Below are 113571 nucleotides of genomic sequence, written 5' to 3'. Positions count from 1 at the left end.
CCGCTCCAGTCGGCCACCGAGCCCTCGACGATGGCACCGCAAAAGGCGATCACGCCCAGCACCACCAGGTGCCCGTGCGGCAGCGCGAAGAGCTTGCGCTCGGGATCGTGCTCCGGCCGGTCATCGGGCAGCGCCTGGTAGCCGGCGTAGAGCGGGTAGAGGAACAGCGCAGCCACCAGCAGGAAATGCCACACCGGGGCGATGCCCATGCCGGCCACGGCGCTGGCGGCCAGCGCGCCGGAGAAGGTGCCCACGCAGAACCAGCCATGCAGCATGGACATGATGGGCCGTCCGGCCTGGCGTTCGGCCTGCGCGCCCAGGGCGTTGATGGCCACGTCGAAGCAGCTGGAGGCCGCACCGTAGATCGTGCAGACCAGCATCAGCATCCCCGTGCCGGGGGCCAGGCCCAGCAGCGGCAGCGAGACCAGCAGGGCCAGGCCCGCATAGAGCGCGCTGTGACGCGCACCGTAGTGGCCGGTGATCCAGGCCGCCAGCGGGAAGGAGCCGACCGCACCGATGCCGCCACACAACAGCACCAGCGCCAGCGTGGCCGCATCGAGCTGCAGGTGGTCCCGGATCGCGGGAATGCGGGCCGCCCAGGTGGCGAACACTATCCCCAGCAAGAGGAAGAACAGGGGGATGGCCAACTTGCGCCACGTCAGGCTCGCTGGAAAAGAGCGAGGAGGAGGAGACTGCTTGGTTGTCATCGATAAGTCATAACTGTAAACTGCGCACAATCATTTCTTTCCTGAAATGAGTTTCAGTATTGCAAACCGCTATTATCCGACAACCGGGAAAGCGCATGGTCATGCGCTGTCGGACCAGCGGGTCGGGGTCGCCCGAGGTGGCCCATTCAGAGAGCAGGGAACCTGTAAAGGTTCATGGCCGGTGCATCGCCGGGCTATTATCTATCCATCGAGCAACACCTCTGAGCGACCGCGCACGCTGCCAGCGGCTGCAATCACGCAGGGACAGGAATGCCAGTTTCAGAACCGAACAAGATCTATCAGGAAGTCATCGATGCATTGATCTCGCTGCATCGGCTGACTGACGGCTATACACCCAATCACGAAGACCAGACCGCCGAGCTGGCAGTGATGATCGGGCGCCACCTGAGTCTGCCCGCCGAGCGCATCGACGTGCTGCACATGGCGGCCCAGGTGCACGACATCGGCAAGGCCAGGATACCGCTGGCGCTGCTGACCAAACCCGGACGCATCACGGCCGATGAATATGGCGTGCTCAAGACGCACGTGCAATTCGGCTACGAGATTCTCAACAAGATCAGCTTCCCCTTCAATCTCGCCGAGATCGTCTGGTGCCATCACGAGTACCTCGACGGCAGCGGCTATCCGCGCGGTATCGGTGGCGATGCGCTGCCGCTGGAGGCGCGCATCCTGACGGTGGCTGACATCGTGGAGTCGATGTCGGCCGACCGACCCTACCGCAAGTCGCTGGGCATGGACGTGGCACTCGAAGAGATCCAGCGCCAGAGTGGCAGCCGGCTCGACCCGGTGGTGGTGGATGCCTGTTTGCATGTGGTGAAGCAACACAACTGGCGGCCGATGAACAGCTAGGGCCTGCCCGCATCGGCTACACTGGCGCCACACCACAACAAGACCGCCAGGAGACGCCCCCCATGACCAGCCACGCTGCGCATGCGCCCTCGCCTTTCATCCTGCGCCATCCCATCCTGACCGCCCTGGCCCTGTCGCTGGGCACGGCCGTGGCGCTCGGCGTGGCGCGCTTTTCCTATGCCCTGCTGCTGGCACCGATGCGCGCCGACCTCGGCTGGCCCTACCTGATTGCAGGCGGCATGAATACCGGCAATGCGCTGGGCTACCTGCTGGGCGCGCTGATGACGCCGCTACTGATGCGCCGCTACCAGGCGCATCGCGTGCTCATCGGCGGTGCCTTCGCCACCGCGCTGCTGTCCTTTCTCCCGGCACTGACCACGGACACGCTGCTGCAACTGCTGCTGCGGATGGTAACGGGTGTGACCAGTGCGCTCATCTTCGTCTCGGGCGGTTTGCTGGTCAGTCGCCTGGCCGCGCTGCATACCCATCGCGCCGGCTTGCTGCTGGGCCTGTATTACGGCGGCACCGGCATTGGCATCGTGGCCGCGTCGCTGCTGGTGCCCTCGGTGATGGAGGCTGCCGTCGCTCATGGCGCGCCCCATCCCTGGCAATGGGCCTGGATGCTGCTGGGAGCGCTGGCATTGGTTGCCAGCCTCATCATGGCGCTGCCCGCACGGCTGATGCCGACCTCTCCCGCACAAGCAGCGGCCGGTGGCGGTTGGCGGCCGCGCAGCCTGATGTATGGACTGATCGGGTATCTGTTCTTTGGCCTGGGGTATATCGGCTACATGACCTTCGTCATCGCCCTGCTCAAGGAAGAAGGCATGGCAGCGGCGCGCATCACGCTCTTCTTCGCACTGCTGGGTGCGGCCACTTTCGCGTCTTCACGCATCTGGGCGCGCATGCTGGACCGCTTCCGGGGCGGACAGTCGCTGGCCATCCTCAACGGCCTGCTGTGCCTGGCCACGCTGCTGCCGGCCACTACGGCCGAGCCCTTGGCCGTGTTCGCCTCCGGCCTGCTGTTCGGCGGCTGCTTTCTCTCGGCGGTGGCCTCGACCACGGCCATGGTGCGCCACAACCTGCCGCCCGCAGACTGGCCGGCCGGGATCAGCGCGTTCACCATCATCTTTGCGGTCGGGCAGATTATCGGCCCCTCCATCGTGGGATGGATCGCCGATGGCCCCGGTGGCCTGCAACGCGGCCTGACGTTTTCTGCACTGATGCTGCTGGCGGGGGCGCTGGTGGCGTGGCGGCAGCAGCCGCTGGGCGCTGGCGAAGGGCCGTCGGCGCGTTGACAAAGGGACTGGCGCGGCTTGACGTTTTCTGCACATCGGGCCGCGCAGCCAATGCCGGCGCGGCCTGCAGCGGCCTTACTGCTGGCCCAGATGGCGCCGCAGCGCCTCTACCAGCGTCGCGCAATCCGCATCGGTACCGATGGTGATGCGCAGGAACTGCTTGATGCGCTCGCTCTTGAAGTGGCGCACGATGATGCCATCGCTGCGCAGGGCAGCGGCCAGCTCGGCGGCATCGTGCTGCGCATGGCGGGCGAAGACGAAGTTGGCCGCCGAGGGCAGCACCTCGAAGCCCAGCGCCTGCAGTTGCGCCACCAGCGCGGTGCGGCTGGCGATGACCATATCGCAGGTCTTGCGGAAATACTCTTCGTCCTCGATGGCGGCCGTTGCACCGGCGATGGCGGGGCGGTCCAGCGGATAGGAGTTGAAACTGTTCTTGACCCGCTCCAGCGCATCGATCAGGTCGGCATGGCCGACCGCAAAACCGACCCGCATGCCGGCCAGCGCACGCGACTTGGAGAAGGTCTGCACCACCAGCAGGTTGGGATAGCGCTGCACCAGCGGGATGGCGCTCTGGCCCCCGAAATCGATGTAGGCCTCATCGACCACCACCACCCGCTCGGGGTTGCCCTGCAGGATGCGCTCGACCTCTTCCAGTCCCAACAGGCAGCCGGTCGGCGCATTCGGGTTGGGGAAGATGATGCCGCCGATGGACTCGCCATGGCCGAGGTAATCCCCGGTACGCAGGGTGAAGTCCTCGGCCAGGGGTACGGCGCGATAGTCGACCTGGTACAGGCCGGCATAGGTCGGGTAGAAGCTGTAGGTGATGTCCGGGAACAGGATGGGCTGGCCATGCTGCAGCAGGGCCTGGAAGGCGTGTGCCAGCACTTCATCGGAACCATTGCCCACGAACACCTCGCGCGCCGTGATGCCGTCGGCAGCGTGGCGGCGGGCGATGGCCAGCTTCAGGGGTTCGGCGTCGGGATTGGGGTACAGGCGCAGGCTGTCGCTGACCTCGCGGGCGATGGCCTGCAGTGCCAGCGGCGAGGGGCCATAGGGGCTCTCGTTGGTATTGAGCTTGACCAGGCGGGCGATCTTGGGTTGTTCGCCGGGGGTGTAAGGCGTCAGGCGGCTGACGATGGGGCTCCAGAACTTGCTCATGAGAAATCAGCCCATGCCGGGCCGTACAGAATTGAGGGAAAGCGCAGATGGTAGCAAACTTGCCGCCACCCGGCCGCAGCGGCCGCTGAAATCTCAGAAATAGGGCCGATAGCGCGGCTGGCGCGGCTGCCCCTCATGCTGTGCGGCAGCCGGCCGGGGATGACTGCTGAGCACGGACAGCGCGCGCCCGGCGATCTCGGGCGGCAGGCCGATCAGGTCCTGGCAGGCCCGTTGCATGGCCGGCAGCGAAGCAAACCCGGCTGCGCCGGGACTGGCGCCGGCATCTTCCGGACGTGCCAGTTGCGCCAGCACCCAGGCCACGCGCTGCTCGCGCACCAGGCTACGCAGTGACTCCCCTTCGGCAAAGAGCAGCGCACGCAGGCGTGCCGTACTGATCTGCCAGTCGCGCGCGATGCGCTCTGCGCACCAGTCCGAGGCCGGCTGCGCAAAGATGGCGGCGGCCAGGCGTCGGGCGTGGGGCTTGCTGGTGTCGGCAGCGCGTTCCATGTCGGCCGTCGCACCGGTCTCCAGCGCCAGCGACCACACGGCCGGACGCATGCCCTGGGCCGTGGCGCGCGGATGCGCCAGGCAGGCAAAGCGTACGAAGGGCGGCACCGTGAAACTCTCGCCCTCCTGCAGCTCGACGGCCACGCCGCCGCTCTTCAAGGTGGCTGCGCCCTTCCATACCCGCACGCGCGCCGGTGCGGCGAAACGCAATTCGCGCAGGTGCAGGTGATGATGGGTGACGATGGTCATGGCGGATTCCAATACGGCAGCAGGGCCGTCCGATCTTAAGACATCAGCGTTGACCAGACTGTCGCCGTGGCGACAGGCCGCTTACAGCGAAGCCATGCCGAAGGCGCGCAAGCCATCCAGGTCGACCACGCGGATGCTATGGTAGGAAATCTCGACCAGCCCCAGCTCGGCCAGGTGGCGCATGGCCTGGTTCACACGCTGGCGCGACAGGCCGGTCAAGAGGCCAATCTCTTCCTGCGACAGTTCCAGCACCTTGGAAGTGCGCGGATAGAGCATGGGATGAAACAGCTGCGCAATGGCCTGCGCCACGCGCGCATCGACATCGAGCAGGCGTTCGTTCTGCACGGTGGCGATGAACTGGCCCATGCGCTCGTTCAACTGGCCGATGACGAAGGCATTGAAGGGCAGGCTCTCGGCCATGAGGCGATGGAAGGTATCGGCCGGCACCAGTAGGATCTGCGAGGCGCGGATGGCGATGACGTCATAGCGGCGCGGCTCGCGCTTGATGACGCTACCCTCGCCGCACCAGCCGCCCTGGGGCACGCCGGAGAGCGTGCTGCTGCGGCCATCGATGTTGTAGACCGCCAGCTTGATCAGGCCCTCATGCACGCCGATCCAGTATTGCGAAAGCTCACCGCGCCGGGCCACGAAGGCGTCGGCCGCATAGCGTGCCAGCTGGGTGGTGGCGGCGGCCAGCGCACGATGTTCCGGCGCCAGCGCGGCGAACCAGTCGTATTGCTGCAGAAGCTGCGCCATCGGGCTGCTCATGGGGTCGGCATGGGAGGAAGGAAACGGCAAACATTGTCGCATGTCAGCCTTGTCGTCGTGATGACAAAGCGCAAGCCCCCTTCGGTGCTACCCTAGTGCATAAAATCACAGGTGGCTGATAAAAAATGCACAGGCCACCACCATCCCCGCAGCAAGGAGACAAGCATGGCAGACTTCGACACCGGCCTTGGCCGCAACGCCGCCAATTACGCGGCTCTCACGCCCATCGATTTCATCGCACGCGCGGCCGCCGTGTATGGCAAGCGCACCGCCATCCTCCACAGCGCGCTGCGCCAGGACTGGGACCAGACCTATCGCCGCACGCGCCGCCTGGCCAGCGCCTTGCAGCAACTGGGCGTAGGCAAGAACGATACCGTCTCGGCCATGCTGCCCAATACCCCGGCGATGGTGGAAGCGCACTTCGGCGTGCCCATGGCGGGCGCGGTATTGAATGCGCTCAACATCCGGCTCGATGCCGACTCCATCGTCTTCATGCTGCGCCATGGCGAGGCCAAGGTACTGCTGATCGACAGCGAATTCGCCGCACTGGCCCAGCAGTTGCGCACGCAATTGCCGGCGCTGAAGATCGTCGAAGTGTTCGACGTGCTGGGCCCGCCACCGGTGCCGGGTGAGCGCTTCGGCCATCTGGAATACGAAGCCCTGCTGGCCGAAGGCGATGAACATTTCGACTGGCACATGCCGGCTGACGAATGGGATGCGATTGCGCTGAACTACACCTCCGGCACCACCGGCGACCCCAAGGGCGTGGTCTATCACCATCGCGGCGCGGCATTGAATGCCATCTCCAACATCCTCGAATGGGATCTGCCCAAGCATCCGGTCTACCTGTGGACGCTGCCCATGTTCCATTGCAATGGCTGGTGCTTCCCTTGGACGGTTGCCGCGCGCGCTGGCGTGAACGTGTGCCTGCGCAAGTTCGAGCCCAAGCTGGTGTTCGACCTGATCGCCGAACATGGCATTACCCACTACTGCGCCGCGCCCATCGTGCATGCGGCGCTGGCCAATGCGCCCGAGGGCTGGCGCGCCGGCATTCGCGGTCCGGTCAAGGCGATGGTGGCCGGCGCGCCGCCGCCGGCAGCGGTGCTGGCCAAGATGGAGGCGATGCAGTTCGAGCTGACCCACGTCTATGGCTTGACCGAAGTCTATGGCCCGGCCGCCGTGTGTGCGGAGCAGGATGCGTGGAGCGCGCTGTCGGTGGACCAGCGCGCCGTGCAGAAGTCGCGCCAGGGCGTGCGCTATCACCTGCAGAGCGGCGTGACGGTACTCTCGCCGGACACCATGGAACCGGTGGCGGCCGATGGCGAGGAGATCGGCGAGATCATGTTCCGCGGCAATATCTGCATGAAGGGTTACCTGAAGAACGACCGCGCCACGCACGAAGCCTTTGCTGGCGGCTGGTTCCATACCGGCGACCTGGGCGTGATGAATGCCGATGGCTACATCAAGATCAAGGACCGCAGCAAGGACATCATCATCTCCGGCGGAGAAAACATTTCCAGCGTGGAAGTGGAAGACGTGCTGTACCGCCATCCCGCCGTGCTGGCCGCCGCCGTGGTGGCGCAGCCCGACGAGAAATGGGGCGAGACGCCCTGCGCCTTCGTCGAACTCAAGGAAGGCGCCGAGACCGGCGCGGCCGAACTGACCGAGTTCTGCCGCAGCCATCTGGCCGGTTTCAAGGTGCCCAAGGCGATCTACTTCGGCCCGCTGCCCAAGACGTCCACCGGCAAGATCCAGAAGTTTGAATTGCGCAAGCGCATGAAATCCGACAGCGCCATCAACGTCTGAGGCGCTGCCAGGGCCGTATCAGGCCTTGCGCACGGCGATGTGATACAGGCCCCACGGACATTGGCCGAAGCGCTCCGGCAAGGGGCGCGCGCTCATCTCGGGGAAGCTGTCGGCGTCATACACGGCCCACAGCGGCCCGAGTCCACCCAGCGGAATCGGCTTGCCATCCAGATGGGTGGCGATGATGAAGCGGTACTTGGCGATATCGGCCGCCGAGACCAGCACCGCATAGCCATCCACCGCGCGCAGGGCGCAGTTCTGCACGGCGGCCGGTCCGCCGGCGGCGCGCAATACCTCCGAGAGCAAGGGCCCGCGCAGGCTGTGGCGGCGGCCATCGTATTCCAGCGTGGGATGGATCTCTACCGAGGGCAGCGCCGAGAGGGCGGCAAAATCAAACACGTGGGCCTTGTCGAAAGCCAGTTTCTGCTTGGCCATCATCTGGTCCAGCGCCGGGTCGAGCGCGCCGCGATTGGCGTTGCTGATGTCGCCGGTGACGGTGAGCAGGACCGGACCTGCGCTGGGGCCGGCCTTCTTGTCAGCGGCCAGTGCCGGCAGGGCGGCGGGCGCGGCCAGCAGCGAGGCGCCCAGACTGAGGAACTTGCGTTTTTGCATGGAATGGCCTCCTCTTGGAGATGGGTGGGACGTGCGGTGATGGCGGATTGTAGGGCAATTCCAGGCCACACTGCACACAAAGGACAGCGGCCCGCCTCCATCAGGAAGCAGGCCGTTGCATCAAGCCCTGCGCGCCTCAGTCACGCGGCGGACGGCCGCGCCAGTAACCGGCCAGGATCGATCCCGACAGGTTGTGCCACACCGAGAACAGCGCGCCCGGCAAAGCCGCCACGGGCGTGAAATACAGCTTGCCCAGGGCGGCAGCCAGACCGGAATTCTGCATCCCGACTTCGATGGCCAGCGTACGGCAGACCGCTTCATCAAAGCCCAGCAGACGGCCACCCCAGTAGCCACCCAGCAGGCCCAGCCCGTTGTGCAGGATCACGCCCACCAGCACCACCAGGCCCACCGAAGCGATGCTGGCCTGGCTGCCGGCGACCACCGCCGAGATGATCAGCAGGATGGCCACCATCGACACCAGCGACAGGTAAGGTTCGATACGACGGATCAGCTTGCCGGCGAACAGGTTCAGCACCAGGCCGACCGCAATGGGAACCACCACGATCTGCACGATGGACATCAGCATGGCATGGGCGTCGAAGTGAATGGAGGCATCCACGTAGAGTTCGGTCAGCAGCGGCGTGGCAAACACCGACACCAGCGCCGACAGCGTGGAAATGGTGACCGACAGCGCCACGTCGCCGCGCGAAAGATAGATCATCACGTTGGAAGCGGTACCGGAGGCGACGCTGCCCACCAGCACCATGCCGGCGGTGAGGTCGGGCGGCATGCGCAGCACCTTGGCGATGATCCAGGCCGCCAGCGGCATGACCAGGTAGTGCAGGATGATGCCGGCAGCCACCGGCGCGGGACGCTTGATGATGCGCTTGAAGTCGTCCACCGTGAGGGTCACGCCCATGGTCAGCATGATCAGGGTCAGCAGCTGGGTGATGTATTTGCCCAGGGGGGTGAAGGTCGGCGGCGAGAAGTAGGCAGCGGCGGAAAGCAGCAGCGCCCACACGGGAAAGAGGCGGGTGATGGTGGCAAGCATGGCAATGGATGAATGATGAAGACAGGCCCGTGCATGATGGCGATCATGGCGGGATGGCGCGTTGTTTTATGTTGAAGGCGCGGGTGACGCGAACTGCCGTGGAGAACTCATCGTGCACCCGATAGGGTGACGGCCTCTTCTTGATCTGGCGCCTTGTGGGCGGGGCAAGCGCCTGATTCTACCCGCGCAGGCGGATTCCTGCCGGTTCCCGTGATGCGAGAGAACTTACTGGCGGACCGGATCGCACTTGAAACTGAGCATCACCTTGGGCGGCAGCACGCCAACCAGGCCTTCAGAACGTTCGCTGCCGGTGATGCGCACCTGGCGGCCCATCTTGCGGCACCATGCATCGGCCTGCTGCAGGCCCTCCGCGGCAACGCCGTCATTGCCACTCCAGCGCGAGCTGGCCACCACCACGTACGTATCCTTGTCGAGCTGCGTGACTGGTACCGGGGTGGCGCAGGCGGCCAGCAAGGTGCAAAGGGCCAGGGCAGGTGCCAGCGCCAGGCGGATCTTCATCGGGACTCCCGTTGGTCTTGTGATCCTGCGATGGTAGCCAGCGCGGCAGCCGGCGTCATGCATCCCTACAACTCTTTACAAGGCGCGCTGGCGAAAAAAACGCCGCTGGTATCAGCGGCGTCTTCAACGTACGGATCGGTCAAGCGATCAGCGCGTAACAGGCTTGTAACGGATACGCTTGGGCTTGGCCGCTTCTTCGCCGAGGCGCTTCTTCTTGTCGGCTTCGTATTCCTGATAGTTGCCGTCGAAGAAGGTGACCTGCGAATCGCCTTCGAAGGCGATGATGTGGGTGGCGATACGGTCCAGGAACCAGCGATCGTGGGAGATCACCAGCACGGTGCCGGCGAATTCCAGCAGCGCATCTTCCAGGGCGCGCAGGGTTTCCACGTCGAGGTCGTTGGACGGTTCGTCCAGCAGCAGGACGTTGCCGCCCTGCAGCAGGGTCTTGGCCAGGTGCAAGCGGCCGCGCTCACCACCGGAGAGGTTGCCGACGATCTTCTGCTGGTCGCCACCCTTGAAGTTGAAGCGGCCCAGGTAGGCGCGCGAGGGCATTTCGAAGCGGCCTACGGTGAGGATGTCAGCACCACCCGAGACATCTTCGAAGACCGTCTTCTTGTTGCCCAGGTCTTCGCGCGACTGGTCCACCAGCGATACCTTGACGGTGGGGCCGAGCACGACTTCGCCGCTGTCCGGCGTTTCACGGCCGGCCAGTATGCGGAACAGGGTCGATTTACCGGCACCGTTGGGGCCGATGATGCCGACGATGGCGCCGGCCGGAATCTTGAAGTTCAGGTCGTCGATCAGCAGGCGGTCGCCATAGCCCTTGCTGACGTTCTTGAATTCGATGACTTCATTACCCAGGCGCTCGGCCACGGGAATGAAGATTTCCTGGGTTTCGTTGCGCTTCTGGTATTCGTATTCGGACAGCTCGTTGAAGCGGGCCAGACGCGCCTTGCTCTTGGCCTGGCGGCCCTTGGGGTTCTGCCGCACCCACTCCAGTTCCTTGGCGATGGTCTTCTGGCGGGCCGATTCGCTGGCTTCTTCCTGCTTCAGGCGCGCTTCCTTCTGTTCCAGCCAGGAGCTGTAGTTGCCCTTCCAGGGGATGCCGTGGCCGCGGTCCAGTTCCAGGATCCATTCGGCGGCGTTGTCGAGGAAGTAGCGATCGTGGGTGATGGCCACCACGGTGCCGGGGAAGCGTTGCAGGAACTGCTCCAGCCAGTCCACCGATTCGGCGTCCAGGTGGTTGGTCGGTTCGTCCAGCAGCAGCATGTCGGGCTTGGAGAGCAGCAGCTTGCACAGCGCCACGCGGCGCTTTTCACCCCCGGAGAGCACGCCGATCCTGGCGTCCCAGGGCGGCAGGCGCAGTGCGTCGGCGGCCATTTCCAGTTGCTGGTTCAGGCTGTTGCCATCGGCGGCGGCGATGATGGCTTCCAGGCGCGCCTGTTCGGTGGCCAGGGCGTCGAAGTCGGCGTCTTCCTCGGCATAGGCGGCATAGACGGCATCGAGCTTGGCCTGGGCTTCGAAGACTTCACCGAGGGCGCTTTCGACTTCCTGGCGCACGGTCTTCTCGGGATCGAGCTGCGGTTCCTGGGGCAGATAGCCGATGTTCAGGTTGGGCATCGGGATGGCTTCACCCTCGATTTCCTTGTCGATGCCGGCCATGATCTTGAGCAGGGTGGACTTGCCCGAGCCGTTCAGGCCGAGCACGCCGATCTTGGCGCCGGGGAAGAAGGACAGCGAGATGTCCTTGAGGATCTGCCGCTTCGGCGGCACGATCTTGCCGACGCGGTTCATGGTAAAGACGTATTGGGCCATGGTATGAGTTGCCAGTAAGAGGGGAAACGATAGGGTGGCGTTCAGGCACCGCCGGCGCTGGGCTCTGCCGAGCTTTGCGCGCGGGTGCGCAGATAGCGCCACAAGCCTTCGGCGGAGTATACCGCGAGCGCCGCCCAGATCACGCAAAAGCCGATGGCGCGCGCCCCGCTGAAGGGCTCGCCATAGATCAGCACGCCCCCCAGCAGTTGGATCGTGGGCGAAATGTATTGCATCAGGCCCAGCATCGACAAGGGGATGCGGCGCGCGCCATGGGCAAAGAGCAGCAGCGGCACCGCCGTGATCGGGCCGGACAAGGCCAGCAGGATCCGGGCCGAAGTGGAAGCATGGGTGAAGGCATTGCTGTCGCGCACGGTATCCACCCCCAGGATCAGCAGCACCAGCGGCAACATCAGCAGGGTCTCCAGCGACAGGCCTTCGAGCGCGCCCAGGTGTGCGGTCTTGCGCAAGAGGCCATAGAAGGCGAAGGTCAGCGCGATCACCAGCGAGATCCACGGCAGGCTGCCATTGGCGATGGTCAGCCAGATCACTGCGCCCAGCGCCAGGAACACCGCCAGCCATTGCAGCGGCCGCATGCGCTCCTTCAAGAGCAGGTAGCCCATCAACACGCTCATGAGCGGACTCATGAAGTAACCCAGGCTGGTATCGACGATGCGCCCGGCATTGACGGCCCAGACGTAGAGGGTCCAGTTGCCGCTGAGCAGCAGGGCCGAGAGCAGGAAGCCGGCCGCTACCATGGGCCGCTGGCGCACCTCGGCGACCCAGCGCCACTGGCGCCGCCAGGCCAGCACCGCCACCAGGAACACGCAAGACCAGAACAGCCGGTGCACGACGATATCGAAGGAAGGAATTTCCTTGAGCAACTTGAAGTAGAGCGGGAACAAGCCCCACAGGATGGAGGCGCTGATGGCGTGAAGCATGGGCAGGGCAATGGAATGGAAGGCCAGACCGGACCGGCGCGCCAGGGGGCGCACCCGGTCACGGCTGTGACAAGCTGCCATTATTGCAGGATTCGCCGGGGGTGGTTTGATGCAGGCCCTAGTGCAGTACCTGCAATGCCGACTTTTGCCGGCGATTGTTTTTGGCGGTAACTCGATGGTATTCGAGAAACCTCAGCCGATTGCTTGAGGGCAGGCTGGTTTGCCGCTTGCCAAATTTAGACTCCTTTGACCCAAAAACTTCAGCGCATCTTCGATGAGCGCTGATGGGATGTTTGGGCAACCGCTATCAATTGATGGAAGGAGCAAAATGGAACACACGGAATCTGATGGGCTGCACCGGGCAGACGATTTTTTAGCCAGCATTGACAAACGTCCCGTGAAAAGCAGCTATGCCCTGGCAACGCTGGGCTCGGCCACCAGGCTTGGCGGTGAAATTGCCACAGCCAGCAGCAGCGTGTAGATCAACGGACGCCGTATCGCCTGCGTCGGCGATCTCGTGCGTTACCAGGACGGAACCGAAAGCCGGATCGTCTCGGGCGCTGGCGCCGCATTGGTCTACAGGGACCAGCCGGTGGCTATCGTGGGCAGCGCGACCGACAACGGTGACACGATCATCGGAAGCCTCCAAAGCTCGGCGCAGATCCGGGAATACGCCGACGATGCTGGCATTCCCGGTCTGCTGGAAGCTGGCCACCGGGCTCCGACGGGGGATCAGGCATGAAGATCATCGGTTGGATTCGCTACGGCGATAAAGCCGCCTGCGGCGGCACGGTGATCGAAGGTGACCAGACTTGTATCAGTCATGGGCGAGCTTATGCATTTCAGGGGGCTCGCGTAGCCTGCCGCAAGAACTGCGTCATTGCCGATGGATTTCCACGCTCCACGCTTACTAGGGCCTGTTCACATTAAATCTGCGAGTGCGAGAGGTCGCCAAGCGTTGACTGCCTAGGCGCGGCGACGCGCCGTAGCGGTGCTACGGCAAGGAGCTGCAACAACGGCAGGCGACGCTTGGCGGCCTCTCCCGGAGGGTTTCCCCCAGAAGGCGCGCTGGCCGCGTTGCACGTCAGGGCTGGTGGCACCACCACCAGCCCTGACGCGCGCCTTGCCAGCACGCCTTCTGGGGGCAACGCATCTCGCAGATTTAATGTGAACAGGCCCTAATGGACGGGCTCAGGTGATTCATGGAATGAAGAGCAGTGCTGGATGTCCTTTGCTCTCTACACTCAATGAGGTTGACGGGGTAGGCAATGCGAGCGGTGAGGACATTCCGGCTCGCTTCGTGCAAGACGATGAGGGCGATTGGATTGGGAAAATGAATGAAGGGTATGATCAGCACTTCGTCTTGACAGACGAACAAACCGGGCAGGCTCTTGCCAATCGCTATTACCGGATGACTTGCAACGGAAAAGTCAGTGAGGGTAAAACCGACAGCAAGGGGAGAACAAAGAAAGTATCTTCCGACGACGCCGCAGAAGTCACTATTGAAGTCATGCCAGAAGGCTACACGGGAGCCTCCGCATGATTCCGCAAGCGATCGTGGTTGCAACAGCAGCACTAACGTTAAAGTCAGATTCAGAGCCAGTACGCATCAGGGTCAATAAGCCGCGAGGTTCGATTTATTGGGGCGGTGCCGGATTAAACGGACCCTACATACAAGATCAAGTTTCAGCACTCCAAGAAGCTGGGATAAAGCATATATGGATAGGAAAACGTACCTATGGCGAGTATCCGGAGGGCGTGTCCGATTTTTTGTGTAAACGGGATTTCGTTTAATTCATAGAGATACGTTCACCGAACTGGATAGTAAACCGAGTCAGTGCAGCTTTCCAATCTCGGATGGGCAGCGTCCACTTTTTACTGATGTTGCGCAGGGCCAGGAAGAAGAGTTTAATCAGCGCCTCATCGCTGGGGAACGAGCCCCGGTTCTTAGTCAGCTTGCGCAAACTCATGTTGACCGACTCGATGGCATTGGTCGTATAGATGACCTTTCGAATCTCTGGTGGGAAGTCGAAGAACGGAATCAGACGGGGCCAGTTGCGCCGCCAGGATTGGCCGATAGGCAGATACTCTGCATCCCATTTCTCTTCGAATTCACCGAGTCGGAGTTCGGCTTCTTCGGCGGTTGCCGACTGGTAAATCAATCGTAGGTCAGCCGCCACCTCCGGACGTCGTTTCCATGAGACGTAATTCAAGCTGTGCCGGACCATGTGGACGATACACAGCTGCACCGTGGTCTTCGGGAACACAGCTTCGATGGCATCCGGGAAGCCCTTCAAGCCGTCAACGCAAGCGATGAAGATATCTTGCACGCCCCGATTACGCAGCTCAGTGACAACCTGTAGCCAGAACTTGGCGCCTTCCGTTTGCGCTAGCCACAGTCCCAACACCTCCTTCTCACCGTCCATGGTGATGCCGATGGCCAGGTAGACGGCTTTTACTCGCACCGTTCCTTCACGCACTTTGACATGGATACAGTCCAGATAAACGATGGGATAAATTGGATTCAATGGCCTGGCTTGCCAGGCTTTGACTTCATCGACAACGGCGTCAGTGACCGATGAAATCAGGCTGGGTGACACCTCGGTTCCATACATCTCTTCCAGGTGCGCCTGAATCTCTCTTACTGTCATGCCACGGGCATACAGCGAAATAATCTTGTCGTCGAAGCCGGCCCAGCGCGTCTGATGCTTGGTTACCAGCTTCGGTTCGAAGCTGCCATGACGGTCCCGAGGAACTTCGATTGGCAACTCGCCAAATTCGCCCTTGAGCGTCTTGCGACTCTTGCCGTTTCGGGTATTGCCCGACTCATTGGCTACGCTCCCGTGCTTCTCATGGCCCAGGTGCTCGCTCAGCTCGGCTTCCAGGGCTCGCTCCACCACCAGCTTGGTGAGATGCTTCAACAGGCCTTCTTCACCTATCAAATCTTCGGGATTCTTGTAATTGGCTAGCAATCCAGCCAGTAATTCTTCTGGTACGTCGTGTTTCTTTTTACTCATTGTGGCTCCGGACAAGGCGACAGTTTCCTGCCAATAGTCCGTTTACACAAAATTATGTACAGGCCCGCAATCAACTAACTAGAACCCATTTCACAAATAGGCGTGAGATGCGTTCTAGGGTCTGTTCACATTAAATCTGCGAGTGCGAGAGGTCGCCAAGCGTTGACTGCCTAAGCGCAGCGACGCGCTGTGGTGGTGCCACGGCAAGGGGCTGCAACGACGGCAGGCAACGCATTAAGTATGAAAAGGCCCTAGGGCAGCTTTACCTCAACCTGGCTGGACATCATGACGACCTCGCAGTCCACCTCACTGGCCGCGCGCTCGATGACCAATACATCGGCAGGCCCGATGGTGATCAAGGGATGGTGCCAGACCCCGCGCCGCAGGGTGACACCCTGCCCGGGTTCGATCACGAAGGCGGCAATGGCCGATTCGTCCGGCTGCTCGCCATCGCCGGCCAGCACCGCCAGGCAGCGCGCCGCGCCCATGGGAATGAAGCTCTGGCTGCCCAGGCGGTGGCGCTCGAAGGCGCGCAGCGGATAAGCCGCCTGGCCAGCCGGCGTCTCGGTACGGAAGATCGCCACGCAGGCCCGGCCGCCCGCTTCGTCCACGTCGAGGCTGGCCACGTCGTCGTAGCGGCGGGCTGTGCCGAAGTTGATGTCGCGCTCGGAGCGGCCCGGTGCGATCAGTTCACCGTAGGCGGCAAAGGCCTCGCGCGTCAGGGCTTGCGCCAGGATCACGCGCAGCATGGACTGGGACTCAGGCGCACGCATGCATCAATCCTGCCGCGTAGCTGATCAGGGAACGATCGCTGCCGGGCGGCGCGATCAGCGACAGTCCGAAGGGGGCTCCATCGAGCTGCATCAACGGCAGCGAAATCTGCGGGAAGCCCGACAGGCCAGACAGACAGAGCATGCGCACGGCCTGGTTGCGATAGTCTTCCAGCGACTGTTCAGAATCGGTCAGCAGGGGTGCCACATCCGGTGCACTGGGCAGGAGCAGGACGCCATCCTGGCCGAGCAGGCGGGTGAAGGATTCGCGGAAGGTGCGCCGCACCGCGCTGTGCTCTTCCATCTGCTGCGGTGTGATGGTGGATGACCAGGCGAAACGTTCGGCCACGCCCGGCCCCAGCTGGAAGCCGTGGCGGCTGATGTTCTCGCCATGGGCCCGCCAGGCTTCATAGCCCTGGATATGGCGGAAGGCCCAGTACAGCGCATCAAAGGAAGGCGCGGCGGCCTTGACCGGCTGGGGCGTGCCCAGCACACCATCCAGGCGATCCAGCAGCTGCCCGAACTGCGCCTGCACACGCGGCGCCAGCAGGGCCAGTACGTCGGCAGCGACCAGCACGCGCGGCTGCACGGGCAAGGGTGCGCTGTCTTCGCCCAGCAAGACGGCACCGGCGCGGCTGAACACATCCATGTCGCGCGCGAACCAGCCGCAGGTGTCGAAGCTGCCGGCCAGTTCCATGACGCGCTCCAGCGAGACGCGGCCATGCGTGGGGCGCAGGCCGATCAGGCCGCAGTGGCTGGCCGGCACGCGCACCGAGCCACCGGTATCGGTGCCCAGCGCCAGGTCAGCCAGGCCATTGGAGACCGCCGAGGCCGAACCGGAACTGGAGCCGCCCGGGATGCGATCCGGCGCACCGCCATTGCGCGGAGTACCGAAGTGGGCGTTCTTGCCATTCATGGAGAAGGCCAGCTCATCGGTATAGACCTTGCCGACGAATTGAGCGCCCGCTTGCAGCAGCGCCTGCACCGCCGGTGCCGAGTCGGTCTTGATGCCGGACAGAGCCAGCATGTGCGGGTTGCCGCAACCGGTGGGATAGCCGGCCACGTCGAAGATGTCCTTGACCGCCAGCCGTACGCCGGCCAGGGGACCGCTGCTGGCGTGGGGTTGCGGCACGAAGGGATAGGGGACGAAGCAGCGGGCGGTGGAGACATCGGCACTCATGCGGTTTCCTTGTCGGGTCGGTTCTTGTCGGAGAGGGCGCGGCCTGGGCTCAGGCCGCGGCCAGTTGGAGTTCTTCGGCACGCAGGCAGCGTACCGTATGTTGGGTGCCTACGGCCTGTTCGGGCGGCTGCTGGCTCAGGCAGGCCGCCTGCGCATGCGCGCAGCGCTCGGCGAAGGCACAGCCCGCAGGCAGGTTGGCCAGGTCGGGCGGCGCGCCGGGGATGGTCTGCAGGCGCTGGCCCTTTTGCATGGCGCCGTGGCTGCGGCTTTGCAGCAGCGACATGGTGTAGGGGTGGCGCGGCTGGGTCAGCAGCTGCGAGGCCGGTCCCTGCTCGACGATGCGCCCGGCATACATCACCGCGATGCGGTCGGCCACCTCGACGGCCGCACCGATGTCGTGGGTGACGAAGATGATCGACAACCCCAACTCGCGCTGCAGTTCGCGCAGCAGCAGCAGAATCTGGATCTGCACGGTGGCATCGAGCGCGGTGGTGGGTTCGTCGGCCAGCAAGACCTTGGGCGAGCAGGACAACGCCAGCGCGATCATGGCGCGCTGGCGCATGCCGCCGGACATCTCGTGAGGATAGGCATCGAGCCGCCGTTCGGGGCTGGGGATGCGTACCTTCTCGAACAGCGCCAGCGCCTGCGCACGCGCCTCTGCCGACGACACTTTCTTGTGGCGGCGGATGGTCTCGGCGATCTGCGCACCCACGGTGTAGACCGGATCGAGCGCCAACAGCGGCTCCTGGAAGATCATCGCCACGCTGTCGCCGCGCAAGGCGGACAGCTCGCGGCCATTCATCTTCAGCACGTCGCGGCCATCGACTTCGAGCCCGCCCTCGATGCGCGTACGCGATTCGGGATGCAAGCGCATGATGGAGCGCAGCGTAACACTCTTGCCCGAGCCCGATTCACCGATGAGGGCCACCACCTCGCCCTCGGCGACTTCCAGGTCGACGCCGCTGACGGCACGGATGGTCTTGCCCGGGGCTTTGAAGGTGATGCGCAGGTCGCGCAGGCTCACCATGGATTTCTTGCGAGGATCAGCCATGTTGCAGCTCCTTGTTGAGCATGCCGGCCTCGAAGCCGGCGTCATCATAGCCACTGCCGGCTTCATAGCGCAGGCAGGCCACGCCGTGATCGGGCGCGGCCTCGGCGAAGACCGGCGCGCGCTGCTGGCAGACCGGCTGCGCAAACTGGCAGCGGGTATGGAAGCGGCAGCCCGAGGGTGGATTGATGGGATTGGGCGGGTCGCCGGCCAGCGGCGCTTCCTCGGTGCGGCGGGTCGGGTCCATGCTGGGCATGGAGCGCAACAGGGCGCGCGTATAGGGATGGCGAGGCGCATCGAAGACCTGCTCGGCCGGCCCGACCTCGACCACCTGGCCCAGGTACATGACCAGGACGCGATCGGAAATGAAACGCACCACGTTGAGATCGTGGCTGATGAAGAGGTAGGTGAGGCCGAATTCCTGCTTCAGGTCCAGCAGCAGGTTCAGGACCTGCGCCTCCACCGACTTGTCCAGCGCCGAGACGGCCTCGTCCAGGATCACCAGGCGCGGCTCCAGCGCCAGGGCACGGGCGATGTTGACGCGCTGGCGCTGGCCGCCGGAGAGTTCATGCGGATAGCGCCCGGCAAAGCGTTCCGGTTGCAAGCCCACCCGTGCCAGGAGGCTGCGGGCACGGGCGATGGCCTCACGCGACGAGAGGCCATGCACGATGGGTGCGAAGGCAATCGAATCCTCGATGGTCATGCGCGGATTGAGCGAGGAATAACTGTCCTGGAACACCATCTGCGCCTGGCGCCGGAACTGGCGCAGCGGCATGGCGCGCGAACCCACGGTCTGGCCATCGAAGACCAGTTCGCCGCTGTCCTGCCCGATCAGTTGCATCAGCACGCGTGCGGTGGTGGATTTGCCGCAGCCGGATTCGCCGACCACGCCCAGGGTTTCGCCCTTCATGATGTCGAAGCTCACGCCATCGACCGCGCGCACTGCATTGGCCGGGCCGCGCAGCAAGGGCAGTCCCTTTTGCTTGAGCGGAAAGTGTTTCAGCAACTGGCGCACGCCCAGCAGCGGCTGGCGCGGGCCGCCGACGTCACGCGGATCTTGCTGCAGGAGAGGGGCGGACAGGCTCATTGCTTGACCTCCATGGCCGAACGCAGGCCGTCGGACAACAGGTTGAAGGAAATCGAGGTGAGGAAGATGAAGGCCCCCGGCAAGGCCGCTACCCAAGGCTGGGTGTAGATGGCGGTGCGCAGGGTGTTCAACATCAGGCCCCATTCCGGCTCGGGTGGCTTCACGCCCAGGCCGAGGAAGGACAAACCCGAGGCCAGGATCATCGACACCGAAATCAGGCTGGTGGAATAGACGAAGATCGGTCCCAGCACATTGCCCAGCACGTGCACGCGCACGATGGTGAAGGCATTCGCCCCGGAGGCGCGCGCGGCATCGACGTAATCGCTGCGTCGCACTTGCGTGGTGACGCTTTCTGCAATGCGGGCGATCTGCGGCACGAAGACGATGGTCAGCGAGGTCAGCGCATTGAAGATGCCCGCGCCCAGCGCACCGGACAGTGCGATGGCCAGCAGCACCGAAGGAAAGGCGTAGAGGATGTCGATGCTGCGCATGATGACGGTGTTGGTAAAGCCACCTGCATAGCCAGCCACGATGCCCAGGCCACTGCCAATGACGAAGGCCAGCAGCACCGGCGTAATGCCCATGAACAGCGACAAGCGGCCGCCCAGCAACAGGCGCGAGAACATGTCGCGGCCCAGTTCATCGGTGCCCAGCAGGTGGCCGACGGTGCCGATGGGTTTCAGGCGCGAGAACATGGAAGCTGCGAACGGATCACCCGGCATCACCCAGGGTGCGGCGATGGCCGCCACGATCAACAGCAGCAGCACGGTGGCGGCGATCATGGCGCCGGGATTGCGCACCAGGCGCGCAGCGACGTTGGCCCAGTGGCCGCGCGAGCGGCGCATGGCGGCGGGCGCCGCGGCCGCCTTGAGTGAGGAGACGGGAGTGGAAAGATTCATGTCAGGCTCGCTCGATACGGGGGTCGAAGATGGTTTGCAGGATATCCACCAGCAGGTTCAGCGCCACGAAGAACATGGCCAGCACCAGGATGCTTCCCTGCAGCAGCGGCAGGTCGCGCTGGAAGATGGCCTGGTTGAGCAGGAAGCCGGTGCCGGGCCAGGAGAACACGGTTTCGATCAGGATCGAACCGCCCAGCAGGTAGCCCAGTTGCAGGCCCATGACGGCCAGCGCAGTGGGGGCGGCATTCTTGACCACGTGGCGCAGTACACCCGCATCGGACAGACCGCGCGCCTTGAGCCCGACCACGAATTCCTGCGCCAGGATGTCGGCCACCAGCGCGCGCACGGTACGGGCGATGATGCCCATGGGGATGAAGGACATCGTGACGGCCGGCATGAGCAGGTATTTCATGTGCTCGATATCCCACACCCAGGCGCCCGAACCATCGGGGCCGGCACCGGTGGCCGGCAGCCACATCAGCTTGGAAGAGAACACGATCACCAGCACCATGCCCAGCCAGTAGTGCGGCACCGACACGCCTACCACCGAAATGAAGGAAGCGATGCGATCCACCCAGGAATTGCGGAAGTAGCCCGCCACGAAGCCGAACAGCGAACCGAACACGAAGCCGATCAGCGTGGCCACGGCAGCCAGCATGAAGGTATTGCCGACCGCCTTGAAGACTTCGGCGGCCACCGGGCGGCCGGTGGCAATGGAGCTGCCCAGGTCGCCGTGCAGGGCGCGCCAGACCCAGCTCATGAATTGCTCGGGGTAGCTGCGGTTGAATCCATAGAGTTCCATGAGCTGCTTCTGCATATCGGCCGAGGCATCCGGCGGCAGGATCGAAACCAGCGGATCGCCCGGCGCAATGTGGACCAGCATGAAGCAGAGGAAGGCCACGCCCAGCATGATGGGCAGGGCGTAGAGAAAGCGTCGTATCAGGTAGGCGATCATGGCAGTTCCGGCGACGGGTCAGGTGCAGCCGCAGCAGTGCTGCGGAATGTGCTTGGTGCAAAAAACGTCATGGTGCAGAAAACGTCAAGCGTGATGCAGAAAACGTCAGCGGCGCCGGCACACTGCGGCGCCGCTGATGTCGTCCTGCGTCAGGGCATCAGTCCATGCTCATGGTGGCGATGTCGATGAACCAGCTCTGCGGCTGCACCACGCCCTTGACCTTGGCGGAGATGGCGCGCGGGCCGGTGTCGTGGGCCACCCAGACGAAGGGTGCTTCATCGACGATCTTGGCATGCAGCTGGGCCAGCAAGGCGTCACGCTGCTTGGGATCGAAGGTGGTGCGCGCCTTGGCGATCAAGGCATCGACCTCGGGGTTGCTGTAGAAGCCCCAGTTGTTGGAGGTCGGCGGCGCGGCCTTGGTATCGACGAAGCGCACCATGGCGAAGAACGGATCCATGGAGGCGAAGCTCACGTTGATGGCATTGGCACCGTGCGCGCTCGGATCCTTGGCACCGATGCGCCAGTTGGTATAGAGCGTGTTCCATTCCACCACGTCGAACTGCACGTCGAAGAAGCAGTCCTTCAGGTTCTGCTGCATGAACTCGTTCATCGGCAGCGGTTGCATCTGGCCGGAACCGGAGGCCGAGATCTGCACCTTCACCGTCAGCGGCTTGGCGGCGGAATAGCCGGCTTCGGTCATGAGCTTCTTGGCGGCGGCCGGATCGTACTTGATCTGGAAGCTCGGGTTGCCGCGCCACGGATGGCCGGGTTCGACGGTACCGGTGGCCTCACCCATGAGTCCGCCCAGCAGTTGCTTCATGGCCGGACGGTTCACGCACAGGTTGGCGGCATGGCGCACGCGCTTGTCCAGCCAGGGCGAACCGGGCACGAAGGACAGCTGCCACGGCCACACGTGAGGCTGCGGGTTGGAGTAGATCTTGAAGCCGCGCGCCTTGATGGCATCCAGGGCATCCGGTGCGGGGGCTTCGATCCAGTCGACCTGGCCGGACATCAGGGCGGCGGTACGCGAATTGGCTTCCGGCAGCGGCAGCATCACCACGCGGTCGATCTTGGGGCGGCGTGCAGCATCCCAGTAGCCATCGTTCTTGACCACTTCCAGGCGCTCGCGCGGCACGAACTTGGCCATCTTGAAGGGACCGGTGCCGGACGCATCGGCAGCAAAGGCGGCCCAGGCCTGCTTGCTGCGCTCTGCCTTGTCGGTCACCGAGGCCGGCACGGCGGCCAGTTTCTTTTCCCACTGCGCTGGCGAGGCCATGAACAGGTTGGTCAGGTTGATGGGCAGGAAGGAGTCCGGCTCGGAGGTGGTCAGCTCCACGGTGAGATCGTCGATCTTGCGGGCCGAGCGCAGGGTGGGCATGCGCGAAGCGGTGACGCCGACCTGGCTGGGATCGAACTGGACGGCGTTCTTGTCCAGTACCTTGTTGACGTTCCAGACCACGGCATCGGCATTGAAGGCCGAACCATCATGGAATTTCACGCCGGGGCGCAGCTTGAAGATCCACTTGGTCTTGTCCTTGGGTTCGACCTGCCACGACAGCGCCAGGTCGGGGATCAGTTCGCTGGCCTTGTCGGCCTTGGACAGGTCCCATTGGGTCAGGCCGTCATACATGGGGATGCCGGTGAAGCGATTGCCCTCGAAGCCCTGGTCGGGCTGGCCCAGCGTGCGCGGGATGTCGCCGGCGGTCATGGCGATGCGCAACACTTTCTCGGCGTGCGCAGGCAGACTGGCCAGTGCGCCGAAGGCCAGGGTACAGGCCAGGGCGAGGGGTGCGGTCTTGAGAAATTTCATAGCGGTGCTTTCCTGGTTGAGGGACGACGGTGGACACAAGGGATGCAACTGAAACTGCGCGAAGCCAAGAACAAGAGGGGGAGCCCTGGCTCAGGGCGGTGAAAACGACAGGCCCACACGCTGGGCGGCGTTGACAATGTGCTGCTGCATGGCCAGGCGCGCACCGTCGATATCGCCGGCAGAGATGGCGGCAGCCACGGCGCGGTGTTCGGCGGCGGGCGCCCAGATGCGTTCGCGGTCGGCGAAGGGCACGCGCAGGCTGTGGCTGATGGGACGCTCGAACTGGCGCACCACCTGCGAAAAAGCCGGATTGCCGGACAGTTCGGCCACGAGTTGATGGAATTCCAGGTCGGCATGCGAAGCGCTGACCAGATCGAGATTCTTGAGCGCATCCTCGAAGCGCGCCTGGATACCCCACAGGCGCGGTGTGGCGTGCGCGTTGATGTGGCGCGCTGCCAGGGCGGCGGCGGCCGACTCCAGCGTATAGCGCAGCTGGAACACGGCCGCCAGGTCCAGTTCCGTGGCAGCCGTGCCGCCTTCGCCGGCTGGCGTCTGGGGCGGGGCCACGCGACCTTCCTGGCGTTCGCTCACCAGCGTGCCCTTGCCGGGAACGGAGCGGATGAAACCCAGCGCCTCCAGCATCGACAAGGCTTCCCGCAACGACGCGCGGCTGATCCCCATGGACTCGGCCAGTTCGCGCTGGCTGGGCAGCATGGCGCCGGGCGCGTAGGTCCCGGAGAGAATCTGGCGCTGCAAGGTCTGTGCTGCAATATTGGGCATGCTCATGTTGGGTGTCCTCGTTGGCCTGACTGGTCAGACCGCGAAGGACTATTGAGCAATGAACGTGCCATGTGCGGGCCTGCCAGCCGCAAACCCGCCTGCCGTCAGGGCTTTGGGGAGGTTGCACGGCAGGTTCGCAAGCGCCGGAATAAGTGGAATGCGCGATCATGATGCGCACATGCACCGCAGACGTGAGCGAGCGACCAGCCGGCAAATGCGCAAGATCGGCTAAGTCATTTGCATGCGCCCGGCATACACTGCGCCATGGACTCCGATTCGATCCGCCGATATCGATGCCGCATGGCAAGTGTGATCGCCGCCATCGCGGCCGATCCCATGGCGCCGCACTCGCTGGAAGACCTCGCGGCCATTGCCGCCTTTTCACCGTTTCACTTCCATCGGCTCTACCGCAGCCTGACGGGAGAAACCGTGATGGACACGCTGCGCCACCACCGCCTGGCCAGTGCGGCCGTCCGGCTGGCCAGCCAGGAGAGCAGCGTGACCGACATTGCACTGGCCTGTGGATATGACAGTCCGCAAGCCTTTACCCGTGCCTTCCGGCAGTTTTCCGGAAGCTCCCCCAGTGACTTCAGGCGGAGGATTGCCGTGATGACCCAGCCCCCAACGCAAGACGAATCCGCATCGCAAGCCGCACATCCCCAGGTGCCGCTGGTGGAACAGCCACCCATGCAGCTGCTGGGCCTGCGTCACGAAGGCCCGGTCAGCACCATCCCGCATACTCATCGTCGCCTGCATCGATGGCTGGGCAAGCGCGAGGCGCCGGTGCGCTACGGTATCTGCTACGGCGACCCTGACCAGGGTGACAGCTTCCGTTATTTCGCAGCAGTGGAACGGCTGGAGAATGATCCGCTGGAAGAGGTACTGGAACGCATCGAGCTACCTGGTGGCACCTATGCCTGCCATACCGTGATGGGGCCTTACACGCAGATCAATGCCAGCATCGCTGCGCTCTACACGCTGTGGCTGCCGTACAGCGGCTATGAACCGGATGACCGGCCGCTCATCGAGTGCTATCGCAACCAGCCGCATCAGGTCCCGCAAGAAGCCTTGCAGACCGACCTGCTGATTCCGGTTCGTCTTCTCCGTTGATCCTCTTTATCTGAATATGAAAACTGTACGCTTGCTGTACGCCTTTCTGGCGCTGCTCTGGATGGGACACTGCGCGAATGGATGGGCCGGGACGGTCGGCTTCCAGGAACAGAACACGCAGGATGAGCGGGGGCAGCCCGTCAAGCTGGCGATCTGGTATCCCAGCAGCTCGCCTGCGCACGTGGTGAATGTCGGATGGACCACGCAGGAGGTGGCGATGGGCGGCGCACTGCCTGCCGGCGTGCATCCCTTGATCGTGATATCGCATGGTACCGGCGGCACCTACCTGTCCCATTACGACACCGCAACAGCCCTGGCGCAGGCCGGTTTCATTGCCGCAGCGGTGATGCATCCGGGCGATAACGCCCAGGACCACAGCCGCCAGCTGTTCATCCTGGAACGTCCGGGGCACGTGCGCCGGGCCCTGGATTATCTGCTGCAGGACTGGCGCGACCATGTACAGGTCGATGCCAGCCGCATCGGTATCTTCGGATTTTCTGCAGGGGGATTTACGGCGCTGGTCAACATCGGGGGCCAGCCCGACATGAGCCTCATCGCGCCGTTCTGTACCACGCATGCCGATCACTTCGTATGCCAGCTCCTGACACACGAAAACGCTGACGGCCGCAACGCTCCCGTGCCGCCGCCAGCGCAGGGGGAAAACCAGGATGCGCGCATCAAGGCGGCCGTGATTGCCGCGCCGGCGCTTGGCTTTACCTTTGCCAACCGCTTGCAACGCGCAACGATCCCGGTGCAGTTATGGCGCGCCGAAGACGACCAGATCCTGCCCCATCCCTGGTATGCGGAAGAGGTGCGGCGCGCCTTGCCGCAGGCGCCGCAATATCACGTGGTCGCGCAGGCGGGACACTTCGATTTCCTGGCGCCTTGCGCCGCCGTGATGGCACAGCGCCTGCCCGAGATCTGCAGCAGTGCGGCCGGCTTCGACCGCGCGGCTTTCCATCGCACCTTCAATGAGGAGGTCGTGGCGTTCTTCCAGCGCACGCTCGACGTGAAGGGCCGCTGAAGCGCGGCTCCCTCCCAGTCGCGGCGGCGTCAGTGCGCCGCCTGCGTGACCGGCTCGTGCTTGGCCACGAAGTGATACAACAGGAATGCGCTCACGCCGCAGAAGGCCATCACCGACACCAGCGGCAAGGCCGTACCGTCATGCCACAGGCTCATTACCACGCCGGAGAGCACGCCCATGCCGAACTGCAGCGTACCCATCAGCGCGGCAGCCGTACCGGCCTGGCGGCCCTGATGCTTCAAGGCGATGGCAGTAGCATTGGGGCCGGTGAAACCATAGGCCGTGAGGAAACCGAAGAAGCCGAACAGTAGCAGCGGCAGGCTCTCCAGCCCGGCCAGCACCATCACCACCACCGCCAGCGACAAACCGGCCGGCACCCACAGCACCTTGCCCAGCACCCGTTCGGCCGAGCGCTTGACCACCAGGCGCGCATTGATCTGCGAGGCGCCGATCAGGCCGATGGCGTTGGAGGCGAACACGAAGCCGAAGTACTGCGGCTTGACGCCATGCAACTCGATCACCACGAAAGGACCACCTGCGATGTAGGCAAACATGCCCGCCTGCACCAGGCCGCCGCACAGCACGAAGGACATGAACTGGCGATGGCGCAGCAGGCCCCAGTACTGGGCCAGCGTGCGGCCCAGGTGCAGGGGTTCGGCGCGGGAGACGTCCACGGTTTCGGTCAGATACTTGCGGGTGCCCAGCATGCACAGCAGGCCGAAGAGGGTCAGTACCACGAAGATGCCGCGCCAGCTGGCAAAGACCAGCAGCAGGCCGCCGATGAAGGGGGCCAGGATGGGCGCCAGGCCAAACACCAGCATCAGCATCGAGAACGCCTTGGCAGAGCCCTCGGCCCCCATGCGGTCACGCACCATGGCGCGCGGGATCACCATACCGGCACTGCCCCCCAGGCCCTGGAAGAGACGCAGCACGATCAGCATTTCGATGTTCTGCGCAAAAATGCACAGTAGCGAACAGACGAAATACAGCGCGATGCCGAAGAACAGCGGTGGCTTGCGGCCGAAGCGATCCGACAGCGGACCATAGAACATCTGCCCGACGGCCAGGCCGACCAGGAACGAGGCCAGCGTCAGCTGGACCAGGTTGGTGCCCACGCCCAGATCCTTGGCGATGGCCGTGAAGCTGGGCAGGTACATGTCGATGGCCAGTGCGCCCATCGCGGTCATGGCGGCCAGCACGGCCAGCCATGGAGGAAATTTGCCCGTGGAGAGCGAAGTATCGTCGTTGTGCATGTGGAATTCTTGAGACAGCCGCATCCTCGGCAGAGAGCGTGTTGCAGGCCGGATGAGACAAGGTGAACCGGGACGCCCGGCGGGCGCGAGGGCCACATTATAAGGCGCTGTCAGCATTCCTTCAGGCAGTAGATCAAGCCGGATCAAGCAAGGCCGGCCTTGCGGTCCGGCAAAAATGCGCGTAGACAAGGAATACATGAAGCAGGCGTGCAAGAAAGTGTAAATACTGGCAAACTTGTTGTCATTGTTCCCATGTTCCGGGAGTTCGTGCAGGGGCGGCGAAGAGGCGTGGAGCGCACCGCAAGCAGAGCAGAGGGCGTGCCCCGGCGCATTGCTGTATCACAAGAAATCGTTAGCCGCGGGGGGAGTCAATGCGGGGCCGAAATACGCCATCAGTAACAGGCGTGCCTGATCCGAGCTGTCTCTCAGGCTGCAGGCCATCAGGCACGACAAACACGGCAGGGCGCATCATCGGCGGCCTGAAAATGATCATCGCAGGGACTGCGGCAGCGCTGCTGCTGGCAGCGTGCGGGCGCAGCGAGGAGCCGGCACCGGACAGCCATGCGGCCAATGCCGCTGCACCGGCAGCCACCGAGCCGGTGGTACTGACGGCGCTGGTGTGGGCACCCGACTGGTACGAGGAAATGCACAGGGTGGCCGATGCCTTCACGCGCGCCCATCCGGAAGTACGCATCAACCTGCAATTCATGATCGGCAATTCCGTCGAGGAAAACCTCAAGCCGCGCGCCGCCACCGACAGCCTGCCCGACATCATCTCGGTCAATGCCAGCCCCTACACGGCGGCCCTGGCCGACCAGGGATTGCTGGCCGACATCGGCGCTACCCAGGCCTGGGGCAACATGCTCGAGATACTGCAGCGCGAGTGGACTTCGCCTGGCGGGCGCCGCTACGGTATCCCCTCGGGCGTGGCCACCACACTCATCTACTACAACCGCGACATGTTCGAGCGCGCCGGCATCACTGCGCCGCCGACGGACTTCGAGGCCTTCCTGGCCACCGGCGCGGCGCTGCGCAAGGCCGGCTTCATTCCGCTGGCGCTGTCCGGCGGCTTTCCCAACATGTTGGGCAATGGTCCCTTCAGCTATGGCTTTGCCAACCTGATCGCGGCCAGGGTGCCGGACTGGCGCGAGCGCATCGCCGATGGCACGCTGCAGCTGGATAACCCCGAGGGCATCGCCATCTTCACCCGCCTGCGCGCGCTGGTGCAGCAAAAGATGGTGCAGGCCGATTGCCTGCGCTCCGGCTATGACGCCACCTTGCGCCAGTTCGCCGAAGGTCGCGCGGCGATGACCTTCCAGGGAACCTGGGCGGCCGGCGCGCTGATGAACGGGCGCAACATGCACGTGGGCGTTTTCGTGCCCCCCTGGAACGACAAGGGCCATCCGGTCCGGCCGGTGCTGGGCAGCGAAACCGGTTTTGCCGTGGCCCAGCGCAGCAGCCCGCGCCAGCGCCAGGTGGCGGCGCAGTTCCTGGATTTCTTGTATGGGCCGGGCATGCCGATCTGGCAGGGCAAACGCCAGAACATCCCGCCGTTTCGCGTGATTGCGCCCGACGTCAGCGGTGACCGCGCCTTGTTTGCGCTGGTCGAGGAGATGACGCGCGATGCCGCCGGCAGCCATGCGCCAGGGCTGTATTACTCGCTGCTGCCGGTCAACACCATCGATATCCTGCATCCGCTGCTGCAGGCCGTGCTGTCGGGGCGCCAGTCGCCGGCACATGCCGCGCGCGCCTTGCAGGACTCCATCGCCGAGCAGGCGCAACTGTCGTCGCGGTAAAGAGAGGCAGCTTCCATGCCCAGACGCTTCGACTTCCTTTGGCTCGGCTTCCTGCGCAAGATCGAGATCCGCTATCGGCTCATCAATTCCTTCATCCTGGTGTCGCTGGTGCCGCTGGTCATATCGGGCCTGCTGGCCTACCGCGAGTCCACCCGCGCCACCCAGGACAAGGTGCGCGCCTATTCGGTCCAGGTCGCCAAGCAGATCTCGCAGAACCTGCTGCTGCGCATGGAAAAGATCGAGGACATGAGCGAGGAGCTGGCCCTCTCCGACAAGCTGCAGCACCTGCTGGCCCACTACTACAGCGGCGACGAAGCGGCCAGCGCCGCCGCCCGCAGCGGGATGGCGCGGGTGCTGCTCGACACCTATGGATCGCTGCCGGACGTCAACCAGAAATACCTGCTGGACCGCCGGCGCCAGGTGATCGATCCGCAGATCTTTGCGCCCCTGGCCAACAACATCAGCCGCATGGCCGAGGAAGCACCGGACCTCGCCGGTCGCGCATGGTGGACCCTCTACAACGGCGGCCACGGCCAGAAGAGCGTGGCCATGCTGCGGGAGATCCGCTTCACCGGCAACAACCGCACCGCCGGCATCCTCTTCATCGGGGTGCGGCCGAGCTATTTCTTCAGCATCTTCGAAGGCGTGGACCTGGGCTATGACTCCAGTCTCTTCATCGTCGATGCCAGTGATGGCACGGTGGTGGTGCAGGGCCGCAATACCAGCTTCAGCAGCGTCGATCCGGCCCTGCTGGAGGGCATCAGGGCCAGCCTGGGCCAGCGCCGCACCAGCGATTTCATTGCCTATACGCGCGCCGACAAGACCCGCTATTACGCCGCCATCGCGCAGCTCCCGCACACCTCCTGGTGGGTGGTCAGCGCCACGCCCAGCGACAAGCTCAACGCCGATACGCGCTCGGTGCGCGACAAGATCATCGCCATCGGTTTGCTGTGCTTTGCCGCATCGCTGTTGCTGTCAGCGCTGATCGCGCGCAGCATCAGCGAGCCGCTGCAGCGCCTGGTGGCGGCGATGAAGGAAGCCGGCAGCGGCGATACCACGGTGCGGGTGGAGCAGGACGGGGGCGACGAGATTGCCGTGCTCTCGCGCAAGTTCAACGAGATGGCCGGCAAGCTGCAGCAGAACAAGGAAGAACTGGAAGAACAGGTAGCCCTGCGCACGCACGAACTGGAGCGGGCCAACCGCAAGCTGGAAGCCCTCTCGGCCACCGACGGCCTCACCGGCGTGGCCAACCGGCGCCGCTTCGACGAGGTGCTGGCCAATGAACTGCGGCGCTCGGTGCGCTCCGGCCATGCGCTGGCCCTGCTGATGCTGGACGTGGACTACTTCAAGAAATACAACGACCGCTATGGCCACCTGGCCGGGGACGAATGCCTGCGCATCGTGGCGAGGGTGTTGCAGAAGAGTTCACGCCGCGCGAGCGACCTGGTGGCACGCTACGGCGGCGAGGAGTTCAGCGTCATCATCGCCGAGAGCGATACCGCTCATGCCGTGCAACAAGCCGAGAACATCTGCCAGGCCATCTTCGAACTCAAGCTGCCGCATGCCGACTCGCCCTTCGGCTACATCACCGCCAGTATCGGCGTAGCCTCGCTGCTACCGGATGAGCAGACCAGCGCCGAACAATTGCTGCGCATTGCCGACCAGGCGCTGTATCACGCCAAATACCAGGGCCGCAACCGGGTAGTACTGGGCAGCGACGCGACCGGGCATCTGTAAGCCCTCCCGGCCCGCCGGGCCCGGCCGCACTGACAAAACACTGACAGGCGCAGCGGCCGAGGCCGCCGGTACACATCTTTTGCAAAGTTAGGTCAAGGGGGGCGAAGCGGCCCTGAACCAATGCCCCCGCACTGCATCATATCGCTATGCCCACCGTCACTTCAGAAGAGAGGTATAGCAGATGAACCCGAGTCGCCAAGAAAAAAAACACTGGACCATCGATGACATCGACCTGAGCCGCATCGACCGAGAGCGAGTGCGGCAGGATGAAGACCTGTTCTACCTGGTGGCCTGCGCATCCTTCGTCGAGAGCGGATCCGACCTCTACACCCACAACCTGGTGGAGTACTACCAGGGCGATGCCGAGGTCGAGACCTGGCTGCGCGAGCAATGGGAAAAGGAAGAACTGCAGCATGGCGCAGCCCTGCGCGCCTACGTCGAGCACGTCTGGCCGGAGTTCGACTGGCAGCGCGCTTACCAAGGTTTCCTGGATGAATATTCGCAGTACTGCAAGGTCGAGCTGCTCGAACCTACCCGTGCGCAGGAGCTGGCCGCGCGCTGCGTGGTCGAGACCGGCACCTCCACCTATTACCGGGCGCTGGCCCGCGCCACCGACGAGCCGGTCCTCAAACATCTGGCCGGCCTCATCGCCAATGACGAGGTGAATCACTACAAGCACTTCTACCAGTACTTCCGCCGTTATCGCCGCCAGGAAAACATCGGCCGCTCGCGCGTCTTCGGCACCTTGAGCCGGCGCACCCTGGAACTCAAGAGCGAAGATGCCGACTGCGCCATCCGCCACGTGGCCATGGTGTACAAACCGGAACTGGCGGCCGATCCGGCGCGCGTGAAGGAACTGGCCTCGCGCATGAGCCGCACGGTGCGCGTCAATCTCAAACCCGAGACCACCATCAAGATGATCATGCGGCCGCTGGAGTTGCCGGTGGCCTTGCAGAACCTGATCGAATTCCCGCTGCGGCAATTCATGCAGCGCGTGTTGCTGCGCTGAAGGAAAGCCGCTGCCGGCCACGGCAGGACCGCCTGGCGGGCACCGTGATGGATCACGCCCCCTGGCGGACGTTTGTCCACTATTGTGAACAATCTGTCTCACCTCTCAGGAAGTCAGCCAACTCCGCGCAAACCCGCTCCCACTGGCGCTTTTGGGGGCGCACCAAGATCGCGCACGCCCGAGCGCCAGGGTGGTGAATGTTGCCGCAGCGCCATAGGACTGTCGACAATGGCGCTCGGCTTTGGTGCGCAATTCTGGCGTGCCTGACAACATTATTCCCTCATCCCTCCGCTCCCCGCCCCGCTTTGATGCAGGCCGCAGGCTTCCTGCCGGGCATTGGCACGCAATCTGCTAAAGCGACTGGGCAGTGAAAAAAATCTTCCAAAACTTTTCTCGAGGGAGCACTACATGTCACGTCGCACCGTACTGAAAGCCACCGCCCTGGGCGCATTCGCGCTGGCCGCATCCTCCTGGCTGCCGTCGGCCTTTGCTGCCGACACCATCAAGGTCGGTATCCTGCATTCGCTGTCGGGTACCATGGCCATCTCCGAAACGTCCCTGAAGGACGTGGCCCTGATGACCATCGACGAGATCAACGCCGCCGGCGGCGTGATGGGCAAGAAGCTGGAACCGGTGGTGGTCGACCCGGCCTCGAACTGGCCGCTGTTCGCCGAAAAGGCGCGTCAGCTGATCTCGCAGGACAAGGTGTCGGTGGTCTTCGGCTGCTGGACCTCGGTGTCGCGCAAGTCGGTGCTGCCGGTCTTCAAGGAACTGAACAGCCTGCTGTTCTACCCGGTGCAGTACGAAGGTGAAGAACTGGAGAAGAACGTCTTCTATACCGGTGCTGCTCCCAATCAGCAAGCCATTCCCGCCGTGGAATACCTGATGTCCAAGGAAGGCGGCGGCGCCAAGCGCTTCGTGCTGCTGGGCACCGACTACGTCTATCCGCGCACCACCAACAAGATCCTGCGCGCCTTCCTGCACAGCAAGGGCGTGAAGGATTCCGACATCGATGAGGTCTACACCCCGTTCGGCCACTCCGACTACCAGACCATCGTCGCCAACATCAAGAAGTTCTCCGCAGGTGGCAAGACGGCCGTGATCTCGACCATCAACGGCGACTCCAACGTGCCCTTCTACAAGGAACTGGGCAACGCCGGCCTGAAGGCAACCGACGTGCCGGTGGTGGCATTCTCGGTGGGTGAAGAAGAACTGCGCGGTGTGGATACCAAGCCGCTGGTGGGCCACCTGGCTGCCTGGAACTACTTCGAATCGGTGAAGAATCCGGTCAACACCGCCTTCATCAAGAAGTGGAAGGAATATGCCAAGGCCAAGAACCTGCCCAATGCCGATACCGTCGTGACCAACGACCCGATGGAAGCCACCTACGTCGGCATCCACATGTGGGCGCAGGCCGTGGAAAAGGCCAAGTCCACCGACACCGACAAGGTGATCGCGGCCATGGGCGGCCAGACCTACAAGGCACCGTCGGGCTACACGCTGGAAATGGACAAGACCAACCACCACCTGCACAAGCCCGTGATGATCGGCGAAATCAAGGCGGACGGTCAGTTCAACGTGGTCTACAAGACCAAGACCACCATCCGCGCGCAACCCTGGAGCCCGTATATCCCGGGCAACGAAAGCAAGCAGAAGAACTAAGCTTGCGCTTGTTGTCGTAGTTGATGGCGTTCTTCGGAGCGCCTTCGATACGCCGCTTGCGCGGCTACTCAGGACGAACGGTCCGTGGGTTGTGCAACAAAGACCCGTTCGGACCGAGTAGCCGCAACGCGGCGTATCGAAGGCGCTCCGTCCGCCCCAGGCATCTCCCTCCACAAGAAAACCGCCCGACGACTCGCCCCGGCCACAGCATCGACCGGCCCGCGCTTCGAGGCGCACACCGACCATGAAACCAGCCATCCAGTTCCTACGCGGGCTGCTCGCGACCTGGCTCTGCGTGCACGCCCTGGCGGCGTCTGCAGCCATCGATCCGGCCTTGCTCAAGCCCCTTGGCGGAGACGACCCCGACGCGCGCATCGATGCCGTCAACCAGATTGCAGCGCTGGCCAACGACGACGCGCTCAAGATTCTCAATGCCTTGAACAGCGACGCCCTCTACGTCACGCCCGCAGGCGACGTGCTGATCGTCGACGATGCCGGCAAGGCCTTCAACCCGGCCACCGACCAGAGCGGTCCGGCGCCCGATGACGCCGAAGGCATCACCGTCAACAACCGCCTGCGTGGCGCCGTCGAGGGCGCGCTCTCGGGCCTGAAGCTGCTCTCGCCGCAACGCGACGAGCGCCTGGCGGCCGCCAATGACTTGCTCAAGAATGCCGACCCGGCCCAGATCCCGCTGATCGTCAAAGCACTGGCCAAGGAAAGCGATCCACAGATCAAGGACGTGCTGCAACAGGTGCAAGCCACCGCCAACCTGCATGCCGCCGACCCGGCCGCGCGCCGTGCTGCCGTCAAGACGCTGGCCGAGACCACCAATGCGTCGCTCAAGCCCGCCCTGGAAAACATGCTGGCCAAGAATCCCGACGGCTCCTACGTCGAACCGGATGAAGGCGTACGCGTGGAAGCCGTGCGTACCCTGGCGGCACTGGACCGCCACCTGGCCATCGTCGACTTCGCCGGCAAGCTGTTCTATGGCGTCTCGCTGGGCAGCGTGCTGCTGCTGGCCGCGCTGGGCCTGGCCATCACCTTTGGCCTGATGGGCATCATCAACATGGCCCACGGTGAATTGCTGATGATCGGCGCCTACACCACCTATGTATGCCAGCTGGTGTTTCGCAAGTTCTTCCCCGGTGCCATCGATGCCTATCTGGTCGTGGCCCTGCCGGCTGCCTTCATCGTCGCCGCCGCCGTCGGTATCGCGCTGGAACGGCTGGTGATCCGCTGGCTCTATGGCCGTCCGCTGGAAACGCTGCTGTGCACCTGGGGCATCAGCCTGATGCTGATGCAATGTGTGCGCTCCATCTTCGGTGCCCAGAACGTGGAAGTGGCCAACCCGAGCTGGATGTCGGGTGGCGTCACCGTGCTGGGGTCGCTGGTGCTGTCCTATAACCGCATCGTGATCGTGTTCTTTGCGCTGTTCGTGGTGTTCGCGGTCTGGCTGATCTTGAACAAGACCCGCCTGGGCCTGTTCGTGCGCGCCGTCACCCAAAACCGCCGCATGGCCGACTGCGTGGGCGTGTCCACCGGCAAGATCGACATGATGACCTTCGGCCTGGGCTGCGGTATCGCCGGTCTCGGTGGCGTGGCGCTCTCGCAGCTGGGCAACGTCGGCCCCGACCTGGGCCAGGGCTACATCGTGGATTCCTTCATGGTGGTGGTGCTGGGCGGTGTGGGCCAGCTGGCCGGGACCGTCATCGCCGCCTTCGGGCTGGGCGAGGTCAACAAGTTCCTGGAGCCGATGGCCGGTGCCGTGCTGGCCAAGATCGCCATCCTGGTCTTCATCATCGTATTCATCCAGAAGCGTCCGCAAGGCCTCTTCGCACTCAAGGGAAGGAGCGTGGAATGAGCACCATGATCATGCGCCCCTCGCTGTTCAATCGCCCGTCCTGGACCGGCATCGTCATCTGCACCATCGTGCTGGCGCTGCTGCCGGTCTGCAACCTGCTGTTCCCGGCAGGCAGCACGCTGCACGTGTCCTCCTATACCGTCGCTTTGGTCGGAAAGTTCATGTGCTATGCCATGGCTGCGCTGGCACTGGACCTGGTGTGGGGCTACACGGGCATCCTCTCGCTGGGACATGGCGTTTTCTTCGCATTGGGCGGATACGCCCACGGGATGTACCTGATGCGCGCCATCGGCCGTGACGGCGTGTACCAGAGCGACCTGCCGGACTTCATGGTGTTCCTGAACTGGAAGGCCTATCCCTGGTACTGGTGGATGACCGACCACTTCTGGTTCTCCATGCTGCTGGTGGTGCTGGTGCCGGGTCTCTTGGCCTTCGTGTTCGGTTACTTCGCGTTCCGTTCGCGCATCAAGGGCGTGTATTTCTCCATCATCACGCAGGCCATGACCTTCGCCTTCATGCTGCTGTTCTTCCGCAACGATACCGGCTTTGGCGGCAACAACGGCTTCACCGACTTCAAGCGCATCCTCGGCTTCACCATCACCGCACCGGCTACCAAGGCGGTGCTTTACCTGGTGACGCTGGCACTGCTGTTCGGTGCGCTGGTCCTGTGCCGCATGATCGTCACCTCCAAGCTGGGCCGGGTGCTGCAGGGCGTGCGCGATTCCGAATCGCGCCTCATGTTCATCGGCTACAACCCGTTGTGGTTCAAGCTCTTCGTGTGGACGCTCTCGGCCGTGATCTGCGGCATCGCCGGTGCCTTGTACGTGCCGCAGGTGGGCATCATCAATCCCTCCGAAATGTCGCCGGCCAACTCCATCGAGATGGTGATCTGGGCCGCCGTCGGTGGCCGGGGCACGCTGATCGGGCCGATCATCGGCGCCTTTACCGTCAATGGCTTGAAGAGCTGGTTCACGGCCGCCTTCCCGGACCTGTGGCTGTATGCGCTGGGACTGATCTTCATCCTGGTCACGCTGTTCCTGCCGCAGGGCATCCTGGGCCTGGTGCAGAAATTCAAGAAACGCGATGCCGCGCCCGCCGAGGGCAGCGCATCCAAGGAGGCAGCATGAGCGCAGTCGAACCCGGCAAGAACCCGGTAGGCATCGGCGGCCTGGGCGGCAACGTCGACACGCCCCGCGCCGATCACGGCGCATCCTATGAACGCATCAAACCCGAAGGTGTCGATACCACCCACGGCGCCATCCTCTACCTGGAAAACATCACGGTGTCTTTCGATGGCTTCAAGGCCATCAACAACCTGAACCTGGATATCTCGGTGGGTGAACTGCGCTGCATCATCGGGCCCAATGGTGCGGGCAAGACCACGATGATGGACGTCATCACCGGCAAGACCCGGCCCACGGCCGGCACCGCCTTCTTCGGCCAGACCATCGACCTGACCAAGATGACCGAATACGAGATCGCCCACGCCGGCATCGGCCGCAAGTTCCAGCGCCCGACCGTGTTCGAGCAGCACACCGTGTTCGAAAACCTGGAACTGGCGATGAAGATGGACAAGCGTGTCAAGACCACGCTGTTTGCGCGCCTGTCTTCGGAGCAGATCGGCAAGATCGAGGAAATCCTCAAGCTGATCCGCTTGAACGGCCAGGAGCAGCGCATGGCCGGGCTGCTCTCGCACGGCCAGAAGCAGTGGCTGGAGATCGGCATGCTGCTGATGCAGGAACCGCAATTGCTGTTGCTCGATGAACCGGTGGCCGGCATGTCGGACGCGGAGACGGCGCGCACCGCCGAGTTGTTGAACGAGTTGCGCGGCAAGCATTCCATCATGGTGGTGGAACACGACATGGGCTTCGTCGAAGAGATTGCCCAGGGTGGCAAGGTGACCGTGCTGCACGAAGGATCGGTGCTGGCCGAGGGCAACATGCGCGAGGTGCAGGCCAATGAGCGCGTCATCGAAGTCTACCTGGGACGATAAGAGCGGAGACCATCATCCATGCTGCAAGTCAATGAACTGAACCAGTATTACGGCGCGGCCCATACGCTGCGCGGCGTCTCGCTCGATGTGCAGAAGGGCAAGGTATTGTCCCTGCTGGGCCGCAACGGCGTGGGCAAGACCACGCTGCTGAAATGCCTGATGGGCGTGCTGCCGGTGGCCAGGGGCAATGTCATGTTCGAAGGCCAGGACATCACCAGACTCAAGCCGCATCAACGCGCCAAGCTGGGCATCGCCTACGTGCCGCAGGGACGCGAAATCTTCGCACGCCTGACGGTGGAAGAAAACATGCTCATGGGCATGGCCACGCTGTCGGGTCGCCGTGCGTCCACCATCAAGGGCGAGGTCTATGAACTCTTCCCGGTACTGAAGGAAATGCTGCATCGTCGCGGCGGCGATCTATCCGGTGGCCAACAGCAGCAGCTGGCGATTGCCCGGGCACTGCTGGCCGAGCCCAAGCTGATCATCCTGGATGAACCGACCGAGGGTATCCAACCCTCCATCATCAAGGACATCGGCCGGGTGATCAGCCTGCTGCGCCAGCGCGGCGACATCGGCATCCTGCTGTGCGAGCAGTATTTCGACTTCGCCCGCGAACTGGCCGATACCTTCGTCGTCATGTCGCGCGGCGAGGTGGTGGCCGCGGGCACGCAGGACCAGATGGATGGCGAGGACGTGAAGAAGCACCTGGCAGTGTGACCGAAGGATGTCCAACAGAAACCGTTCGGACTGAGTAGCCGCGCAGCGGCGTATCGAAGACGCTCTCACGTTGCGCCCGGCGCAGCGCCTTCGATACGGCCCTACGGGCCTACTCAGTCCGAACGGGGAGCGATGCACAAGACGAAGCTGCGCTTTTGCAGCGGGTCTGCTATAAAGTCGCATGTTTGCCAACGGCCTGTCCGCTGCACTTGCCGCCTTCCATGCAATGAAGAACCAGGTATGAAACGACTCCCCGGCCATCCGGAACCCGACCACATGCCGGCCCCGGCGATGCCAGGCGCGCCCGCGCGGCATGCGCCCGACCAGGCACGCCTGGCGCTGGGCTTCTCCGACGACAGGGGGACCACGCGGCTCCTGCGGCGCCAGCACTTCGGCCCGCTGCGCGTACAGAAGCCGCTCTATCCCGAAGATCCCTCCATCTGCCACGCCATCATCGTCCACCCGCCGGGCGGCATCGTCGGTGGCGACCAGCTTTCCATCACCGCCGAGGTAGGCGAGCGCGCCCATGCCTTGCTGACCACGCCCGGTGCGGGCAAGTGGTATCGCGCCAATGGACACTCCTCGCGCCAGGCCGTGCGCCTGGAGGCCGCAGCAGCTGCCACGCTGGAATGGCTGCCGCAGGAAACCATCTTCTTCGATGGGGCCGACGTACGTATGGAACACGAAGTGACCCTGGCGGCCGACGCCGCCTACCTGGGCGCGGAAATCCTCTGCTTTGGCCGCACTGCCTCGGGCGAAAGCTTCAACACCGGGGCGGTCAGCCAGCGCACCAGCATCCGTCGTGGCGGCAAGCTGGTGTGGTTCGAACAGGGCCGCCTGCAGGCCGAGGCGGGCGCCATGCAAGGTCCGCTGGCGCTGGATGGGCAGACCATCTGCGGCACCTTGATCGCCGTGGGGGATGGCATGGATGCCGCGCTGCTGGGCCGCCTGCGCGAGACCATCGGCGCCCTGCAACTGGAAGGGCGCAGTGGTGCCACCCTGATGAAGCAGGTGCTCATCGCGCGCTACATGGGCCAGTCCAGCCTGGTGGCGCGGCGGTGGCTGCACGCAGCCTGGCACGTGCTGCGTCCGGCCGTGACCGGCAAAGAAGCAGCCATTCCGCGCATCTGGAATACCTGAATACGCAGCATCAGAAAAACTGCATCAAGCGACGTTGAACGTTATAGAACCTGAAGGCCGCCAGCCGGCCGGGAGCCAACATGGAACTGACACCAAGAGAGAAAGACAAGCTGCTCATCTTCACCGCCGCGCTGCTGGCCGAGCGCCGCAAGGCCCGTGGCCTCAAGCTCAACTATCCGGAAGCGGTGGCACTGATCACGGCGGCCATCATGGAAGGTGCGCGCGATGGCAAGACGGTGGCCGAGCTGATGTCCGAGGGCACCACCATCCTCACGCGCGACGACGTGATGGAAGGCGTGCCGGAGATGATCCCCGACATCCAGGTCGAAGCCACCTTCCCCGATGGCAGCAAGCTGGTCACCGTCCACCATCCGATTCCTTGAGGAGCGCGTCATGATTCCAGGCGAAATGCTGGTCGAAGCCGGCGAGATCGAACTCAATACCGGTCGCCCCACCGTGACGGTGACGGTGGCCAATAGCGGCGACCGTCCTATCCAGGTCGGTTCCCATTTCCATTTCTACGAAACCAATCCGGCCCTGTTGTTCGAGCGCGAAGCGGCCTATGGCATGCGCCTCAACATTGCAGCGGGCACGGCCGTGCGCTTCGAGCCCGGTCAGGAACGCACGGTGGAACTGGTGGCGCTGGCGGGAGACCGCCGCGTCTATGGCTTCAATGCGCTGGTGATGGGCAAGCTGAAAGCCCAGCACGGCAATGACAAGAAGGGGCAGGAACAATGAGCAAGATTTCCCGTTCGGCCTATGCCGAGATGTTTGGCCCCACCGTCGGCGACCGCGTGCGCCTGGCCGATACCGAGCTGTTCCTGGAGGTGGAAAAGGACTATACGGTCTATGGCGAAGAAGTGAAATTCGGCGGCGGCAAGGTGATCCGCGATGGCATGGGCCAGTCGCAGCGCGCCTATGCCGACGTGATGGACACGGTGATTACCAATGCGCTCATCGTCGATCACTGGGGCATCGTCAAGGCCGACATCGGCATCAAGTCGGGCAAGATCGCCGGCATCGGCAAGGCCGGCAACCCGGACATCCAGCCCGGCGTGACCATGGCTATTGGCGGCGCCACCGAGATCATTGCCGGGGAAGGCATGATCGTCACCGCAGGCGGCATCGACAGCCACATCCACTTCATCTGCCCGCAGCAGATCGAGGAAGCCCTCATGAGCGGCGTGACCACCATGCTGGGCGGCGGCACCGGACCTGCCGTCGGCACGGCAGCCACCACCTGTACGCCTGGCCCGTGGCACATCCATTCCATGCTGGCTGCGGCCGATGCCTTCCCGATGAACCTCGGTTTCCTCGGCAAGGGCAACGTCAGCCTGCCGCTGCCGCTGGAAGAACAGATCCGCGCCGGGGCCATCGGCCTGAAGTTGCACGAGGACTGGGGTTCCACTCCGGCGGCCATCGACAATTGCCTGACGGTGGCCGATCGCATGGACATCCAGGTGGCCATCCACACCGATACGCTGAACGAAGGCGGTTTCCTGGAGCACACGTTGTCGGCGTTCAAGGACCGTACCATCCACACCTTCCATACCGAAGGCGCGGGCGGCGGCCATGCACCGGACATCATCGCCGCCGTGGGCGAGGGCAACGTGCTGCCTTCCTCCACCAATCCGACGCGTCCCTTCACGGTCAATACGCTGGACGAACACCTGGACATGCTGATGGTCTGCCATCACCTGGACCCGGCCATCGCCGAAGACATCGCCTTTGCCGAATCGCGCATCCGTCGCGAGACCATTGCGGCTGAGGACATCCTGCATGACATCGGCGCGATCTCGATGATGTCGTCCGACTCGCAGGCCATGGGCCGCGTGGGCGAAGTGATCATGCGCACCTGGCAGACCGCGCACAAGATGAAGGTGCAGCGTGGTTCGCTCAAGGAAGATACCTCGCGCAACGACAACTTCCGCATCAAGCGCTACATCGCCAAGTACACCATCAATCCGGCCATCACCCACGGCATCTCGCACGTGGTCGGCTCGCTGGAACCGGGAAAGATCGCTGACATCGTGCTGTGGAAACCGGCCTTCTTCGGGGTCAAGCCGTCGATGATCTTGAAGAGTGGCATGATCGCCGCCGCCCAGATGGGCGACCCGAATGCCTCGATTCCGACACCACAGCCGGTGCATTACCGCATGATGTTCGGCGCCTATGGCGGGGGCCTGAAGACTTCGATGACCTTCGTCTCGCAAGCCGCCTTCGATGCCGGCATCGGTGAGCAGTTGAAGCTCAACAAGCCGGTGGTGGCGGTGAAGAACATGCGCAACCTGCGCAAGCGCGACATGATCCACAACGGTGCCACACCGAAGATGGAAGTCGATGCCGAGACCTATGAGGTGCGCGCCGATGGCGAGCTGCTGGTGTGCGAGCCTGCGCGTTCGCTGCCGCTGGCGCAGCGTTATTTCCTGTTCTGATTTTCTTTAGATTTCTTCATGCTGACTCTCAATACCAAGATAGCCCAGGCCGACCGGATCGACGGCGAACTGGAACTGCCCTACGACCAGCGCGAGAAGAGCCGCCTGCGCGCCACGCTGCGCTCGGGCGAGGACGTGGCGGTGTTCACCGTGCGCGGCACCGTGCTGCGCGATGGTGACCTGCTGCGCGGCGATGATGGCCGCGTGGTCAAGATCATCGCCAAGGCCGAGGCGACCTATCGCGTCGATGCGGCCGATGCGCATCTGCTGCTGCGCTGTGCCTTCCACCTGGGCAATCGTCATACCCAGGCGCATGTGGGGCAGGAGGGCGGTGTCGGTTTCCTGCGCATCCGCAAGGACCCGGTACTGAAGGAGATGCTGGAAGGACTGGGCGCGCGCGTCTGCGAAGAAATGGCGGCCTTCGAACCGGAAGCAGGCGCCTACGGCGGCGGTCATCACCATCATGGCGACGATCATCACCACAATCCGCTGGCACCGATCCCGCTGCGCCAGAAGATTCATCGCCCCGGCGACAAGAAGGAAGAGGGCTGACCCCATGCAAGCCAGCGCCTTGCTCCATCTGCTGCAGCTGAGCAGCCCGTCCCTGCCGATTGGCGCCTACAGCTATTCGCAAGGGCTGGAGGCGGCTATCGAAAATGGACGGGTGAGCAGCGAAGCTTCGGCGCGTGCCTGGATCGGCCATGCCTTGCACGAGGTGGTGGCGCGTTTTGAAGCGCCGATCTTCGCGCGTCTGGTGGCGGCCTTCGAAGCCCGTGATGCACAAGCGGTGACGCTGTGGACCGAGCGCTTCATCGCGGCACGCGACACTTCTGAGTTCCGCGCCGAGACTATCCAGATGGGCTATTCGCTGGGCAAGCTGACCACCGACCTGAAGCTGGGCGATGAGTCCTTGCTGACCATCCTCCAGGCGCAGCCGGAACTGCCCCTGCCGACTTCGCTGGCCTTTGCCACGGTGGCCCTGCAGGTGCCGCGCGAGGCGGCGGTGCTGGGCATGCTCTTCGCCTGGGCCGAGAACCAGGTGCTGGCCTGCGTGAAGACGGTCCCGCTCGGCCAGGTGGCAGGGCAGCGCATCTTGCTCTCGCTGCAGCCGGAGCTGGAGAAGGCTGCGGCGACGGCACTGGCGCTGGAAGACGAGGCGCTGTGCAACTGGGCGCCCGGGCTGTCGCTGCTGTCGATGCAGCATGAGGTGCAGTACAGCCGCATCTATCGCTCTTAATTATTTATATCATTTACGTTTTTTACGCAGACACGAGATCAAGAGACCAACCATGAGCAATCCCACTTCCAATCCGCTGCGCGTGGGCATCGGCGGCCCGGTCGGTTCCGGCAAGACGGCGCTGTGCGAAATGCTGTGCAAGCGCATGCGCGACCACTACGACATGGCCGTCATCACCAATGACATCTACACCAAGGAAGACATGGAGATCCTGCTGCGCGCCGATGCGCTGCCGGCAGAACGCCTGATGGGGGTGGAAACCGGAGGCTGCCCGCACACGGCCATTCGCGAGGATGCCTCGATCAACCTGGAAGCCATTGCTCGCATGAGCGCCGATTTTCCGGATCTGGACCTGATCCTGGTGGAGTCGGGCGGCGACAACCTGGCGGCGACCTTCAGTCCGGAACTGTCGGACCTGACCATCTACGTGATCGACGTGGCCGGTGGCGAGAAGATCCCGCGCAAGGGGGGCCCCGGCATCACGCGCTCGGATCTGCTGATCATCAACAAGACCGACCTGGCGCCTTATGTGGGTGCGAACCTGGACATCATGGCGGCCGATGCCAAGCGCATGCGCGGCGAGCGTCCCTTCGTCTTCACCAATCTGCGCAGTGGCGACGGTGTGGAGAAGGTGATCGAGTACATCCGCAAGCAGGGCTTGCTGGACGAGAAGCCGAAGAACTGAACGCATCCCTTTCAGTGATCAACAATCTGTCGTATCAACTCAAGGAGAAAACATGTTGACCCTCTCGACCAAGACCCGCGCCCGCCTGGGCGTCCTGGCCGTCACCGCGCTGGCGGCCGGCACTGCACTGGCGCATCCTGGCCATCCGGATGCGGCCATGGATGCCTCGGCCAGCATGGCGGCTGGCTTCGCGCACCCGTTCTCGGGTATCGACCACTTGCTGGCCATGCTGGCCGTGGGCGTGTGGGCCGCGCAGAACAAGCAGCGTGCTCTGTGGGTGCTGCCGCTGGCCTTTCCGCTGGTGATGGTGGCGGGTGCGCTGCTGGCCTTCGCTGGCCTGCAGTTGCCGGCGGTGGAGACCGGTATCGCCGCGTCCGTGGCCGTGATGGGCCTGCTGATCGCCTTTGCGGTGCGCATGCCGCTGTGGGGTAGCACGCTGGTGGTGTCGCTGTTTGCGATGTTCCATGGTTACGCACACGGCGCTGAACTGCCGCACGGGAGTTCGGCGGCCTGGTACGGCGCTGGCTTCATCGCTGCGACTGCACTGCTGCACGCGGCGGGCCTGGGCATCGGTCTGATCGCGGGCCAGAAGATGGCTGACCGCGTGGTGCGGGTCGGCGGTGTTGGTATTGCTGCCGTGGGGGCTTACCTGCTGGCAGCTTGAGCCGGCTGGCCTGGTTCTTGCGGACCGGACTGGCGGCGATTGGCGTGAATGGCTGTGTATAAGTTTTCTTCTCGCTTGTTGCTGCCAGGATGGTCTGTGGACAAGATGCGCCAAGCCGAGTGGTTGATGGGGCTGGGGATAAATCGATGTGCTTCCAAAGACTGCGCCCCGGTGATGTGATTGCTGAAAAAGCCGGCTTTGCCGGCTTTTTTATTTGCTTTTGGCGTTGTCCAAGGCGATTTGCAGTACTCGGAATGACGTCAGGTGCGGCAGCTGAAGAAGACGGAAGTGCTTGAGCGAGTGACCTGCGTCGGTAATTTGTAGCCAGTCAGGCAGTGAGTCGGTTGTCGATCATATTCGATTCTAGCCAGGCTCGACGGACCGTAGCTGGAGGTTTGTACTGATGTGCGCTATGCGGCCTGCGCTCGTTGTAGAACTGACGCCATCTTTCAATCAGCACTTTTGCCTCCGCCCGGCTGCGGAACCACTCCCGGTTAAGCAGTTCGTCACGCAGCTTGCCATTGAAGCTTTCCACGAATCCGTTCTGCCATGGACTGCCTGGCGCAATGAAGGCGGGGCCAACGGAGGCATCCCGCAGCCAGCGCATGACCTTGGCCGCTGTGAACTCGGCTCCATTGTCCGACCGAACGTAGGCCGGCTTTCCATGTAACCGCATCAATCGCGAGAGCGTCAGGATGACATCCTGGGAACGCAAACTGGCAGCAACTTCGATGGCCAGGCATTCCCGGGTGTATTCGTCGATCACACACAGCATCTTCAACGAGCGTCCATCCACCATCTGGTCATGAACAAAGTCGTAGCTCCAGACCGAATTAGGCTTGGTTGCTCCGGGTAGCCGAATATCATTGCCGCATCGACGCCTGCGAGGCCGTTTTCGTGGAATGCCCAGTTTGAGCGAGCTCCAGAGTCGTCGCACTCGGGACTCGCCCAAGGCCAGCCAGGCAGACATACGCAGATAGCCGAAGCGAGGGACCTCTTGCGATGCCGCGATGAGCTGCTGCGTCAGGCTCCGATCCTTTTCAGGTTGTAGCAACTGATAACCCGCTACCCGCCGGCTCAGTTCCAGATAACGACATGCCTTGCGTTGCGACAGCCCCCGACGAGTAAGGACTTCCAGCGCTTCGCGCCGGCCCGCGGAGGTCATCATTTTTTTCGGCTTAACTCCTTCAATCCATCAATCACCAGCAGCTGCTCCGCCACCATGCGTTTGAGCTTGTCGTTCTCGGATTCAAGCTCTCTGAGCCGCCGCGCGTCCGAGACATCCATACCGCCAAACTTGTTTCTCCAGCGGTAAAAGGTCTGCTCAGTAATGTTGTGGCGCTTGCACAGATCTACCGTCGCAATCTCCTTGCTCTCTGCTTCTCGCAAGATGCTGATGATCTGTTCGTCCGTAAATCGCTTCTTCATTGAGTTCTCCTTGGGGTTAGCATAAAGAACTCACTTATCCGGTGGCTACAAAATTCGTCTCAGGTCACGAGCAGCTACCCGGCAAAGCGCAGGAGAGCCTGTGAACAAATCATCGGCCTCAATCTCGTAGGCAGAATTTGTGTGGAGAACTTGGCGGGTTGGTATCGAGATGAGATGCCCTGTGGAGAATTCAAGCGTATCGCTGCTGCCGCAGTATGGGCGGTTTGGGGCGATATGAAGGAAAACGACCTCTTGCGGCCAGCTGATCGGCCTTTGTGACGAGCGTCCCGTAAAAATGATGAAGGAAGGGGCTGTTTGACGAGCAAAAGGTCCAGGCTGACGGAGGAGTCAGGTTCGCCAGCGACGCTATCCGTGGTGCTGACGCACTCGGCAGTGTGCTTCCGGATCAGCGGCGAGCACGTGATTCTGCACAATTCACACTGCGCATAAACGGGCCGCCCAAAGCAAAAACCCTCGCTACAGTCGTAACGAGGGTTCTTGGGGATAACAAGCCTGACGATGACCTACTTTCACACTGGTTGCAGCACTATCATCGGCGCGAAGTCGTTTCACGGTCCTGTTCGGGATGGGAAGGGGTGGTACCAACTTGCTATAGTCATCAGGCATAACTTGTAAAGCCAGTTGCTCTCGATGGAGCAGCAACTAACCCAAACTGGAAGAAGTATTTAGTAGATTCTTGGGTGTGATGCACTAGGGCAAACACAATATATGCTCAACTTGTCTATAACAGAGCTAATGTTATAGGAACAAGCCGCACGGGCAATTAGTATCAGTTAGCTTAACGCATTACTGCGCTTCCACACCTGACCTATCAACGTCCTGGTCTCGAACGACCCTTTAGGGGAATCTAGTTCCCGGGAAGTCTCATCTCAAGGCGAGTTTCCCGCTTAGATGCTTTCAGCGGTTATCTCTTCCGAACTTAGCTACTCGGCAATGCCACTGGCGTGACAACCGATACACCAGAGGTTCGTCCACTCCGGTCCTCTCGTACTAGGAGCAGCCCCCTTCAAACTTCCAACGCCCACGGCAGATAGGGACCAAACTGTCTCACGACGTTTTAAACCCAGCTCACGTACCACTTTAAATGGCGAACAGCCATACCCTTGGGACCGGCTACAGCCCCAGGATGTGATGAGCCGACATCGAGGTGCCAAACTCCCCCGTCGATATGAACTCTTGGGAGGAATCAGCCTGTTATCCCCAGAGTACCTTTTATCCGTTGAGCGATGGCCCTTCCATACAGAACCACCGGATCACTATGTCCTACTTTCGTACCTGCTCGACTTGTCAGTCTCGCAGTTAAGCACGCTTATGCCATTGCACTATTAGCACGATGTCCGACCGTACCTAGCGTACCTTCGAACTCCTCCGTTACACTTTGGGAGGAGACCGCCCCAGTCAAACTGCCTACCATGCACTGTCCCCGATCCGGATAACGGACCAAGGTTAGAACCTCAAACAAACCAGGGTGGTATTTCAAGGTCGGCTCCACGCAGACTAGCGTCCACGCTTCAAAGCCTCCCACCTATCCTACACAGATTGGTTCAAAGTCCAATGCAAAGCTACAGTAAAGGTTCATGGGGTCTTTCCGTCTAGCCGCGGGTAGATTGCATCATCACAAACATTTCAACTTCGCTGAGTCTCGGGAGGAGACAGTGTGGCCATCGTTACGCCATTCGTGCAGGTCGGAACTTACCCGACAAGGAATTTCGCTACCTTAGGACCGTTATAGTTACGGCCGCCGTTTACTGGGACTTCAATCAAGAGCTTGCACCCCATCATTTAATCTTCCAGCACCGGGCAGGCGTCACACCCTATACGTCCACTTTCGTGTTTGCAGAGTGCTGTGTTTTTATTAAACAGTCGCAGCCACCATTTTATTGCAACCCTTTTGTCCTTCTGGCGCAGGCCAGTCAAACTACTTGGGCGTACCTTATCCCGAAGTTACGGTACCAATTTGCCGAGTTCCTTCTCCCGAGTTCTCTCAAGCGCCTTAGAATACTCATCTCGCCCACCTGTGTCGGTTTGCGGTACGGTCTCGTTAGACTGAAGCTTAGAGGCTTTTCTTGGAACCACTTCCGATTGCTTCGCGAACAAGTTCGCTCGTCTCGTACCCTTGAATTACGCTGCCGGATTTGCCTAACAGCCTTCTTCGATACAAAAACCGGGACTTCCAACACCCGGACAACCTTCCGCGATCCGTCCCCCCATCGCATCTAACGACGGTGCAGGAATATTAACCTGCTTCCCATCAGCTACGCATCTCTGCCTCGCCTTAGGGGCCGACTCACCCTGCTCCGATGAACGTTGAACAGGAAACCTTGGGCTTACGGCGTGCGGGCTTTTCACCCGCATTATCGCTACTCATGTCAGCATTCGCACTTCTGATACCTCCAGCATCCTTTACAAGACACCTTCACAGGCTTACAGAACGCTCTCCTACCATATCCTTACGGATATCCGCAGCTTCGGTGACTGGCTTAGCCCCGTTACATCTTCCGCGCAGGACGACTCGATCAGTGAGCTATTACGCTTTCTTTAAAGGATGGCTGCTTCTAAGCCAACCTCCTGACTGTTTTAGCCTTCCCACTTCGTTTTCCACTTAGCCAATCTTTGGGACCTTAGCTGGCGGTCTGGGTTGTTTCCCTCTTGACGTCGGACGTTAGCACCCGGCGTCTGTCTCCCAAGCTCGCACTCATCGGTATTCGGAGTTTGCAATGGTTTGGTAAGTCGCGATGACCCCCTAGCCATAACAGTGCTCTACCCCCGATGGTGATACTTGAGGCACTACCTAAATAGTTTTCGGAGAGAACCAGCTATTTCCAGATTTGTTTAGCCTTTCACCCCTATCCACAGCTCATCCCCTAATTTTTCAACATTAGTGGGTTCGGTCCTCCAGTGCGTGTTACCGCACCTTCAACCTGGCCATGGATAGATCATCTGGTTTCGGGTCTACACCCAGCGACTGAACGCCCTATTCGGACTCGATTTCTCTACGCCTTCCCTATTCGGTTAAGCTTGCCACTGAATGTAAGTCGCTGACCCATTATACAAAAGGTACGCAGTCACCCCTTACGAGGCTCCTACTGTTTGTATGCACACGGTTTCAGGATCTATTTCACTCCCCTTCCGGGGTTCTTTTCGCCTTTCCCTCACGGTACTGGTTCACTATCGGTCGATTACGAGTATTTAGCCTTGGAGGATGGTCCCCCCATGTTCAGACAGGATTTCACGTGTCCCGCCCTACTTGTCGCAAGCCTAGTTCCACACCATCGATTTCGCATACGGGGCTATCACCCACTATGGCCGGACTTTCCATTCCGTTCTACTATCGTTGATGCTAAATCTTGCAGGCTGATCCCATTTCGCTCGCCACTACTTTGGGAATCTCGGTTGATTTCTTTTCCTGTAGCTACTTAGATGTTTCAGTTCGCCACGTTCGCTTCGTTACCCTATGTATTCAGATAACGATGACCTTACGGCCGGGTTTCCCCATTCGGAAATCTGCGGATCAAAGCTTGTTTGCCAGCTCCCCGCAGCTTATCGCAAGCTACTACGTCCTTCATCGCCTGTAATCGCCAAGGCATCCACCATGTGCACTTATTCGCTTGTTCCTATAACGTTAGCCTCTTTTGCAAGAGCGTTATATGAAGCGTTGAGTTTTAGCGTTTGCCGTATTCCAAAGTAAGTCTTCTAATTGCTAAGATCACTTCGTAATACTTTGATTGATACAATCACACCCATTTTTTGATTCATACAAGGACCGCAGTCCTGGCATTCATCATTAAATGAATCTTTACTTCTTCCAGATTGTTAAAGAACAAAAACAGCCATTGATCGTAAAAGATCAAACCTAAATCACTACGTCTTGCGTTTTGCGACGCTGACTTAGGTTTGACATTTCTTGGTGGAGGTTGACGGGATCGAACCGACGACCCCCTGCTTGCAAAGCAGGTGCTCTCCCAGCTGAGCTAAACCCCGAAACCTTGGTGGGTCTGGTTGGGCTCGAACCAACGACCCCCGCGTTATCAACACGGTGCTCTAACCAGCTGAGCTACAGACCCGCTTGGATCAGTATCAGTAGCCAGTCAGTGACCTTGTGTCACGGACCGCGCTTCACCAAATAACTGTTCTTAATTTACAGCCGATAAGTGTGGACGCTTAACTTCGTGCGCACTCTAGAAAGGAGGTGATCCAGCCGCACCTTCCGATACGGCTACCTTGTTACGACTTCACCCCAGTCACGAATCCTACCGTGGTGAGCGCCCTCCTTGCGGTTAGGCTACCCACTTCTGGTAAAACCCGCTCCCATGGTGTGACGGGCGGTGTGTACAAGACCCGGGAACGTATTCACCGCGACATGCTGATCCGCGATTACTAGCGATTCCAACTTCATGGAGTCGAGTTGCAGACTCCAATCCGGACTACGATACACTTTCTGGGATTAGCTCCCCCTCGCGGGTTGGCGGCCCTCTGTATGTACCATTGTATGACGTGTGAAGCCCTACCCATAAGGGCCATGAGGACTTGACGTCATCCCCACCTTCCTCCGGTTTGTCACCGGCAGTCTCATTAGAGTGCCCTTTCGTAGCAACTAATGACAAGGGTTGCGCTCGTTGCGGGACTTAACCCAACATCTCACGACACGAGCTGACGACAGCCATGCAGCACCTGTGTGATGGTTCTCTTTCGAGCACTCCCAAATCTCTTCGGGATTCCATCCATGTCAAGGGTAGGTAAGGTTTTTCGCGTTGCATCGAATTAATCCACATCATCCACCGCTTGTGCGGGTCCCCGTCAATTCCTTTGAGTTTTAATCTTGCGACCGTACTCCCCAGGCGGTCTACTTCACGCGTTAGCTGCGTTACCAAGTCAATTAAGACCCGACAACTAGTAGACATCGTTTAGGGCGTGGACTACCAGGGTATCTAATCCTGTTTGCTCCCCACGCTTTCGTGCATGAGCGTCAGTGTTATCCCAGGGGGCTGCCTTCGCCATCGGTATTCCTCCACATATCTACGCATTTCACTGCTACACGTGGAATTCTACCCCCCTCTGACACACTCTAGCCGTGCAGTCACAAATGCAATTCCCAGGTTGAGCCCGGGGATTTCACATCTGTCTTACACAACCGCCTGCGCACGCTTTACGCCCAGTAATTCCGATTAACGCTTGCACCCTACGTATTACCGCGGCTGCTGGCACGTAGTTAGCCGGTGCTTATTCTTCAGGTACCGTCATTAGTAGTAGATATTAGCCACCACCGTTTCTTCCCTGACAAAAGAGCTTTACAACCCGAAGGCCTTCTTCACTCACGCGGCATTGCTGGATCAGGGTTGCCCCCATTGTCCAAAATTCCCCACTGCTGCCTCCCGTAGGAGTCTGGGCCGTGTCTCAGTCCCAGTGTGGCTGGTCGTCCTCTCAGACCAGCTACTGATCGTCGCCTTGGTAGGCTTTTACCCCACCAACTAGCTAATCAGATATCGGCCGCTCCAGGAGCATGAGGTCTTGCGATCCCCCACTTTCATCCGTAGATCGTATGCGGTATTAGCTAATCTTTCGACTAGTTATCCCCACTCTAGGGCACGTTCCGATATATTACTCACCCGTTCGCCACTCGCCATCAGGAGCAAGCTCCTATGCTGCCGTTCGACTTGCATGTGTAAGGCATGCCGCCAGCGTTCAATCTGAGCCAGGATCAAACTCTTTAGTTTAATCTCTGTTTTGTGCCATTTCTGGCTACCCCGAAGGGCATCGCTCTCTCAAAATACTGACAGGTAATTTCTTGCGATCTTACCTATATTTCTTGTGAGCATTTAATATGTAAAGTTTCCAGAACCGAAGTTCTGTCGCACTTCATTAAACGCCCACGCTTATCGGCTGTTAATTTTTAAAGATCTGTCTGCATCAAACGCGCTGCGCGCTGTTTGCATCGCTGCGAATCGTTTTGTTCGTCAGCAGCAGAGAAACGAGATTATGTAGCAGTTTGTTTATCGCGTCAACTACTTTTTTGCGATTCGTTTTAAATTTTTTCGTCTTCGCTTTTACTTCCGCTCGACTACTTCCAATTTAAAACGCACTTCAAACTGCTTCACACCTCTTTGCTTGCCGGTTCAGCCTGGTTCGCTTTTCAGCGGTAACCACCAATCCGGCCAGCTCGCCTAAGACTCACTCATATTTCATGGTCTTACACGTATACTTAAAAGCAAAAACCCTCGCTACAGTCGTAACGAGGGTTCTTGGGGATAACAAGCCTGACGATGACCTACTTTCACACTGGTTGCAGCACTATCATCGGCGCGAAGTCGTTTCACGGTCCTGTTCGGGATGGGAAGGGGTGGTACCAACTTGCTATAGTCATCAGGCATAACTTGTAAAGCCAGTTGCTCTCGATGGAGCAGCAACTAACCCAAACTGGAAGAAGTATTTAGTAGATTCTTGGGTGTGATGCACTAGGGCAAACACAATATATGCTCAACTTGTCTATAACAGAGCTAATGTTATAGGAACAAGCCGCACGGGCAATTAGTATCAGTTAGCTTAACGCATTACTGCGCTTCCACACCTGACCTATCAACGTCCTGGTCTCGAACGACCCTTTAGGGGAATCTAGTTCCCGGGAAGTCTCATCTCAAGGCGAGTTTCCCGCTTAGATGCTTTCAGCGGTTATCTCTTCCGAACTTAGCTACTCGGCAATGCCACTGGCGTGACAACCGATACACCAGAGGTTCGTCCACTCCGGTCCTCTCGTACTAGGAGCAGCCCCCTTCAAACTTCCAACGCCCACGGCAGATAGGGACCAAACTGTCTCACGACGTTTTAAACCCAGCTCACGTACCACTTTAAATGGCGAACAGCCATACCCTTGGGACCGGCTACAGCCCCAGGATGTGATGAGCCGACATCGAGGTGCCAAACTCCCCCGTCGATATGAACTCTTGGGAGGAATCAGCCTGTTATCCCCAGAGTACCTTTTATCCGTTGAGCGATGGCCCTTCCATACAGAACCACCGGATCACTATGTCCTACTTTCGTACCTGCTCGACTTGTCAGTCTCGCAGTTAAGCACGCTTATGCCATTGCACTATTAGCACGATGTCCGACCGTACCTAGCGTACCTTCGAACTCCTCCGTTACACTTTGGGAGGAGACCGCCCCAGTCAAACTGCCTACCATGCACTGTCCCCGATCCGGATAACGGACCAAGGTTAGAACCTCAAACAAACCAGGGTGGTATTTCAAGGTCGGCTCCACGCAGACTAGCGTCCACGCTTCAAAGCCTCCCACCTATCCTACACAGATTGGTTCAAAGTCCAATGCAAAGCTACAGTAAAGGTTCATGGGGTCTTTCCGTCTAGCCGCGGGTAGATTGCATCATCACAAACATTTCAACTTCGCTGAGTCTCGGGAGGAGACAGTGTGGCCATCGTTACGCCATTCGTGCAGGTCGGAACTTACCCGACAAGGAATTTCGCTACCTTAGGACCGTTATAGTTACGGCCGCCGTTTACTGGGACTTCAATCAAGAGCTTGCACCCCATCATTTAATCTTCCAGCACCGGGCAGGCGTCACACCCTATACGTCCACTTTCGTGTTTGCAGAGTGCTGTGTTTTTATTAAACAGTCGCAGCCACCATTTTATTGCAACCCTTTTGTCCTTCTGGCGCAGGCCAGTCAAACTACTTGGGCGTACCTTATCCCGAAGTTACGGTACCAATTTGCCGAGTTCCTTCTCCCGAGTTCTCTCAAGCGCCTTAGAATACTCATCTCGCCCACCTGTGTCGGTTTGCGGTACGGTCTCGTTAGACTGAAGCTTAGAGGCTTTTCTTGGAACCACTTCCGATTGCTTCGCGAACAAGTTCGCTCGTCTCGTACCCTTGAATTACGCTGCCGGATTTGCCTAACAGCCTTCTTCGATACAAAAACCGGGACTTCCAACACCCGGACAACCTTCCGCGATCCGTCCCCCCATCGCATCTAACGACGGTGCAGGAATATTAACCTGCTTCCCATCAGCTACGCATCTCTGCCTCGCCTTAGGGGCCGACTCACCCTGCTCCGATGAACGTTGAACAGGAAACCTTGGGCTTACGGCGTGCGGGCTTTTCACCCGCATTATCGCTACTCATGTCAGCATTCGCACTTCTGATACCTCCAGCATCCTTTACAAGACACCTTCACAGGCTTACAGAACGCTCTCCTACCATATCCTTACGGATATCCGCAGCTTCGGTGACTGGCTTAGCCCCGTTACATCTTCCGCGCAGGACGACTCGATCAGTGAGCTATTACGCTTTCTTTAAAGGATGGCTGCTTCTAAGCCAACCTCCTGACTGTTTTAGCCTTCCCACTTCGTTTTCCACTTAGCCAATCTTTGGGACCTTAGCTGGCGGTCTGGGTTGTTTCCCTCTTGACGTCGGACGTTAGCACCCGGCGTCTGTCTCCCAAGCTCGCACTCATCGGTATTCGGAGTTTGCAATGGTTTGGTAAGTCGCGATGACCCCCTAGCCATAACAGTGCTCTACCCCGATGGTGATACTTGAGGCACTACCTAAATAGTTTTCGGAGAGAACCAGCTATTTCCAGATTTGTTTAGCCTTTCACCCCTATCCACAGCTCATCCCCTAATTTTTCAACATTAGTGGGTTCGGTCCTCCAGTGCGTGTTACCGCACCTTCAACCTGGCCATGGATAGATCATCTGGTTTCGGGTCTACACCCAGCGACTGAACGCCCTATTCGGACTCGATTTCTCTACGCCTTCCCTATTCGGTTAAGCTTGCCACTGAATGTAAGTCGCTGACCCATTATACAAAAGGTACGCAGTCACCCCTTACGAGGCTCCTACTGTTTGTATGCACACGGTTTCAGGATCTATTTCACTCCCCTTCCGGGGTTCTTTTCGCCTTTCCCTCACGGTACTGGTTCACTATCGGTCGATTACGAGTATTTAGCCTTGGAGGATGGTCCCCCCATGTTCAGACAGGATTTCACGTGTCCCGCCCTACTTGTCGCAAGCCTAGTTCCACACCATCGATTTCGCATACGGGGCTATCACCCACTATGGCCGGACTTTCCATTCCGTTCTACTATCGTTGATGCTAAATCTTGCAGGCTGATCCCATTTCGCTCGCCACTACTTTGGGAATCTCGGTTGATTTCTTTTCCTGTAGCTACTTAGATGTTTCAGTTCGCCACGTTCGCTTCGTTACCCTATGTATTCAGATAACGATGACCTTACGGCCGGGTTTCCCCATTCGGAAATCTGCGGATCAAAGCTTGTTTGCCAGCTCCCCGCAGCTTATCGCAAGCTACTACGTCCTTCATCGCCTGTAATCGCCAAGGCATCCACCATGTGCACTTATTCGCTTGTTCCTATAACGTTAGCCTCTTTTGCAAGAGCGTTATATGAAGCGTTGAGTTTTAGCGTTTGCCGTATTCCAAAGTAAGTCTTCTAATTGCTAAGATCACTTCGTAATACTTTGATTGATACAATCACACCCATTTTTTGATTCATACAAGGACCGCAGTCCTGGCATTCATCATTAAATGAATCTTTACTTCTTCCAGATTGTTAAAGAACAAAAACAGCCATTGATCGTAAAAGATCAAACCTAAATCACTACGTCTTGCGTTTTGCGACGCTGACTTAGGTTTGACATTTCTTGGTGGAGGTTGACGGGATCGAACCGACGACCCCCTGCTTGCAAAGCAGGTGCTCTCCCAGCTGAGCTAAACCCCGAAACCTTGGTGGGTCTGGTTGGGCTCGAACCAACGACCCCCGCGTTATCAACACGGTGCTCTAACCAGCTGAGCTACAGACCCGCTTGGATCAGTATCAGTAGCCAGTCAGTGACCTTGTGTCACGGACCGCGCTTCACCAAATAACTGTTCTTAATTTACAGCCGATAAGTGTGGACGCTTAACTTCGTGCGCACTCTAGAAAGGAGGTGATCCAGCCGCACCTTCCGATACGGCTACCTTGTTACGACTTCACCCCAGTCACGAATCCTACCGTGGTGAGCGCCCTCCTTGCGGTTAGGCTACCCACTTCTGGTAAAACCCGCTCCCATGGTGTGACGGGCGGTGTGTACAAGACCCGGGAACGTATTCACCGCGACATGCTGATCCGCGATTACTAGCGATTCCAACTTCATGGAGTCGAGTTGCAGACTCCAATCCGGACTACGATACACTTTCTGGGATTAGCTCCCCCTCGCGGGTTGGCGGCCCTCTGTATGTACCATTGTATGACGTGTGAAGCCCTACCCATAAGGGCCATGAGGACTTGACGTCATCCCCACCTTCCTCCGGTTTGTCACCGGCAGTCTCATTAGAGTGCCCTTTCGTAGCAACTAATGACAAGGGTTGCGCTCGTTGCGGGACTTAACCCAACATCTCACGACACGAGCTGACGACAGCCATGCAGCACCTGTGTGATGGTTCTCTTTCGAGCACTCCCAAATCTCTTCGGGATTCCATCCATGTCAAGGGTAGGTAAGGTTTTTCGCGTTGCATCGAATTAATCCACATCATCCACCGCTTGTGCGGGTCCCCGTCAATTCCTTTGAGTTTTAATCTTGCGACCGTACTCCCCAGGCGGTCTACTTCACGCGTTAGCTGCGTTACCAAGTCAATTAAGACCCGACAACTAGTAGACATCGTTTAGGGCGTGGACTACCAGGGTATCTAATCCTGTTTGCTCCCCACGCTTTCGTGCATGAGCGTCAGTGTTATCCCAGGGGGCTGCCTTCGCCATCGGTATTCCTCCACATATCTACGCATTTCACTGCTACACGTGGAATTCTACCCCCCTCTGACACACTCTAGCCGTGCAGTCACAAATGCAATTCCCAGGTTGAGCCCGGGGATTTCACATCTGTCTTACACAACCGCCTGCGCACGCTTTACGCCCAGTAATTCCGATTAACGCTTGCACCCTACGTATTACCGCGGCTGCTGGCACGTAGTTAGCCGGTGCTTATTCTTCAGGTACCGTCATTAGTAGTAGATATTAGCCACCACCGTTTCTTCCCTGACAAAAGAGCTTTACAACCCGAAGGCCTTCTTCACTCACGCGGCATTGCTGGATCAGGGTTGCCCCCATTGTCCAAAATTCCCCACTGCTGCCTCCCGTAGGAGTCTGGGCCGTGTCTCAGTCCCAGTGTGGCTGGTCGTCCTCTCAGACCAGCTACTGATCGTCGCCTTGGTAGGCTTTTACCCCACCAACTAGCTAATCAGATATCGGCCGCTCCAGGAGCATGAGGTCTTGCGATCCCCCACTTTCATCCGTAGATCGTATGCGGTATTAGCTAATCTTTCGACTAGTTATCCCCACTCTAGGGCACGTTCCGATATATTACTCACCCGTTCGCCACTCGCCATCAGGAGCAAGCTCCTATGCTGCCGTTCGACTTGCATGTGTAAGGCATGCCGCCAGCGTTCAATCTGAGCCAGGATCAAACTCTTTAGTTTAATCTCTGTTTTGTGCCATTTCTGGCTACCCCGAAGGGCATCGCTCTCTCAAAATACTGACAGGTAATTTCTTGCGATCTTACCTATATTTCTTGTGAGCATTTAATATGTAAAGTTTCCAGAACCGAAGTTCTGTCGCACTTCATTAAACGCCCACGCTTATCGGCTGTTAATTTTTAAAGATCTGTCTGCATCAAACGCGCTGCGCGCTGTTTGCATCGCTGCGAATCGTTTTGTTCGTCAGCAGCAGAGAAACGAGATTATGTAGCAGTTTGTTTATCGCGTCAACTACTTTTTTGCGATTCGTTTTAAATTTTTTCGTCTTCGCTTTTACTTCCGCTCGACTACTTCCAATTTAAAACGTACTTCAAACTGCTTCACTGCTCTTTGCTTCGCCGACCTCCGTCGCTCTGTTTTTCAACTTCGCTTCGTGTGTCGCGTCAGCAGGGGGCGAACTATAGCAATGCCCTTCATACCGTGCAAGCACTTTTTGAAGAATTATCGAAAATAATTTAGACCGATACCCTCCCGGCTTCCATCAGCCGCTCGCAAAGCCATGCCAGGCAAGCTTTTCAGCGGATTCACGAAAACCTTAAAAGCAAAAAGAAACCGGACCATCCCTAACGGGATGGCCCGGTTTCTTTTCTGATCCGCCTTATCCAGCCTTTACCGTCAGATCACTTTTCACATCGCGTACGCCCTCAACACCTGCCACGAGCTGCAATGCATGCTGTCCCAATTCCGCACTGGGCACGGATCCCTTCAAGGTAACCACACCATCCTTGGTAACGACCTTGATCTTCATGGACGAGACCTGCTTGTCCTCCAGCAGTGCCGCCTTCACCTTGGCCGTAATCACGGAGTCATCTATATAGGCGCCGGCCTTCTGCGCGCTCGGTGCATCGGCCGCCTGCACGGCCGGGGCGGCAGCAATGAACAAACCGGCAGCCAGCAGGGGTGCGACGAATGAAGTCTTTTTCATGGTGTTCTCCTAACGATAATCATCTGGACCATGCTCTACACGAAACTTATATAGAGCAATTCTTGCCTGCTTATTGGCAAGCTGCGTGCCACCCGGAATTTTCGGCAATAGAATCAAAGACTTACAGAATTTCGACAAACCAGGACTTCATCTGATCAGCTTGAAAACTGTCCGTTAACGTCGGTTTAGCCCGACGCCCAGCCCCCGGGATTTCCCGCAAGTCCTTGATTTCAAACGACTCCATCCTGTCGCTCCAGCACGACGGGCTCCTCGCCACCACGGAAGCGGCGCGGATCCAGACCATTCTTCTGCAGCAGGCGGTAGAACTCGGTGCGGTTGCGATCAGCCAGCCGGGCAGCATCCGACACATTGCCATCGGTCAGCTTCAACAGCCGCACCAGGTAATCGCGCTCGAACTTCTGCTTGGCTTCGGCATAACGCAGCAGGTCCAGCGTCGGCACCCGCAGCGCGCGCTGCACGAGCGAAGCGGGGATCAGCGGTGCAGTCGACAGCGCGCACACCTGTTCCACCACATTGAAGAGCTGGCGCACATTACCGGGCCAGTGCGCCAGGCTCAGCACCTCCAGTGCATCGGGCGCAAACCCGGTCAGGCGTTTGGGCGACCTGGCGGCGATGGTCTTGAGGAAATGATTGGCCAGCAAGGCGATATCCTCGCGCCGCTCCTCCAGCGGCGGCAGGCTGAGCGTGACCACGTTGAGCCGGTAGTAGAGATCGGCACGGAAGTGGCCCTGGTTCATGGCCGCCTCCAGGTCGCGGTGGGTCGCCGAGATCACCCGTACGTCAACCTCGGCCGGCTGGTTGGCGCCGACCTGGCGCACGGTCTTTTCCTGCAGTACCCGCAAGAGCTTGACCTGCAAGGCCAGCGGCATATCGCCGATTTCATCGAGAAACAGGGTGCCGCCATCGGCCGCCTGGAACAAACCTTCACGATGCTCCACAGCGCCCGTAAATGCGCCCTTCACGTGACCGAACAGTTCGGACTCCAGCAACTGCTCCGGAATGGCCCCGCAATTGACGGCCACGAAGGGCTTGCCGGCGCGCGCACTGGCACGGTGGATGGCGCGGGCCAGCACCTCCTTGCCGGTTCCGCTATCGCCCCGGATCAGGATGCTGGCGTCCGAGGCCGCCACCAGCCGGGCCTCGGCCAGCAGCTCATCGATGCGCTGGCTGCGGCTGATGATGTCGGCGCGCCAGGCTTCCTCCGGCGCTTCCTGGGCCGGCGCGGACAGGCTCAGGGCCTGGGCTACCTTGTCCAGCAGCACGTGGCCATCAAAGGGCTTGGTCAGATAGGCGAAGGCGCCCTGGGTGGTGGCCTCGACCGCATCGGGAATGGTGCCATGGGCCGTCAGCAGGATCACCGGCAAGGCGGGATAGCGGCTGCGGATCTCGGCAAAGAGCGCCAGTCCATCCATGCCAGGCAGCCGTACGTCGGTGATGACCAGCGCCGGCAAGGCAATGGCCAGCTGGGCCAGGGCAGCCTCGGCGCTTTCCACGGCCAGGACGCGGTAGCCGCTGGCATTGAGGCGCAGCGTCAACAGGCGCAACAGGTCGGGATCATCGTCGACCAGCATCAGGGGGGCAGTCTTTCCCATCGGGACTCCAGTTCCGGTAAAGGGAACGGCCCCGACGGGGTGGCGCAGTGCCAAGTCCAGGGTCTTCAGGGACTCAGGTCACTTGCCACCAGCCGGCAGGGTCCGTTCGATGTTCTTGAGTGCCTCGAGCTTGTCGTTGAGCTGATCAACCTTGCGCTGCGCTTCCTTCAGTTGCACCGAGGTCTTCTCGGCACCGTCGGCCACGCGGCGCAGGTCGGAATAATGACCAACCAGCAACTGCACCAGAGGCTTGAGCTTCTCCGCTTCGACGCTGCGATCGGCCATGACGTTCCATAGCTGCGCTTCAGCCTTGGCCAGATCGATGGCATCACGGGTCAAGGACAGCGCCATGGCACGCCGCACGCTGGTGGCCGGACCGGCCGGATAAGTGCTGATCCGGGCCAGTTCGCGGCCCAGCTCAGCTGGCGACATCTTGCGCAGCTGCACGTTGTAGGCCAGCAGCTCGTCGATGTTGCTGGTCGACTGGATCAGTTGCACGGTGGAGGTCGGTGCCGGCTGCTGGGCCGCGCAGGCGGCCAGCAGGACGGAAGCGGCCAGGATCAGGATCTTATTTTTCATCAGGCAACTCGATTCGGAAGTGCGCCCCGCCCTCGCGCGGGACCAGATAGACCTTGCCGCTATGCGCCTGCACGTATTCGCGCACCACGGACAGACCGATGCCATTGCCGCGGCGGGCGCCGGAAGGCTGGTGCAGCCCCTGGTAGAACGGTTCGAAGATGCGCGCAGTATCGGTCGGTGCCACGCCCGGTCCCTGGTCCAGGCATTCCACGCGCACCATGCCGGGCGCATCGCTCAACAGGAAGCGGATGAAACCGCCCTGCGGGCTGAAGCGCACCGCATTGGAGAGTAGATTGGCCAGCACGATGGCCATCTTTTCGGGATCGACCACCACGGTGCGGGCCGCGCCCTCGATCTCCACCTTCAGCTCGCGCGCCATCCACTGCAGACGCTGGTCATCGATCACCTTGTGCAGCAGCGCGCGCAGGTCCACCGGTACCGGATGGATGCGCTGGGCATCGAAGGAGACTTCGTTATAGCGCAGCAGATCCTCGATCTGGGTCTGCAGCGACTGGGTATTCTGGCGCAGGATGCGGGCGATCTCATGCTGGTTGTCGGTGAGCTGGCCGGCCACGCCATCGTCCAGCAGGGCCGCGCCTTCGCACAGGGCGGCCAGCGGGGTCTTCAATTCATGGGACACGTGGCGCAGGAAGCGCGACTTCTCGGCTTCCAGATCGGCCAGGCGCTGGCGCAGCCAGTCCAGCTGCTGGCCCAGGCGGCGGATGTCGGCCGGGCCGCGCACGTCGATGGGCTGGTCAAAACGATTGTCCCCCAGGCGCCCGATGGCCTGCTCCAGCCGCGCCATCGGGCGCGACAGCCACAGGCCGAAGCAGAACGCCAACAGGACGGCCAGCACGATGGCACCCACCACCTGGGCGGTGAGCAGCTGGCGCTGCTGTTCCAGTGCGGCCGACAGGGCGTTGTTGCGGCGATCCACCTCGCGCCGGCTCTCCAGCGCAATCCGCTCGTTGAGCGCGGGCAGGCGCGCAAAGTCCTGGAACAGCCTGGCCTGCTCGCCCTTGTCCTTGCGCGAGTCGGCCTCCAGCACGCCGGCCGCTTCGTCCACGGACACACTCCACTGGCTGAACAGATCGCGCGGCGCCATCGGCAAGGAATCCGACAATTCGCCCAAGGCCTGGCGCGCCTGCTCGCGCGCCTCATTGAAGCGATCACGGAAGGCCGGGTCGTCCAGCACCAGGTACTGGCGCGCACTGCGCTCCATGGCCACGGTACGCTCGGCCAGGCGCTGTGCGGATTCGGTCAGTTGCACCGCCTGGCGCGCGGTCTCGCGGCTGTTGGCCGACATGCGGTCCAGCGTGAACAGGGCGTGGATGGAGGCGCCGCTCAAGAGCGCGGCGATGAGCAGGAAGGCCGCCAGCAGCAATTGCCGGAAAGACAAACCCAGATAGCCGGGCTTGCGGCCGGTCGGCGACTGCGGCGGATGGATGTGCTCGATGGCGTTGAACATGCGATTGATCCCGGTCCCTCAAGACTTTTGCTGCGTTATCCGGGTGGCAGCACAGCCCTCCGGCCCGGAACATGCCGACAGGCAACGTCGGCCACCATGTCGCGGGCACACATTGTAATCATTTGTCGCCTGGGCCGCGATGCGGCCGCAAGCAAGCGGGGCGCAGTCTCAGTCTTGCGGCCCGAGGAAATCCAGCAGCATCAGCGCGACCACCTTGGTGGCCTTCCTGAGGTCGTCCAGGGCCAGGTTCTCGTCGGCCTGCTTGGCGTTGGATTCCATGAGCGTGCGCGGACCGGCACCGAACAGCACCACCGGAATGCCGGCTTCACCATAGAGGCGGGCATCGGTATAGAGCGCCGAGCCATTGGTGGTGAGCGTCTCGCCCATGACCTCCTGCGCATTGCGCAGCAGGCTCTCGACCAGCTTCTCATGGCCCGGCAGCGGGCGCAGCGCGCGCGCCAGCAGCAGGCGGCGGATCTCCACGCGAATGCCCGGCAGGCCGGCCACCGCATCCTCGATCAGCTTGCGCACGCCGGCCTCGACCTGCGCCGGATCTTCTTCGGGAATCATGCGGCGGTCCATCTTCAGCACCACCTTGCCCGGCACCACATTGGTATTGGTGCCGCCATCGATGCGGCCGACGATCATGGTCGGATGGCTGATGCCGGCAATGGCGGAGCGGATCTCCTTCAAGCCCGGCAGCGCGCCATAGATGGCGTTGAGAATGGCGTTGGCCGCCTGCAGGGCATCATGGCCGGTCTCGGGCATGGAGCCGTGGGTGGCGCGGCCGTGCACGGTCACCTCGAACTGCAGGCAGGCGTTGTGCGCGGTCACCACGTTGTAGCTGAAGCCGGCCGCCAGCACGTAGTCGGGACGGGTCAGCTTCTGTTCCAGCAGCCAGCCCGGACCGAGCAGGCCGCCGAATTCCTCGTCATAGGTGAAATGCAGCTCCACCCCGCCGCGCAACGCGGCACCCAGCGATTCCAGCGCACGGGTGGCGAAGATGTAGCTGGCGAAGTCGCTCTTGGAAACGGCCGAGGCACGGCCATAGATGCGGCCATCGGCCACCTCGCCGCCATACGGATCATGGGTCCAGCCTTCGCCCGGGGGCACCACGTCACCGTGGGCATTGAGGGCCAGGGTCGGGCCGCCGTCGCCATACGGACGGCGCACGATCAGGTTGGTGATGCTCTGCATGCCATAGTCGTGCACCTGCGCGGCCGGCACCGCATGCTTCTCGGCCTGCCAGCCCCAGCCCTGCACCAGCTCGGCCACGGCATCGGCGTGCGGAGCGTTGTTGCCTGGCGGAGTGTCAGTAGGGATGCGGATGAGCTGCCGGAGCACGCCGACTTCTTCCTCGAAATGCTGATCGATCCATGCGCACAGGCGCTCCGACAACTGCTGTTTGGACATGCTTGCCACTCCGTGATCAAAAGGCGCCAGCCGCGCTGGCGCAAACCGCCATCATAGCGCAGCCGCCCGGCACGTGGCCGGCTCCTGCGCATGCGGGCGTTCCCCGCTATCATTGCCGGACGCTGCCTTGCCGGGTAGCACGATTGATTCCATGATCCCAACGACAACAAGCGGCGGCGCCACCGGCGGCCTGCCTGCATCGCCAGAACCCAACAACCCCATGTCTTCGCAGCCTTCCTCCCCCGGCGCTTCCAATCCTTCCCATCACATCGTCATCGCCGGCGAGGGCTTGCCGCCCGAGCAACGCGGCCGCGCCATCCTGGCCCTGGGCATCGCGGTCGGCCTGGCCACGCTCGATACCGCCATCGCCAATACCGCCCTGCCCGCCATGGCGCTGGACCTCAATACCACACCGGCCGCCTCGGTCTGGATCGTCACCGCCTATCAACTGGCGATGATGGTCGCGCTGCTGCCGTTGGCGGCGCTGGGCGAGATTGTCGGCTATCGCCGCATCTACATCTGGGGACTGGTGCTCTTCACGGCCGCCTCGCTGCTGTGCGCGGTGGCGTGGTCGCTGCCCACACTGGTGATGGCGCGCTTCCTGCAGGGTCTGGGCGGGGCCGGCATCATGAGCGTGAACACCGCGCTGATCCGCTTCATCTATCCGACCCGCTCGCTGGGACGCGGCGTGGGCTTGAATACCCTGATCGTGGCCATCGCCTTCACGGTCGGCCCGTCGGTGGCTTCCGGCATCCTCGCCATCGCGCCCTGGCCGTGGCTCTTTGCGGTGAACGTACCGCTGGGCGTGGCCGCCGTGATCCTGGCCCTGCCCTCGCTGCCGCACACCGCCCTGTCTTCGCACGCCTTCGATTTGCGCAGCGCCGTACTCAACGCCGCCGCCTTCGGCCTGCTGATCCTGGCCATCGGCGAAGGCGCACACCGCGCCGAAGCCAGCGTGGTCGGACTGGAACTGGCCGCCGCCATCGTCTGCGGGCTGTTCCTGCTCAGGCGCGAACTGTCGCATCCGGCACCGATGCTGCCGGTGGACCTGTTCCGCCATCCCATGTTCACGCTCTCGGCCATCACTGCAGTCTGTTCCTTTGCGGCACAAGGCCTGGCCTTCGTTTCGCTGCCCTTTTTCTTCCACCATGACCTGGGCCGCAGCCAGGTCGAGATCGGCCTGTTGATGACACCCTGGCCGGTCGCCGTGGCCATCATGGCACCGATTGCCGGGCGCCTGTCGGACCGCTATCCCGTCGGCATCCTGGGCGGTGTCGGCCTGGCGCTGCTGTGCGCGGGCCTGCTGTCGATGACCTTCATGCCGGCCGCGCCCAGCGTGTGGGAAATCAGCTGGCGCATGCTGCTCTGTGGCATGGGTTTCGGTTTCTTCCAGTCGCCCAATCTCAAGGCGCTGATGACCAGCGCCCCGCCGCATCGCAGTGGCGGCGCTTCCGGCATCGTGGCCACGGCTCGCCTGCTGGGCCAGAGTGTGGGCGCGGCACTGGTGGCGCTGTGCTTCAACCTGTCCGAGACCCAAGGATCGCGTTTCGCCCTCGGTTTCGGTGCGGCATTTGCCGGGGTGGCCTGCATTGCCAGCTTCCTGCGTTTGCTCACCAGCAATCCCTATGCCCCACCGTTGAAAAAATAAGTTTTTATCACCATTCCTCACAGAGGCCACCGGCCGGATTCTCAGGCGGTGGCTGCCTTTTTCAGCATTTCGTCAGTTTTTCTGACATCCTCTCTTCAAACATTTTTCCCGCGCAAAACTTCAGTAGTAAAAAAGGTAAATTTCCTTGCGCGCACGACGAGCAAGGCGCATAAGCTGATACCCTTCCATTACGATGGATCCGGCAGTTGAGTCAGTTGCACAGGTTGCCACTGCATGTCATCCATCAAGCAAACAGGCGTCCATTTCAATTTCATCCAGGAAATCGAACCGCGTTCAGTAAGCTCACCAGCGACAGGTCCAGCCTGAATTCGATATGTTGAAATCCATCGCCTTGGCCCAATTGCGTTTGGGCATGTATGTGCACTCCATCCCGGGCGGATGGATCAATCACCCGTTCTGGCGCAAATCCTTCAAGATCGACACGCTCGAAGAGCTGCAAACCCTGCGCGAGTGTCCGGTGGAAGAAGTCACCATCGACACCGCCAAGGGCCGCGACATCGCGCCCGAGCATGAAGAGAGCAGCGAAGACGGCCAGCCCCATCCTGGCGTGGAGCTCTCCCCCACCCCCCCGGTGGCCGTGCGCAAGCCCGCCACCCGCACCGAGACTGCGGTGGAGCGCGAGCGTGCCGCGCACATCATCGCGTCGTCCAAGTCCACCGTGCTGACCATGTTTTCCGAAGCGCGCATGGGCAAGGCCATCGACATCAAGGACGCCGCCGACCTGGTGAGCGAGATCACTTCCTCGGTGGCGCGCAATGCCGATGCGCTCATCAGCCTGGCGCGCCTGAAGACCGCCGACGACTACACCTATCTGCATTCGGTCGCGGTGTGCGCCATGATGATCTCGCTGGCCCACCAGCTGGACATGACGCCGGACCAAACCCGGCAGGCCGGCATGGCCGGGCTGCTGCACGACGTGGGCAAGATGGCCGTGCCACTGGACATCCTCAACAAGCCGGCCAAACTGACCGATGAGGAATTCGCCTCGGTGCGCTTGCACACCGTGCACGGCCACGGCATCCTCAGGCAGATCGATGGCATTGGCGACGCGGCGCTGGATGTCTCGCTGCATCATCACGAAAAGATCGACGGCACCGGATATCCCTTCAACCTGAAGGCCGACGGTATTTCCATCATGGCCAAGATGGGCGCGGTGTGCGACGTCTATGACGCCATCACCTCGAACCGTCCCTACAAGGCCGGCTGGGACCCGGCCCGCTCGATCCGCCACATGGCCACCAGTTCCGGCCACTTCGATCCGGTCACCATGGAGGCCTTCGTCAAGGCCATCGGCATCTACCCGACCGGCTCCTGCGTGATCCTGCAATCAGGCCGCCTGGGCGTGGTGGTCGACCAGCGTGCCGACCATCTGCTCACGCCCCGCGTGAAACTGTTCTACTCGACCACCAGCCGCATGCCGCTGAAACCGGAAATCATCGATCTCTCCCACAGTACCGACAAGATCGTGGCCTATGCCGATCCGGCCAAGTGGGGCATCCGCCAACCACCCGGCATCGACCTTCTCTAGGCGAGCACGAAAAAAAAACGGCGCCGCAGGGCGCCGTTGTCGTCTCGCTCAGGCAAGGCCGATGCGTGCCATCAGTCCCGCTGGGCAAAGGCCGCCGTCGAGGCCAGCTCGTTGAGCAGCGCCACCGTGGAGCAGCTGGAAACATCATAGGGATTGAGTTCGCCGGTGGACGAATATTTCAGCAGCAGCGAACGGTTGATCTTGTCCAGCCGGATCTTGCCCATGGTCCAGGACGAATACTGGCGCTCATCGATGGATTCGTAGGCCAGCAGGATCACCTCCTGGTGGCGCTCATCGCGCAGCAGGCGGCCATAGAGGCGATTGACCTGATCGCGCCCGCCCTCGAGCACCTGCACGAAGATGGTATCGCTGTAGCACAGCACGCCGGTGATGCCCTGCTGCGGATTGCGCTGGCGCGAGGCAGCCAGGATGGCCTCGATGGTCTCGTGGGTGATGCTCTCGCGTGCGCGGCTTGCATAGATCAGACGAACCAGCATGATTAACCTCGTTGACGTTGAGAAATCAGTGCCAGGAATTCCCGGCGCAGGTTGGCGTCACGCAGGAAGGAGCCGCGCATGACGCTGTTGATCATCTTCGAATCCACATCCTTGACGCCACGCCAGTGCATGCAGAAGTGATCGGCTTCCATGACGATGGCCAGGCCATCGGGCTGCAGCTTCTGCATCAGCAGGTCGGCCGCCTGGGAGACCGCTTCCTCCTGGATCTGCGGGCGGCTCATGATCCATTCCAGCAGGCGCGCATACTTGGACAGGCCGATCAGGTTGGAATGCTCATTGGGCATCACGCCCACCCAGACCTTGCCCATGATCGGGCACAGGTGGTGCGAGCAGGCGCTGCGTACCGTGATGGGGCCGACGATCATCAGCTCGTTCAGGCGCTCGATGTTGGGAAACTCGGTCACCGGAGGCGGCGCCTGGTAGCGGCCCTTGAAGACTTCGTTCAGGTACATCTTGGCCACGCGCTTGGCGGTGTCCTGGGTATTGTGGTCGCTCTCGACGTCGATCACCAGGCTCTCCAGCACGGCAGCCAGCTTGGACTGCACCTCGGCCTGCAATTGTTCCAGTTCGCCTTCCCTGATGAAGGCCGCGATATTGTCGTTGGCGTGGAAACGCACGCCGGCCGCCTTGATACGCTGGCGGATGCGGGCCGATACCAGCTGGTCATGCACGCTCGGAGCCGCCGCCTCGGAGTTGGTCGCGGCCTGGTTCTTGTCTGTTGCCATGATGGAGTGCGGTCACGCCGGGCGAGACCGCTGAGTTGGGGGTGGCGCCATTATGCCCGGAAAAGCGCCGGGGCACCGGCGCCAGACCCGCGTCAAGCCCGCGTCAAGCCCGCGTCAAGCCCGCGTCAAAACAGGCTCAGGATTTGCTGGTCCGTCAGCATTAAGCCAGGCTAAATGCCATCTCACCCACCATTCACGGCAGCTTAATGATGGCGTGATGGTGCAGCAGGGCCGACATGGCAGGGTCTTTACATCATTAACTGCCGTTGATGATTGTTTGCCGCACTTTACATCGGCCTAACCGCTGCTTACACGCCCTGCCACCATCATCGCTGCACGCGTCGCCCGCGCGTGCTTGCAGCATGCAACAGGGGCGGCGGCACGTGCCGGGCATCCAGCCCGGCCGCCATCGGGGGATTGCCATGACATACCAGTATCGCCTTGCCGGCGCCAGCGCACTGGCCATCTTGCTATCGGCCTGCAGCAGCCCGGATCCCATGGTGGCCGGGCCCACCAGCGTGCGGCCGGCCTATCCGGTGGCCAACGTGGAAAACAACGGCGCCATCTTCCGCGTCTCCAGCGCCCAGCTGTTTGAAGAGCCGACCACCTACAACGTGGGCGACATCATCAAGATCAACATCTCCGAATCCCTCAGCAGCAGCAACAAGGCGGCCACCAACAACAGCCGCGCCAGCACGCTCACGCAGAAGGGACCGGGCACCAGCGCGCCGCTGGGCGGGCTGTTCTCGCCGCTCTATACCGCCGACTATTCGGCTAACGGCAGCAATACCTTCAAGGGTTCCGGCGACAGCAGCAATACCAACACCATGACCGGCACGCTGATGGTCTCCATCGTCGAAGTGCTGCCCAACCGCAACCTGGTGGTGGCCGGCGAAAAGCGCATCGGCATCAATGGCAATGCCAACACCCTGCGCTTCTCGGGCGTGGTGCGCAAGCGTGACATCGTGGGTGGCGTGGTGGATTCGGCCAACGTCGCTGACGCGCGACTGGAACAGGTCGGCGGCGGCGCCGTGGCCGACGCCAACACCGATGGCGGCTTCTTCCGCCGCCTGCTGACCATCTGGTAAGCGGTAAAGCGCTCCCCCGCCCGCTGGCGGGGAGCTACAAAAGACAACGGCAAGCGCGATGCTTGCCGTTTTTCATTGCGTTCATTGCGGCGGAGGCCCGCCCGCGCCGTCGGCCACCACCGGGTTGCCGGGGAACAGCGCATCCACCAGCGGGGCCAGCTTGTCACCCACGGTGGACCACTTGTCCGAGCCGAAGGTGCCCATCTTGTATTGCGCCGTACCCAGCACGCGGCCCTCGCGGCGCAGGGTCAGCGAGGCATAGGTGAGATAGGGGGTGTAGCCATCGCTGAAGACCTTGGTATCCCACTTGACGTAGCCCGTATAGCTCAGCGTCACCGGGCAGGCCAGTGCCTGGGTGCCGGCATCGTAGACCCGGCTTTGTACGCCATGCTTTTGCAACTCGCCCTGCAGGCCGGGCACGAAGTCGCTCAGGGCCACCGATCCATTCCACTCGATGCAGACTTCATGGATCGGGTCCTTGCTGTAGACCACGGGATTGAGGACTGAGCTGGGCGTCATCGCGCGTACGCTGGAGGCAGTGGAGCCGACCAGGCCCACGCTGTCGACCAGCAGATTGCCGGACGTGACGACGCAGCCCGACAGCGTTGAAGCCAGCAAGGTGACGATGATGATGGTGCGCATGATGCTCTCCCCGGGCGCAATCCGTTGGCATGGTCCCCGCGTCAAGCAGGTGGCACGGATCACAGGCTGCCATCATAGCGGCGCGTATTTGCGCAGCACGGCCGTTTTACCTTGATTTACGACAACACTGCACATCCTTAACAGCTGTGTACAAATCCCCGTGGCGGGCTGCCGCGATCAGCTTGCGCAACATCGCAGCCAGTACTGGCACAATAGCCGCCTGGTCCGTTTTGCAAGGAGTCTTCCATGCCCGCTCCCACCGTCCGCGCCCTGCTGGCCACCCTGGCCCTGGGGGGCCTGCTGCAGGCCGCACAGGCCGACACCCTCAAGTCCGAAACCGAAGTACGCGCCCTGGCCGACAAGGTGATGGCCCAGGCCGGTGCCGGCCACACCGATGATGCCTATGGCCTGCTCTCGCCGTATTCGCTGGTGGACATCCGCGCCTTCGAGAGCGCACGCACCGGTGCCCGCAGCGCACGCTCGGCCATCGAAGCGCTGGTCGGCAATTCGGTCGGTTACGAATTCATCCGCTCGGAGAAGGTGGGCGAATCGCTGCTCAAGCTCACCTATATCGAGAAGACCGAACGCCAGGCGATTCCCTGGATGTTCATCTTCTACAAGACTCCCGCCGGCTGGGCGGTGAGCACCTTCAGCAATGGCGCCAACGTGGATGCGCTGTTCGATCGCTGATCAGGCTCACCGCACTCAGAACGACCGTTGCGGCTCCAGGTCAGCGCTCTCGATGGCGCTGGCCGTGCCCGAGATCTTGTCGGCGATGATGGCCGAGGAGCCGCAGGCCGTGGTCCAGCCATTGGAACCATGGCCGGCGTTGAGCCACAGATTGGCATAGCGGGTGGCGCCGATGAGTGGTGCGCCATCCGGTGTCATCGGCCGCAGCCCGGCCCAGTACTCCACCTTGGCCAGGTCGGCGCCCTGTGGATAAAGATTCTTCAGCGACTTCAGGGCGGTGGCGCAATCGCGGGGCGTGACGCGCGTATCCCAACTGCCGATCTCGGCGGTGCCTGCGGCGCGGATATGGTTGCCCATGCGGGTGATGGCAACCTTGTAGTACTCGTCCATGACCCCGCTGCGCGGCGCGCTCTTGGGGTCGGCCACCGGCACGGTGATGGCATAGCCCTTGACCGGATAGATCGGCAGATCCAGCCCGAGCGGTTTGAGCATGGGCACCGAGGCACTGGCGCAGGCGACCACGTAGGCATCGGCACGCAAGGTGCCGGCCTTGGTGCGCAAGCCGCTGACCTGGCCCCCTGCTACCTCGATGGCCTCGACCTCGGTGGACAAGTGGAACTCCACCCCATGCGCCTGCAGCCAGGCCGCCAGCGCACGCGCGAAGAGCGGGCAATTGCCGGTCTCGTCCATGGGCAGCAGCAGGCCACCCTTGAGCTCATGACGTGCCGCATGCAGGCCGGGATCGAAGGCCACGCAGCCGGCCGCATCCAGCAGCTCGAACGGCACCCCGGCTTCGGCCAGCACCTTGGTGGACAAGCCGGCGTTGTCCAGCCCTTCCTGGGTACGGAACAGTTGCAGGTTGCCGCCGGTGGTCTGTTCATAACGGATATCCAGCCGCTCGCGGATCTGCTTCAACTGGCCGTGGCTGTAGCGCGCCAGGCGGCCCATGCGGGCCTTGTTGACGGCGTAGCGCTCGGGCGTGCATTGCGCCAGGAAAGTCTTGAGCCACTTCCACTGATGCGCATCCAGGCGCGGCGTGAAGCGCAGCGCCGCCTCGATCCCCAGCCAGCTCTGCAGCGACCACTTCAGCGACTTGGCCGGCATGCCCGGCGCCGCCCAAGGGGTGGCATAGGAGGGGCAGACGTGGCCGGCATTGCCGACGCTGGTCTCGGCAGCGACCTCGGCGCGGCGCTCCACCACGACCACCTCATGGCCGCGCTCGCGGAGAAAATAAGCAGTGGTGACGCCGACGATGCCGGCGCCCAGCACGATGATGCGCATGGTGTTGTTTCAGCTTCCCGAAAAATGGTAAATGATATAAACGGTTTAAATCTTTTTTTGGTTACAGGGTCAGTCCGCCGTCCACATGCCACACCTGCCCGGTGACGTAGGAAGCGGCCGGACTCAGGAGGAAGGCGATCACGTTGGCGATCTCCTGCGGCTGCCCCAGGCGCTGCAGGGGAATGCGCGCCAGCGCCGCCTGCCACGCAGCCGGATCGATGGCGGACCTGGCCGGGTCGCTTTTCTGAACGTAGCCGGGCGCCACCGCGTTGACCGTCACCCCGGCCGGTGCCACCTGCACCGCCAGCGACTTGACCAGCGCCTCGATGCCCGCCTTGGCCGCGGCCGACGCCGGAAAGCCCGACTCCCCCAGGCGGAACACGTGCGCCACGAAGGAACTCACCGCCACCACGCGGCCCTGGCCGCTGGCCTGCAAGGGTTCGCGGCAGGCCGTCACCAGGCGGAAGAACCCGCTCAGCAAGGCCTCCAGCGAACGCGACCAGTCCGCCTCATCGAGCTCGCCGATGCGCTTGCGGTCGGCAAAGCCGGCATTGGCCACCACGGCATCGAGCCGTCCGTAGTGCGTCAGCGCGGTGTCGCGCAAGTGCGCGGCGGTATGCGGATCGGCCATGTCGCCCAGCGCCAGCGTACAGCGCGCACCCCGCTCGCGGCACTGCTGCGCCACTGCCTGCAGCTCGGGGGATTCACTGCGGGCATGCAGGACCAGGGCGACATCCGGTGCGGCCACGGTGGTAGCCACCGCTGCGCCGATACCGCGCGCGGCTCCGGTGACGAGGATGGAACGGCCATGACCGGGAACGGCAGCGGTAGCGGCGGTGGCAGATGCAGAGGACGAAGGGCTCATGATCCAAGAGAGAAGACGGCGCGTTCCCGCTTACCGGGAATTTGGTTAAAGACTTCACTTGCGCAATCCGCCATTTTAGCCAAAGCCCGCTGCCATGGGGCTTTCCCAGCCGATGAGCTGAAATTTTGTTCAGTGCGTGCTCAAAGCGTCTCCATTACAATGCTCGGGTTCGCGGCATGCCGCAGCGCCCGTTCCGGCCGGCGCGCGGGCAATTCTTCCCCTGTCCCACTCCCTTCCAGAACCAGGCTCGCTTTGCCCTGGGTGAGCAGGGCATGGTTCGTGCATGCACTGCAACACCCCTGCCCTCCCGGGCTCATGAGATTGGCTATCAAGGAAAAACGCAGATGTATCAATGGGACTTCGGCTCGCTCTGGCAATTCAGGAGCATCATAGGAATCGGCTTCGTCTACACGCTCAGCTACACCATCGCCTGCATCGCCCTCGGCCTGCTGGTCGGATTGCTGGTGGGCCTGGGCCGGCTGTCGGCCAATCCCTTGATCTCCGGCCCGCTGCGCGCTTTCGTCGAAGTATTCCGCTGCACACCGGTACTGGTGCAGCTGGTGTGGTTCTACTATGCGCTGCCGGTGCTGCTGGGCATCGAGATGTCGGCCGGCACGGCGGCCATGCTCTCGCTGGCACTCTATGGCGGGGCCTTCTATTCCGAGATCATTCGCGGTGGTATCGTCTCCATCGACGTGGGCCAGTCCGAAGCCGGCTGGGCACTGGGCATGACGCGATTCCAGCTGATGAAGCGCGTGATCCTGCCACAGGCCTTCAAGCGCATGACGCCGCCGCTGGTGAACCAGTCCATCATGCAGTTGAAGAACACCTCGCTGCTGTCGGTGCTGGCCGTGCCCGACCTGCTTTACCAGGGCCAGATCATCGCCCACGAAACCTATCGTCCGCTGGAAATCTACACCCTGGTGGCGGTGATCTATTTCGTGATCCTGCTGCCGGCGACCATCTGGGCCAAGCGCCTGGAAAACCGCCTGTCGGTCCAGCATGGATAAGGAGCACACGATGAACAACCAGACCGCCAACGCGATGATCCAGATCAGCAATCTCAAGAAGGCCTTTGGCGAGCACGTGGTGCTCAAGGACATTTCCATTGCCGTACCCAAGGGCAGTGTGGTGGCCATGATCGGCCCCTCCGGCTCGGGCAAGTCGACCCTGCTGCGCTGCCTGAACCTGCTGACCGTTCCTGACCAGGGCACGGTGCGCATCGGCGAGCGCCATTTCGAATTCCACGGACGCAGCTCGCGCCTGCCCAAGGACCGCGAACTGGCCGCGTTTCGCGCACGCACCGGCATGGTGTTCCAGCACTTCAACCTGTTCCCGCACATGACCGCGCTGGAAAACGTGATGGAAGGCATGGTCACCGTGCTGCGCACGCCCAAGGCCGAAGCCCGCGCCCAGGCCATTGCCCTGCTGCAGAAGGTGGGCCTGGCCGACCGCGCCGACATGTATCCGCAAAAGCTCTCCGGCGGTCAGAAGCAGCGCGTCGCCATCGCCCGCGCGCTGGCCATGCAGCCGGACGTGATGCTGTTCGACGAAGCCACCTCGGCACTGGACCCGGAACTGGTGGGCGAAGTCCTCAACGTCATCCGTAGCCTGGCCGCCGATGGCATGACCATGATCCTGGTCACGCACGAAATCGCCTTCGCCCGGGAAGTGGCGGACCAGGTGGTCTTCATGCGTGATGGCGTGGTGGTCGAAGCCGGACCGCCCTCGCAGGTCATCGACAATCCGCAGGAAGCGGCGACGCAGGCTTTCCTGGCACGCTTCAATGCCTGATCGCTGCAACCGCAAGGCTGCTACCTGAAGAAAAATGGCGCGCAGAGAAATCTGCGCGCCATTTTCATTGGTGGTGACGGCGATGGCCTGTCACTGCAGGTGATGCACCTCCTGCAAGCCATACACCGGCGTGGGGATACCTTCCATGCGCGCCTTCAGTTGCAGCGCCAGGTACAGCGAGTAATGACGCGACTGGTGCAGGTTGCCACCGTGGAACCACAGCGCCTGCTGCTGCGTGGGCTTCCACATGTTGCGCTGCTCGCCCTCCCACGGCCCCGGATCCTTGGTGGTGGCCGATCCCAGGCCCCAGCACTTGCCCACCTTGTCGGCCACCTCCCGCGAGATCAGGTCGGCCGCCCAGCCATTCATCGAACCGTAACCGGTGGCATAGACGATGACATCTGCCGGTAATTCGGTGCCATCCGACAGCACGATGGAATGGGCGCGAATCTCCTTCACATCGACGCCGCTCTTCAAGCGGATCTTGCCCTCGGCAATCAACTCGGAAGCGCCCACGTCGATGTAGTAGCCGGACCCGCGCCGCAGATATTTCATGAAGAGTCCTGAATCGTCATCACCGAAATCGAGCAGGAAGCCGGCCTCTTCCAGGCGCTTGTAGAAGTCCGCATCACGTTCGCGGATCTTGTCGAAGACCTGCTTCTGCATGGCCGGCAAGACCTTGTAGGGAATCGAGGCGAACAGCAGGTCGGCCTTGGCGGTGGTGAGGCCGCTGGCCACGGCGCGTTCGGAATAGAGATCACCCAGCGCCAGTTCCATCAGGGAATCGGACTTGACGATATGGGTGGACGAACGCTGCAGCATGGTCACGTCCACGCCGTTTTCCCACAAGGCAGCGCAGATGTCGTGGGCCGAATTGTTGGAGCCGACCACCACCACCTTCTTGCCGCGATAGCCATCGGGACCGGGATGGCGCGAGGAATGATGCTGCTCGCCCCGGAAATTTTCCGCCCCCGGAAACTTCGGCACATTGGGCTTGCCCGACATGCCCGTGGCCAGCACCAGCTGGGTCGGCTGCAGCACCACTTCCCTGCCCTCGCGCTCGACCACCACAATCCACTTCTGCGTGGCCTCGTCGAAACGGGCGGACTTGCAGAGGGTGGAACCCCAGTAGTTCAGCTCCATCACCTTGGCATACATCTCCAGCCAGTCGCCGATCTTGTCCTTGGGCGCGAATACCGGCCAGTTCTCGGGGAAGGGAATGTAGGGCAGATGGTCGTACCAGACCGGATCATGCAGGCACAGGGACTTGTAGCGCTTGCGCCAGCTGTCGCCGGCGCGCTCGTTGCGTTCGATGATGATGGTGGGCACGCCCAGCTGGCGCAGCCGCGCACCGAGCGCAATGCCGCCCTGGCCGCCGCCGATGATGAGGCAATAGGGTTGCTGCGTCGTGCCCAGTTCGCGCGCCTCGGCTTGGCGCTCCTCCTTCCAGGTGCGGCGATCGGTATGCACGCCATGGACCGCCCCGCGCGGGCGGTTCACGCCCTTGGGTTCCTCGTGGCCCTTCAGTTCGGCGGCCGTGGTCAGCAACGTCCATATCTTGCCCTCGCGCAGGCGGATATAACCCTTGCCGCGCGCGATGGCGGTCTCCAGCAGGATCCAGCCCTGGGTCACGCCATCGGCTTGCGCGGGGGTCTCGTCGGGGTCGAGGCGCAGCTGGATTGATCCCGTGTGTGGCAATTGGGCTTGCAGCATGGCGCTGATCTGGGCGCGGCCCTCAAGGGTCTTGATGTTCCAGGTGAAGGCGATCAGGTCGCGCCAGTAACCGTCTTCCTCGAACAGGGCGGCGGCGCGGGCGGCATGGCCTGCGTGCAATGCGGCTTGCAGGGCATCCAGCGTATGCGCAATGGACTGGCTGGCATTTTCTTCGGGCATGACAAGTCTCCTCTATCTCGACAATAGAACCCATTTCATCAATAGGCGTGAGTGCGAGCGAGTCCCGTTTGGGATGAAGTGCAAGGCGCGAATTTGGGTCAAGACTGGACGTCTTGACCCAAATTCGTAACGCAGCAATTCGCCCAAACGGGCCGCTCCCTCCGGGTTCTGCCCAGAAAGGGCGCTGGCCGCGTTGCGCTCCTTGCGTGTGGCACCGCCACACGACGCGTCGCGCGCCTTGCCAGCGCCCTTTCTGGGCAGAACGCATCTCACGCCTATTTATGAAATGGGTTCTAGATATCGTGGTTGGATGGGGGTTGGCAGCTCTATGGCTGCCTGGGGTCAGGCCTGCGCCGCTAACGTCGGTGCGGCGGCAGGATGCGGTAGCGCGCCATGCGCCGGTACAGCGTGGCGCGTGACATGCCGAGCAACCGGGCGGCGTGCGGGGCACGCCATTTGCATTCGGTCAGCGCGGCCACGATCTGGTCGCGCTCCTGGCGTTCATCGGCCGCGATGGTGCTGGCCGATGCGTCGTGCGCGGCGGGTGTCGCCACGGTTGCATGCGCGCGTGCCGGCCTGACGGCACGCGATACCGGTGCCCTTACACGGCCGTAGAGCGTGGCACCGCCCTGCAGGCGCAGCAGGTGCAATTCCTGCAGGGCGCGGCTGTCGAGCAGGCGTTCGAAGTGCAGGTCGAAGATCTCGCCCAAGGGGCGCGGCAACTGCTGCAGTCCGGGGATGCATTCGCGCGCACGGCGGTTGGCGGCGATGATGTTGCCCAGGGCATCGAAGGCGATCAGGATTTCCGGCTGGGCTTCCACGTAGTGGCGGCTGCGATGCATCAGCAGCACCCAGGCGCAGGCCATGGCGTTGAGGAAGTAGCCGTCCTCGATCAGGGTGGCGCTTTGCTGGACGATGCGATTGACCAGGTTCTGGCTGTCGCGCGCATCCGGCGAGCGGATCGCCGAGGCATCGAGCACGCCGATCAGGTCGCCCGAGGGCGAGAAGATCGGCGCGGCACTGCAGGTCAGCGTGGTGAAGGCGGCACGGAAGTGATCGCTCTTGTGCACCGTGATGGGCAGGGCGTCCTGCAGCACGGCAGCCACACCGCAGGTACCTTCCTCATCCTCGGACCAGCAGGAGCCGAGGTAGAGACCGGCGCGCTTGAAATCCTGGCGGCGGTCACGGTCGACGCGGTAGTCGATGGTGGTGCCACCGGCATTGGTGAGCATGACGCAGTAATCGGCCTCGCGCACGGTCTGGTGCAACACCGACAGGCATTGCCCGGACGCCCGCAGGAAATCCTCCTCACCCTGCTGCACTTCGCGCAATTCGCCCGAGCTCAGCACGCGCGGTCCGCTCATGTCGGCCGGGTCGAGGTGATGCTGGTCCAGCGAGCGCAGGTAGGACGAGCTCAGCCGTTGCAGGTAGGGACTGGCGGCGGCGTCGGGCCGGCCTTCGAGCAGGCGGCGCACGCGTTCGAGATGGCTGACTTTCGCAACGTAGGGCATGGGAACTCCTTACAGAGTCGACACTGCGTGAAGACGATGATGAAGCGATGCGTGACGTTGTAGCACAGCGTGCGCGGCGAGTTGTCCTGCGGCGCAGCATGGGGGGATGGTGAGACGCTTGTCTCATCCCGTGTTGCGTTGGCCGTCCTTGCCGCAAAAAGTCGAGACCGTCCAGCAAAAATCTGCCTTGGCCTCGACTTCGGGCATGGCATCAGGCAAGTTCGCGGTTCTTCCTTTCCCTGTCATGGAGGTCAGTCATGCGTACTGCTGCCGTTGAAACGATCGTGGTCGAGGCCACTTTGTACGAGAAGAAAGTCATCGCCGCCAAGGCGCGCAAGCTGGGGTTGCAGATCTCGGAGCTGATGTGTATGGGTGCCATGAGTTACCACACTGGCGGCAGTCGCAAACAGACTGAAGCGCATCAGCAGTTACCTGCGCCTGGAACTCCCTGCATGCCTTCAACATCGATCCGTGCGCTCAAGGGCGTTGTGGAAACTCCAGCACTTCCCGTCTCGCTTGAGGAGATGGAGCGCGCCATTGCCGGGCAGGGTGGGGACTCGCAATGATCGGATTGGACACCAATGTGCTGGCACGCTACTTTGCCCAAGACCATCCGCAGCAATCGGCACAGGCGACTGTGCTGATCGAATCCTTGAGCCAGGAACATCAGGGCTTTCTCTCACTGGTCGCCCTGGCGGAACTGGTATGGGTACTGCAAGGCGCCTACAAGCTGAGGAAAACGGAGCTGGTCCGCATTCTGCAAGGCCTCCTGCTGGCCCGAGAAATCGTTGTGGAAAACACCGAAAGCGCGCTGCAGGCGCTCCACCGTTTTGCAGAATCGACAGCGGGATTCGCCGATTGCCTGATCGAACGCTGTGGTTACCAGGCCGGATGCAGCGATACGCTGACCTTCGACCGCGATGCCGCCCGTACTGCAGGCATGCGCTTGCTGAACAACTAGGGCCTGTTCACATTAAATCTGCGAGATGCGTTGCCCCCAGAAGGCGTGGTGGCAAGGCGCACGTCAGGGCTGGTGGCGGTGCCACCAGCCCTGACGTGCAACGCGGCCAGCGCGCCTTCTGGGGGCAACCCTCCGGGAGAGGCCGCCAAGCGTCGCCTGCCGTTGTTGCAGCTCCTTGCCGTAGCACCGCTACGGCGCGTCGCCGCGCCTAGGCAGTCAACGCTTGGCGACCTCTCGCACTCGCAGATTTAATGTGAACAGGCCCTAAGACGACCGCGCTGAAGCCCCCACCGACTCACAAATAAAAAACCCGCGCCGGAAGTTCTGTGCGGGTTTTTCTTTGCTACGTCTGCGGCCAGTCAGACCAGGCCGCGCGGCATCACAGCGGAATCTGCGCCGGCACATCTTCCGGCTTCACACCGGAGAGCTTCTGCAGGTTGCCCAGCACGGTCGGCTTGATCTTGCCGGCGGCGCGTTCGGCGGCGATCCACTTGTTGATGGTCTCGACCCAGGCCTTGTCCTCTTCCTTGGGCACGCCGATGTTGGTGGAGGTCGCTTCCAGCGGCTGCGGGACGGTCATCTTGCCCAGCGAGGGATTCTTCTTGAGCACGTTCAGGGCCAGCAGCCACACCAGCACCTGCGCATCGACGCGGCCGGTCTGCAGCGCCAGGGTGGCGTCGTCGGCCTTTTCCAGGCGCACGATGGTGGCATTGGGGCAGACGCGGGTGATCATCTGGTCGTGCGAGGAACCGATGTCCACCGCGATCTTCACTTCCGGCTTGTTCAGGTCGGCCCAGGTCTTGAACTCCTTCTTGGAGACCACCGTGAAGGCATTCAGGAACAGCGGCTCGGAAAAATTGATCACCTCGCGGCGCGCCGGGGTCGGGTTCATGCCGAAGAACAGGTCGATCTTGTGCGTCTGCAGGTCCAGCACCGAATTGCCCCAGGTGGTCTCGGTGATGTCCAGCTTCACGTTCAGGCTGGCAGCCAGGCTCTTGGCGAAATCGATCATGAAACCGCCCCACTCGCCGCTGGCCAGGTCCTTGTTGTAGTACGGTGCGGCGCCGCGCACGGCACCGATGCGCAGGGTCTTGGTACGTTGCACGCGGGCCAGGGTCGGTTCGGTCGAGCCGGTCGCAGCGGCGGCCTGCGCGAAAACGTTGGGGATGGCAGTGGCGGCGGCCAGGCCGGCCATGCCGGTGATGAAACTGCGACGGTTGGTCATTCTTGGTTCTCCCTGATGTTGGCGGACGGCGCCGCTGCCCGGTGGTCGGCAGCGTTGCGCACGTTTGGGCGCCCGGCAATGGCCGGACAGCGCCGCCGATTTTAGCCCAGCCGCAAGCCTGCCGCCCAGGCAAATCCCATCCCGGGAAAGCGCCATGGCGCTGCCTCTCAGCCGGCAGGAAATGTTTTACGCTGCCCCGGACCACCTCACCCCCTGACTCAGCTGTACGAAAATTAACAGAAACCTTGTCTCTGCGAGTCTTTTTGAAGATTTTTTTACAGCAACAGCATCACGGTAAAAGCGCGTAAGCCCCTCCCACCCGCACCAAGGCCACGCGTAGGCTTGGCTTGTCGTGTTGATGCCGCCGGGCAATTTTGCGGGCTGCGCATGGCACGCACGCGTAACGAGCACAACGGGGGATCTCATGCGCATTCAACTTCATCATCGCCGCCGCCGCGGCAGCCTGGTGGCCGCCTGCCTCAGCGCTGCGGCACTGGGCGGCTGCGCCAACTTCAGCGAAGTCAGCGCCGGACGCGACGACCTGTACATGGTCTCGGCCACCGGCGTGAGCTACACCATGTCCATTCCCGCCCTGACCTCGGCGGCCCGCGAAAAGGCCAACGCCTTCTGCGGCAAGCAGCAGATGCACGCCGATCTGCGCCAGCTCATCCGTGGCTGGCGTCCGATGCAGGTGGAACTGTATTTCCGTTGCCAGCCTACCGGCGTGAGCCTGCAAGCACTGCTGGACTAGCTCGGAAAGTCGCGCTCACGCAGCGGCAATCCATCGGCATCGAAGCCGTCAGCCAGGCGCAGGCCGGCCACGCCCAGCGAGGCCACGGCATCGGCTGCATCCAGCAGCACCGCCTGCAGATCACCATCGACCAGATGGACCGAGCGCGCCAGTTCACCCTGGGCACCGCGCAGCACCACGTGCAGGGTGCTGTCTTCATCCTCCTCCAGCAGGGCCAGGAAGGCAGTGGCTTGCGCCGCCTGCGCACCGGCCTGCTCCAGCCCGGCTTCCAGTTCGGAGAGCATCTGCAAGGTACGGTACTCGCCGTTGCCAGTGTGCTTGGCACCGTGGAACAGGTCCTGGTACAGGAAGTGCAACTGGCACTGCGACGCCGCTCCCGATTGACCAGTCAGGCATTGCTGCATCAGCGGCGTGATCTCTTCGCTCCACTGGCGGAAGCGCTGCGCACGCGCCTCGAAGTAGGCATCGGCAGCGGCTTCCTCCCGGGGAATCGCATAGAAGGGATCGTCCACGTCCTTCAAGGAAAAACCCAGCAGGAAGCGCAGTTCCAGCGCCTCGTCATCAGCGGTGAAATGGCTGGCCGGCCAGCCACGCATGCTGCGTTCGATGGCCGGCACGCTCAGGATCTTCTTGTCGGTCAGGGAGGCGAAGGCATCGCGGTTCATGGCTTCCACTTCGCTGAAGCTCAAGGCGTTGATCTCTTCGGGATGGTAGAGATGGTGGACCAGCACCACACGCGCCCTGGCGCTTTCGAGGCCGGCTTTCTGGATGCTCTCGCGCAGGGCGTCGAAGGCATCGCCATCGGCCAGCGCCTGGTCCTCGCGCAGGCCGCCGCGCGTGCGCGCCAATAGCGGGATCAGGAAGGCATTGATTTCGAGTTCCTTCTCGCCTCGCCGCAGCACGATGATGTCGGCCCCCTCCTCCACCACCTCGCGCAGGAAAGCATGGCCGCGCGGGTCGTCGTAACGCAATTGTTCCAGCGCCTCGTAGAGGGTATCGTCGTCGCGCTCGCGCAGGGTATTGCGCACCATGCGTTCCAGTTCATCCTGGCCGATGCGGCGGCCTGCTCGATCCGGCGCGTCGGCGGCTACGGCACTGGCCAGCGCCACCATCTGCTGCACCCGCAGTTCGTCTTCGTCCAGGCTCTGCGAGGCGGCGTGCGCCTGGTGCTGGCGCCGCCGCGCCGCTTCGGTGGAGACGTGGGTCTTGGGCTTCTCACGGGCCGGACCTGCGGTTGCGGGCTTGGGCGCCGGCTTGGATGGGGGCTTGGGCGCGGCCTTCTTTGACGCGGCCGGTTGTGGTTTGCCCGAGGGGCGTTTGGCTTGATTCATGTTGTCCTCGCTCAGTTCAGCGGTGATGGTCCGGTGGTGCGGCCCGGCAGCGTGGCCAGGAACATCCCGGCCAGCGCCACCGCGAAGGCCCCGGCCTGCAGGGCCGAGAGGCTTTCTCCCAGCGCCAGCACGCCGACCACGGCGGCCGAGACAGGCAGCATCACGGTAAAGACACCGGCACGCGCGGCCGGCACCACCTTCAATCCGGTCATCCACAGCCACACGGTCCATACGCTGGCGGCCAGTGCATAAAACACCAGCAACAGCCAGATATTGACCGGGACGGTGGAGAATTTGAATTGCAGCGCAGTGTACAAACCCATGGGCGTCATCAGCAACAATCCCCACAGGTTGATGACGGCACTGATGCGCTTGGGCGTGAGCACGGCGGTGAGCTTCTTGCCGATGACCGCATAGGCGGCTTCGCACAGCACCGCGCAGAACACCAGCACATTGCCCAGCCAGGCGTACTGGCCACTGCTGGCTGCCGGGGCGCCATGGCTATCCTTGGCCAGCGACAGCAGGCCGATGCCGATGGCCCCGCAGGCCACCGCGCCCCAGACCCGCAGGCTGATCCGCTCCTTCAGGAAGACCCAGCTCATCACCGCCACCACGGCCGGGATGGAAGACATGATCACGCCGGCCGAGACCGCATTGGTCATCGACACGCCCGTGATCATGCACAGCGTAAAGAGGAAATTGCCGAGGAAGGATTCGAGAAAGACCAACCAGCGCGATTGCGTGGAGAGCGGCTTTTCATCAGCGGGCTTTTTCAGCCAGCGCAGCATGGCCACCGCGCCGATGGCAAAGCGCAGCCAGGCCAGCAGGAACACCGGCAGCAGCGCCGCCAGCGGCTTGGTCAACGCGACGTAGGCGCCGACCAGGGACATGCTCAGGATCAGACAGCCGTAGCCCATGGGGCGGCTGGGGGTGTAGCTCATGTTCGTCGAGACTCACAGGAAGATGCGGCGCTCACGTACGCCACTACTTATATGGATCGAGCATTTTACCCGCTTGGATCCATTTCTCCTGAAAGACCAAACCATGCTCTCCTCAGTGAGAGTAGATAGGTATCAATCACGACACCACTAGAACCCATTTTATAAATAGGCGTGAGACGCGCTCTGCCCAAACCGAACTAGCTCCCACTCATGCCAATTTATGAAATGGGTTCTAATAGATATTTAGTCGGATATGCTCTGAATGCTCTTTTGACTATGGATAATTTCTTATAGAAAGAAGACGCTCTGAAATAGAGGTTCTATTAGGTAGCGAGCGCGAAAAATACTCCCTATCAATTTCCCGTTTCTGTATCGGGAGGACCACGAGGAATTTCCCCTGAGGCCCCCCCTCAGGTTCATTGTCGCGAAGGGTCTCTCGTGTGTACCACATATCCAGGAATTCTTTCCTGCTCAATATTCGATTACCGAAACTTGAGTCGGCAAGCCACACGGATGTTGAATCAATGCCTCTGATGACCGAAAAATGGTCCTGTCCCCTGTACTTCAAATAAACAACTACGGGAATCCTTAGCTGCGACAACTGGCTCCAATCTGAAGCAAAGCCCTGCGCCTTGTATCCGAAGGTCGGAAGAACACGCGCCATATCACTAAAACTCGCTTTCTTTTCACCTTGGTCGAGTGCCTTTAATAAATCATTTTCGCTGAGCGATTCGCCATATTGCCCATTGAGCAGGGTGGCCAGAGAAGCTGAACCGCAGGAGAAATCAAGCGCTTGCTTAACAATTTTCTCGTCGCGCATGCTCTTCCAACTTCGCACTGGCAGCGGAGCAAATTCGGTAGCCAAGGACATCATTGCAAAGCCAGCATAAGCGCTGTTCGCTACGCTCAAGCTAGCAAAAAAACATACTGTTCCTATCTTAAGCATCAGAACAAAACTCTTTTCACCAATGCGGCAAGCAATAGAAAAGCGGCTACAGCAACAGCCAAAATGTCCATGGCTAAATAGCAGGTTCCCATTTCACCCTTCTTTAAATCGCGGACAAAGTTTTTGATGAATTTCACAGTAGCTCCAATACGCGATTTGCCTGCCGACAAATCGCGTAACAGTATTATTTACCTACGCCAGAAACTACTAGCAAAATGCGAAAGGTGATACATCGGCATATAAGCAGATGTGTTGTACAGAGCATATGCTGCCGAACTCACTCCCGGAGCAAAATAATAAGCCATCCAAATCCATGCTCCTTCGGTCTCCTGCATTTCCTTTTGGCTCAACGCAACAACATCTAACTTTTGTTTGCCGTCCTTTGCAAAGACACTTTGTAGCTCGCTCTCGGAGACTTGAAGATGTTGTGGCGTTTCGACATTCTGCGCCACTTCCGCAAACGCGGTGGTAGTGACGCTAGCCGATAACATCAATAAGACAATCCATTTTTTCATTTCGATTTCTCCATTTATAGCTGGGGCACAATTTGATGCAAGATCACGGAAACGTGTGCATCCACACCGCTCGCAGGTCGGCCCCATTGCGACCTGAGACATTGGACTTTAGCGAGAGATTAATGATGCTTTCACGGTCAACCGCATAGGCCACGCCCAACAACAAGTCAGACCGTGTATGTCTAGCAGATTGCTCGATGTCGTTGATTTGATCTGGAAAGCGAAGGGCCCACTGCAAACCCGATGTAAGGCTTATCTTCTCGTTGACAGCAAAGCCTAGCGAAGGGTTGAGCAGGAGATAGCTTCCAGCTTTGTAGGTCACACCGCTGTCATGGCGCGGCGCACCGTACTTGTAAGTACCGGTAACGGACAAGACGACCGGATCAATAGATCTGTAAGACGTGACGCTAAGTAGCAGGGATTTGAAGGATGATGACCGGGAGTTTTGTTTTTCGAGAAGCGCAGTTTCCACAGAAACTATGATGTTCTGCGGAAAGCGGTAACCCGAACCGATCATACGGATACGCTGAAAAAAAGACAGGCGCCAAGTAGCGCCTTTATAAGATTTTTGTGCTCAAAGAATCTACGCATTTTGCCGATACCTCTATCAGAATCGGCAGAGCATATAGTCGTAAACCAGCTCTTTTTAGGGAGCCCAAAAAATAGAAATTTCTTCTCCGATTTTTACGAAAAGCTCCTCTTCATATTTCGAAAAAAAACTCGAATAACATCAACTCGTCCTATTGAAGGGGAATTCTGGATGTGATCACCAAGCCGCCAATATCCCACCCTTGAACTCCGTCTCGATATACCGCTTCACTTCCGGCGACTGATAAGCCTGCACCAGCTTGCCCAGCCAAGGTTGCGCACGATCCTTCTCGCGCACGGCGATCAGGCAGGCATAGGGGCTGTCGCCGCTTTCCACCACCAGACTGTCGCGCGCCGGATTGAGGCCGGCCTTGGCAGCATAGTCGGCATTGACGGCGGAGGCATCGAGATCGTCGAGCGTGCGCGGCAATTGCGCCGCATCGATTTCGACGAACTTCCATTTCCTGGGATTCTCGATGATGTCGATGGGCGTGGCATTGGTGCCGGTGAGCGGATCGATACCGGCACGCAGCTTGAGGAGGCCATGCTTCTGCAACAGCAACAGTACACGGCTTTCATTGGCGGGATCATTGGGAATGCCGATCCTGGCACCCACGGGAACATCTTCCAGCTTGCCGTACTTGCGCGAGTAGATCGCCATCGGCCCGATCATGGTCTTGCCCTCGGCATAGAGCTTGTAGCCGCGCGCCTTGATCTGCGCATTGAGGAAGGGACGATGCTGGTAGCTGTTGGCATCGAGCTCGCCGGCATCGAGCGCGGCGTTGGGCTGGATGTAGTCGTTGAACTCGATGATCTTGATTTTGTAACCCGGATTGTCGCGTTCAAAAACGCGGCGCGCCTGCTCGAAGATCTGGGCGTGCGGCCCGCTGGTCACCCCCACGCGGATCACCTGATCGGGAGCCGCTTGCACCTGCAGGCCAATGCTGGACAACAGCGCCAGCAGGAGGCCGCCAAGCCATGTCGTTGCGATGGATTTCATTGTCTTCCCCGGTTGAAAAAAGGCCAATGTAGCGACCACTCAACCGGTGCGGAAGGAATCATTTCCGCTTTGCTTATGTGCTGCGCGCATGTGTCTGCGCGCAGCCTGGAGGAACATTTCTTCAGGCGTGCTCGACCGCAGCCCCCACCCGGAACCCGGCACCCACGTGCTCTTGCGGCAAGGTCGCAGCGCGCCGGAAAAGTTTTTCACGTAGCGTGCCGGGGGCATACTCGCGCTTGTAGGAACCGCGTTCCTGCAGTACCGGGATGACCAGGTTCACGAAGTCCTCGAAGCTCTCCGGCGTGACCGTGCGGGTCAGGTTGTAGCCATCGATGCCGGTGTCGGCCACCCAGCTCTCCAGTTCATCGGCAATGCGCTCGGGCGCACCGACGATGCTGGCGTAGCGGCCACCCAGTTCGAGCTGCTGCAGCAGCTTGCGCTTGGTCCAGTTCAGCTCCGGCTGCGTGACCACCTTGGCCAGCGATTCGATGGCATTGGTCTTGCCCGCGCGGATCGGTTCATCCAGGTCGAACCGGGAAAAATCGATGCCGGTGCCCGCCGAGAAATGGGCCAGCCCGGCTTCCGGACTGGCGTAACTGGCATATTCACGGAAGCGCTCCTGGGCCTCCTGTTCGGTACGGCCCGTCACGACCGTCAGGCCCATGAAGATCTTGATGGCCTCCGGATCGCGTCCCTCGCGTACCGCCCTCTCACGGATGCTCTGCACCAGCTTGCGCGTGGCGTCCTTGCTCTGGCTGGAGATGAACACGCATTCGGCATGGCGCGCGCCGAAGGCTTGTCCGCGTCCGGAGGAACCGGCCTGGTACAGCACCGGCGTGCGCTGGCGCGACGGCTCGCTCAGGTGGATGCCTTCGACGTGGTAGTAGTCGCCGTGATGGACGATCTTGTGGACCCTGGCCGGGTCCGCATACACGCGGCGGGCACGGTCGCGCTGTACGGCGCCGTCTTCCCAGCTGCCTTCCCAGAGCTTGTAGACCACTTCCATGAATTCATCGGCGCGGTCGTAGCGCTGGTCGTGTTCCAGTTGCTCATGCAGGCCCATGGCGCGGGCGGCACTGTCGAGATAACCGGTGACGATGTTCCAGCCGACGCGGCCGCGGCTCAGATGATCCAGCGTCGACATGCGGCGAGCAAACAGGAACGGTGCCTCGTAGGTGAGATTGGCGGTGACACCAAAGCCCAGGTGCTCGGTGACGGCGGCCATGGCCGAGACCAGCATCAGCGGATCGTTCACGGGCAGCTGGATGGTCTCGCGCAGGGTCAGGTCGGTATTGCCCTGGTAGACGTCGTAGACACCGACGATATCGGCCAGGAACAGTCCGTCGAACTTGCCGCGCTCCAGCAGGCGGGCCAGATCGGTCCAGTAGCTGATGTCGGTATAGTCCTGCGAGCGGTCGCGCGGGTGCGTCCACAGGCCGTGGTTGATGTGACTGACGCAATTCATGTTGAATGCGTTGAGGCGGATTTCCTTCTTGGCCATGCGGACTCCTCAGATCGCGCCGTGGCGCGGTGGCTTCTTGCCATTCAGGACGTAATTGCCGATGGCGTGATATTTCCAGCGCACCGGATCATGCAGCGTATGCGTGCGGGCATTGCGCCAATGACGGTCCAGGTTGTGCTCGGACAGGGTGGATTGCGAACCGGCCAGCTCGAACAGCTTGCTGCCGGCCGCCAGCGAGATTTCCGTGGTCAGCACGCGGGCCTCGGCCACGGCGATGGAGGCTTGCGCGATGCTGTCCTCGCTGGGAGCGGCGGCAGCGGCATCGACCTTGCGGCCGGCGCGGCGCACCAGCGCTTCGGCTGCGTGCAGTTGAATGGTCAGGTCGCCCACTTCGCGGATGGTGAGCGGATCATCGCCCGCCCGTTCCACACCGCTATCGACCCAGGCACGCGAGCGCGTGCGCACGAAAGCCAGCAGGTCCGCATAGGCGGCCCGCGCGATACCGAGGTCGATGGCAGCGTGCTGGAGCTGCGCCATCGGACCGATCTGCGTGGGCCGCGAGAAGGCGGTGGCAAAGCCGATCACGGCATCAGCCGGCACGTGCACGTTCTCGAAAACGGCACTGCCGCTGCCGGTGGTGCGCTGGCCGAAACCGGACCAGTCATCGATGATGGTCAGGCCCGGTGCATGGCGCGGCACGATGGCCAGTTGCTGCACGCCGTCTTCATCGATCACCGAGGTCGGTACCCAGTCGGCATAGAGCGCACCGGTGGCGTAGAACTTGCGGCCGTTGATGCGATAGCCCGGGCCGTGTTCGTTTCGGGTCAGGCGGGTCTTGCGGTCATGCGAAGTCTTGGTGCCGAGTTCGGCCAGGGCATTGCCGAAGCGGTCGCCCTGCAGCACGCGGTCGAAGAAGAAGCGCTTCTGCGATTGGCTGCCGTTGACGCGGATCAGTTCTACCGCATAGAAATGGTTTTGCGGAATCTGTCCGATGGAACCATCGGCCGCCGAGATGGTGGCGATGACTTCGGCGAGGGTGCCATAGCTCACCCCAGCCCCGCCATATTCCTTGGGCACGGTGATGCCCCACAAGCCCGAGCGCACGTAGCGATCCAGCTCATCCCACGGCAACCTGCGTTCGCGGTCGCGCAGCGCCGCCTCGCGGCTGAAATCGTCGGCCAGCTTGCGCGCGGCGGCAATCGCTTCGGCATCGTCGCGGATGCGCGCCACCAGGCGCGGCGGCGTGCCCGACGGCGGCGGAAGGGAATCGAGCGTGGTGAAGGTAGCTGGGACAGCGGCAGTCTGGGTCATGATGGTTCGCGTTCGAGAATGAGGGAAGGCACCGGCATCAGCTCCAGGAATGGCGCGGCGGTGGCGTGCCGTTGAGGGCGTAGTTGCCGACCGCAAAATATTTCCAGCGCACCGGATCATGCAGCGTGTGCACACGCGCATTGCGCCAGTGGCGGTCGAGGTTGTGGCTGGCCAGGGTGGCGGCCGAGCCAGAGAGTTCGAACAGTTTTTCCGACGCCAGCAAGGCCACTTCGGTGGACAGCACCTTGGCTTCGGCCACGGCCACCGAGGCTTGTGCCATCTGCTCGAAGCTGATCTGCGCGGGCAGGCTGTCGAGCAGCGCGGCAGCGTCTTCCAGCAGGGCTTCGGCAGCGTGCAGGCGCAGGCTCAGGTTGCCGACGTCGCGCAGGATGTAGGGATCGTCGCTGGCGCGTTCCAGTCCGCTATCTACATACGGACGCGAACGGGTAGTAACGAAGGCGATGGTGTCCTGCACGGCCGCATGGGCAATGCCGGCATCGATGGCAGCCTGGATCAGCTGCGAGACCGGGCCGATGTTGTTGGGCTGTTGCAGCGCGTCCTTCAAGGGCAGCACCTGCGCGACAGGCACGCGTACGTTCTCGAACACCACCGTGCCGCTGGCCGTGGTGCGCTGGCCGAAGCTGGACCAGTCATCGATCACGCGCACGCCCGGCGCATCGTGGCGGCTGTAGACCACCAGCGGCTGGCCCGCCTCATCGATGGCGCGGCTGGGAATCCAGTGCGCATACAGCGCCCCGGTGGAATAGAAGCGCGTGCCATTGAGCAGGTAGCTGCCGTCGTCGGCTGCGGTATCACGTGTGGCGCGGGTGCGCACGTCGAGCACGTTCTTGCCGTTGCGCTCGGGGCCGGCATTGCCCAGGCGAGCGCCGTCCAGCACTTCGGCGAAGAAGAAGCGCTGCTGCGCTTCACTGGCCAGGTTGGCGATCAGGTTGAGATTGCCGAAGTGGTTCTGCGGAATCTGGCCGATGGAAGGATCGGCGGCGGAGATGATCCGAAATACTTCGGCCACCGTCTGCCACGAGGCGCCGATACCACCATGGGAGCGAGGCACCGTGATGGCCCACAAGCCGCTTTGCGAAAAGCGTTCGATCTGGTCAAACGGAAGGATGCGCTCACGGTCGCGCAGCGCGGCGCTTTGTGCGAACTCGGCCGCCAGTTCGGTGGCCACCTGCAGTGCCTGCGCTTCGCTATTGATGCGCTGGGCCGGGCGCAAGCCTGGACGGCGGGCCGATTCGAGGATGTGCGCGGACATGGACCACTCCTGAGGGGATAGTGCGGGCAGCGCCGAAGGGCGCGCGCGAGGGGTCTCATTAGAGCAAAGCTGAGAGGGATTCCGAACGAAGCATTGCGCATGTGCTTGCTTGTTTTTTGCATGCTGCACAAGCTGCAGAACCTTATGCAGAAACTGCATGAAGCCCCGGCAAGCCCGGCCATACTGTGTTTTCAGCCAGTATCGGCACTTGAAATGGGTTAGAATGCGCCGACGTTTTACCTTACGTCTTTATCAAGAAACACCGCCATGCTCACCCTCACCGAACTCGAAGATGCAATCAATTACTGGCGCCAGCAGCGCCCGGCCAGCGGAGAGGAGTGCGCACTGTCCCCGGAAGTCAATGCCCTGGCGGGCCTGTACGCGATGATGATCTTCCATCGCCGCCACGAAGTGGACCTGGAACAGATCGATGCCCAGGCACGCCAGCTGATCGAGGCCTGGCTGGCAAGTTGAACGGCGGTTTTCCGTACGCCTGAGTACAGTCACCGTCACCTTGCTGTAAGCGCGTTATCCTAGACTCCTTCTGAACGTTCCCGCTGTTGCCGGATCAGTCCGGTATCACCTGAAAGGAAGAACGATGCGCAAGGACCAGGACCAGACGCCGCCCGCCTCCCGCCGCAAGGCCGCTGCCGCTACCGTCACCGACAAGCCGCGCGTGGCGCTGGTGCTGCAGGGTGGCGGTGCGCTGGGGGCCTACCAGGCCGGGGTCTACCAGGCCCTGCACGAGAACGACCTGACCCCGGACTGGGTGGTCGGCACCTCCATCGGCGCCATCAATGCCGCCTTGATCGCCGGCAACCCGCGCGAGACCCGCATTGCACGCCTGCGCGAATTCTGGGAGACGGTGGCCCATCCCGACCTGTTCGACCTGCGCCAGGTACCGGACACGCTGCGCCCCTGGGCCACGCGACTGACCACGCTCGACACCTTTCTGCGCGGCACCGCCGGCTTCTTCCGTCCGCGTCCGCTCAATCCGTTCGCGCTGGGCCTGCCGGTGCCACCCGACGAGGCCAGCTTCTACAGCACCGCCGAACTGGGCGAGACGCTCGCGCGCCTGGTGGACTTCGATTACCTCAACGGGCCCTCGGGCATCCGCATGACGGTCTCGGCAGTCAAGGTCACCTGTGGCACGCTGGTCAATTTTGATTCGCGCCAGCAGCCGCTGGGCCCCGAACACGTCATGGCCAGCGGCGCCCTGCCGCCCGGCTTTGCGCCGGTACGCATCGAGGGCGAGCTGTACTGGGATGGCGGGCTGTACTCCAACACGCCGCTGGAAGCCGTGTTGAACGACGAACCCCGTACCAACCTGCTGTGCATGATGGTGGACCTGTGGCACGCCGACGGGCCCGAACCGCGCACGTTGGAAGAGGTGCAGACGCGCGAGAAGGATGTCACCTTCGCCTCGCGCTCGCAGCGCCATATCGATGCCTATCTGCAGCAATACCGCCTGCGCCGCGCCGCCCATGCGCTCTACAAGCGCCTGCCGGCCGAACTGCTGACCCAGCAGGATCGCCAGATGATGGCCGAGCTGGGCGCCGACAGCACCATCCACATCGTGCGCCTGGCCTACGCCGGACGCGACTGGCACATGGCCTCCAAGGACGTCAATTTCGCCAGGGGTTCGGTGATGTGGCGCTGGGAACAGGGCTACCAGGACGGACTGCGCGGCATCGCCCTGGGCAAGGGCTGCCCCTTTGCCGAGAGCGACACCGGCATCGTGGTGCACGACCTGCCCAGCGGCGAAACCCACGTCCGCCCGGAAAAAACAACCGAACGTTCGGCTTGATCGCCCGCAAAGCCACACGGGATACGGCGTCGCATAATTTCCACGGCAGTGTAAATATTTTGTGCGATGCACAAATAGCACTTGATTTCACCAAAGAAGTGCATAAAATAGAAATTGTTGCGGCGCACAAAATCAAGATTGTCAGCTGATTCTGGTCGAAAGCCGCGCTCGAACGCCGATTGTTTTGATCGTCACGCTCGTCGGCAAGCTCATTTGTCATATCACCTAGGAGATGAACATGTTTTCGTACCAAGATCAGTTTTCCGCCGCTACCAAGGCCAACCTGCAAGCCCATCTGGACCTCATCAACAACCTGACCGCCAAGGCCTTCGAAGGCGTGGAAAAGATCGTTGAGCTGAACCTGTCGGCCACCAAGGCCACCCTGGAAGAAGCCACCGCGGCCGCCAAGCAGCTGGCCGCTGCCAAGGACCCGCAGGAACTGCTGTCGCTGGCGGCCGCCCAGGCCCAGCCGGGCGCTGAAAAGGCCACCGCCTACAGCCGTCACCTGGCCGGTATCGTGTCGGCCACCCAGGCTGAATTCACCAAGGCTGCCGAAGCCCAGATTTCCGAAACCAGCCGCAAGCTGTCGGCCCTGATCGACGAGATCAGCAAGAATGCGCCCCCGGGCTCGGAGCAAGCCGTCTCCATCCTGAAGGCCACCCTGACCAACGCCAACGCTGCCTACGAGCAACTGTCCAAGAATTCCAAGCAAGCCGTGGAAACCCTGGAAGCCAACCTGGCCAACGCGACCAAACAGTTCACCACTGTGGCTGAAAAAACCGTCGCTTCGACCCGCGCCAAGAAGTAATCTTCACTTTCGGCCGTAAAAGCAAAACGCCGCCCCGGGCAACCGGAGCGGCGTTTTGCATTGGGTGATCCGAAGCGCGGATCAGCGCATCAGGACTGCGCCACGATATCCAGCGCCAGCGCCTCGGCCACGCGGATGCCGTCGATGGCGGCCGACATGATGCCGCCCGCATAACCGGCGCCCTCGCCAGCGGGATACAAACCCCTGGTGTTGAGGCTCTGCAGGGTGTGGTCATCGCGCTTGATGCGGATCGGCGAGGACGTGCGCGTCTCGATGCCGGTCAGCACGGCGTCGTGCATGGAATAGCCACGGATCTGCTTCTCGAAGGCGGGCAGTGCTTCGCGGATGGCATCGATGGCGTACTTGGGCAGGGAAGGATTGAGGTCGCCCAGCGTCACACCCGGCTTGTAGGATGGCTCAACGCTGCCCAGCTGGGTGGACGGACGATTGGCGATGAAGTCGCCCACCAGTTGTCCGGGCGCATTGTAGTTGCCGCCGCCCAGTTCATAGGCGCGGCTCTCCCACTCGCGCTGGAAGGCAATGCCGGCCAGCGGATGGCCCGGATAATCGGCCGGCGAGATACCGACCACGATGCCGCTGTTGGCATTGCGCTCGTTGCGAGAATACTGGCTCATGCCATTGGTGACCACCCGGCCCGGCTCGGAAGTCGCCGCCACCACGGTGCCGCCGGGGCACATGCAGAAGCTGTAGACCGAGCGGCCATTGGAGGCGTGGTGCACCAGCTTGTAGTCGGCCGCGCCCAGGATGGGATGGCCCGCGCCGGGGCCGAAGCGGCACTTGTCGATCAGCGACTGCGGGTGCTCGGCGCGGAAACCGATGGAGAACGGCTTGGCCTCGATGTAGACACCGCGCTCGTAGAGCATCTCGAAGGTGTCGCGGGCGCTGTGGCCGATGGCCAGCACCACGTGGTCGGTCTCGATCTGCTCGCCGTTGGCCAGGGTCAGGCCACGGATCCTGCCGTCTTCGATGAGCACGTCCTCGACGCGCTGCTCGAAGCGGAATTCGCCGCCCAGCTTCTCGATCTTCTCGCGCATCAGCTGGATCATCTTGACCAGGCGGAAGGTACCGATGTGGGGCTTGCTGACGTACATGATCTCGGGCGGCGCATCGGCGGCCACGAATTCGGCCAGCACCTTGCGGCCGTAATGCTTGGGATCCTTGACCTGGCTGTAGAGCTTGCCGTCGGAGAAGGTACCGGCCCCGCCCTCGCCGAATTGCACGTTCGATTCGGGCTTGAGTTCGCGCTGGCGCCACAGGCCCCAGGTGTCCTTGGTGCGCTCGCGGACCGTCTTGCCGCGTTCCAGGATGAGCGGGTTGAAGCCCATCTCGGCCAGGATCAGCGCCGCAAACAGACCGCAGGGACCGAAGCCGATCACCACCGGGCGCTGCTTCAGCGCAGCCGGGGCGCGGGTGACGTAATGGTAGGAAGTGTCGGGCGTGGGGCCGACCTTGGTGGACTTCGCATGGCGCGCCAGGACGGCAGCCTCGTCCTTCACCTCGGCGTCGATGGTGTAGTTCAGGGTGATGGCCGTCTTCTTGCGGGCATCGTAGCTGCGGCGAAACAGCGTGAAGGACACCAGCTCATCGGCCGTGATGCCCAGGCGGTCGAGGATGGCGGCGTTCAGTTCGTCTTCCGTATGGCTCAACGGAAGGGTCAGTTCAGAGATGCGCAACATGTGCGGGGACTTTCAACAAGACTGGGGATGCAGGAGGTGGCGCAGGCCACGGTGGCCGGTGGGATCACGGCGCAAGGCTGCGCGAAAGGCGACATTCTACTCCAGCCGGGCAGGCGCTCCCAACCGCCAGGCGGCCCCGGCCAGTTGCGTAGGCGAGACAGCGGTGGCAGCCGGGCCGGTCAGACAAGTTGCATAACGCAATCATATGGCGCACTATTGATTGCATTTCGCAACCATTACAGGATCTCGCCATGGACTACGATGGCCTGCACTCTCCCCCGCGTGACCAGACCATCCGCCAGCTGCGCGAGCTTTCGCGCAAGCTGGTGCGCGAGCTGGGTTTCATGCGCAGCACCCTGGCTGGCAGCGACCTGGCGCCCTCGGCGGTACATGCCATCATCGAGATCGGGCTGCGGCCCGGACTGCAGGCGCGTGAGCTGGGCGAGCTGCTGTACCTGGACAAGTCCAACACCAGCCGCCAGCTGGCCAAGCTGGAAGCGCTGGGGCTGGTGCGGCGCAGCCCGGTGCCGGAGGATGGACGCGCCTTCAGCCTGGCGCTCACCGAGGCCGGGCAGGCCTTGCGCAAGAAGATCGACAAGTTCGCCACCGATCAGGTCTCCGGCGCCTTGCGGCGCATCCTGCCGGAAGACCAGCAGGGCCTGGTGCGCGCGCTGGCGCTGTATTCGGAGGCACTGTCGCGCGACAATCCCAACGCCGCCGCACGAGCGGCCCGCGCCGCCACGGTGCCGTTGAGCACCGGCTACCAGCCCGGCTGCATCGGCGACATCGCCAGCCTGCATGCGCGTCACTACGCCGGGGTGGCCGGCTTCGGGGCGTTCTTCGAGCACAAGGTGGCCAGTGAGCTGGGCCGCTTCGTGGAAGCGCTGCCGCAACCCGGCAAGCAGATCTGGACCCACGTCGAGCACGGACGCTGCCTGGCTTCCATCGTCATCGATGGCGATCTCCGGCACCGGATGGCGCACCTGCGCTGGTTCATCGTGGATGACAGCCTGCGCGGCGGCGGCGTCGGCCGGCGCCTGTTGGAAGAGGCCATGGCCTTCGTCGATACGCATCGTCTCGCATGCTATCTGTGGACTTTCCAGGGCCTGGATGCGGCGCGCCATCTCTATCTGGCAGCGGGCTTCACCCTGGCCGAGGAATCACCCGGCGAGCAATGGGGAAGCCGCGTGGTGGAACAGCGCTACGTGCGCCCGGCGCGCAGGATGTAAGCGCCCGGCATGTATCGGTCTGCCGTCATTTGTTACCTGAATCCCCGGCACGGCACTCCTTCCGGGCCTGGCACGCGGCGTAACGGAACGCCCTGATACAGCTGGAAACACAACATTACAGTTTTAAAGAAGCCCGGCTCCTAGAGTGGTTTCACAGCGCGGCGCCCTCGGCCTGCGCTGCATCCACGCCACACCACTTTGCAGGAGCCATCATGAAAAAGACGACAAGCCGCCTCACCTTCGCCCTTCTCACCACCCTGTGCGCCCTCGGCGCCACCGTCGCCACCGCCCCCGCCGCACAGGCCCAGGTGGTCGGCGTGGACGTGCGCATCGGCACGCCACCGCCCGCCCCGCGCTATGAAGTGGTGCCGCCGCCGCGCCATGGCTATGCCTGGGCACCCGGCTACTGGGCCTGGAACGGCCATCGCCACATCTGGGTCGGCGGCCACTGGGAACGCATGCGCCGCGACTATGCCCGCTACGAGCCGGCCCACTGGCAGCCCGGTCCGGGCGGCTGGGTCTTCATTCCGGGTCACTGGGTGCGCTGAGCGCGGACGCTGAGGCCGCGCCAAAGCGGGCCGGGTCCAGGGCCGTCACCAGGTCGCGCGGCAGCGGCAAAGGCTCGCGCTCCAGCATCGCGGCCAGCAGCTCGGCCAGCAGCGGCGCCCAGATCAGGCCGCGCGAGGCATAGCCCAGCAGGCCGTAGAGTCCTGGCTCGCCGGGCAAGGCACCGACCAGCGGCAGACGGTCCGGCGCAATGCAGCGCTGGCCGACCCGGCCTGGCAGGTTTGCATCCGGCTGCGGCAAGGCCGTGTGCGCGGCGATCTGCGGCAGCATGTGCTGCAGGCGGCCGAGGTTGTCGGCATGGCTGTCGGCACGCAGGCTGGTATCGTCGAAACGGTCATAGGTGGCGCCCATGCAGACCTGGCCGGCATAGGGCCGGGTCAGGTAGCCATCGCCACACAGCGCATGCGGCAAGTCGGGGAAGCCCGCTGCCGGCAGATGCGTGACCTGCCCGCGCACCGCATTCAGGGGCAGCCCGGCCGCCTGCGCCAGCGCGCGCGCCTGGGCACCGGCGGCCAGGATCACCAGCGGCGCCTGGACGATCACGTCACCGTCTGCATCCAGTGCCTGCCATTGTCCCTGCTCGCGTTGCAGGCGGGCCACGGCACGGTTGAAGCGGGTGTTCACCTGCCCTTGCGCACGTGCCACTGCCAGCAGGCGGCGGCACACCGAGGGCGGATTGAGCCAGCCCGCTTCGGGGAAGAAATAGCCGCCGCCCATGGTCGGCATGCCCAGCACCGCCGCCGTCTCGCCGGCCGGCATCCAGCGCGCATAGCGCGGCGGATACTGCCACTGCTGCGCGCCCTGCTCGAAGGACAAGGCCTGCCTGGCATCGCGGCCGAATTGCAGGATGCCGCAGCATTCGCCCTTGATCGCCGCATCCTCGCTCAACCCCACGCCGCCCAGATCCTGCCAGCGCTGCGCCGCGAACAGGAAGGCGGCCCGCGTGAGGCGGGCCAGCGGACTATCGTCGCGCGCCAGCGCCGGCATGAAGAGGCCGCCGTGATTGCCCGAGGCCCGCGTGGCCACGTCCGGTCCGGCATCGATGAGCTCGACGTGCCAGCCGCGTGCGGTCAGGCGCTCGGCAGCGGCGGTACCGGCCAGTCCGGCGCCGATCACCATGGCATGGCGCGCGTGGTCCGGACCGCGCATCAAGGGCGTACCGCTGGCGGCCACATGGGTGGCAGGCCTTGCCCAGGTGGGGGCGTAGCGCAGGGCCAGTGCCCCTGCATGCTCCTCTGCCTGGAAGCCTACCTGGCGCATCGCCGCCGCCAACGGCGCTTGCCCGGCCGCCCCGAACACCAGCGCCCGCGCGCCCGTCCAGGCCAGGCGCGCCAGCCGCTTGCAGGCGTGGGCATGCCAGGGTGGCGCGGCAGGGTCGAAGCGGGTCGGATCGGCATGCAGGTAGAACAGGTCCACCGGCGCTTCCAGCCGTGCCAGCTCTTCTTCGACCGCACCCCAGATGAGGGTCAGCGTCACCCGCCCCTCATCGAGCAACAGGCGATGCGTACCCGGCAACGGCAGTGGCCAGGCTGCGCGCAAGGCCTGTGCATAAGTCAGATCGTCGTGAAGAGCGTCTGCGCAAGGCGGATGCGGCAGGATGGCGACGTAATGCAGATGCGCTGCACCCTGCCCCGCTGCGCGCTGGCAGGCAAAGGCATGCCAGGTGGCAAAAAAGGCATGGCCCAGGCCGAAATGCAGGTCCAGCACGGTGGCGCTGTGCTGTTCGCGCAGACAGTCGGGTACGGCGTGCAGTGTGCGCGTGATCGCGGCGGCCTCGGCGCGCCAGGCGGCCAGCAGTTCGGGGCTGGCCAGTTGAAGGGGACGTGCAGGCATCTTGAAAAGCCCTGTGGATAAATCAGACAAGGCCGCCATTCTACGCCGCCCATTTCATGCGGCATTGCGCCTTGACAAAGGAAGACACGCTCCCTAGTCTGGCCCACGCCCAATGCCGATCAACCCGCCCCCCGCAGCATGGCTGCGCACCGCCATGCTCGCCATCTTCAATATCGTCTTCCCGATCTTTTCGCTGATCTTCCTGGGCTGGGCCTGCCGCAAGCGCAACATCCTCTCGGCCGGCGCGGCCAGCGAACTGAACCGCTTCGTGATCTGGCTGGCCTTGCCGGCGCTGCTGTTCGATTCCATGTCGCGCCTGAAGGCGGAGGACTTCGCCAACCTGCGTTTCATCGGCGTCTTCGGGGCCGGCGTGGCGGTGGTGTTCCTGATCACGGCGTGGCTGCGGCGGCGCCAGCAGGCGGCCGCCCCCGACGTCATCATCGACAGCCTCGGCAGCTCCTACGGCAATACTGGCTTCATCGGCATTCCGCTGTGCTACCTGGCCTTCGGCAACGATGGCCTGCCGCCCGCGGTGATCACCATGGTGATGACGGCCTGCCTGCTCTTTGCGGTGGCCATCGTGCTGCTGGAAACCTGCCTGCACACCCAGGCCGCCCTGGGGCAGACGGTCGCCAAGGTCGGCCGCTCGCTGCTGCGCAATCCCATCATGATCGCGCCGGTTGCCGGCGTTCTCGTGGCCGTGACCGGCGTGAGCATTCCCACTGGCGTGCAGCAGCTCTTCAAGATCCTGGGCGGTGCGGCCAGCCCTTGTGCGCTGGTCTCGCTGGGCCTGTTCCTGGCGCAGCCGGTACGCGCCGGCGAAGGCGCGCCCGTGTGGCTGCTGGTGGCCTTCAAGCTGCTGCTGCAACCGGCCGTGACGGCCGTGCTGGCCTACTGGATTCTGCCGCTGCCGCGCCTGTGGGCAGACAGCGCGGTGCTGCTGGCGGCCATGCCGATCGGCACCGGGCCCTTCATGCTGGCCGAACTGTACCAGCGCGAGGTCACCGCCATGTCGCGCGCCATCCTGATTTCCACCACCCTGTCGCTGCCCACCATCGCCGTGATATTGGCCTGGATTGCGCATCATTGAGCCAAATATGAACAAGGCCGCACAGCGATTGCCGTGCGGCCCGATTTGGAAACAGCGCAGGAAAATTTATTACAAAATCGCCCGTTCTTCCCGCAGGATCTGCTCGAACTTCTCGGCCGGCACCGGCGGGCTGAACAGGTAACCCTGGATCTCGTCGCAGCCATAGTGGCGCAGGTAGTCCAGCTGCTCGTCGGTCTCCACGCCTTCGGCAATGACGCGCAGTTTCAGGTGGCGCGCCAGCGAGATGATGGAGGCGGTAATGGCCGCATCGTCGGCATCGATGGTGATGTCACGCACGAAGGAGCGGTCGATCTTGAGCACGTCGATGGGGAAGCGCTTCAGGTAGGCCAGCGACGAATAGCCGGTGCCGAAGTCATCGATGGACAAGCGGATGCCCAGCTGCTTCATGCCGGCCATGATGCCGATGGCATGCTCGACGTCGGTCATCATCAGACTTTCGGTCAGTTCGATTTCCAGCGAGGCCGGGGGCAGGCCGGTATCTGCCAGCACGTCGGCAATGGAGGACACCAGATCCTTCTGCAGGAACTGGCCCACCGAGAGGTTGACCGACACGCTGATCTCGTCATGCCCGGCCATTTGCCACTGGCGGCACTGGCTGCAGGCGGTGCGCAGGACCCAGGCGCCGATGGGCAGGATCAGGCCGGTCTCTTCGGCCAGGCCGATGAAGCGCGCCGGCGAGACCATGCCCAGCTGCGGATGCAGCCAGCGGATCAGCGCCTCGCAGCCGACCACGCGGCCGGAGGCCAGGTCCACCTTGGGCTGGTAGTGCAGCAGGAATTCGCCATGGTCGAGCGCACTGCGCAGGTCGCCTTCGATGCGCAGGCGTTCCAGCGCCTGCTCGTTCATGGCCGGGGTATAGAACTGGAAATTGTTGCGCCCGGTCTGCTTGCCGCGATACATGGCGATGTCGGCGTGCTTGATGAGGGTCTCGCCATCGGTGCCATCGTTGGGATAGCAGGCCACGCCGATGCTGCAGGTCATGAACAGCGTATGCCCGCCCAGCGTGACGGGTGCAGCCACCGCATCCATGATGCGTTGCAGGCTGCGGGTGTCCAGTGACAGTTCATCCTGCTCGGGCAGGATCATGATGAATTCGTCGCCGCCCAGGCGCGCCACCGTATCGGCTTCGCGCACGGCCGCGCGCAGGCGGCCGGCTACGGTACGCAGCAGGGTATCGCCGGCCTTGTGGCCCAGCGTGTCATTGACGAACTTGAAGCGGTCCAGGTCCACGAACACCACCCAGAGCGCCTGCTTCTGCCTCTCGGCCGCGCCGATGGCCTGTTCCAGGTGATGGCGCAGCATGTGGCGGTTGATCAGGCCGGTCAAGGTATCGCGGCTGGCCTGGAATTCCAGTTCGGCTTCATAGCGCTTCATCGAGGTGATGTCGTAGAGCGCCGCCACGAAGTGGGTCACCACACCGCGTTCGTCGCGCACCGGGGCGATGTAGAAATCATTCCACAGCTCCGAACCATCCTTGTGATAGTTGCGCAGCACCACGTTGTGTTCGCGCAGCTCGCGCATGGCGATCCACACGGTTTCGAAGCCCTCCGGATCGCTGTCGCGGCCCTCCAGGAAGCGGATGCTCTTGCCCACCGCTTCACCGCTGCTGTAGCCGGTGATGCGGGCAAAGGCCGGGTTGACGTATTCGATGGCGTAGTCCGGCGCCTGGGCCGAGAGGATCAGGATGGCGTTGGCGCTGGCCTCGATGGCCTGGTGGCGCAGGCGCAGCGCGCGTTCGGCCAGGCGGCGCGCGCGGATGTCGTCCGACAGCAGGGCGTTGGTGGTGCGCAGCTCGGCGGTCTTCTCTTCCACCAGCTGCTGCACCCGGTGCGAGCGCATCGACAGCGCGCGCAGGTAGGCCGCGCCCAGCAGCGAGGCGATCACGCCGACCAGCCCGATGAGCAGCGAACCGTAATGGTCCGCAAAGACCGAGCGCGGCGGAATGCTGATCTCCATGTGCCAGGTCTGGCCGGCGATGTCGAAGCTGGTGAGGGTCGAGGAAGGATGGCGGAAGAAGCTGCCGGGCGGGATGATCTGGTCCAGCCAGTGGGCCGGCTGGGGCAGGCCGTCATGGCGGTAGACCAGGTTGCCGGGATCGGCCTGGGGGCCGACGTAGATGCGCAGGCCGATTTCGTAATCGCTCATCAGGCCGGCGCCATCGAGGATCTTCTGTACCAGTCCGTCCAGTTCCAGCACCGCCGAGGTATCGCCGACGAGCAGCGCGCGCCGGGCCTGGATATCGGTCGGTTGCACGCCACCGCGATAGACTGGCTGCACCACCAGCAGGCCGCTCTTGCCAGCGCCGGCATGCGTGAGCCGCATCGGCGGGGTGGACCAGGGACGGCCACTGCTCACGGCTGCATCCAGCGCGCTCATGATGGCGGCATTGCGCGAGACGTCCAGGCCCAGCACCGCTTCATTGCCGGCCAACGGTTCCACATAGTCGACCACCAGATAGGTGGGCTGCTGCGAGGCGCGCTCGGTCAGATCACCAGTGCCCGTGGTGATTTCGAAACCCGGCTTGGCGCCCTGGCGCAGGGCTTCGAACACCAGCCGGTCGTCATCCGCGACGAAGCGCTGCACGCTGAAGGAGCGCACATAGGGATAGCGGGCCAGCAGCGGACGGGTAAAGCTCTCGAACTGTTCGCGCGAGGGATCGCCCACGGTGGCGTAGAAGTGATTGACCACCGATTGCACCTGGACGGCCTCTTCCAGTCCGCGCTGGATGGTGAAGGCACGCAGGCCGGCCCGGCGCTCGAAGTCCAGGTGGACGGCATCCTCTTCCAGATGGCTGGTGGCGACGAAGACCGTCACGGTGGCACACAAACCCAGCATCAGCGTGAGCGATGCCGACAAGGTTGCTCCCAGCTTGTTGATCACACGCTGCATAAACGAATCGTTATATCCCTAGGGTGAGCCCGATCATAATCCGGACTATCCCTCGTTATCGGACAAAGCCGATTTATTTTTAATCGGACAAACCCAGGCCGCCTGTCCGTATGTTGCCGCACGAGAATGGTGCGACCTCCTCCCCGGACTGCACTCAATAGGCTGGCGGCGCTGCGGCGCGCTGCTCGCGGGCGGCACGTTCGATGGCCTGGGCCTGCATGAAGGCGTCGAAGGAGCGCTCGATGGTGGCGCGCTCGATATCGCGGGTGATGAAGACGATACGGCTGCGGCGGTCTTCCGAAGGCCATTCCGGCAGCGTGGCGGTGGGATGGAAGATGTGCTGCACGCCGTGGATCACGGTCGGCTTGTCTTCGCCCTTGAGGTTGAGGATGCCCTTGATGCGCAAGATGTTGGGCCCCTTGAAGCCGACCAGCAGACTCAGCCACTCATCGAAGAGTACCGGATCGATGGGCTCGTCGAAGGTAAAACAGAAGGCGCGGATGTGGTCGTCATGGCGGTTCACGTCGTGGGCGTGGTCGTCATGGTGATGATGCGCATGATGATCGTGGCCGTGATGATGATGGTGTTCGTGATGCGCATGAGCCTGCTGCTCGGCGAAGGCTTCCTCGTTGAGCCAGCGCGCCACGTCGGGCATCTTCTCGCCCGGTTTGAACAGGCCCGCATCGAGCAGTTCGGCGGCGGCGATCTGGCCGAGCTGCGGCTGCAGCTGGCGCGCACCCGGGTTGAGCGTGCGCAGGCGCGCCTGCAGTGCCGCCAGCGTGGCGGGGTCGGCCAGGTCGGTCTTGGTCAGCAGCAGGCGATCAGCCACGGCGGCCTGCTGGACCGCTTCCGGATGATGATCCAGCGTCGACATGCCATTGACTGCATCGACCGTGACGATCACGCCATCGAGGCGATAGCGCGCCGAGATGAAGGCGTCCGTCATCAGCGTATGCAGGATGGGGGTGGGCGAAGCCAGGCCGGTGGTCTCGATGACCACCCGGTCGAACTTGCGCTGGCCACCTTCGGCGAAGCGCCAGGTGATGTCCTTCAGGGTCTTCTTGAGATCGCCGCGGATGGTGCAGCACAGGCAGCCGCTGCTCATCTCGACGATGGTTTCTTCCTGGCTGTGGGCCACCAGCAGGTGATCCAGGCCGATCTCGCCGAACTCGTTGATGATGACCAGGGTGTTCTTCATCTCCGGCTGGGTGATGAGGTGGTTCAGCAGCGTGGTCTTGCCGCTGCCCAGGAAACCGGTCAACAGGGAAACGGGAATCGGTGCGGCGCCGGCAGGTACGGATGGGTTCATGGTGAAAGACGGGATGAGAATGGACGATCCAGCCGCCATGCTACCTGATGCATCAAGCAGGCTGCTTCCGCGCGGCAAAAAAAAGACGGACCGCGTGGGTCCGTCCTGCCTGCCGGGCGCTCCGGGCACCGACATCTTTACCCGGATTTACAAGCTGCCGATGTCACTCGTTGTCGTGCGCATCCAGCGGCACTTTTTCGGTCTTTTCCTCGGGCTTGGCCAGGCCCGGCAGCAGGTGGCCCAGCTTGCGCGCCTTGGTGCCCAGGTAGCCGATGTTGAAGGGATTATGGTTGGCGATGAGCGCGATGCGCTCGGTCACGGTGATGCCGCTGTCCTCCAGCGCCTTGACCTTGCGCGGGTTGTTGGTCATCAGGCGCAGGCTGGTGATCTTCAGGTGCGCCAGCATGGGCAGCACGATGGTGTAGCGCCGCATGTCGGCCGGGAAACCAAGGCGTTCATTGGCTTCAACGGTATCGGCGCCCTGGTCCTGCAGGTGATAAGCGCGGATCTTGTTCAACAGGCCAATGCCACGGCCTTCCTGGCGCAGGTAGAAGAGCACGCCACGGCCTTCCTTGGCGATCTTCTTCAGGGCCGCTTCCAGCTGGGCGCCGCAGTCGCAGCGCTGGGAGAACAGCGCATCGCCGGTCAGGCACTCGGAATGCACGCGGCCCAGCACCGGCTCGCCATTGCCGACCTCGCCCAGGGTCAGGGCCAGGTGTTCCTTGCCGGAAACCTCATCGTAGAAGGCGTGCAGTTCGAAGGTCGCCCAGGGCATGGGCAACTTGCACGAACTGACGAAGACCAGTTTTTCTTCCGGCGCGGCGGCGGCCGGTGCGATCGGTAAGGACATGACAACCTGCTTTCGAATCGAATGCTCAGAACCGCGTATCTTACCTTGGGCACGGCTTTATTTCAGCGCGCCAGCCGCTGTGGTGAAGGCAATTGTCCAATTCGTGCAGGGAATTTGAACCGTTGGCGCCTGCCGGTCATAATGCAACACCAGTCCGGGAGACACCGGACGCGGCGCCCTGGCCCCGGCGGCGGCGCCTCATGAAAGCCGGTCAACGATAAAACAGGGAGACAACCGTGCTGTTCGATTACGTCATCGTCGGTGGCGGCTCGGCGGGTGCCACGCTGGCCGCGCGCCTGTCGGAAGATCCGCGTGTATCGGTCTGCCTGCTGGAAGCGGGCGGCCAGGGCGACAGCCTGCTGGTGCGCACCCCGGCCGCCGTGGTGGCCATGCTGCCCGGCTATGGCAAGCTCAACAACTGGGCCCTGCAGACCACGCCCCAGCCGGGCCTGAACGGCCGGCGCGGCTACCAGCCACGGGGGCGTGCCCTGGGCGGCTCCTCGGCCATCAATGCCATGCTCTACATCCGTGGCCAGCGCCAGGATTACGACGGCTGGGCCGAGGCCGGCTGTCCTGGCTGGGACTGGGAATCGGTGCTCCCCTACTTCAAGCGCGCCGAAAACAACGTGCGCGGCGCTGATGCCTGGCATGGCGCCAGCGGCCCCCTGCAGGTCTCCGAGCAGAACCGGCCACGCCCGATCACGCGCGCTTTCATCGAGGCCGCGCAGGCGCGCGGCTATCCGCTGTGCGAGGATTTCAACCGGGGCGACAACGAAGGGGTGGGCCTCTACCAGGTCACGCAATTCCACACCCGTGCCCATCGCGGCGAGCGCTGCTCGGCAGCCGCCGCCTACCTGCACCCGGTGATGGGCCAGCGCCCCAACCTGACCGTGCTGCGCCAGGTGCGGGCGCAACGGCTGTTGTTCGAGGGCAAGCGCGCCGTGGGCGTGGCATATCGCCAGCAGCAGCAGGATCTCCAGGTGCGCGCCGCGCGCGAAGTGATCGTGGCGGCGGGCGCCTTCGGTTCGCCGCAGTTGCTGCAACTGTCAGGCGTGGGCCGGCCCGAGGACATCCTCCCGCACGGCATCGCCCTGCACCACGCCCTGCCCGGCGTAGGTCAGAACCTGCAGGACCACCTCGACTTCACCCAGGGCTGGACCACCCGCGACACCGACAATTTTGGCCTGGGCGTGATCGGCGGCCTGCGCCTGCTGGGCCAGCTGCTGCCCTGGAAACGCCATGGCGAGGGCCTGATCGCCACACCCTTTGCCGAGGGCGCGGCCTTCCTCAAGACACGCACCGGACTGGAGCGGCCCGACATCCAGCTGCATTTTTGCATCGCCATCGTGGATGACCATGCAAGAAAGCTGCATGCCGGTTATGGCTTCTCCCTGCACATGTGCCTGCTGCGCCCGCATTCGCGTGGCCGCGTGGGACTGCAGTCGGCCGACCCGATGGCCGATCCGCTGATCGATCCGGGCTATCTCTCCGACCCGCGTGACCTGGCCACCATGATCGCGGGCGCGCGCATCGCACGGCAGATCGTGATGACCGAACCGCTGCGCCGCTACTGCGGACGGGAGCTCTTCGGTGGACACGACGGCATGGATGATGCGCAATGGGAAGCCATGATCCGCAACCGCGCCGACACCATCTATCATCCCGTGGGTACCTGCCGCATGGGCGAGGACCAGATGGCGGTGGTCGATGCGCAGCTGCGCGTGCATGGTCTGCAAGGACTGCGCGTGGTCGATGCCTCGGTGATGCCCACGCTGGTCAGCGGCAACACCAATGCCCCGGCCATCATGATTGCCGAGAAGGCAGCCGACCTGATCCGTGCCAGCCAGGAACAGGCGCATGCGGCCTGAAAAAAAACTACAGTGACCATGCAAGGATGCATCAATGACCGACACCACCGCTGCACAATTGCATCAGCTTTTTACTGCCCAACGGCAAGCCTTCGCCGCCGACAGCGACCCATCCCATGCGCTGCGCATGGACCGTCTGGCGCGCCTGCAGGCGCTCATCGGCGACCATGAGGCCGCCCTCATCGCAGCCATCGACGCCGACTTCGGCGGCCGTTCGCATCATGAGACGCGCATGGCCGAACTCTTCGTTCTGCGCGCCGGAATCCGTCACGCGCAATCGCATTTGCAGCGCTGGATGCGGCCGCAGCGCGTCGCCACGGCCCTGCACTTCCTGCCCGGCAGCAATCGGCTGCTGGCGCAGCCGCTGGGGGTGGTGGGCATCATCTCGCCCTGGAACTATCCGCTGCAACTGGCGCTGGGCCCAGCGCTGGCAGCCCTGGCGGCGGGCAACCGGGTGCTGCTCAAGCCCTCGGAACTGACGCCCCGGCTTTCATCCCTGCTGGCCGGGCTGGTCGCGCGTACCTACGCCCCGGAGGAAATGGCCGTGGTCACCGGTGACGCGGCCATCGGACAGGCCTTTGCCGCCCTGCCCTTCGATCACCTGTTCTTCACCGGTTCGACCCAGGTAGGCCGCCAGGTTGCGCAACTGGCTGCCGCCAACCTGACGCCGGTGACACTGGAGCTGGGCGGCAAGTCGCCTGCCATCCTCGATCCATCGTGCCGCCTGGAAAGCGCCCTGCAGCGCATCGCCTTCGGCAAGCTGCTCAATGCCGGCCAGACCTGCGTGGCGCCGGATTACCTGCTGGTCCCGCACGGCCAGGGCGCCGGCGTGGCGCAGCAACTGGCGCAGGCCATGGGGCGGCTCTATCCGCATCTGCACGGCAACCCGGACTACACGGCCATCATCAGCCCGCACCATCGCGCGCGCCTGCAAGCGCTGGTGGAAGAAGCGCGTGCGGGCGGTGCGCAGGTGATCGAGGTCAACCCGGCCGGCGAAGACCTGGGCCAGAGCCGCAAGCTCGCGCCTGTGCTGATCCTGGGCGCCACCTCGTCGATGCGGGTGATGCAGGAAGAGATCTTCGGGCCGGTGCTGCCCATCCTCGAATACGATGAGCCGGAAGACGCCATCGCCCACGTACGCCGGGGACCGCGTCCGCTGGCGCTGTACTGGTTCGGCGAGGACGCGGGGCGCCGCGAACAGGTACTGCGGCAAACCCATGCGGGCGGTGTGACCATCAATGATTGCCTGTGGCATCTGGTGCAGGAGGAGCAGCCCTTCGGCGGCGTCGGCGAAAGCGGCATGGGCGCCTACCACGGGCGCTGGGGATTCGATACCTTCAGCAAGCGCAAGCCGGTGTTCCGGCAGGCGCGCTTCAACGGCGGGACGCTCTTGCATCCGCCGTATGGAAAGACGTTTGAGTGGGTGTTGGGGTTGATCAGGCGGTTGAGCTGAAGCGTCTCATCCGGCTGAAGGCAGCAGATCGAGATACAACTGCAGCGAGCGCTGCACACTCTCGGCCACCAGCGCGGTGATGGCCGCATGATCGCCGGTGACACAGGCTTCGTCGAGGGCATCGTAATAGGCCAGCCGGTCTTCCTTGCGGATCACGGCAGGCGGATAGCCGGACTTCATCAGATCGAGATTCAACAGCAGGCGACCGGTGCGGCCGTTGCCGTCGACGAAGGGGTGGATTTTCACGAAGCGCGTATGCAATTGCGCGGCACGCTCGACCGCATGCAGGCTGGCCGCTTGCTGATACCAGTCCAGCAGCGCGCGCATTTGTTCGTCAAGGTGCAGGAAATCCGGCGGCGTGGTGCTGGCACCGGCGATCACCACATTCTCGCGACGGTAACGGCCGGCCTCGTCAGCATCGATGCCTTTGAGCACCAGGCTGTGGATGTCCTTGATGTGCGACTCGCTCAGGGGCTCGTTGCCGGCGACGATCTGTTCCACCAGCAGGATGGCATCGCGGTGATTGATGGCTTCGAAGTGCTCACGCAGGGACTTGCCGCCGACGGTGATGCCTTCCAGCACCACCTTGGTCTCGCGCAGGGTCAGCGTATTGCCTTCGATGGCGTTGGAGTGATAGGTCCACTCCAGGACCAGTTTCTCGCGCAGCGAAGCAACCGTATGAGGAGGCAGCGGGCGGGCAGCGTCGAGCCGGGTCTTCTCGGCATCGACGGCGGCAAGCCTGGTGTCCGTTGGCATGACCCGCTGCTGAAGGCGTCAGACCAACCCGTGCGCCTGCTGATCCGCATGGTAGCTCGAGCGCACCATCGCACCCACGGCCGCATGCACGAAGCCCATCTTGTAGGCTTCTTCCTCGTACATCTTGAAGGTGTCGGGATGCACGTAGCGGCGCACCGGCAGGTGGTCGCCGCTGGGCATCAGGTACTGGCCGATGGTCAGCATGTCCACGTTGTGCGCGCGCATGTCGCGCATGACCTGCAGCACTTCCTCGTCGGTCTCGCCCAGACCCACCATGATGCCGGACTTGGTCGGCACTTCCGGATGCAGGTCCTTGAAGCGCTTCAACAGGCTCAGCGAATATTCGTAATCGGAACCCGGACGCGCTTCCTTGTACAGGCGCGGTGCGGTTTCGAGGTTGTGGTTCATCACGTCCGGCGGGGCCATCTTGAGGATTTCCAGTGCGCGGTCCATGCGGCCACGGAAGTCCGGGGTCAGGATCTCGATGCGGGTTTCGGGCGACAGTTCGCGCACGCGCTGGATGCAGGCGGCGAAGTGGGCGGCGCCGCCATCGCGCAGGTCATCGCGGTCCACGCTGGTGATGACCACGTAGGACAGGCGCAGCTGGGCAATGGTCTTGGCCAGGTTTTCCGGCTCGTTGGGGTCCAGCGGATCGGGGCGGCCGTGACCGACGTCGCAGAAGGGGCAACGGCGGGTGCACTTGTCGCCCATGATCATGAAGGTCGCCGTGCCCTTGCCGAAGCATTCGCCGATGTTGGGGCAGGAGGCTTCTTCACAGACCGTCACCAGGTTGTTGGCGCGCAGGATGTCCTTGATCTCGTAGAAGCGGGTGGTCGGCGAGCCGGCCTTGACGCGAATCCAGTCCGGCTTCTTCAGCTTTTCGGCGGCCACCACCTTGATCGGGATCCAGGCGGTCTTGCCGGCGCCCTTCTGCTTGTCCAGCGGATTGGCGCGGGCCGAGCCGGTGGCATTGGAGGAAGAATCTGCTGCGGGAGTGAGTTCGGTAGTCATGTCGGTCGTTCCGGCCTTGGCGCTGGCGGCGCGTGAGGCTCAAGCCATGCCCGCGAAGCGGGCGATCAGTTGGTCGGCAAGCAAGTCCTGGACATCGGCCAGCCGGGCGTGGGCAGCCCCGAGGGTCTGCATGTCCACGGTGGCCAGGCCTTCGTAGCCGCAGGGGTTGATCCAGGAAAACGGTGCCAGGTCCATCGCCACGTTGAGCGAAACACCATGGTAGGTGCAGCCGTTGCCTCGTATCTTCAAGCCCAGCGCGGCCACCTTGGCGCCCTGCCAGGGGCCGTCGGCAGCGTAGATGCCGGGCGCCCCCTCCTTGCGTACACCGGCCAGATTATACGCCGCCAGCGTGGCGATCACCGCCTCTTCGATGTTGTGCACGAATTCACGGGCGAACAGGCGCGCCCCACTGCGGTTGCGGCGCAGGTCCATCAGCAGGTAGATCACCACCTGGCCAGGGCCGTGGTAAGTGACCTCGCCGCCGCGGTCGGTCTGGACGATGGGGATGTCGTGCGGATTCAACACATGGGCGCGGTCGGCACCCAACCCCAGCGTATAGACGGGCGGATGCTCGACGATCCAGAGCTGGTCGGGAGATTCTGAGGTGCGCGCATCGGTATAGGCGCGCATGGCGGCGAAACTGGCCTCGTAGGGCTCGACGCCACGCCGGACGATCTCGGGCCGGCGGGCACCAGCAGGCGCAGCGCTGGCGGTGGGTAGTGCGGTTTGCATGCCCGCCAGTGTAGCGAAATTCGGTGCTGCCCGCGTCAGAACCAGCGGATGAGACCGTGCGGCAGGAGCTTTGCGATACGTATCGTCTCGTTACTATCATCCTTGGGAGGCAGAGGCGTGACCGTAAACTCGGCGGCCCCATGCACGGCTTCAAAGATGGCCTCGCCGCGCCCGTGGTAGTCGAAAGAGCGTCCCGGCCTGAGCCAGATATCCTCGCGGCAGCCGGCAATGGTCAGCCACACCAGTCCGGAGGTCACCCGGATGCGCACGCCACCCTGCAGGCGGCGGGTCTGGACCTGGCCTTCCTGCAACTGGGCGGCAGGGCCTTGATCTGTGAATGAAATTGCCATGGCGGATACTCCTCTGCGAGACTGTCTGAAACGCCAGGCAAGCCGCGTCCCTGCCGCATGGCCCTGGTGGGCGCGGCTTCAAGCGGGAGATGCCTGGAATGATGTGCGATGAGCCATCATTGTAGGAAAGCCCGCAAGCACGGCAAAACGATATATATTGCCCTTCTTTGCTAATGGAATTCACAAGGAGGCAGCATGGCCGACCTGAGAAAATTGCCCAACCTGGCCGCCCTGCGCGCCTTCGATGCGGCGGCCCGCCATGGCTGCTTCTCGCGTGCGGCCGAAGAGGTGCACGTCACCCCCGGCGCCATCAGCCACCAGGTGCGCGCGCTGGAGGAAGACCTGGGCCTGCAGCTGTTCCATCGCCATGGCAAGCGCATTTCCATCACCGAGACCGGCGAGCGCTTCGCCGCGACCATCCGCAAGTCGCTGGGCGAGATCGCCCAGGCCGCCGAGCACCTGCGCAGCCTGACCCGCCAGCAGCGGCTGGTGATCTCGGCCACGCCTTCCTTCGCCTCACGCTGGCTGGCGCCGCGCCTGTGGAAGTTCATCGATGCCCATCCCGAAATCGAAGTGGTGCTGCAATCCGGCAGCCACCTGGCCGACCTGCGGCTGGATGGGGTGGACATCGGCATCCGCTTTGGGCGCGGGCAGTACAGCGGCGTGGTCACCGAAAAGTTGAGCGACGATTACTACTATCCGGTGGCCGCCCCCGGCTATCGCGGCAAGCAGAACAAGAAACTCACGCGACCATCCGACCTGGCCCACTGCACCCTGCTGCGCATGGACACGCGCGAATCCTGGAAACCCTGGCTGACCCTGGCCGGGCTGGACCTGCCCGAGCCGCGCGGCACGCTGGTGGTGGAGGATTCTTCGCTGACGCTGCGCCATGCGGTGGAGGGCAAAGGCGTGGCGCTGTCACGGCACACCATTGCCTGGCAGGAGATCGCCAGCGGCACCCTGGTGCGGCTGTTCGACGTGGCCCAGCTGTGCGAGGAAGCGCACTACCTGGTGCATCTGCCGGAGGGGCTGGAAAAGCCGGGCGTGGCGGCCTTCAGGAAGTGGATCGTGGAAGAGATGCAGCAATTCCAGGCACAGTCGGCATGGCCGGGCATGGTGCAGAAAACGTCAAGCCGCAAGAAGTGAACGTCCCATGAAAAAACCGGCGCGCCTTGCAGGCTGCGCCGGTTTCGGGTGCGTGTTGAGTACGTACCGGGTAAAGCTCAGAGCACGAACTTGACCATCTCATGCGTGGACAGCGCGCGATAGATGTTGTCGAGCTGGGTGCGGCTGGTGGCCCGCACGGTCAGGGTGAGCGAGAGGTACTTGCCCTGGGTGGAGGGACGCATCTCGACCTTGCCGGCATGAAACTCGGGGTCGTGCTCGACGACCATGGCGACGATGGTCTCGGCGAAAGCGTCATGGGTGATCCCGACCACCTTGATGGGGAAGTCGCTGGGATACTCGATCAGGGATTCTTCAGGGGAAATAGTGGGCATAGTCATGGCAAACCGCCTTGGCGTTGTCCGCCTGGCGCTCCGATTTCAATGCTCCCAGATGGGGATGAACCGGCCGGCTTCAAGCGGGGGAATCGGGTGGGGAATGCCTGCATTCTACGCCATGCGGGCGGGGTGGCGTGCGCAAAAGCCATCGCATCCGTGTGCTTGTCGTGCGTTGCGCACATTACCGCACGCGTATGAGGCCCGGAAATCTGTTCCAAACTTTCCAACAATTGCGATTGAAGAGGATCGCGCACCGCATAAGACTTTGGCGTTTCCGACAACCTGCGGTGTCTCATGCAAGTCAACATCAAAACGCTACATGGTCGCTTTGCTCGCGGCTATGCCCTCGACAAGCATTCCCTATTCAGCATCCCGGCCGGGTATGGCGCAAATGGCCACATGCAATGGCACACCCTGCGCACTGAAGTGGGAGAAGCGCTGTATCAGTTGAAATACAGACAGCAGCGCCGGCATGTCCTGCCGCTGGCGCAGGCCTTGCAATCGCACATCCTGCCTCTGCTGCCGGGTTTCAGCCTGATCGTGCCGATGGCGCCTTCTCATCCTCGCCGTCAACAACCCGTCGCGGCTATCGCTCATGCACTGGGAAAGCTGGTCGGCAAACCGGTGTTCGCGCTGCTGAACAAGGCGGCAGGCTCACCGCTTCTGAAAGACCTGGGCTCACGCAGAGAAAAAGAGGCTGCGCTGGCCAATACCCTCATTCTGAATCGCCTCATCCGCAGCGAGGGCCGCTGGAATGCACTCCTGCTGGACGACCTGTACGATAGTGGCGCTTCGATCAATGCCGCGTGCGATGTGCTGCGCTCCTATGAGAAAATCAGGGACATTTTCGTGGCAACGCTCACCTGGAGATAAGCCCATGACCACCGTTTTCATTGCAGGCTCCATCAGCATCCATCGTCTGCACGCCAAGGTCCAGGAACGGATCATGAATATCGTGCGCCAGGATTTCGATGTCGTGGTGGGCGATGCAGATGGTGCGGACACAGCCATCCAGCACTTCCTTCGAGAGACGGACTACCAACGCGTGACCGTGTTCTGCAGTGGCAATGCACCGCGCAACAATGTCGGTCAGTGGCCGGTGCGTAGCGCAAATGCCAGGCAGCGGCCCGGCTCGCGCGCGTTCTTCACGGCCAAGGACGTTGCCATGGCAGAGGCGGCAGACTCCGGCCTGATGATCTGGGACGCCAGGAGTACCGGCACCCTCGCTAACGTGATGGAGCTACTGAGCCGCCAGAAATATTCCTGGGTCTTCGTCGACCCGGCCACCAGCTTCCAGGCCATCAAGAGCGTGGAAGCGATCGAAACCCTGGTGGACTGCATGGCTGCGCCCGCGCGTCTGCAGGCCGAAGGCAAGCTTGGCCTGAGCGGCAAGCTCGCGGGACTGCGCACACGGGAGCGGCAGTCCACCCTGTTCCCCAATGCATTCACCGGAGCTCAGTACGTCTAGTTACAGCCGCGCCTTGGCCCCCTGATAAGCCGCATACACCTTGGCAAACACCGGCCCCGGCTGGCCGCTGCCGACTGGCTTGTCATCCAGCGTCACCACCGGCAGCACTTCCTTGCTGGCCGAGGAAATGATCAGCTCGTCGGCCCCCAGCACTTCCTCACGGGTGATGCGGCGCGATTGCAGCGAGATACCCTGCTCGGCGCACAGCTCTTCCATCAAGCCATAGCGAATCCCTTCGAGGATCAGGTTGTCCTTGGGCGGGGCCGAGATCTTGCCGTCCTTGACCACCCACACGTTGGAGGACGAGGCCTCCGACAGATAGCCGTCGCGGAACTGGATCGCTTCGGTAACCTGGTGCTCGGCGGCGAACTGCGCGGCCAGCACGTTGCCCAGCAGCGAGGTGGACTTGATCTGGCAGTTCAGCCAGCGGCGGTCTTCCAGCGTCACGCAGGCCACGCCCTTCTCGAAGGCCGAGGCCGGCGGCAAGGCCATGGGATTGCTCATGATCAGCACCGTCGGCACCACTTCCTTGGGGAAGGCATGCGCACGCTTGGCCACGCCCCGGGTGACCTGGATGTAGATCATCTGGTCCTCCAGGCCGTTGGCCTCGACCACCTGGCCGATGAGGCCGTTCCAGCCGGCTTCATCATGCGGATTCGGAATACCGATGCTGGCCAGGC

100 protein-coding genes, 2 tRNA genes and 6 rRNA genes (2 of these 108 only partly in view) are annotated in these 113571 nt (G+C 62.3%); 46 read left to right on the top strand and 62 right to left on the bottom strand.

The window, feature by feature from the left end:
• A protein-coding gene (locus tag ACVC5H_RS01030; RefSeq protein ID WP_489620574.1) for an MFS transporter crosses the window boundary here: on the bottom strand, nucleotides 1–707 show its 5' portion. The gene continues 454 nt to the left of window position 1, outside the view; 707 of the gene's 1161 nt are visible here — the first part of the coding sequence; the start codon lies at nucleotides 705–707; the stop codon falls past the left edge of the window.
• 270 nt (nucleotides 708–977) lie between these two features.
• Here ACVC5H_RS01030 and ACVC5H_RS01025 point away from each other — a divergent pair, with 270 nt between their 5' ends.
• Together ACVC5H_RS01025 and ACVC5H_RS01020 are read left to right on the top strand one after the other, a co-directional pair.
• The gene (locus ACVC5H_RS01025) at nucleotides 978–1577 is read left to right on the top strand and encodes an HD-GYP domain-containing protein (RefSeq protein ID WP_489620573.1); all 600 of its coding nucleotides are present in this window, start codon (nucleotides 978–980) and stop codon (nucleotides 1575–1577) included.
• Nucleotides 1578–1639: 62 nt separating this feature from the next.
• Nucleotides 1640–2872: a YbfB/YjiJ family MFS transporter gene (locus ACVC5H_RS01020; protein WP_489620572.1), complete on the top strand. Its 1233-nt coding sequence runs from the start codon at nucleotides 1640–1642 to the stop codon at nucleotides 2870–2872.
• Nucleotides 2873–2947: 75 nt separating this feature from the next.
• Here the strand turns inward: ACVC5H_RS01020 and hisC are convergent, their stop codons facing one another.
• The 3 genes from hisC to ACVC5H_RS01005 all read right to left on the bottom strand — a co-directional run bounded on the left by hisC (nucleotide 2948) and on the right by ACVC5H_RS01005 (nucleotide 5542).
• Nucleotides 2948–4030 (bottom strand): histidinol-phosphate transaminase, encoded by a 1083-nt coding sequence (gene hisC, locus ACVC5H_RS01015; RefSeq protein WP_489620571.1) that lies wholly within the window; start codon nucleotides 4028–4030, stop codon nucleotides 2948–2950.
• A gap of 93 nt (nucleotides 4031–4123) precedes the next feature.
• Entirely contained in the window at nucleotides 4124–4786 is a 663-nt protein-coding gene (locus ACVC5H_RS01010; RefSeq protein WP_489620570.1) for a hypothetical protein, read from the bottom strand.
• Nucleotides 4787–4867: 81 nt separating this feature from the next.
• Nucleotides 4868–5542 (bottom strand): Crp/Fnr family transcriptional regulator, encoded by a 675-nt coding sequence (locus ACVC5H_RS01005; RefSeq protein WP_489620569.1) that lies wholly within the window; start codon nucleotides 5540–5542, stop codon nucleotides 4868–4870.
• A gap of 177 nt (nucleotides 5543–5719) precedes the next feature.
• Here ACVC5H_RS01005 and ACVC5H_RS01000 point away from each other — a divergent pair, with 177 nt between their 5' ends.
• Entirely contained in the window at nucleotides 5720–7360 is a 1641-nt protein-coding gene (locus tag ACVC5H_RS01000) for an acyl-CoA synthetase (RefSeq protein ID WP_489620568.1), read from the top strand.
• Between the two features lie 18 nt (nucleotides 7361–7378).
• On the opposite strand, the gene ACVC5H_RS00995 is transcribed toward ACVC5H_RS01000, so the two are convergent.
• The 5 genes from ACVC5H_RS00995 to rarD all read right to left on the bottom strand — a co-directional run bounded on the left by ACVC5H_RS00995 (nucleotide 7379) and on the right by rarD (nucleotide 12295).
• Entirely contained in the window at nucleotides 7379–7972 is a 594-nt protein-coding gene (locus tag ACVC5H_RS00995) for a putative pterin-binding protein (protein WP_489620567.1), read from the bottom strand.
• Between the two features lie 136 nt (nucleotides 7973–8108).
• Nucleotides 8109–9023, bottom strand: coding sequence for a ketopantoate/pantoate/pantothenate transporter PanS (panS, locus tag ACVC5H_RS00990; RefSeq protein WP_489620566.1), 915 nt, complete (start codon nucleotides 9021–9023; stop codon nucleotides 8109–8111).
• A gap of 225 nt (nucleotides 9024–9248) precedes the next feature.
• On the bottom strand, nucleotides 9249–9542 hold the full coding sequence (locus ACVC5H_RS00985) for a hypothetical protein (protein WP_489620565.1): 294 nt from the start codon (nucleotides 9540–9542) through the stop codon (nucleotides 9249–9251).
• A 147-nt stretch (nucleotides 9543–9689) separates the two neighbouring features.
• The gene (gene ettA / locus ACVC5H_RS00980) at nucleotides 9690–11357 is read right to left on the bottom strand and encodes an energy-dependent translational throttle protein EttA (RefSeq protein WP_489620564.1); all 1668 of its coding nucleotides are present in this window, start codon (nucleotides 11355–11357) and stop codon (nucleotides 9690–9692) included.
• Between the two features lie 41 nt (nucleotides 11358–11398).
• Nucleotides 11399–12295 carry an EamA family transporter RarD gene (rarD, locus tag ACVC5H_RS00975; protein WP_489622634.1) on the bottom strand — a complete coding sequence of 299 codons (897 nt, stop codon included), beginning with the start codon at nucleotides 12293–12295 and terminating at the stop codon, nucleotides 11399–11401.
• Between the two features lie 328 nt (nucleotides 12296–12623).
• On the opposite strand from rarD, the gene ACVC5H_RS00970 reads away from it, so the two are divergent.
• From ACVC5H_RS00970 to ACVC5H_RS00955, 4 genes are all read left to right on the top strand, one after another.
• Complete coding sequence (locus tag ACVC5H_RS00970) at nucleotides 12624–12776, top strand: hypothetical protein (RefSeq protein ID WP_489620563.1); 153 nt, start codon at nucleotides 12624–12626, stop codon at nucleotides 12774–12776.
• Between the two features lie 36 nt (nucleotides 12777–12812).
• Nucleotides 12813–13037 carry a hypothetical protein gene (locus ACVC5H_RS00965; protein WP_489620562.1) on the top strand — a complete coding sequence of 75 codons (225 nt, stop codon included), beginning with the start codon at nucleotides 12813–12815 and terminating at the stop codon, nucleotides 13035–13037.
• Nucleotides 13034–13225: a PAAR domain-containing protein gene (locus ACVC5H_RS00960; protein WP_489620561.1), complete on the top strand. Its 192-nt coding sequence runs from the start codon at nucleotides 13034–13036 to the stop codon at nucleotides 13223–13225. The genes ACVC5H_RS00965 and ACVC5H_RS00960 overlap by 4 nt, the downstream gene beginning before the upstream one ends.
• A gap of 277 nt (nucleotides 13226–13502) precedes the next feature.
• Nucleotides 13503–13838, top strand: a complete 336-nt coding sequence (locus ACVC5H_RS00955; RefSeq protein ID WP_489620560.1) for a hypothetical protein — start codon at nucleotides 13503–13505, stop codon at nucleotides 13836–13838.
• A gap of 247 nt (nucleotides 13839–14085) precedes the next feature.
• Here ACVC5H_RS00955 and ACVC5H_RS00950 read toward each other — a convergent pair whose 3' ends face one another.
• The 9 genes from ACVC5H_RS00950 to ACVC5H_RS00910 form a co-directional block, all read right to left on the bottom strand.
• On the bottom strand, nucleotides 14086–15312 hold the full coding sequence (locus ACVC5H_RS00950; protein ID WP_209585377.1) for an IS256 family transposase: 1227 nt from the start codon (nucleotides 15310–15312) through the stop codon (nucleotides 14086–14088).
• Between the two features lie 251 nt (nucleotides 15313–15563).
• A complete protein-coding gene (locus ACVC5H_RS00945; RefSeq protein WP_489620559.1) occupies nucleotides 15564–16085 on the bottom strand; it encodes an ureidoglycolate lyase in 522 nt (173 codons plus the stop codon).
• A complete protein-coding gene (locus ACVC5H_RS00940) occupies nucleotides 16072–17262 on the bottom strand; it encodes an amidase (RefSeq protein ID WP_489620558.1) in 1191 nt (396 codons plus the stop codon). The genes ACVC5H_RS00945 and ACVC5H_RS00940 overlap by 14 nt, the downstream gene beginning before the upstream one ends.
• Nucleotides 17263–17311: 49 nt before the next feature.
• On the bottom strand, nucleotides 17312–18313 hold the full coding sequence (locus ACVC5H_RS00935; RefSeq protein ID WP_489620557.1) for an ABC transporter ATP-binding protein: 1002 nt from the start codon (nucleotides 18311–18313) through the stop codon (nucleotides 17312–17314).
• The gene (locus ACVC5H_RS00930; protein WP_489620556.1) at nucleotides 18306–19397 is read right to left on the bottom strand and encodes an ABC transporter ATP-binding protein; all 1092 of its coding nucleotides are present in this window, start codon (nucleotides 19395–19397) and stop codon (nucleotides 18306–18308) included. The genes ACVC5H_RS00935 and ACVC5H_RS00930 overlap by 8 nt, the downstream gene beginning before the upstream one ends.
• Complete coding sequence (locus ACVC5H_RS00925) at nucleotides 19394–20296, bottom strand: ABC transporter permease (protein WP_008333681.1); 903 nt, start codon at nucleotides 20294–20296, stop codon at nucleotides 19394–19396. The genes ACVC5H_RS00930 and ACVC5H_RS00925 overlap by 4 nt, the downstream gene beginning before the upstream one ends.
• 1 nt (nucleotide 20297) lies before the next feature.
• Complete coding sequence (locus tag ACVC5H_RS00920) at nucleotides 20298–21251, bottom strand: ABC transporter permease (protein WP_489620555.1); 954 nt, start codon at nucleotides 21249–21251, stop codon at nucleotides 20298–20300.
• Nucleotides 21252–21408: 157 nt separating this feature from the next.
• Nucleotides 21409–23061 (bottom strand): ABC transporter substrate-binding protein, encoded by a 1653-nt coding sequence (locus tag ACVC5H_RS00915; protein WP_489620554.1) that lies wholly within the window; start codon nucleotides 23059–23061, stop codon nucleotides 21409–21411.
• Nucleotides 23062–23151: 90 nt separating this feature from the next.
• Nucleotides 23152–23847 carry a FadR/GntR family transcriptional regulator gene (locus ACVC5H_RS00910; protein ID WP_008333684.1) on the bottom strand — a complete coding sequence of 232 codons (696 nt, stop codon included), beginning with the start codon at nucleotides 23845–23847 and terminating at the stop codon, nucleotides 23152–23154.
• Nucleotides 23848–24141: 294 nt separating this feature from the next.
• On the opposite strand from ACVC5H_RS00910, the gene ACVC5H_RS00905 reads away from it, so the two are divergent.
• Nucleotides 24142–24951: an AraC family transcriptional regulator gene (locus ACVC5H_RS00905; protein ID WP_489620553.1), complete on the top strand. Its 810-nt coding sequence runs from the start codon at nucleotides 24142–24144 to the stop codon at nucleotides 24949–24951.
• 31 nt (nucleotides 24952–24982) lie between these two features.
• Nucleotides 24983–25975 (top strand): alpha/beta hydrolase family protein, encoded by a 993-nt coding sequence (locus ACVC5H_RS00900; RefSeq protein WP_489620552.1) that lies wholly within the window; start codon nucleotides 24983–24985, stop codon nucleotides 25973–25975.
• A gap of 29 nt (nucleotides 25976–26004) precedes the next feature.
• On the opposite strand, the gene ACVC5H_RS00895 is transcribed toward ACVC5H_RS00900, so the two are convergent.
• A complete protein-coding gene (locus ACVC5H_RS00895) occupies nucleotides 26005–27228 on the bottom strand; it encodes a Bcr/CflA family multidrug efflux MFS transporter (protein ID WP_489620551.1) in 1224 nt (407 codons plus the stop codon).
• Between the two features lie 485 nt (nucleotides 27229–27713).
• Between ACVC5H_RS00895 and ACVC5H_RS00890 the strand changes: the two genes are divergently transcribed.
• The 16 genes from ACVC5H_RS00890 (at nucleotide 27714) to ACVC5H_RS00815 (ending at nucleotide 44164) form a co-directional block, all read left to right on the top strand.
• Nucleotides 27714–29024, top strand: a complete 1311-nt coding sequence (locus tag ACVC5H_RS00890) for an ABC transporter substrate-binding protein (RefSeq protein WP_489620550.1) — start codon at nucleotides 27714–27716, stop codon at nucleotides 29022–29024.
• Nucleotides 29025–29039: 15 nt separating this feature from the next.
• Nucleotides 29040–30761, top strand: a complete 1722-nt coding sequence (locus tag ACVC5H_RS00885) for a sensor domain-containing diguanylate cyclase (protein ID WP_489620549.1) — start codon at nucleotides 29040–29042, stop codon at nucleotides 30759–30761.
• A gap of 181 nt (nucleotides 30762–30942) precedes the next feature.
• Nucleotides 30943–31770, top strand: coding sequence for a ferritin-like domain-containing protein (locus ACVC5H_RS00880; protein ID WP_489620548.1), 828 nt, complete (start codon nucleotides 30943–30945; stop codon nucleotides 31768–31770).
• A gap of 408 nt (nucleotides 31771–32178) precedes the next feature.
• The gene (gene urtA, locus ACVC5H_RS00875; protein WP_013236630.1) at nucleotides 32179–33432 is read left to right on the top strand and encodes an urea ABC transporter substrate-binding protein; all 1254 of its coding nucleotides are present in this window, start codon (nucleotides 32179–32181) and stop codon (nucleotides 33430–33432) included.
• Nucleotides 33433–33676: 244 nt separating this feature from the next.
• On the top strand, nucleotides 33677–35293 hold the full coding sequence (urtB, locus tag ACVC5H_RS00870; protein ID WP_489620547.1) for an urea ABC transporter permease subunit UrtB: 1617 nt from the start codon (nucleotides 33677–33679) through the stop codon (nucleotides 35291–35293).
• A complete protein-coding gene (gene urtC / locus ACVC5H_RS00865; RefSeq protein ID WP_489620546.1) occupies nucleotides 35290–36420 on the top strand; it encodes an urea ABC transporter permease subunit UrtC in 1131 nt (376 codons plus the stop codon). The genes urtB and urtC overlap by 4 nt, the downstream gene beginning before the upstream one ends.
• Nucleotides 36417–37286, top strand: coding sequence for an urea ABC transporter ATP-binding protein UrtD (gene urtD / locus ACVC5H_RS00860; RefSeq protein WP_489620545.1), 870 nt, complete (start codon nucleotides 36417–36419; stop codon nucleotides 37284–37286). The genes urtC and urtD overlap by 4 nt, the downstream gene beginning before the upstream one ends.
• Before the next feature lie 18 nt (nucleotides 37287–37304).
• The gene (urtE, locus tag ACVC5H_RS00855) at nucleotides 37305–38003 is read left to right on the top strand and encodes an urea ABC transporter ATP-binding subunit UrtE (protein ID WP_489620544.1); all 699 of its coding nucleotides are present in this window, start codon (nucleotides 37305–37307) and stop codon (nucleotides 38001–38003) included.
• A 240-nt stretch (nucleotides 38004–38243) separates the two neighbouring features.
• Nucleotides 38244–39143: an urease accessory protein UreD gene (locus ACVC5H_RS00850; protein WP_489620543.1), complete on the top strand. Its 900-nt coding sequence runs from the start codon at nucleotides 38244–38246 to the stop codon at nucleotides 39141–39143.
• Between the two features lie 80 nt (nucleotides 39144–39223).
• Entirely contained in the window at nucleotides 39224–39526 is a 303-nt protein-coding gene (locus tag ACVC5H_RS00845; RefSeq protein ID WP_008333723.1) for an urease subunit gamma, read from the top strand.
• 10 nt (nucleotides 39527–39536) lie between these two features.
• A complete protein-coding gene (locus tag ACVC5H_RS00840; protein ID WP_489620542.1) occupies nucleotides 39537–39881 on the top strand; it encodes an urease subunit beta in 345 nt (114 codons plus the stop codon).
• Entirely contained in the window at nucleotides 39878–41578 is a 1701-nt protein-coding gene (gene ureC / locus ACVC5H_RS00835) for an urease subunit alpha (RefSeq protein ID WP_489620541.1), read from the top strand. The genes ACVC5H_RS00840 and ureC overlap by 4 nt, the downstream gene beginning before the upstream one ends.
• 18 nt (nucleotides 41579–41596) lie before the next feature.
• Entirely contained in the window at nucleotides 41597–42130 is a 534-nt protein-coding gene (gene ureE, locus ACVC5H_RS00830; RefSeq protein WP_489620540.1) for an urease accessory protein UreE, read from the top strand.
• 4 nt (nucleotides 42131–42134) lie between these two features.
• Complete coding sequence (locus tag ACVC5H_RS00825) at nucleotides 42135–42815, top strand: urease accessory protein UreF (protein ID WP_489620539.1); 681 nt, start codon at nucleotides 42135–42137, stop codon at nucleotides 42813–42815.
• Between the two features lie 52 nt (nucleotides 42816–42867).
• On the top strand, nucleotides 42868–43500 hold the full coding sequence (ureG, locus tag ACVC5H_RS00820) for an urease accessory protein UreG (RefSeq protein WP_489620538.1): 633 nt from the start codon (nucleotides 42868–42870) through the stop codon (nucleotides 43498–43500).
• A 52-nt stretch (nucleotides 43501–43552) separates the two neighbouring features.
• Nucleotides 43553–44164 carry a HupE/UreJ family protein gene (locus ACVC5H_RS00815; RefSeq protein ID WP_489620537.1) on the top strand — a complete coding sequence of 204 codons (612 nt, stop codon included), beginning with the start codon at nucleotides 43553–43555 and terminating at the stop codon, nucleotides 44162–44164.
• A gap of 328 nt (nucleotides 44165–44492) precedes the next feature.
• Here ACVC5H_RS00815 and ACVC5H_RS00810 read toward each other — a convergent pair.
• The 14 genes from ACVC5H_RS00810 to ACVC5H_RS00745 all read right to left on the bottom strand — a co-directional run bounded on the left by ACVC5H_RS00810 (nucleotide 44493) and on the right by ACVC5H_RS00745 (nucleotide 63143).
• A protein-coding gene (locus tag ACVC5H_RS00810; protein ID WP_489620536.1) for an IS3 family transposase occupies nucleotides 44493–45592 on the bottom strand; the annotation gives its coding sequence in 2 pieces (ribosomal slippage) (nucleotides 44493–45340 and nucleotides 45340–45592; 1101 coding nt in all).
• A 511-nt stretch (nucleotides 45593–46103) separates the two neighbouring features.
• Nucleotides 46104–46216: ribosomal RNA gene (gene rrf / locus ACVC5H_RS00805) — 5S ribosomal RNA — on the bottom strand.
• Between the two features lie 139 nt (nucleotides 46217–46355).
• Nucleotides 46356–49227, bottom strand: a 23S ribosomal RNA gene (locus tag ACVC5H_RS00800).
• A gap of 373 nt (nucleotides 49228–49600) precedes the next feature.
• A tRNA-Ile gene (locus ACVC5H_RS00795) sits at nucleotides 49601–49677 on the bottom strand.
• 118 nt (nucleotides 49678–49795) lie between these two features.
• Nucleotides 49796–51327: ribosomal RNA gene (locus ACVC5H_RS00790) — 16S ribosomal RNA — on the bottom strand.
• Nucleotides 51328–51865: 538 nt separating this feature from the next.
• A 5S ribosomal RNA gene (gene rrf, locus ACVC5H_RS00785) occupies nucleotides 51866–51978 on the bottom strand.
• A 139-nt stretch (nucleotides 51979–52117) separates the two neighbouring features.
• Nucleotides 52118–54988: ribosomal RNA gene (locus tag ACVC5H_RS00780) — 23S ribosomal RNA — on the bottom strand.
• Nucleotides 54989–55361: 373 nt separating this feature from the next.
• Nucleotides 55362–55438 (bottom strand) — tRNA-Ile (locus ACVC5H_RS00775).
• Nucleotides 55439–55556: 118 nt separating this feature from the next.
• A 16S ribosomal RNA gene (locus ACVC5H_RS00770) occupies nucleotides 55557–57088 on the bottom strand.
• The 16S, 23S and 5S rRNA genes sit together here with 2 tRNA genes alongside, the layout of an rRNA operon.
• A 655-nt stretch (nucleotides 57089–57743) precedes the next feature.
• The gene (locus tag ACVC5H_RS00765) at nucleotides 57744–58070 is read right to left on the bottom strand and encodes a BON domain-containing protein (protein ID WP_489620535.1); all 327 of its coding nucleotides are present in this window, start codon (nucleotides 58068–58070) and stop codon (nucleotides 57744–57746) included.
• 230 nt (nucleotides 58071–58300) lie between these two features.
• Nucleotides 58301–59683: a sigma 54-interacting transcriptional regulator gene (locus ACVC5H_RS00760; RefSeq protein WP_489620534.1), complete on the bottom strand. Its 1383-nt coding sequence runs from the start codon at nucleotides 59681–59683 to the stop codon at nucleotides 58301–58303.
• 78 nt (nucleotides 59684–59761) lie between these two features.
• Entirely contained in the window at nucleotides 59762–60262 is a 501-nt protein-coding gene (locus ACVC5H_RS00755; RefSeq protein ID WP_489620533.1) for a hypothetical protein, read from the bottom strand.
• A complete protein-coding gene (locus ACVC5H_RS00750) occupies nucleotides 60252–61730 on the bottom strand; it encodes a HAMP domain-containing sensor histidine kinase (RefSeq protein ID WP_489620532.1) in 1479 nt (492 codons plus the stop codon). Before ACVC5H_RS00750 ends, ACVC5H_RS00755 begins: the two co-directional genes overlap by 11 nt.
• 168 nt (nucleotides 61731–61898) lie before the next feature.
• Nucleotides 61899–63143: a M20/M25/M40 family metallo-hydrolase gene (locus ACVC5H_RS00745; RefSeq protein WP_489620531.1), complete on the bottom strand. Its 1245-nt coding sequence runs from the start codon at nucleotides 63141–63143 to the stop codon at nucleotides 61899–61901.
• A gap of 220 nt (nucleotides 63144–63363) precedes the next feature.
• Between ACVC5H_RS00745 and ACVC5H_RS00740 the strand changes: the two genes are divergently transcribed.
• Both ACVC5H_RS00740 and ACVC5H_RS00735 read left to right on the top strand, forming a co-directional pair.
• A complete protein-coding gene (locus ACVC5H_RS00740) occupies nucleotides 63364–64791 on the top strand; it encodes an MFS transporter (protein WP_489620530.1) in 1428 nt (475 codons plus the stop codon).
• A 334-nt stretch (nucleotides 64792–65125) separates the two neighbouring features.
• Nucleotides 65126–66340, top strand: a complete 1215-nt coding sequence (locus ACVC5H_RS00735) for a cyclic di-GMP phosphodiesterase (protein ID WP_489620529.1) — start codon at nucleotides 65126–65128, stop codon at nucleotides 66338–66340.
• A 71-nt stretch (nucleotides 66341–66411) separates the two neighbouring features.
• On the opposite strand, the gene ACVC5H_RS00730 is transcribed toward ACVC5H_RS00735, so the two are convergent.
• Together ACVC5H_RS00730 and folE are read right to left on the bottom strand one after the other, a co-directional pair.
• Nucleotides 66412–66837 (bottom strand): BLUF domain-containing protein, encoded by a 426-nt coding sequence (locus ACVC5H_RS00730; RefSeq protein WP_489620528.1) that lies wholly within the window; start codon nucleotides 66835–66837, stop codon nucleotides 66412–66414.
• Between the two features lie 2 nt (nucleotides 66838–66839).
• Nucleotides 66840–67583, bottom strand: coding sequence for a GTP cyclohydrolase I (gene folE / locus ACVC5H_RS00725; protein ID WP_489620527.1), 744 nt, complete (start codon nucleotides 67581–67583; stop codon nucleotides 66840–66842).
• Between the two features lie 422 nt (nucleotides 67584–68005).
• On the opposite strand from folE, the gene ACVC5H_RS00720 reads away from it, so the two are divergent.
• Complete coding sequence (locus tag ACVC5H_RS00720; RefSeq protein ID WP_489620526.1) at nucleotides 68006–68671, top strand: flagellar basal body L-ring protein FlgH; 666 nt, start codon at nucleotides 68006–68008, stop codon at nucleotides 68669–68671.
• An 81-nt stretch (nucleotides 68672–68752) separates the two neighbouring features.
• Here ACVC5H_RS00720 and ACVC5H_RS00715 read toward each other — a convergent pair whose 3' ends face one another.
• Nucleotides 68753–69313, bottom strand: a complete 561-nt coding sequence (locus ACVC5H_RS00715; protein ID WP_489620525.1) for a cell division protein FtsI — start codon at nucleotides 69311–69313, stop codon at nucleotides 68753–68755.
• A 246-nt stretch (nucleotides 69314–69559) separates the two neighbouring features.
• Here ACVC5H_RS00715 and ACVC5H_RS00710 point away from each other — a divergent pair, with 246 nt between their 5' ends.
• Nucleotides 69560–70003, top strand: a complete 444-nt coding sequence (locus ACVC5H_RS00710; protein ID WP_489620524.1) for a hypothetical protein — start codon at nucleotides 69560–69562, stop codon at nucleotides 70001–70003.
• A gap of 15 nt (nucleotides 70004–70018) precedes the next feature.
• Here the strand turns inward: ACVC5H_RS00710 and ACVC5H_RS00705 are convergent, their stop codons facing one another.
• Together ACVC5H_RS00705 and ACVC5H_RS00700 are read right to left on the bottom strand one after the other, a co-directional pair.
• Nucleotides 70019–71284: a D-amino acid dehydrogenase gene (locus tag ACVC5H_RS00705; RefSeq protein ID WP_489620523.1), complete on the bottom strand. Its 1266-nt coding sequence runs from the start codon at nucleotides 71282–71284 to the stop codon at nucleotides 70019–70021.
• A gap of 61 nt (nucleotides 71285–71345) precedes the next feature.
• Nucleotides 71346–72149 carry an SDR family NAD(P)-dependent oxidoreductase gene (locus ACVC5H_RS00700; RefSeq protein ID WP_489620522.1) on the bottom strand — a complete coding sequence of 268 codons (804 nt, stop codon included), beginning with the start codon at nucleotides 72147–72149 and terminating at the stop codon, nucleotides 71346–71348.
• A gap of 344 nt (nucleotides 72150–72493) precedes the next feature.
• Here ACVC5H_RS00700 and ACVC5H_RS00695 point away from each other — a divergent pair, with 344 nt between their 5' ends.
• The gene (locus ACVC5H_RS00695; RefSeq protein ID WP_489620521.1) at nucleotides 72494–73159 is read left to right on the top strand and encodes an amino acid ABC transporter permease; all 666 of its coding nucleotides are present in this window, start codon (nucleotides 72494–72496) and stop codon (nucleotides 73157–73159) included.
• 10 nt (nucleotides 73160–73169) lie between these two features.
• Entirely contained in the window at nucleotides 73170–73943 is a 774-nt protein-coding gene (locus ACVC5H_RS00690) for an amino acid ABC transporter ATP-binding protein (protein WP_489620520.1), read from the top strand.
• A 90-nt stretch (nucleotides 73944–74033) separates the two neighbouring features.
• Here the strand turns inward: ACVC5H_RS00690 and ACVC5H_RS00685 are convergent, their stop codons facing one another.
• Together ACVC5H_RS00685 and ACVC5H_RS00680 are read right to left on the bottom strand one after the other, a co-directional pair.
• Entirely contained in the window at nucleotides 74034–75836 is a 1803-nt protein-coding gene (locus ACVC5H_RS00685; protein WP_489620519.1) for a flavin-containing monooxygenase, read from the bottom strand.
• 356 nt (nucleotides 75837–76192) lie between these two features.
• Entirely contained in the window at nucleotides 76193–77347 is a 1155-nt protein-coding gene (locus ACVC5H_RS00680) for a sigma-54-dependent Fis family transcriptional regulator (protein ID WP_489620518.1), read from the bottom strand.
• A 257-nt stretch (nucleotides 77348–77604) separates the two neighbouring features.
• Between ACVC5H_RS00680 and ACVC5H_RS00675 the strand changes: the two genes are divergently transcribed.
• Both ACVC5H_RS00675 and ACVC5H_RS00670 read left to right on the top strand, forming a co-directional pair.
• Entirely contained in the window at nucleotides 77605–77913 is a 309-nt protein-coding gene (locus ACVC5H_RS00675; RefSeq protein ID WP_489620517.1) for a hypothetical protein, read from the top strand.
• Complete coding sequence (locus ACVC5H_RS00670) at nucleotides 77910–78308, top strand: type II toxin-antitoxin system VapC family toxin (RefSeq protein ID WP_489620516.1); 399 nt, start codon at nucleotides 77910–77912, stop codon at nucleotides 78306–78308. Before ACVC5H_RS00675 ends, ACVC5H_RS00670 begins: the two co-directional genes overlap by 4 nt.
• Nucleotides 78309–78687: 379 nt before the next feature.
• On the opposite strand, the gene ACVC5H_RS00665 is transcribed toward ACVC5H_RS00670, so the two are convergent.
• Nucleotides 78688–79533: a transporter substrate-binding domain-containing protein gene (locus tag ACVC5H_RS00665; RefSeq protein WP_489620515.1), complete on the bottom strand. Its 846-nt coding sequence runs from the start codon at nucleotides 79531–79533 to the stop codon at nucleotides 78688–78690.
• A gap of 424 nt (nucleotides 79534–79957) precedes the next feature.
• Here ACVC5H_RS00665 and ACVC5H_RS00660 point away from each other — a divergent pair, with 424 nt between their 5' ends.
• On the top strand, nucleotides 79958–80284 hold the full coding sequence (locus ACVC5H_RS00660) for a hypothetical protein (protein ID WP_489620514.1): 327 nt from the start codon (nucleotides 79958–79960) through the stop codon (nucleotides 80282–80284).
• Here the strand turns inward: ACVC5H_RS00660 and ACVC5H_RS00655 are convergent.
• The 10 genes from ACVC5H_RS00655 to ACVC5H_RS00610 form a co-directional block, all read right to left on the bottom strand.
• Complete coding sequence (locus tag ACVC5H_RS00655; protein WP_489620513.1) at nucleotides 80281–81615, bottom strand: DUF2863 family protein; 1335 nt, start codon at nucleotides 81613–81615, stop codon at nucleotides 80281–80283. The genes ACVC5H_RS00660 and ACVC5H_RS00655 overlap by 4 nt on opposite strands.
• 11 nt (nucleotides 81616–81626) lie before the next feature.
• Entirely contained in the window at nucleotides 81627–82556 is a 930-nt protein-coding gene (locus ACVC5H_RS00650) for a DMT family transporter (protein WP_489620512.1), read from the bottom strand.
• 274 nt (nucleotides 82557–82830) lie between these two features.
• Nucleotides 82831–83376, bottom strand: coding sequence for a C39 family peptidase (locus ACVC5H_RS00645; RefSeq protein WP_489620511.1), 546 nt, complete (start codon nucleotides 83374–83376; stop codon nucleotides 82831–82833).
• 125 nt (nucleotides 83377–83501) lie between these two features.
• Nucleotides 83502–83639, bottom strand: a complete 138-nt coding sequence (locus tag ACVC5H_RS00640; RefSeq protein WP_489620510.1) for a hypothetical protein — start codon at nucleotides 83637–83639, stop codon at nucleotides 83502–83504.
• A 51-nt stretch (nucleotides 83640–83690) separates the two neighbouring features.
• A complete protein-coding gene (locus ACVC5H_RS00635; protein ID WP_489620509.1) occupies nucleotides 83691–84017 on the bottom strand; it encodes a hypothetical protein in 327 nt (108 codons plus the stop codon).
• Nucleotides 84018–84060: 43 nt separating this feature from the next.
• Nucleotides 84061–84534 carry a hypothetical protein gene (locus ACVC5H_RS00630; RefSeq protein WP_489620508.1) on the bottom strand — a complete coding sequence of 158 codons (474 nt, stop codon included), beginning with the start codon at nucleotides 84532–84534 and terminating at the stop codon, nucleotides 84061–84063.
• A gap of 249 nt (nucleotides 84535–84783) precedes the next feature.
• Nucleotides 84784–85605, bottom strand: a complete 822-nt coding sequence (locus ACVC5H_RS00625) for a MetQ/NlpA family ABC transporter substrate-binding protein (protein WP_489620507.1) — start codon at nucleotides 85603–85605, stop codon at nucleotides 84784–84786.
• Between the two features lie 121 nt (nucleotides 85606–85726).
• Nucleotides 85727–87106, bottom strand: a complete 1380-nt coding sequence (locus tag ACVC5H_RS00620) for an LLM class flavin-dependent oxidoreductase (RefSeq protein ID WP_489620506.1) — start codon at nucleotides 87104–87106, stop codon at nucleotides 85727–85729.
• Between the two features lie 9 nt (nucleotides 87107–87115).
• Entirely contained in the window at nucleotides 87116–88378 is a 1263-nt protein-coding gene (locus ACVC5H_RS00615) for an SfnB family sulfur acquisition oxidoreductase (RefSeq protein ID WP_489620505.1), read from the bottom strand.
• 37 nt (nucleotides 88379–88415) lie between these two features.
• Nucleotides 88416–89651, bottom strand: a complete 1236-nt coding sequence (locus tag ACVC5H_RS00610; protein ID WP_489620504.1) for an SfnB family sulfur acquisition oxidoreductase — start codon at nucleotides 89649–89651, stop codon at nucleotides 88416–88418.
• Nucleotides 89652–89918: 267 nt separating this feature from the next.
• Here ACVC5H_RS00610 and ACVC5H_RS00605 point away from each other — a divergent pair, with 267 nt between their 5' ends.
• From ACVC5H_RS00605 to phaP, 4 genes are all read left to right on the top strand, one after another.
• Nucleotides 89919–90125 (top strand): DUF3717 domain-containing protein, encoded by a 207-nt coding sequence (locus tag ACVC5H_RS00605; protein ID WP_008333821.1) that lies wholly within the window; start codon nucleotides 89919–89921, stop codon nucleotides 90123–90125.
• A 124-nt stretch (nucleotides 90126–90249) separates the two neighbouring features.
• Nucleotides 90250–91458, top strand: a complete 1209-nt coding sequence (locus ACVC5H_RS00600; protein ID WP_489620503.1) for a patatin-like phospholipase family protein — start codon at nucleotides 90250–90252, stop codon at nucleotides 91456–91458.
• The gene (locus ACVC5H_RS00595) at nucleotides 91455–91607 is read left to right on the top strand and encodes a hypothetical protein (RefSeq protein ID WP_489620502.1); all 153 of its coding nucleotides are present in this window, start codon (nucleotides 91455–91457) and stop codon (nucleotides 91605–91607) included. The genes ACVC5H_RS00600 and ACVC5H_RS00595 overlap by 4 nt, the downstream gene beginning before the upstream one ends.
• A gap of 89 nt (nucleotides 91608–91696) precedes the next feature.
• Nucleotides 91697–92266 (top strand): TIGR01841 family phasin, encoded by a 570-nt coding sequence (gene phaP / locus ACVC5H_RS00590; protein WP_489620501.1) that lies wholly within the window; start codon nucleotides 91697–91699, stop codon nucleotides 92264–92266.
• A gap of 89 nt (nucleotides 92267–92355) precedes the next feature.
• Here phaP and ACVC5H_RS00585 read toward each other — a convergent pair whose 3' ends face one another.
• Nucleotides 92356–93963, bottom strand: a complete 1608-nt coding sequence (locus tag ACVC5H_RS00585) for an NAD(P)/FAD-dependent oxidoreductase (protein ID WP_489620500.1) — start codon at nucleotides 93961–93963, stop codon at nucleotides 92356–92358.
• Between the two features lie 251 nt (nucleotides 93964–94214).
• Between ACVC5H_RS00585 and ACVC5H_RS00580 the strand changes: the two genes are divergently transcribed.
• Both ACVC5H_RS00580 and ACVC5H_RS00575 read left to right on the top strand, forming a co-directional pair.
• Entirely contained in the window at nucleotides 94215–95192 is a 978-nt protein-coding gene (locus ACVC5H_RS00580; protein ID WP_489620499.1) for a bifunctional helix-turn-helix transcriptional regulator/GNAT family N-acetyltransferase, read from the top strand.
• A gap of 212 nt (nucleotides 95193–95404) precedes the next feature.
• A complete protein-coding gene (locus tag ACVC5H_RS00575) occupies nucleotides 95405–95740 on the top strand; it encodes a YXWGXW repeat-containing protein (protein WP_489620498.1) in 336 nt (111 codons plus the stop codon).
• Here the strand turns inward: ACVC5H_RS00575 and mnmC1 are convergent.
• Nucleotides 95715–97592, bottom strand: coding sequence for an FAD-dependent 5-carboxymethylaminomethyl-2-thiouridine(34) oxidoreductase MnmC1 (gene mnmC1 / locus ACVC5H_RS00570; RefSeq protein ID WP_489620497.1), 1878 nt, complete (start codon nucleotides 97590–97592; stop codon nucleotides 95715–95717). The genes ACVC5H_RS00575 and mnmC1 overlap by 26 nt on opposite strands.
• A 154-nt stretch (nucleotides 97593–97746) precedes the next feature.
• Between mnmC1 and ACVC5H_RS00565 the strand changes: the two genes are divergently transcribed.
• Entirely contained in the window at nucleotides 97747–98682 is a 936-nt protein-coding gene (locus ACVC5H_RS00565; RefSeq protein ID WP_489622759.1) for an AEC family transporter, read from the top strand.
• Nucleotides 98683–98751: 69 nt separating this feature from the next.
• Here the strand turns inward: ACVC5H_RS00565 and ACVC5H_RS00560 are convergent, their stop codons facing one another.
• The 3 genes from ACVC5H_RS00560 to ribA form a co-directional block, all read right to left on the bottom strand.
• Nucleotides 98752–101592 (bottom strand): bifunctional diguanylate cyclase/phosphodiesterase, encoded by a 2841-nt coding sequence (locus ACVC5H_RS00560; RefSeq protein ID WP_489620496.1) that lies wholly within the window; start codon nucleotides 101590–101592, stop codon nucleotides 98752–98754.
• Nucleotides 101593–101746: 154 nt separating this feature from the next.
• Complete coding sequence (locus ACVC5H_RS00555) at nucleotides 101747–102901, bottom strand: CobW family GTP-binding protein (protein WP_489620495.1); 1155 nt, start codon at nucleotides 102899–102901, stop codon at nucleotides 101747–101749.
• Between the two features lie 163 nt (nucleotides 102902–103064).
• The gene (ribA, locus tag ACVC5H_RS00550; RefSeq protein WP_489620494.1) at nucleotides 103065–103751 is read right to left on the bottom strand and encodes a GTP cyclohydrolase II; all 687 of its coding nucleotides are present in this window, start codon (nucleotides 103749–103751) and stop codon (nucleotides 103065–103067) included.
• Between the two features lie 236 nt (nucleotides 103752–103987).
• Between ribA and ACVC5H_RS00545 the strand changes: the two genes are divergently transcribed.
• The gene (locus tag ACVC5H_RS00545) at nucleotides 103988–105619 is read left to right on the top strand and encodes a GMC family oxidoreductase (RefSeq protein ID WP_489620493.1); all 1632 of its coding nucleotides are present in this window, start codon (nucleotides 103988–103990) and stop codon (nucleotides 105617–105619) included.
• 34 nt (nucleotides 105620–105653) lie between these two features.
• Nucleotides 105654–107072 carry a coniferyl aldehyde dehydrogenase gene (locus ACVC5H_RS00540; protein WP_489620492.1) on the top strand — a complete coding sequence of 473 codons (1419 nt, stop codon included), beginning with the start codon at nucleotides 105654–105656 and terminating at the stop codon, nucleotides 107070–107072.
• 6 nt (nucleotides 107073–107078) lie between these two features.
• Here ACVC5H_RS00540 and ACVC5H_RS00535 read toward each other — a convergent pair whose 3' ends face one another.
• The 4 genes from ACVC5H_RS00535 to ACVC5H_RS00520 are packed head-to-tail and all read right to left on the bottom strand — an operon-like array spanning nucleotide 107079 to nucleotide 109921.
• Entirely contained in the window at nucleotides 107079–107828 is a 750-nt protein-coding gene (locus ACVC5H_RS00535; RefSeq protein ID WP_489620491.1) for a Fic family protein, read from the bottom strand.
• Nucleotides 107829–107846: 18 nt separating this feature from the next.
• Complete coding sequence (gene lipA / locus ACVC5H_RS00530; RefSeq protein ID WP_008333855.1) at nucleotides 107847–108839, bottom strand: lipoyl synthase; 993 nt, start codon at nucleotides 108837–108839, stop codon at nucleotides 107847–107849.
• 39 nt (nucleotides 108840–108878) lie between these two features.
• Nucleotides 108879–109571 carry a lipoyl(octanoyl) transferase LipB gene (lipB, locus tag ACVC5H_RS00525; protein WP_489620490.1) on the bottom strand — a complete coding sequence of 231 codons (693 nt, stop codon included), beginning with the start codon at nucleotides 109569–109571 and terminating at the stop codon, nucleotides 108879–108881.
• Nucleotides 109572–109606: 35 nt separating this feature from the next.
• Nucleotides 109607–109921: a DUF2917 domain-containing protein gene (locus ACVC5H_RS00520; protein WP_489620489.1), complete on the bottom strand. Its 315-nt coding sequence runs from the start codon at nucleotides 109919–109921 to the stop codon at nucleotides 109607–109609.
• A 195-nt stretch (nucleotides 109922–110116) separates the two neighbouring features.
• Between ACVC5H_RS00520 and gcvA the strand changes: the two genes are divergently transcribed.
• On the top strand, nucleotides 110117–111067 hold the full coding sequence (gcvA, locus tag ACVC5H_RS00515; RefSeq protein ID WP_489620488.1) for a transcriptional regulator GcvA: 951 nt from the start codon (nucleotides 110117–110119) through the stop codon (nucleotides 111065–111067).
• Between the two features lie 77 nt (nucleotides 111068–111144).
• Here the strand turns inward: gcvA and ACVC5H_RS00510 are convergent, their stop codons facing one another.
• Nucleotides 111145–111426: an HP0495 family protein gene (locus ACVC5H_RS00510; protein WP_338717343.1), complete on the bottom strand. Its 282-nt coding sequence runs from the start codon at nucleotides 111424–111426 to the stop codon at nucleotides 111145–111147.
• Nucleotides 111427–111717: 291 nt separating this feature from the next.
• Between ACVC5H_RS00510 and ACVC5H_RS00505 the strand changes: the two genes are divergently transcribed.
• Both ACVC5H_RS00505 and ACVC5H_RS00500 read left to right on the top strand, forming a co-directional pair.
• Entirely contained in the window at nucleotides 111718–112296 is a 579-nt protein-coding gene (locus ACVC5H_RS00505; protein ID WP_489620487.1) for a ComF family protein, read from the top strand.
• A gap of 4 nt (nucleotides 112297–112300) precedes the next feature.
• Entirely contained in the window at nucleotides 112301–112891 is a 591-nt protein-coding gene (locus ACVC5H_RS00500) for a hypothetical protein (protein WP_489620486.1), read from the top strand.
• Here ACVC5H_RS00500 and ACVC5H_RS00495 read toward each other — a convergent pair whose 3' ends face one another.
• On the bottom strand, nucleotides 112892–113571 hold the 3' portion of the coding sequence (locus ACVC5H_RS00495) for a D-amino acid aminotransferase (protein ID WP_489620485.1). Its footprint extends 169 nt past the window's final position; only the last 680 of its 849 coding nucleotides appear in the window; its start codon lies beyond the right edge, outside the window — the gene reads right to left on this strand; the stop codon is at nucleotides 112892–112894. It abuts the gene before it with no gap.

The sequence above is a fragment of the Herbaspirillum sp. Her3 genome (assembly GCF_057961275.1).
This window is presented reverse-complemented; position numbering and strand designations above follow the sequence as displayed.

What these genes read in the sequence shown, in the direction of transcription:
- ACVC5H_RS00655 (WP_489620513.1), bottom strand. Translation starts at nt 81,615, where the DNA reads ATGAATCAAGCCAAACGCCCCTCGGGCAAACCACAACCGGCCGCGTCA.
- urtA (WP_013236630.1), top strand. Translation starts at nt 32,179, where the DNA reads ATGTCACGTCGCACCGTACTGAAAGCCACCGCCCTGGGCGCATTCGCG.
- phaP (WP_489620501.1), top strand. Translation starts at nt 91,697, where the DNA reads ATGTTTTCGTACCAAGATCAGTTTTCCGCCGCTACCAAGGCCAACCTG.
- ACVC5H_RS00585 (WP_489620500.1), bottom strand. Translation starts at nt 93,963, where the DNA reads ATGTTGCGCATCTCTGAACTGACCCTTCCGTTGAGCCATACGGAAGAC.
- ACVC5H_RS01010 (WP_489620570.1), bottom strand. Translation starts at nt 4,786, where the DNA reads ATGACCATCGTCACCCATCATCACCTGCACCTGCGCGAATTGCGTTTC.
- urtE (WP_489620544.1), top strand. Translation starts at nt 37,305, where the DNA reads ATGCTGCAAGTCAATGAACTGAACCAGTATTACGGCGCGGCCCATACG.
- urtD (WP_489620545.1), top strand. Translation starts at nt 36,417, where the DNA reads ATGAGCGCAGTCGAACCCGGCAAGAACCCGGTAGGCATCGGCGGCCTG.
- ACVC5H_RS00885 (WP_489620549.1), top strand. Translation starts at nt 29,040, where the DNA reads ATGCCCAGACGCTTCGACTTCCTTTGGCTCGGCTTCCTGCGCAAGATC.
- ACVC5H_RS00915 (WP_489620554.1), bottom strand. Translation starts at nt 23,061, where the DNA reads ATGAAATTTCTCAAGACCGCACCCCTCGCCCTGGCCTGTACCCTGGCC.
- ACVC5H_RS00945 (WP_489620559.1), bottom strand. Translation starts at nt 16,085, where the DNA reads ATGCGTGCGCCTGAGTCCCAGTCCATGCTGCGCGTGATCCTGGCGCAA.
- ACVC5H_RS00740 (WP_489620530.1), top strand. Translation starts at nt 63,364, where the DNA reads ATGTCTTCGCAGCCTTCCTCCCCCGGCGCTTCCAATCCTTCCCATCAC.
- ACVC5H_RS00575 (WP_489620498.1), top strand. Translation starts at nt 95,405, where the DNA reads ATGAAAAAGACGACAAGCCGCCTCACCTTCGCCCTTCTCACCACCCTG.
- ribA (WP_489620494.1), bottom strand. Translation starts at nt 103,751, where the DNA reads ATGTCCTTACCGATCGCACCGGCCGCCGCCGCGCCGGAAGAAAAACTG.
- ureC (WP_489620541.1), top strand. Translation starts at nt 39,878, where the DNA reads ATGAGCAAGATTTCCCGTTCGGCCTATGCCGAGATGTTTGGCCCCACC.
- ACVC5H_RS00920 (WP_489620555.1), bottom strand. Translation starts at nt 21,251, where the DNA reads ATGATCGCCTACCTGATACGACGCTTTCTCTACGCCCTGCCCATCATG.
- ACVC5H_RS00580 (WP_489620499.1), top strand. Translation starts at nt 94,215, where the DNA reads ATGGACTACGATGGCCTGCACTCTCCCCCGCGTGACCAGACCATCCGC.
- ACVC5H_RS00715 (WP_489620525.1), bottom strand. Translation starts at nt 69,313, where the DNA reads ATGCGCACCATCATCATCGTCACCTTGCTGGCTTCAACGCTGTCGGGC.
- ACVC5H_RS00505 (WP_489620487.1), top strand. Translation starts at nt 111,718, where the DNA reads ATGCAAGTCAACATCAAAACGCTACATGGTCGCTTTGCTCGCGGCTAT.
- ACVC5H_RS00905 (WP_489620553.1), top strand. Translation starts at nt 24,142, where the DNA reads ATGGCAAGTGTGATCGCCGCCATCGCGGCCGATCCCATGGCGCCGCAC.
- ACVC5H_RS00705 (WP_489620523.1), bottom strand. Translation starts at nt 71,284, where the DNA reads ATGCGCATCATCGTGCTGGGCGCCGGCATCGTCGGCGTCACCACTGCT.
- ACVC5H_RS00680 (WP_489620518.1), bottom strand. Translation starts at nt 77,347, where the DNA reads ATGCCCTACGTTGCGAAAGTCAGCCATCTCGAACGCGTGCGCCGCCTG.
- ACVC5H_RS00730 (WP_489620528.1), bottom strand. Translation starts at nt 66,837, where the DNA reads ATGCTGGTTCGTCTGATCTATGCAAGCCGCGCACGCGAGAGCATCACC.
- ACVC5H_RS00620 (WP_489620506.1), bottom strand. Translation starts at nt 87,106, where the DNA reads ATGGCCAAGAAGGAAATCCGCCTCAACGCATTCAACATGAATTGCGTC.
- urtC (WP_489620546.1), top strand. Translation starts at nt 35,290, where the DNA reads ATGAGCACCATGATCATGCGCCCCTCGCTGTTCAATCGCCCGTCCTGG.
- ACVC5H_RS00850 (WP_489620543.1), top strand. Translation starts at nt 38,244, where the DNA reads ATGAAACGACTCCCCGGCCATCCGGAACCCGACCACATGCCGGCCCCG.
- gcvA (WP_489620488.1), top strand. Translation starts at nt 110,117, where the DNA reads ATGGCCGACCTGAGAAAATTGCCCAACCTGGCCGCCCTGCGCGCCTTC.
- ACVC5H_RS00645 (WP_489620511.1), bottom strand. Translation starts at nt 83,376, where the DNA reads ATGCGCGACGAGAAAATTGTTAAGCAAGCGCTTGATTTCTCCTGCGGT.
- hisC (WP_489620571.1), bottom strand. Translation starts at nt 4,030, where the DNA reads ATGAGCAAGTTCTGGAGCCCCATCGTCAGCCGCCTGACGCCTTACACC.
- ACVC5H_RS00700 (WP_489620522.1), bottom strand. Translation starts at nt 72,149, where the DNA reads ATGAGCCCTTCGTCCTCTGCATCTGCCACCGCCGCTACCGCTGCCGTT.
- ACVC5H_RS00520 (WP_489620489.1), bottom strand. Translation starts at nt 109,921, where the DNA reads ATGGCAATTTCATTCACAGATCAAGGCCCTGCCGCCCAGTTGCAGGAA.
- ACVC5H_RS00710 (WP_489620524.1), top strand. Translation starts at nt 69,560, where the DNA reads ATGCCCGCTCCCACCGTCCGCGCCCTGCTGGCCACCCTGGCCCTGGGG.
- ACVC5H_RS00535 (WP_489620491.1), bottom strand. Translation starts at nt 107,828, where the DNA reads ATGCCAACGGACACCAGGCTTGCCGCCGTCGATGCCGAGAAGACCCGG.
- ACVC5H_RS00615 (WP_489620505.1), bottom strand. Translation starts at nt 88,378, where the DNA reads ATGACCCAGACTGCCGCTGTCCCAGCTACCTTCACCACGCTCGATTCC.
- ACVC5H_RS00925 (WP_008333681.1), bottom strand. Translation starts at nt 20,296, where the DNA reads ATGAATCTTTCCACTCCCGTCTCCTCACTCAAGGCGGCCGCGGCGCCC.
- ACVC5H_RS00745 (WP_489620531.1), bottom strand. Translation starts at nt 63,143, where the DNA reads ATGTCCAAACAGCAGTTGTCGGAGCGCCTGTGCGCATGGATCGATCAG.
- ACVC5H_RS00995 (WP_489620567.1), bottom strand. Translation starts at nt 7,972, where the DNA reads ATGCAAAAACGCAAGTTCCTCAGTCTGGGCGCCTCGCTGCTGGCCGCG.
- ACVC5H_RS00555 (WP_489620495.1), bottom strand. Translation starts at nt 102,901, where the DNA reads ATGAACCCATCCGTACCTGCCGGCGCCGCACCGATTCCCGTTTCCCTG.
- ureE (WP_489620540.1), top strand. Translation starts at nt 41,597, where the DNA reads ATGCTGACTCTCAATACCAAGATAGCCCAGGCCGACCGGATCGACGGC.
- ACVC5H_RS00600 (WP_489620503.1), top strand. Translation starts at nt 90,250, where the DNA reads ATGCGCAAGGACCAGGACCAGACGCCGCCCGCCTCCCGCCGCAAGGCC.
- ACVC5H_RS00970 (WP_489620563.1), top strand. Translation starts at nt 12,624, where the DNA reads ATGGAACACACGGAATCTGATGGGCTGCACCGGGCAGACGATTTTTTA.
- ACVC5H_RS00825 (WP_489620539.1), top strand. Translation starts at nt 42,135, where the DNA reads ATGCAAGCCAGCGCCTTGCTCCATCTGCTGCAGCTGAGCAGCCCGTCC.
- ACVC5H_RS00540 (WP_489620492.1), top strand. Translation starts at nt 105,654, where the DNA reads ATGACCGACACCACCGCTGCACAATTGCATCAGCTTTTTACTGCCCAA.
- ACVC5H_RS00895 (WP_489620551.1), bottom strand. Translation starts at nt 27,228, where the DNA reads ATGCACAACGACGATACTTCGCTCTCCACGGGCAAATTTCCTCCATGG.
- ureG (WP_489620538.1), top strand. Translation starts at nt 42,868, where the DNA reads ATGAGCAATCCCACTTCCAATCCGCTGCGCGTGGGCATCGGCGGCCCG.
- ACVC5H_RS00665 (WP_489620515.1), bottom strand. Translation starts at nt 79,533, where the DNA reads ATGACCAACCGTCGCAGTTTCATCACCGGCATGGCCGGCCTGGCCGCC.
- ACVC5H_RS00610 (WP_489620504.1), bottom strand. Translation starts at nt 89,651, where the DNA reads ATGTCCGCGCACATCCTCGAATCGGCCCGCCGTCCAGGCTTGCGCCCG.
- ACVC5H_RS00500 (WP_489620486.1), top strand. Translation starts at nt 112,301, where the DNA reads ATGACCACCGTTTTCATTGCAGGCTCCATCAGCATCCATCGTCTGCAC.
- ACVC5H_RS00880 (WP_489620548.1), top strand. Translation starts at nt 30,943, where the DNA reads ATGAACCCGAGTCGCCAAGAAAAAAAACACTGGACCATCGATGACATC.
- ACVC5H_RS00950 (WP_209585377.1), bottom strand. Translation starts at nt 15,312, where the DNA reads ATGAGTAAAAAGAAACACGACGTACCAGAAGAATTACTGGCTGGATTG.
- ACVC5H_RS00510 (WP_338717343.1), bottom strand. Translation starts at nt 111,426, where the DNA reads ATGACTATGCCCACTATTTCCCCTGAAGAATCCCTGATCGAGTATCCC.
- urtB (WP_489620547.1), top strand. Translation starts at nt 33,677, where the DNA reads ATGAAACCAGCCATCCAGTTCCTACGCGGGCTGCTCGCGACCTGGCTC.
- ACVC5H_RS00650 (WP_489620512.1), bottom strand. Translation starts at nt 82,556, where the DNA reads ATGAGCTACACCCCCAGCCGCCCCATGGGCTACGGCTGTCTGATCCTG.
- ACVC5H_RS00935 (WP_489620557.1), bottom strand. Translation starts at nt 18,313, where the DNA reads ATGGCTGATCCTCGCAAGAAATCCATGGTGAGCCTGCGCGACCTGCGC.
- ACVC5H_RS01005 (WP_489620569.1), bottom strand. Translation starts at nt 5,542, where the DNA reads ATGGCGCAGCTTCTGCAGCAATACGACTGGTTCGCCGCGCTGGCGCCG.
- lipB (WP_489620490.1), bottom strand. Translation starts at nt 109,571, where the DNA reads ATGCAAACCGCACTACCCACCGCCAGCGCTGCGCCTGCTGGTGCCCGC.
- ACVC5H_RS00560 (WP_489620496.1), bottom strand. Translation starts at nt 101,592, where the DNA reads ATGCAGCGTGTGATCAACAAGCTGGGAGCAACCTTGTCGGCATCGCTC.
- ACVC5H_RS00755 (WP_489620533.1), bottom strand. Translation starts at nt 60,262, where the DNA reads ATGAAAAATAAGATCCTGATCCTGGCCGCTTCCGTCCTGCTGGCCGCC.
- ACVC5H_RS00695 (WP_489620521.1), top strand. Translation starts at nt 72,494, where the DNA reads ATGTATCAATGGGACTTCGGCTCGCTCTGGCAATTCAGGAGCATCATA.
- ACVC5H_RS00660 (WP_489620514.1), top strand. Translation starts at nt 79,958, where the DNA reads ATGCGCATTCAACTTCATCATCGCCGCCGCCGCGGCAGCCTGGTGGCC.
- ACVC5H_RS00930 (WP_489620556.1), bottom strand. Translation starts at nt 19,397, where the DNA reads ATGAGCCTGTCCGCCCCTCTCCTGCAGCAAGATCCGCGTGACGTCGGC.
- ACVC5H_RS00765 (WP_489620535.1), bottom strand. Translation starts at nt 58,070, where the DNA reads ATGAAAAAGACTTCATTCGTCGCACCCCTGCTGGCTGCCGGTTTGTTC.
- rarD (WP_489622634.1), bottom strand. Translation starts at nt 12,295, where the DNA reads ATGCTTCACGCCATCAGCGCCTCCATCCTGTGGGGCTTGTTCCCGCTC.
- folE (WP_489620527.1), bottom strand. Translation starts at nt 67,583, where the DNA reads ATGGCAACAGACAAGAACCAGGCCGCGACCAACTCCGAGGCGGCGGCT.
- ACVC5H_RS00685 (WP_489620519.1), bottom strand. Translation starts at nt 75,836, where the DNA reads ATGCCCGAAGAAAATGCCAGCCAGTCCATTGCGCATACGCTGGATGCC.
- ACVC5H_RS00675 (WP_489620517.1), top strand. Translation starts at nt 77,605, where the DNA reads ATGCGTACTGCTGCCGTTGAAACGATCGTGGTCGAGGCCACTTTGTAC.
- ACVC5H_RS00815 (WP_489620537.1), top strand. Translation starts at nt 43,553, where the DNA reads ATGTTGACCCTCTCGACCAAGACCCGCGCCCGCCTGGGCGTCCTGGCC.
- ACVC5H_RS00630 (WP_489620508.1), bottom strand. Translation starts at nt 84,534, where the DNA reads ATGATCGGTTCGGGTTACCGCTTTCCGCAGAACATCATAGTTTCTGTG.
- panS (WP_489620566.1), bottom strand. Translation starts at nt 9,023, where the DNA reads ATGCTTGCCACCATCACCCGCCTCTTTCCCGTGTGGGCGCTGCTGCTT.
- ACVC5H_RS00625 (WP_489620507.1), bottom strand. Translation starts at nt 85,605, where the DNA reads ATGAAATCCATCGCAACGACATGGCTTGGCGGCCTCCTGCTGGCGCTG.
- ACVC5H_RS01025 (WP_489620573.1), top strand. Translation starts at nt 978, where the DNA reads ATGCCAGTTTCAGAACCGAACAAGATCTATCAGGAAGTCATCGATGCA.
- ACVC5H_RS00955 (WP_489620560.1), top strand. Translation starts at nt 13,503, where the DNA reads ATGAAGAGCAGTGCTGGATGTCCTTTGCTCTCTACACTCAATGAGGTT.
- ACVC5H_RS00690 (WP_489620520.1), top strand. Translation starts at nt 73,170, where the DNA reads ATGAACAACCAGACCGCCAACGCGATGATCCAGATCAGCAATCTCAAG.
- ACVC5H_RS00960 (WP_489620561.1), top strand. Translation starts at nt 13,034, where the DNA reads ATGAAGATCATCGGTTGGATTCGCTACGGCGATAAAGCCGCCTGCGGC.
- ACVC5H_RS00890 (WP_489620550.1), top strand. Translation starts at nt 27,714, where the DNA reads ATGATCATCGCAGGGACTGCGGCAGCGCTGCTGCTGGCAGCGTGCGGG.
- ACVC5H_RS01020 (WP_489620572.1), top strand. Translation starts at nt 1,640, where the DNA reads ATGACCAGCCACGCTGCGCATGCGCCCTCGCCTTTCATCCTGCGCCAT.
- ettA (WP_489620564.1), bottom strand. Translation starts at nt 11,357, where the DNA reads ATGGCCCAATACGTCTTTACCATGAACCGCGTCGGCAAGATCGTGCCG.
- ACVC5H_RS00565 (WP_489622759.1), top strand. Translation starts at nt 97,747, where the DNA reads ATGCTCGCCATCTTCAATATCGTCTTCCCGATCTTTTCGCTGATCTTC.
- ACVC5H_RS00735 (WP_489620529.1), top strand. Translation starts at nt 65,126, where the DNA reads ATGTTGAAATCCATCGCCTTGGCCCAATTGCGTTTGGGCATGTATGTG.
- ACVC5H_RS00910 (WP_008333684.1), bottom strand. Translation starts at nt 23,847, where the DNA reads ATGAGCATGCCCAATATTGCAGCACAGACCTTGCAGCGCCAGATTCTC.
- ACVC5H_RS00840 (WP_489620542.1), top strand. Translation starts at nt 39,537, where the DNA reads ATGATTCCAGGCGAAATGCTGGTCGAAGCCGGCGAGATCGAACTCAAT.
- ACVC5H_RS00760 (WP_489620534.1), bottom strand. Translation starts at nt 59,683, where the DNA reads ATGGGAAAGACTGCCCCCCTGATGCTGGTCGACGATGATCCCGACCTG.
- lipA (WP_008333855.1), bottom strand. Translation starts at nt 108,839, where the DNA reads ATGACTACCGAACTCACTCCCGCAGCAGATTCTTCCTCCAATGCCACC.
- ACVC5H_RS00750 (WP_489620532.1), bottom strand. Translation starts at nt 61,730, where the DNA reads ATGTTCAACGCCATCGAGCACATCCATCCGCCGCAGTCGCCGACCGGC.
- ACVC5H_RS00635 (WP_489620509.1), bottom strand. Translation starts at nt 84,017, where the DNA reads ATGAAAAAATGGATTGTCTTATTGATGTTATCGGCTAGCGTCACTACC.
- ACVC5H_RS00670 (WP_489620516.1), top strand. Translation starts at nt 77,910, where the DNA reads ATGATCGGATTGGACACCAATGTGCTGGCACGCTACTTTGCCCAAGAC.
- ACVC5H_RS01000 (WP_489620568.1), top strand. Translation starts at nt 5,720, where the DNA reads ATGGCAGACTTCGACACCGGCCTTGGCCGCAACGCCGCCAATTACGCG.
- ACVC5H_RS00985 (WP_489620565.1), bottom strand. Translation starts at nt 9,542, where the DNA reads ATGAAGATCCGCCTGGCGCTGGCACCTGCCCTGGCCCTTTGCACCTTG.
- ACVC5H_RS00845 (WP_008333723.1), top strand. Translation starts at nt 39,224, where the DNA reads ATGGAACTGACACCAAGAGAGAAAGACAAGCTGCTCATCTTCACCGCC.
- mnmC1 (WP_489620497.1), bottom strand. Translation starts at nt 97,592, where the DNA reads ATGCCTGCACGTCCCCTTCAACTGGCCAGCCCCGAACTGCTGGCCGCC.
- ACVC5H_RS00720 (WP_489620526.1), top strand. Translation starts at nt 68,006, where the DNA reads ATGACATACCAGTATCGCCTTGCCGGCGCCAGCGCACTGGCCATCTTG.
- ACVC5H_RS00605 (WP_008333821.1), top strand. Translation starts at nt 89,919, where the DNA reads ATGCTCACCCTCACCGAACTCGAAGATGCAATCAATTACTGGCGCCAG.
- ACVC5H_RS00940 (WP_489620558.1), bottom strand. Translation starts at nt 17,262, where the DNA reads ATGAGTGCCGATGTCTCCACCGCCCGCTGCTTCGTCCCCTATCCCTTC.